The following is a 115,343-nucleotide window of genomic DNA, read 5'->3' as shown; positions in this document are numbered from 1 at the left end:
AAAATTATTAAACATACCCATATATTTAAGTTAAGGACGGAGTATGAATAAACAAACCCAAATTAAAAAACCCAACGAAAATCAATCGTTGGGTTGAATAATATGTTTCAAATAAACAGGACTCAATATATTATGATTCAGACCATTTTAAGTGTCGTTTATTTCTCATCAAATATCATGGATTATTTCAATACGATAACCTTTAAAATATCTTCCTTTGTGGAGTTTGTAGTATATTTTTGACTGATTATTCTAGATTCATCTATACTGTTTTTTATCGTAAAATCGGTGTATAGTAGAGCCATTCTTTTGGAATTAAGTGGGTTTTTTCCAAGTAATTCTAGGTGAATTTTTTTGTTAGGATTTTTCCTAAGCATCACAATAATTTCTTTGAGTTTCTTTTGATCTCCTTTATTTAATATATGGCTGTCTTTTGAGTATTTTAGGGTTTTAATGATTTGTTCTTTTCTCTTTGAAGAGGTTTCTTCTTTTGAATCAGTAACTTCATTTTGAACTTTTTCTTTTTTCTTTTTTGCATGCTCATGCAATGAAGCGTCAACAGGAGCTGACACATTAGATACAATTTTTTTGCTTTTTTGTGCAGGATGGTGCAACATGAAATTGTCATCAAATGTTTCTGCTGAAGTGTTTATAACTTCCTTTTTTCCCTCCTTGTTCGTTGTTGATGAAATAATATTATTTTCTGTTTCCGCTATGATTGTTTTCTCCTCTTCTGTTTTTGGCTCAATAGAGGATACAGAGTTTTTTGGTTTTTTTACGATTGTGGCTACTGGAGAAGCCGCAAAGTTTTGAACTGTATTTTGAACAACATTTGATGTTTCATTTACAGATTGATTTTTAATTGATCGAGGTGTCTCTTCATGTTCTTTTTGATTATGTGTAATTGCTAACTTTTCAGAGTCATTTTTTTGAATCGGTTCAACGTTTTTAACCTCCTCAACAATTGGTGTTATCTCTTGTTTTCGTGTGTCAGTTAACTTTTCAGAGTCATTTTTTTGAATCGGTTCAACGTTTTTAACCTCCTCAACAATTGGTGTTATCTCTTGTTTTTGTGTGTCAGCTAACTTTTCAGATTCATTTTTTTGAATAGGTTTAGTGTTTTTAGTTTCCTCAACAATTGATTTTGGTTCTTTTAGATTCAATTGAGAAATACTATTATCTAAAGTTAATTGATTATAAATAGGATCCTTTTTTACAAACTTATTCACATCGATAGGACTTTTCTTTATTCCATTTTCTAAAACAATTTCAACCTTTTCTTCTTTTAGGGAAGGTTTTCTTGCTTTTGTCTTTAGCTCAAGGTTTTCAGTATCTATTTCTAAAGATTTATTTGATTCAACAGAAACCTCCGCTGATACTACAGGTGTAATATTGTTTTGTCTGTTATTATTAACTTCATTAGCGAGAGAAGCAATATAAGTGCTGTCTGATTTTGATTCTTGGGAGATTTTACTTTCTTGAGTATTTGAAATATCCTCAATGGGTTCTTGTTTTGTTTGCTTTTTCTTTCTTTTTACAAGCCCTAAAAACTGACTGATATCGACTCCTTTCTTTCGTTTACTAGAAGTGTTTTTTATGGGTCTTTCTTCTATAAGCTGAGGCCTGATTTCACGATCATTTTTTTCAGAAACCACAGTAGTGTTTATTTCTGGTTTATTATCACGGACGAAATCTTTAATATCAATTTTTTTATTTTCCTTTTTTACTGTATTATTTACAGCTAACTCTGTTGAATTCGATTGTATATTTTGAACAGAATCTACCGAAGATTCGGATAGAACTAAATCTGCAATATATTGTCTGAGTTCAGCTTGTGATACTTCTTTGTTTCCTAATTCTGTGGTATTTACCACAGTTTCTTTATCGTCTGTAAAAACGGTTTGGTGCATGGTGCTTTTCATTACAGGTTTCTCAAAATGCACCTCTTTTTGGTCAGAGTTATCTATTATTGTTACGTTTTCTATTGTATCATTACTTGAAACCAAGTATTTTGGAGAATCACCTCCAGTGTTTTTCTTTCTTTTAATAATAATAATTTTCTTACCCTTTTTTCTTTCAATTTCAGCTTGGGCTATCTGTATTCTTTTATTTCGTAATGTTTTTGTAGAATTCCATTTTTTAATTGGAATTTTATTATCAGAAGTACCACCTAGATCAAACATAAGTCCTATTTTGAAATTGCTTAACTTATAGTTAGGTGATTCATCCTTTCTTAAAAAATCATTAAATTCAATATTATTAAGATTAAACCATTCATGAGTAAAGACCAAACCAGCACTTTTTGAAAGTTTTACTTCAATTCCAGCTTCATAATTAAGTCCAAAAATTCCTGAGATGCTTTTTTTATTATCGTATTCCAAAATATCAGTGAGGCTAGTAGCTCTAAATTTTGTAATATGATGGCTACCATAATATGCTCCTACACCAACAAAAACATGAGCAAAAGGCTCTTTGTTGCCCCAGAAAAACGCATCTGGATAAATCCTCGTGCCAAAATGAAAGCTATTGAATTCTGATTCAAAACCATTGACATTACTTAAGTTTAGATTTAAATCTCGAATGGTAGAAATAGAATATTTTGCTCCTAGGTCCATAAAGCTAGCAATTTGCTGACGTAAATGGACGGCAAAAACGGCATTAGAAATAGGATGATCAGCTTTTGGTAATCTACTGAGGTTCGTACTTCCATTAAAATACTTGCTTGAGTAAGTAGAGGTTCCAGCTTCTAAACCAAAATTTAAATTGGTTAACTGTCCTAAACTTAATTGAGATATACATCCAAAAAATAAGGTGAGTTGTATGATTTTTTTCATGTTAATTAGTTGATATGTATTAGAATATAAGTTCAAATTTAAGATAGTGTGATTGAATTTTTATAAAAAAAAAGACCTGTACTTTAAGATGTGAATAGGGGATCATATCAATGGTTAAATATTAAATAAGAAAACAACCCCTAAATAACTCATGTAAGAGCGTTTTTTCATTTATAATGGTTTTTTTACGCTGCAAGCAATACAACATTGGTTATTGATGAAATTATCTATATTGCGGTTGAATGGTTTTTTTGAAGAATAACATTTTTTGAATTCTTTGAGTGAATTCAACTAGTGAGCGTGTTATTTAATTGTATTATTATATTCTGCTGAAGGTTATAAAAGATATAGTGATTTTAACTGTATGTGTATTTTGAAAAAAATCAAGGTTTATATTCTGATAAGAAATACTGTAAATCCCAAAGAATTCTACATCTTCTTGGGAAGATCATACTTGTTCCCACAAAAACTTTATTAAATTTGTTACTTCATTAAATCAAACTAGGATTATGAATTTATCATTACTCATGCTTGGAATGCTTGGAGGATATCAAATTCTCATTATTGTTGCTGTTATTTTACTTCTTTTTGGAGGTAGAAAAATACCTGAGCTGATGCGCGGTCTTGGTTCTGGAATCAAAGAATTTAAAGATGCCACCAAGGACGAAGACGAAAAAAAAATAGAGAACAAAGACACTGATAAGTAATTATGGCAAAATACACTTGTCTATCAGATATTCAAAATGATATTCAAAAAGGAAATTCCTCTTGTTTAGAACAAGTAAAATATTTCTTAAAGAATATTGAAGAAAAGAATACCGAAATTAATGCTTTTGTTGAAGTGTACACAGACGAAGCATTGGAGCAAGCCGAAGTAATTGATCAAAAAATCAAAGAAGGAAAGGCTGGGAAACTGGCTGGAATGGTAATCGGTATTAAAGATAATATCTGTTATAAGAATCACAAAGTAACAGCAGCTTCCAAAATATTAGAAAATTTTGAAAGCCTTTATTCTGCAACAGTTGTTGAAAAACTTCTGGCAGAAGATGCTGTGATTATAGGAAGGCTTAATTGTGATGAATTTGCAATGGGATCAGCAAATGAGAATTCCGCTTATGGTCCTGTGAAAAATCCTTTAGACCATACAAAAGTTCCTGGTGGTTCATCTGGTGCAAGTGCAGCTGCTGTAGCTGCAGATATGTGCTTGGCAACTTTAGGTTCCGATACAGGAGGATCAATTCGTCAACCAGCTTCTTTTTGTGGTGTCTATGGGCTTAAACCTACTTACGGACGTGTTTCAAGAAACGGACTCATTGCATTTGCATCTTCTTTAGATCAAATTGGTCCTTTTGCCAATTCTATTGAAGATATTGCTCTACTTACCGAAATTATTTCTGGAAAAGACCCTAAAGACGCAAGCTCTTCTGATAAAGAAATAGATTCTTTTCAACCTTCAAAAATAGAAGGAAAGAAAAAAATAGCCTTTTTAAAAGAATATGTTGAAAGCGAAGGTCTTGATCCTGAAATTAAAGCCCAAGTTTTAAAAACAATTGAAACACTAAAAGCAGAAGGACATACTGTAGAAGCCATAGATTTTCCTTATTTGGATTATCTTGTTCCTACTTATTATGTGATTTCTACAGCTGAAGCTTCCTCAAACCTTGCAAGATATGATGGCGTACATTTTGGGTATCGATCAGAAAAAGGAACAGATTTAGAAAGTATTTATCAAAATACCAGAACTGAAGGATTTGGTGATGAGGTAAAAAGAAGAATTTTATTAGGAACATTTGTATTAAGCTCTGGTTACTATGATGCATATTATACAAAAGCACAACAAGTAAGAAGACTCCTTTCTGATAAAACAAAGGAAATTTTTGAAAATTATGACTTTATTATTGTCCCTACAACACCGCATACAGCCTTTGAGTTAGGTCAACCTATTACAGATCCTACAAAACTGTATCTTGAAGATATCTTTACCGTTCATGCCAACTTAGTAGGAAATACAGCAATTTCTCTCCCAATTGGTAAACACAGTAACGGACTTCCTTTTGGTGTGCAGCTTATGGCTGATAAGTTTAAGGAAAAAGAACTATTGAGTTTTTCTAAATATATCGTGGATATGAGTTAGGTATCTCTAACGATTTTTATAAAAAGACCATCTTTTGATGGTCTTTTCTATTTTAAAATAATTTTATGAAGTATTTAATAATATTATTATCTTTTGTTGCGTTAAATAGCGTAGCGATGCCTCCAGATAGCTTAATGTCTTATGAGATAGAAGCATCAAGTGCTAGGTTAGATTCCATAGATCTACATCTATTTAATACATTTCGTGTGCATGAGGAAGATACTTTTGTATGGAATGGAGAACGATTGTTTTCCCATATTACAGACTCTGTTTTAGAAGAACGTTTTAAGGAAATGGATAAAGAATCACCTATTCATTTTCATTTAACACCTTCGGTAAAAAAAGAAATCAAACGTTTTTTAAATTCCTCTTCAAAAAACATGGCATTGTGGAGAGGAAGAGCAAAGTTTTATTTTCCAATTTTTGAGCAAGCCCTTGATAAAAATAAAATACCAATGGAATTTAAATACATTCCTGTGATGGAATCTGGTTTAAATCCTATAGCCGAATCCCGAATGGGAGCTACGGGGCTTTGGCAATTTATGTATCACACGGGGAAAGCAAATGGATTAACCATAAACTCATATTTAGATGAAAGATCGGAGCCTGCAAAATCTACTCATGCTGCGGGGAAGTATATTAACTATTTATATGACATTTATGGAGATTGGCTTCTAGCTTTGGCAGCTTATAATTCTGGACCAGGAAATGTAAACAAAGCATTGAGACTTGGAAACGGAAAATGGGATTATTGGGCAATTCAGCCTTATTTGCCAAAAGAAACACAAGGATATATTCCAAGATTTATTGCACTTAATTATCTGTTTAAATATTACAAAGAGCATAATATTCGTTATATCAAACCAATCTATTTGAGTGAACAAACAAAAACGCTTCAAATAGATCGGAAAATGCCCCTGAAATTTGTTTCCAAAATTTTGGATTTAGAAATGAAACACCTAACGTTTTTGAATCCTCAGTATAAAATAAAAATTATTCCAGGTAGTGAAACAAAACAATATCCACTGGTAATTCCCGTTACAAAATCAGGTTTGTGGATTGATAAAAACTTTGAACTAGAAGAACTTTTGGCAGCTTATGAAAAAAAGCATAAAATCCATTATCCAAAAGTGAAACAGGTGAATGAGTATTATCGCAGATCAGGAAAAAGAGTCACTTACACCGTAAAATCTGGTGATGTTTTGGGAACCATTGCTCAAAAATTTAATACTTCGGTAAAGAAAATAAAAGCATGGAACAGACTTCGTTCAAATAGGATTAAAGTAGGTAAAAAACTCGTTATTTATAAATAAACGTTCTTTGTTCTAATTGTTTTTTAATGTCATGCCATGAGTAAATAAAACCATAAATGGTATTATCTCTTAGCAGACACTCGATTAGGTAATCAAAATAAATGCAATTTTATTATTAACTGAGTTTGGGAAATAAAAAGAATAAATAGAATTTAGTAGTTAGAAATTAGCATTAAAAGAGTTTGTGATATGAAAAGAAGTTTGTTAGGATTAGTTACAATTATTTCTTTATTGTTTCTAAGTTGTGGGAGTGAGGAATCTTCTAGAAGAATTTTACCAGAATCTACAGGAAGACATTCCGAAATATTGGTTGTTTGCGATAGCCTAGAATGGGAAAATGGGATAGGAAAAGAGTTACAGGCTATTTATGAGAGAGATTATCCTTTGCTTTTAAAAACAGAACCTTTCTTTAATATTATCCGAATTCAAAAAGAACATTTCTCTAGAATTCTTAAAACACATCAAAATATTTTGATAGTTTCTAAAACAGATTCTATTCAAAAAATAAAAACCTACGATGAACTCTGGGCTCAAGATCAAAAGTTGATGCAAATAAGATTTAAAAATCGCCCAGAAATGGCAGACCAAATCCAAAAGGCATCAAAAACACTATTTAATTATTTCTATGAAGCAGATTTAGAAAGAATTTCCAAAGAAAATTCTGTAAAAATGCTGGAAGGTGTGAAAGATCTTTTTGAATCCAATAACAATTTAAGAGTGGTAATACCAGGCGATTTTAGATTGGTTTCTGATTCAGCCGATTTCTATTGGTTTAAAAGAGATAAACCCCACGTAATTGAATCAATAACGATTTATGAAGAAGATTATATTTCTGAAGATCAATATAAAATTGAACAAATTCTTGACAGAAGAGATACACTTTGTAGGGCGCATCTACCAGGTGGTAGAGAAAACTCATATATGACTACCGAATATTATATTCCGCCAGTTTCAGACACCATTGATGTTAATGGTACATTTGGAATAAGAACAAGAGGATGGTGGAAATTAGTCAACGATTTTATGGGCGGTTATTTCATTAGATATAGCTTTGCAGATCCCAATAGAGGAAAGATGATTTATGTAGAAGCATTTCTTTATTGTCCAAAATATGATAAAATGTTTTACCTTCGAGAACTAGAAGCAATACTTCATAGCATTGAAGTAATTAAAAAATAATACGATGAAAAATTTTTGGATTTTACCAGTTTTAGCGATTGGTTTAACATCTTGTGTATCGCAAAAACAATTTGACGAACTCAAAAGTGAAAAAACAGCTTTAGAGAATCAAAATAGAAATTTGAATGAAGAATTAGCAACTCAACAATCTAAGATAGACAATCTTAATAATAATTATGTTGCAAAAGGAAATCAAACAAAATCTCTTGAAAATCGAGTATCGATTTTAGAAACAGAGAAAAAGTATTTAAAAGATCAACTAAATTCGCTCAACGAAAGCTATAATGACCTGATTAATACAAATGAAGGAGCCATCACACAAAAGGCAGCAAAGGTGAAGCAATTAATTGCCGATCTAAAAAAACGTGAGGAAAGACTTGAAAAGTTAGAAAAATTATTGGCTCAAAAAGAAAATCAAATGCAAGGAGTGAAAGAAAAACTCATCCAGGCATTGAAATCTTATCAAGGAAAAGGTGTGAAAATCCATAATAAAGAAGGGAAACTATATGTTTCTATGGATAACTCAATGCTTTTTAAATCTGGAAGATGGGATTTGAATAATGAGGCAAAAACGGCTATTTCAAAATTATCAAAAGTTTTAGCTTCTGATCCTACCCTCAATGTAATGATTGAAGGACATACAGACAAAAAAGCCTATAATGGAAATAATTTCATAAAAGATAATTGGGACTTGAGTGTAAAAAGAGCCACTACAGTAGTAAGAGAGCTCTTAAAAAATACCCAAATAAATAAAAAGCGAATTACCGCAGCAGGTAGAAGCTTATATAGCCCAATTTCTGAAGGAAATACCCAATTAGATTTAGCAAAAAACAGACGAATAGAAGTGGTGATTATCCCAGATTTAACAGCTTTCGAAAAACTTTTGGAATCTAAGTAGACAAAAATAAATCTTACTTTTTATAAATTAAGCCCTACAATACGATAATGATTGTGGGGCTTTTTTTATGCTCAATATGATACAGATGTGCCATAAAGAGCACGAAAAAGACGTCCCTTAAAAGGAGTAAAAAAACAATTAGGATGCTATTCAATAATAAATATTTGTGAATATGTATTGATTTTTGCGGATAGAGTTTTAGAACTTATAAGCCTTTTTTCTAAAAGATACACACTTAACAAGAGCGTATCGATTATAGAAAACAATTAAAAACCACTTAAAAATTTCGTTTAAGTGGTTTAATAATCGTTGTAATAATAGATATTTAAACTTATTCAATAGAGCGATAGAAACTACTGAAGAACAACTTTTTTATTATATGTTCCTTCTTCACTTTCAATCGAAAAATAATAGATTCCTTTTGGTAAATTCGTCACATCAATATGAAGATTATTCGAATGCAAAACCGATGATTTTACAATCCCCCCTGTTGCCGAGTACATTTTCCAATTACCTTCAATCTCTTGGTCGAATATGATATTCAAAACGGATTGCACAGGATTTGGGTACAACTGAGCTTCAAGAGAATTCAGACTTTCTAGGGAAACATTGTTAACCGTTTGCCAAGCTCCAACATCAATTTTCCCATTATTGTTTTTTCTCATTTCTCCGTCAATATCTTTCTCAGGATAGTAGGATAAATATACTGAGGTATCTCCTGTTTCTTGAAAAGCACTTTTTACACGGAAATCAGAGGATGATACCAATTGAAAAGGGCTTGTACTTATTGTAGTAGTCTGTTGAAGATTCGAATAATCTACAAAATCTATCACATTGCTTGTGCTTGCGGTAATATCTATACTGGCACCGGATTGCGAAACCGTCGTACGATCAATAATATAATTGGTTAGTCCATTGTCAAAAACAACATTATTGCAAACAGTTACTTTCAGTGAGTTACTATCGGTGGAAGTTGTTTCCATAGCAAAAGGAGCACGAACGTCTGCATAATAATTTAAAGTGTTGTTTACCATAGTATTATTCACTAAATTGATTGTCATTTGCTTTCCATTTGTTAGATTGGTAAAACGACCACAATTGGCTCCACTTATAGCGTTATCCACAGTATTGTTTTCAAAATGGCAATTCACAATATCCGCGTGACCTCCTCCATTATGAAGGGTTCTATACTCAACGGCAAACCCATAATTACCACCAGAATTTCCAATAATTTGTGTGTTAAAGAGCTTAAAAGATGAGTTTGCTTCAGAACTATAATAACGAATGGCTGGCATAATGTCCGACCAATTATCTCGAATGATACAGTTCTCTATTCTCAAATCTTTATGATCAGAAGTGGATGAATTTATTGCCGATGAACCAACACTTCTTTCGATTATCAGACCATCTAATACAATTTCTTGATTAACGGCTCCACTAGCCGACTCAATATCAATAATCCCGTCGGAATTATCCTCATTCGAAATGTTATTTGGCCCTATCTGTCCCGTATCATCTCCTGATATATCTCCACTTAAAATGGTTGGATGTGTAAAAATATCACGCTGATCTTTGTTTGTTTCTGTTCCTGTGAAACCTCCGTAAATGTTCTCCGCATGTTTGATTTTATACTTTAGCCCTCCATGCTTTAAGGTATATACACCCTCTGCCATCCATATTTCGAGTCCTACTATTGGAGAATTGGTGTCATCATTATCCTCGAGCGCTGAAAATAGCGAATTATACGCATTTGCCCACGAACTTCCATCATTGTTTCCTGTTGCATCTACATCAACATATACAATGTTTTGAGCCATTGATGATAGACCCATTGCAAAAAGAGTTGCAAATAATAATCTTTTTTTCATGATTTTTTGTTTAGTTGTTTTTATTTTTTCTTGATGAAAAGGAATGAAATTTCTTTCCAGATTTCGTATTTATTCCCTTAGCTTACCGATACTTATTGACCTCTTTAGGATTGACGTAAAAAATTCGTTGATCATTATAGAGCATATAGGTTTTACCATATCCATTTCCTTGATATTTTTGACCGATATAAAAACCTTCTCTTTTATAGTTCCCATCTGATGATTTCATCACAACAATACATTTTAGACTTCTACTAAGTGGTAGCCCTGTCAGAATACTCAACTTAACATTCCAATCTGTAGACTCTATATAAGCATATTCTATTTCCTCTTTCCATTGATAGGCTTTGGCGGTTTTTTTAATCAGACTCAATGCGTCAGCCTTCAGCTTTGAGTTCTTCATACCTGATTTCGGCAGTGGTTTTGCGCTTGCTATTTCGCTTTCCATCCATACACGTCTTAAGGCATCATATTTTTCGAAAATAACCTTAGAAGTATGCTCAATATTACTTTGATATTCTGCAAATTTGGAAGTATCTTTCACAGCAAGCACAAATGCTTTTGGCTCAATATTATTCATCCAATAATGCCCCTCTTGATCATTCTTATAATATACATCTACTCCCATTACAAGAACTCCTGGTTCGAGCATCAAACACTGCATATTATTGAATGTAGAAGGTCCAGTACTGCTTATTCCTAACTGAAACATAATATTTCCTTTATCTGCCGATTTTTGATATTGTTCCAAAACAACACCATTATGCCCTGCGGCTTCTTCCCAATACAAATTCATAGTATAGTTTTCAGGATTGTATTCCACAGAAAAACCGTTATAGGCTTTTGGTTTTTCCTTGCTAAAGTGATTATCTGGGGACTTTATACCAAAAGTATTTAGGTAATAGAAACCTGAAAATTGAAGTCTGTCTTCTGCCGATCTTTTATAATTTCCTTTAATTAAAAGTTCTCCATTTTCTGCTTTAAAAAGACGATCCTTATCCGAATAAGTATTCCTATTAAGCTCTGCTTCTCCAATAATTTTTGGACTTAGCTGTTCCGTTTTCTTTTTTCCAAATAAACGGTCTTTTACTAGCCCTTTTATTTGGGCATTTACTGATAAGTGGCATCCAAAAACCAGTAGTATTGCGAAAATTTTCTTGTGCATTTTGTACATTTTTGATTCAAAACTATAGCATAGGTATTGAGCCTCGTTTCAATATCTTCTGAATGGCTTTTTTTATTTCTAAACGCAGACTTTTAAGTAATTCGCAATAGGTAAAAGGATATATATTTGCCTTGTGAGAAAATGGATTTATATAGTACTATTTTGTATTCACTCCCTGTCTTGGGCTCAAGAATACCAATTAAAAAGATTTGAGTATAATCAAAGTAATAGCGGTTTTACAACAAATACGGGATATCATTGGACACAATCCGAAAAAACAGGACGAGTTTGGGTATCTGGAAACTCCGGGATTTTTAGGTTTGATGGAAAAATATTTTACCCCTACAGAACGGTTGGACGAGCAAAGCCCATTTCATCCTTAGTTTATGATTCCAAAGACAGACTTTGGGCGAATAATTTCTACGGAGATATTTTTTATCTACAGAAAGATACTTTTATAAAGCATCCTTTTAGTCAAAAAAATAATGAGCTTACTACCTTTCAAAAACTAAACAATCGATTCTTCTTAAGAACCGAGCAGAAGATTTATGAAATCAACACGGAAGACCTGAATATTTCACTTATTGATTCCTTTTCACTTATTCGAACATTATTTTCCTACCAGAACAAAGTATATGGAATTTGCCAATACAATGATGAGTCAGTAAAAATAATTGATCTCGATTCTGGACAAGGGTTCAGCATAAATAACGATTTTGTAAACAAAAGTCGATGCCGTTTTTTACAAAGTCCTTCAGGAGATTATCTATTTTTTGAAGATGCGAATAAACTCATTTCCGTTACCAATTTTATTGATGGGAATGCAAAGGGTTTTATAGATATACCCTTTGAGGGTAAAATAAACTATGCCAGTCTAGTGGATAAACAATTGGTTTTATGTGGTCCTAATGGACTCCATTTTTTTAGTTTAGATGGTGTGTTTCAGAAGCAACTTTTGAATAAGACTCAAATCACTCATTTCGGAAAAGATTTAGAGGGTAATTATCTAGCTACTACCCATGGCAATGGACTCTTGTTAATTCCAAATATTCATGCTTTTTTATATGATTATAGTAAATATTTGGATAACGAATCGATTCTTAAAAGTATTTACAAAGATGATTATTTGATACATGCCACGAGTGCTGGGAAATTAATTAAACATCAGTTGACCAGCCATAAAATTTCAGTTTTGAATTTTGGTAAACGATGTGAAACGCTTTCTATTTCTTGGACCTCTAATAAGAAGAATCTTTTGGTTTATTGCGATCAACTCTATGAAATAGATTTTAAGTATTGGAAAATTATAAATAGCCACAATCTGTCATCCATTAAAAATATTTTAGCACTACATGACTACACTATCTTAGGAACTCGAAAAGGCTTTATTAAATGGGATAGGCAAAAATTAGAAGATAATAAAGAAATAGGATGGAATATCGATTTGTGCAAAGATGAACAGCGTCAAATTGTTTATATTTCAACTAAAAAGGGTATATTTATGTATCGTACGGAAAATAAGGTTGTTACGCAGATTTATTTTTCATCTTTAAAGAAGAGTGCTCCTACTAATTCACTAGAATCCTTGAGTTCATCCTTTTCTTTTTTACATAATAATACTTGGCTGAAAACCACTGATTTCATCACTCTTGATACCATTTATCATAGCAATACAAGAACCATTAATGCTTGTAAAACACTGAAAGATCATCTGTATGTATTTATGCCTACTGGGGTTATTCAACTCGATAAAAAATATCAATTGGTCAATCGTTTCTCCACACAAAATGGTTTAAATAGTCGCTTGAGCAAAACAGTATTTGAGAATAAAAATCAACTTATTTTTACACATAAAACTTCCATAAGCGTACTACCCATTTTAGAAACTCAAAAAAGGATTAAACCTGAGTTGAGTTTTCAGCCGATTTCAAATTTCAATTCTGAAAACAACCATTTTGTCTTAGCATTCCACCAAAATAATCTCCACCTAAAACTAGAAATCCACAAAGCCCTTAGGTTACGAGGTCAGTTTGAAATATTTTATCGACTTAATGAGGCTTCATTTTCATGGAAAAAACTAGAAGCTCCTTTAGACAATATTCAAGTAGATCGTTTGCCGATAGGAAAAGGTCAAATATTATTTAAAGCAGTGAACATAAATGGTGAAGAATCGGATGTCCTCCCAGTACATTACCAAGTAGATCCTCCTTATTATTTGCAATGGTGGTTTGTCTTACTAATTTTTGCTTTCGTTTTTTTTCTAATATGGAGAATTATTCTGTGGCGTGAAGGAATAATACGCAAAAAAGCATTGCTCAGACTTCAGAAAAAACAACTCGAAACTAGAGCCTTAAAAGCAGAGTTAACTGCTATTCGTTCTCAAATGAATCCACATTTTATTTTCAATGTTCTAACGGCAATTCAGGCAAAGGTTATAGAAGGTAAAACCAAAGAAGCTTATCAAAATATAGGTGATTTTGCAGATCTTATTAGAAATATCTTGGATAAATCGGGCAAGGAATATATTTATTTGAAAGAAGAAATTATTTTGATGCGAAACTATGTAGAACTAGAAAATTCTCGAGTGGAAATACCTGTGAAATTAATCATAATTATAGATGACTCTGATTTTTTTGATCATATAGAAATACCTTCTTTGCTGACACAACCCATGATTGAAAACTCGATTCGTCATGCCTTTAACAAAAGTGACCAAAATAAAATTATCGAAATTAAGACCCAACGATCTTCAAATGGATTTTCACTCACTGTATCAGACAATGGAAAGGGCTTCGGAAATGAAACTAAAAGAAAAGAAACACACCAACCATTTGCTCTGAAAGCTATAAAGAAACGTATTGAAAACATTTCTCAACAATCAACAAGATACCATATCGAACTCCAGACTTCTACTTCCGAAAAGGGTACTCGCCAGTCATTCCTATTCACTTTTAAATAATCCTTATGAAAGCCTTTATTATTGATGACGAAAAAGCTCCAAGACTGATTCTTAAACATCTTTTGGAAGAAATAAATATTGAAATTCTAGTTATAGGAGAATCCGATAATTTAATGGATGGAATAGATCAGATTAAGCAAAAACCAATTGATATTTTGTTTTTAGATATTGAAATGCCCAACCACACGGGCTTAGAAATATTAAATAAGTTTCAAGATCCGATAGATTTTGAAATTATTTTCGTCACCGCCTATAATCAATTTGCCATTCAAGCCTTTAAGTTGTCTGCATTTGACTACCTTCTCAAGCCGCTGAAAAAAAACGAGTTGGAAGATACGCTAAAGCGTTTAAAGAAAAGAAAGGGAAAAGACTTAATGAAGAAAAAAACAACCGTTTTAGAAACAAATTTAAATCCTTATGATAAGCCTGTTTATCTACTTAAAACTCACAAAGAAGAATACTTAATTTTAATTGACGAGATTATCAGTCTTGAAGCTGATGGCATGTACACTCATTTGATTTTAGAAAAAGAAACCATAACAGCCTCAAAGCCTCTAAAAGAAATCCTTGAAGATTTACCTACTCATTTTTTTCGCTCTCACAGAAGTTTTGGAATTAATCTCAAGCAAGTGCATATTCCTTTATCTATAAAAACCGAAGGAATACGAACGAATATCAACACCTACATTCCGCTATCGCAAAGAAATAAAACGAGTTTTTTGAATAAAATTAAAATGTTGATGATCAATACTCCGACAAAAAAAACAAAATAACTTTTTAAAATTTTAACAGCACCCTATTTGAGTCTTTAGGAATAGAGAGGTGATTTTTAAAGATTGGATAAAAGCAAGTTGGACTATACGGTTTGACCTCAATAAAAATGATTTACCGGCTTTTTCTATCAGAGACATTCAACACTATATAACAATAGTTTCTGATACGATTTATTTATTTCAAAGTTCCGAATTAACCCAACTCCATGAAAAATAAAAACCTAATTCAGAAAATCAGAAGTTTAGGCAAAATCGCAGCTTAATTTTTTGTCGAAGTATTGTTAAGGAAAAAGCTTTAAAAAAATAGGTCCATTTGTCATATAAAACGTTTGTCAAAACTCAAGAAAATACCCCAAATGTCAGTCTAATATGTAAAAATGTCAGACAAAACAGCCGAAAAAGCCATGGCACAGCCTTTGACTAAAAGCCACTGTATCGGAAAAAAAGAAAATCTGATACAAAGTATTTTAAAGTGTAACAAAAAGAAAACACCATACAATGAGTAAAATAATAGGAATTGATTTAGGAACCACAAATTCGTGTGTTTCGGTAATGGAAGGAAACGAACCAACCGTTATAGCTAACTCAGAAGGAAGAAGAACAACCCCATCTATTGTAGCCTTTGTAGAAGGAGGAGAAATTAAAGTGGGAGATGCAGCCAAGCGTCAAGCGATTACGAATCCAAAGAAAACCATCGCTTCTATCAAGCGTTTTATGGGAGAATCTTTTGATAATGTAACAGAAGAAGCTGGACGTGTGCCATACACAGTAGTAAAAGGAGACAATAATACACCACGTGTAGATATTGACGGAAAACTATATACTCCACAAGAAATATCGGCAATGGTACTTCAAAAAATGAAGAAAACAGCCGAAGATTATTTAGGAACATCAGTAGGAGAAGCGGTAATTACAGTACCTGCTTATTTTAATGATGCACAAAGACAAGCCACCAAAGAAGCAGGAGAAATTGCAGGACTAAAAGTTCGTCGTATCATCAATGAACCTACAGCCGCAGCACTTGCTTACGGACTTGATAAAACAGATGAAGATAGAACTATTGCAGTTTATGACCTTGGAGGAGGAACTTTTGATATCTCTATCCTAGAACTAGGAGACGGAGTATTTGAAGTAAAATCTACAAATGGAGATACGCACTTAGGTGGAGACGACTTTGACCAAGTAATCATCAACTGGTTGGCAGAAGAGTTTAAAGCAGAAGAAAACATGGATCTTCGCCAAGACCCAATGGCTCTTCAAAGATTAAAAGAAGCGGCAGAAAAAGCGAAGATCGAACTTTCGGCTTCTACGCAAACAGATATCAATTTGCCTTATATTACCGCTACAGCTTCGGGACCTAAGCACTTGGTACGTTCGCTTTCACGTTCAAAATTTGAGCAATTAGCAGATACATTGATCCAGCGTTCTATTGAGCCTTGTAAAAGAGCCTTAGATGATGCAGGAATGACTGCTAGCGATATCGACGAGGTTATCCTTGTAGGAGGTTCCACACGTATTCCAGCAATTCAAGATGTGGTGAAGAAATTCTTCGGAAAAGATCCTTCAAAAGGAGTAAACCCAGATGAGGTGGTAGCTATTGGAGCTTCTATCCAAGGTGGAGTGCTTACAGGAGAGGTAAAAGATGTATTACTTCTTGATGTTACCCCACTTTCTTTAGGAATTGAAACAATGGGTGGTGTTATGACAAAATTGATTGAATCTAACACAACCATTCCTACCAACAAATCACAAGTATTCTCTACAGCAGCGGACAACCAACCAGCCGTAGATATTCACGTTTTGCAAGGAGAAAGACCTATGGCAGCTGATAATAAAACAATCGGACGTTTCCAATTGGCAGATATTCCACCAGCAAGAAGAGGAGAACCACAAATTGAGGTAACTTTTGATATCGATGCAAACGGAATCTTGAAAGTAACGGCAAAAGACCAAAAAACAGGTAAAGAGCAACATATTAAGATTGAAGCTTCTTCAGGACTTTCTGATGATGAAATCCAAAGAATGAAAGCAGAAGCAGAAGCTAATGCCGATGCAGATAAGCAAGCAAAAGAAGTTGCGGAAAAAATCAACCAAGCTGATCAATTGATTTTCCAAGTGGAAAAACAAATGAGCGAATTTGGAGATAAACTTCCAGAAGAGAAGAAAAAAGAAATTGAAGATGCTGTAGCTGAATTGAAAAAAGCACACGAAGCAAAAGATCTTGCAGCTATCGATACTTCAATGGAAAAAGTAAACACAATCTTCCAAGAAGCTTCTCAGCAAATGTACCAACAACAAGGTGGTGCTGATGCAGGAGCACAACAAGGTCCAAATCCAAACGAGGGAGCTGATAATAAAGCAGACGACGTTCAAGATGTAGATTTTGAAGAAGTGAAGTAATACATTTACTAATCAACAATGTAAAAGAGGCTGTCCAAAAGTATTTTGGCAGCCTCTTTTTTTTGTTTTATTGTAGAGAAATGTATGTTTTTAGGGACAGATGAATTTATCTAGTACCTCAAATAATTTTAAAAAATATTATATAAAACTTTCTCAGTTAAACAGTTTTCTTCAAGGGATATATGTATAAGATTAGATCACTCTTACCTCCCAAAAACTCTCCCATCATTTTCAAAAATTTGATTTTTTTGGAGCAATGAATCCAGTCCTTTTTGGAAAACAGGTTTTACTTTACTAGTAAGGCGTCGGAATCCTATGATTTGTGCACTATTTTTTATGAGTTCCTCTGTTGGGAGACTCATTTGTTGTTGGAGAATATGTAAAATAACCTGTTCTATCTCCACTAAGGGGATTTGCTCTGGAGCACGGAGATCGTTGGTGCTTTCAGCGGTTCTAAACCCTTTGTAAAGGGCAGGATCTTGAAAGTTTTTCCAATAAATTATTTCCTCAGATTCCTGTGTAGTTATCCAGTTTTGTTTTTTGCAAATATCATGGAGGAAACGTTCCATTTTTGCCGTAAGTCTGAGGTCGTAGGCATTTAGAAGTCTGCGGTGGAGTAAGCTATGACAGATGGGTGCCTCCTGATGAAGTATTTTTTCAAGTTGATTGACAATTTTAGATTCGTTTTTCTTCAAATAAAAATCATCACTAGATAAATGACCTACTCGTAAATCGGTAGCTTTATACACTGCATTTTTGGGTTCTTCAACTGTTTTTTGTGTAATAGAAAATGCTGTTGAGGGATCTGTTTTATTGAGATCTTTTTCAGGATTTTCGATGAGATCTTGAAGTAATATACCTAAATCAGTCACTATTTTATCGGAATACAACCACCAGTCGGTACTCCAAATTCGGTAAATATTCCAATCTAATAGTTGAAGAACAGTTGGTTGAGTGAAATTTCGATCTCGAGCAGAGGGCGTTTTGAAAAAATTGGGTCCATCTGTTTGAATTCCCAGAATATAGGTATCAGTTTTTTGTGGATGCATCACCGCTAAGTCTATTTTAAAATCAGAATAACCGATATTGGTTTTTATTTTGTATCCTAAGTTTTCTAATTTTACGGCAATGTCTTCTAATAAAAAATCGTTGCCCGAAGTATCTTTTTTAATTCGATTAGAGGTTAAAGCAAATTTTCCTTTTTCGGCATATTCCAAAAAAGCCTTGATACCTGCTATCCCTTTCGATTTTGTTCTTTTAAGATTGATCTCTTCAGATTTCAGGGTAGAAAATACCACCATTTCATAGCGAGATCTAGAAACAGCAACATTTAATCTTCGCCAACCGCCTTCTCTATTCAGTGGTCCAAAATTCAAGGAAAGTTTCCCGTTTTTGTCGGGAGCATAGCCAATAGAGAACAAAATAATATCTCTTTCATCTCCTTGTACATTTTCAAGATTTTTGATAAACAAAGGCTCTTCGTTATTCCATATTTTTGTTTCCAATTCTGGATGATTTTTTAAGGCATCCTGAAGTAAATCTTCAATCAAATTCTGCTGAGTCATACTAAAAGTAACCACACCAATACTTCTATCTGGTAATGAAGAAGCGGCATATCTATCTAAAATATATTGTACAATAGCTTCCGCTTCAGCTCGGTTTTGTCGGGTTTTACCTTTGTCATAAAAACCATCTACGGGCATGTGTTTTACCTTGATGTTTAAATCATCTGGAGAAGGAAAAGTTTGCAAGCTATATTCATAATAGTGTGCATTGCTAAAAGCAATAAGACTTTCGTGCTTGCTGCGGTAATGCCAACGCAATTTTTTTGAAGGCATAGAAAGTGCAGAACAATCATCTAAAATGCTTTCTAAATCTTCTATATCGTTTAAATTTTCATCATACCTATTCGAAGAGAAAAAACTTGTGGGTGGCATCTGTTTAGGATCTCCAACTACCACCACATTTTGTCCTCGAGCCATGGTTCCTATGGCATCGCAAGTAGGTAGCTGAGAGGCTTCATCAAAGATTACTAGATCAAAAAGTTGCTCATCAGCCTTTAGGTATTTCGCCACAGAAAGCGGACTCATTAGCATACATGGATTGATGCGTGGAAGTAAATTTGGAATACGATCAAAAAGACGACGAATACTAATTCCTCTCCCTCTACTGCGAATGGCTTTTTGTAAAATTCCCATTTCAGAACTATTGGTAATTCCTTCTTCAAAATGAGGAATATTACTAGCTAGTTTAGCTTGTAATTCGGCAATGGATAGTTGCTGTAGATAACGTGTTATTTCTTGATATTTTCGAATCTTATTTTCATATAAATCCCCATTAAAGCTTGCAAGTGCTTCGTGGTTTTTTGGGATTAGTTCAATTAATAAGTAATGGATGGATTTTTGAAAAACCCAATGAAGATCTTGAGTAGGTACACCAGATTCGTAGTGAGAAATAAGTAATTGAAGTTCTTGGTTTATAGCTTTTTCTCTAATTTTTAACCATTGATTCCAAAGTCTTGTTTCAGAAAAATCTTCTTTCCAAAGAGTTGTAGATTCCACTAAATGATCTAGCCAATTAGTTTGTTGCTTAACCCAGTTTTTATCCAGGGAGCAAAGTGTAGTGAATGCTGAAAGGTTTTGTTGATATTGTTGATATAGTTCGTTTAATACTTCAAAGAATTGAGCATTTTTTCCTTCCCACAAAACCGATTTATTAGAGATTATTTCGGTGATTTTTTCTATAAAATTTCTGTCAATTTTATATTGATGAATCCAACTTTCAATCTGATCTTTAAAAATGGAAGTTTGGTTGATCGCTTCCGAAATTTGTTCCCAGTTTGTTTCTCTTTGTTCCCACCAGAAATCTAGCGTCTTAGCAAGGAAACTTTTTTCATCTTTAATCTTTTTATTTTCCTGTTGAAACAGCAATAATTTTTCTAAAAAGGCATCTGTTTCTTTTTCTCTTGTTAGAAATGGTTTTATTTCTTTTGTGATCTTTCTTTGAGCAAACCATCTAGGTAAAAACCATTTATTTTGGGCTATTTTCCACCTACTTAGAAGTTGATCAGCAGGTAATTCTAACCCAGATTCTATACAAAATTCACTTAATAGTTCTCGGGCAATTTTTTGTGATTTTTTCCCATAGGGTAGGAGTTCAGAAAGTTTATCGAGGGTTTTATGATCAGAGAAACAGTCTGAAATTGCATTCGGAAAAGTTGAAATTTGGGGAATATTTTGGGCAAAAATCATAAAATTATCCAAAGAATCTTTTGTCCAGTTTCCTTCAAATAAATTGTTGAGGATTTTTATCTTTTCAGAAAGAGCTTTTGCATCGTTTTCAATTGATGAAAGCATTTGTTCCCATGTAGTTTTAGAGATATCTGGAGCTATTTTATGAATTCCAAATAATGAATGATCTGCAGGGTGTCCTGTTTGTTTTCCAATTGTTTGAATCTCTTCAATAATTTCAATCCATTCATCATAATTTTTCTCGGTTTTGTTCTTCAAAAAATCGGAAGTAAAAGGAATTCTTTCTAAAACATTTTTAAGGCTTAATGCTTCTGAAAATGCTTGAAATAAGGAGAAACCAATGGGATGTTTTTGGTGAAGGGCTTGTTGGTATGCTTGTAAATCAAATTTTAATTCGGCAAGTTTTTCCACCTGAGTTTTAAATTCTTCAGGACTGGTTTTTTTTACCACTTCAGTGGTTTCTTTTAGTTGTTGTAATACCGCCGATTTTTTCACTTTATCAGAATGTAATTCTAAGCAAAAAGGAGCTAAGCCAATATTTTCAAGTCTTTTTTCTACCACTGAAAGTGCTGCCATTTTTTCGGCAACAAAAAGAACTTTTTTACCTTGATACAAGGCATTGGCAATCATGTTAGTAATCGTTTGTGATTTCCCAGTTCCTGGAGGTCCGTGAAGAATAAAACTTTCTCCATGTGTGGCTGCATAAATTGCTTCAAGTTGGGAAGCATCTGCGGGTATAGGAAGTAGAAGTTCTTGGGCTTTTTTTGCATTATAATCTAAAGAAAGAATTTCTTGATTAGGTTTCCATTGCAATTGATTTTTTACCAGAGAATCTACCACTTTGTTTTGGGTAAGTTTTTGTGCATGATGATGAATATCATTCCAAAGCATAAACTTATTAAAAGAAAAAGTTCCTAAAAAATTCACCTCTTCCACTTGCCATCTTTTCTGATCCAAAATTCCTTGGCGGATAATAGAGAATACCTTTTTTACATCAATACCGCTTTCATCTTTCGGAAGTTCTTCTAGTCCATGTATATCGATATCAAAATCATAACGAAGCATTTCCAAAAGGGTAATATTCATCATGGTATCTTCCTCTCTCGTTCGAACAATATATCCTGCTTTGGCACTTTTTCTCACCATCTCAACAGGTACCAATAAAAGAGGAGCAAAACGAGCTTGTTCGCTATTTTCTGTTTCATACCAGCGCAAAGCACCTATGGTCATAAACAAGGTGTTGGCTCCATTTTCTTCTAAGGAAACCTTTGCTTTACGGTAAAGAAATAGAATGCTTTTTTCAAGTTCTTTAGGACTTTGGTAGGTTCTTATTCTATTAATTTCCTGTTCTTTTTGTAGAAGAGAATGAATAGATTCTCGTTTACCGAGAGCTGGGAAAATCCCTTTGGTATCCATTGGTGGAATCCATTCTTCGGGTTTAGGAAAGAGTGTATATTCTTTTCCATCGGCAAAACCATCTTCTATTGTGTCTATATCCACGGTAAGTAACTGTAAAACAGATCGTGTGGCACGTATATTCAGAAGGTTGTTTCTAAGTGAAAGGTCAAGTAATTTTCTTTCCCATAAGTCTTGTCGAGAAAAAGTTGTTTTTTGTAAAGAATCTAAGTTATGAATTTCTAGTTTTTCTGGAGCTTCATGATAAAGGGAATCAAAATCCTCTTCTTTTTCTGGTAGAACTAACTGGTAACCTTTGTCTGATAATATTCGTTGTGCAATAGGACGAATTCCTGCCAATCGAGCTCTTTTAATATCTACAAAATATTCAAATTCGGCTTCTTTTTTAAAGGTATCTTTGGCAATCTCGATGGCTTCTTCAAAAGCTTGTTGATTTCCGTCTGTGAGGGTTGTTGTTTCTAGAAGGAGTATTTCATGAATCCCATCGGCAATTCTATTTTCAATCAGGCTACTGTCATCATTTACGGCATCTGGAAAAAGAGTGTCACTTAGCCAGACTCCCAAATAAGCATGTCCTTTTTTGAAGATTAAAATAGGGTATAATCCTATAGCTTCTAAGCAACTGGAGAATAAAATAGAAGTGTCTAAACAGGTCCCCATTTTGTGTTCAAAAATCTGATCTGCAGTACGAATTCTTTGTCCTTGCCACTCAAAACTTATGGGCGGATTTACATAAGTGATTTTTAGTTCTTGAAGTGCTTGGAATACAGCAGCAATTTGCTGTTTAACATGGTTTTTATTTTTTTGCTGATACCCGTCCAAACTCGGGTTTTTTGTCCATTCTTTAATAATCTGTGCCGTTCTTCTTTGTACTTGAATGATAGCTGGATGATTGGGCGTAACAAATGCAGCAATAATTTCTGGGAAAATATGAGCTCCAGACCAATAATCATAGGGGAGAACCTCAATAGGATAATCTCTACGAATCCATCGTCTGTCTCCTATAAAGATCTCCAAACGCATTTCTTCTTCTGTTTTTTCGGTAAGTGAAACAAGGGTTTCCTTGTTAAGAGAAATAGGTGGTAAACTTACTTCAACAGGGATTTCTGGGGATAATTTGGGAATAGAGAGTTCTATGGCTGAAAATAAATTTCCCGAGGATTCGAGACGTATCAGAATGTTTTCATGAGGTTCGTTTTCAGTGTTTTCTAGGGTGAATTTCTGAATGAGTTCTATTTTGTTTTGAACAATCGCAAAATTCACTTTTTCTATATACTGAAAATCTACAGTAAATTTAGAGCTCTGAACGTATTCCATATTGATAATTTATTGAAGAAAAAATTATTAATGAATATTCAAAAATAAGGTATTTGGATGGATAAAATACAAAAGAACTACTTAGTTTTCACCCCAAAACTTCCACCATTTATTTGTGAGTTTTGAATCTTCTTCTATTTCTGAAAGAATATCTATGAGGTGATTAAGTTGATTCATCGGAATTATATGAGTTTCAAAAACAGTGTTTGTGCTACTATGCTTTCTAGATCCGCTTCTAGAAAGAGCAAAACAATTATTTTCTTTATCAATCATTTTAAGACCAAGACCAAATTCTATTTCATGTTCATAAAACAACATAAATTCCTCTACCGTTTCTAGCTTTGGCGATTTTCTTTGCCAATAATATGCACGAATACTACCTAATTCTAATGGTTTTTTATTATTTCTGAAAGTATGTAATAGGGTAATTAATTCCTCAAAATTGGGGTCTGTTTCAAAAGTTAGTACAAAGTGAGTCATTTCACCAATTTGCCTATACTGTGAAATATTTTTAGCAAAATCCTTTTCTGTATGATTTTTTACAATATCATACAGGAGATTCTCTAATTTTTGTTGATTTTTTAGCTCTAATTGAATTCTGGTTTGCCTCATCATATCATTTGTAAATGTTTTTTATTGAATGCTCAATTTTACTGACATTATAGGCAGAAAAAAGTGCTAATAATCTTAAACTCCATGTTAGTAATAACTCTATGTATCTATTGATTTTTATTATGTTATCCTCAATGAAAATATAAAATTTATACATAAATAAAATCCAAATTATTACGGTGATAAGAACACATATAATTAGTAAAGTTTTGTACAAGATTTTTTTGGTTGATTGATTAAGAGATATCAGTAAAACATAAAACAATGGAAAAGGAACAATGAAATGTCTTAATACTAAAAAAATAAAACCTATTCCGAATTTTTCATCAAGTAAATATCCTAGTCCTTTAAAATAGTTTTCACCGAAATTTGAGAAATTGTTTTCTAGAAAATAGGATGAAAAAAAATAAAAGAATATGAAGAATATTAGTCCTGAGAGTATCTTAATTATTTTTTCCATTGTTATCATTTAAATTCCGAAAACGTTCTATTTTCTTTTGTAATTTATCAAAAAATGGTTTTTGATTTTCGAAGCTATATCCATTTTTTGTCATCTTTATATAATAATTTTTAGTTTCAATGATTAGTTCTGTTTCTTTAATGTGGTATTCTTTAAGCCAATAAATACCAAAATATCGAGCATTTTTTATCGAGACACCTAGTTTTAACAAAAGCCACATAGGTGAAAATGGAAATGGATTGACTAATTCATTGCCTTTTGTCAAAATAATATTTTTAATTTCTCCGTAATGAATAGGAATAGTGAGTAATTCATTGGAATAATTAGATCTTAATAATAATCCATTTTCGAATAGCTCAAAGCTGCATCTTGAATTTATTTTGAGTGCTCTATCAGTATGGATTTTGTTTTCAAATTTTTTAATATAATAAAAAGAGCTACTTGATACTTTTGTTATATCAAATCTTTGTTTAATTGGTAAGCCAATTAATTTTCGAATTTGATAATCATAAGTTTCTTTTTCTCTTAGAATCATGTTGGAGAACTGTGTAAGGTGTTTTGTATTGGAGTTTATACAGATATTGCTAAAATACACTTTTAGAGCATATCAACAGTTTTAAAATATTTGATTTTGTTAATAATTTCCAACTTAAAATTCATTCAATCATAGTTTTATGCCATTTGCTTTGTTAAATATATCCATATATTTTGTTTATTTTTCGGAGTTTTTCGTTGTAGAATATCTCTTATCCTCCTGAAAAGTCAGAACAAGCTCTGGAATTAAAATTCCTCCCGACTTTTCGGGACAAGCTATTGAAGGGGGGAAGGGGGATGTTGCATCTTGTTTCATAATCGAATAGCATTTCTTTAGTTTCTTTTTATAGGTGTTTACTTTGTGTAACATCCCCCTTCCCCCCTTCAAAGGGGGCTTATAACAGTGAGTAAATTAGCACCATAAATAGAATTATTAGTGCATTTTTTAAAATCACCACAAATTTTTATCCAAACTTCGGTATTGTATGGCTTCGGCTAGGTGAACTACTTCAATGTTTGGTTTGCCATCTAGGTCCGCTATGGTTCTAGAAAGTTTAATGATTTTGGAATGTGCTCTTGCAGAGAGATTAAATTTTTGCATGGCTTGTTTGAGAAGTTCTTGCCCATTTTCGGGTATTTCACAAATTTGCTCTATCATTTTGGCATTCATTTCGGCATTACAATGCACTTTTTCCATGTTCTGAAAACGATGAGTTTGGTGTTTTCTTGCCTCAACAACTCTTTTTCTTATTTCGAGACTGGTTTCAGAAGTTTGTTTGGAAGCCAGTTCTCCATAATCTACTGGGACTACTTCTATATGCATATCTATTCGATCTAAAACAGGACCTGAAATTTTTCCTAAATACCGCTGGACAATATTGGGAGCACATTGACAATCTTTTGTGGGATGGTTATAATATCCACAAGGGCAGGGGTTGATTGCGGCTATCAGTACAAAACTACAAGGATAAGTGACCGAGAATTTTGCCCGTGAGATATGTACTTCTCGATCTTCAAGGGGCTGACGCATCACCTCAAGTGCAGATTTGTTAAATTCCGTCATTTCATCTAAAAAAAGAACGCCATTGTGAGCTAAAGAAATTTCTCCCGGTTGAGGATAAGAACCTCCGCCAACTGTAAATTACAACACTAAATGAGAATAAAACGCTGATTTTAGTACTGTATTTACAAAAGAAGGTAGGAATACAGAGTAGAAACCAACCAAAACTAAGGTGAAATTTTAAAAGTGGATGAGAATAATTACGAGAAACAACAGAAATTTAGATTTGTCAAATTTCAATTTGACCGATAATATTATTGATATTCAAAGAATAGACAATGATGACTTAGAGGAGGATCAGTTAATCACTGATTTTAGAACATTTTTTGAAGTTAAGATCGAGGTAATAGAATATAATTATAGAGGTGTAAATTTTATTATTGATTTATACGGGAGAAAGCATAAATTTTGTCCTCCTTTTATTTTAATGAATTATGATAGGTCATTAGAAATAATTAATATTAAGGAGATTTCAACAATTGACGCTAGTATTACTCAAGTATTTAAAAAGTATTGTATTGATTTAGGTATCAAATTTATTGAATATAAATATGAAGATTTTAAGCATTCTAATGAGTTGCATAATTCAAATTTCCTATTAAAATATAAAAGACCTGGATATGGATTTGATTATAATAGGATGAGTATTGTTAATAAGACATTACGAGAACATAAATCGTTAACTATTCAAAATATACTTGATTATTCAGTGAAAAATGAAGATAACAAGATATTACTTTTATATACTATTTGGGTAATGATCGTTCATAAGAGCATCTTATTTGATTTTAGTACTAAATTAAGTATGAAAACAAAAGTATATTTGTAGTAAAACAGATAAATATGGAAGATAGAATTTATATAGAACCAGGGTATAAAGTGTTGTATAATAATAAAAAAGCAATCATAACACGAATTATTGATATAGAAAAAGTTATGATTGAAGAAGTAGAATCAGGTACCATACAAACTGTTCCTATTAATGATTTATCTACTCATACTAAATCTAAAAAAACTCCTTTTCAAAGAGATGCGTTAACTGAAAAAGAATGGAATACTGCACAAGAAAGATATCAAATTATTAAACCTATTATAGAAGATCGCAGCAATACAAATTTAATCGAAGAAATTACTCAAAAACATAAGGTTAGTCAATCCACTATTTATAGATGGATTAAATCTTTTGACACCACTGGTTTGGTTTCTTCTCTTGCTAATAAAAGGCGTACAGGAGGAAAGAATAAGAGTAGGCTTATGGAAGCTCAAGAAGATATTATTCTCAACAAAATAAATTCTGTTTATCTAAATAAATCTAGAAAATCAATAACTAAAACGATAAGAGAGATTCAGTTAACTTGTAACGAGCTTGGAATTAAGTCGCCTCATCCCAACACTATACGCAATAGGATAAAGAGTTTATCTAATGAACTTACATTAAGAAAGAGGTTTGGTCACCAAGAAGCAAAATTCAAATATGAACCCATTAGAGGATCATTTCCTGGAGCAGATTACCCTTTATCTGTTGTACAAATAGATCACACTCCTGTAGATATTATACTAGTTGACCATGAATCAAGAAAACCATTATCTCGACCTTGGTTAACGCTGGCTATTGATGTCTATAGTAGGGTTGTTTTAGGAATTCATTTATCATTTGAAACACCAGGAGCATTAGGCACTGGAATATGTATTGCAAATGCAATTTTACCGAAAGAAAAATGGTTAGAAGATAAAGGTATAGAATCTGATTGGCCATGTTGGGGTATCATGAAAAAAATACATGTTGATAATGCAAAAGAATTTAAAGGAATAATGCTCAAAGACGCCTGTGTTGATTATGGTATAGAGTTAGAGTTTAGACCAATTGGATCACCTAATTATGGGGGACATGTTGAAAGGTTACTAGGAACTTTTGCTAAAGAGATACATAATTTACCAGGGACAACATTTTCTTCTAGTGCGGAAAGAGGGAGGTATAATTCTAAACAAAATGCATCTTTCACACTTAAGGAATTTGAAAAATGGTTAGTTACTTATATTACAAAGGTATATCACAATAAGATCCACTCGACAATAAAAACTACTCCTATTAACAAATATAGAAAAGGTTTATTAGGTAGTGAAGATCAAAAAGGAACAGGGCTTCCATTCCGTCTAAATAACGAAAGAAAAGTAAAGATTGATTTTCTTCCAGTAGTACAAAGATCTGTTCAAGAATATGGTGTTTTAATTGATCATATTTATTATTATGCAGACGTTTTAAGACATTTTATTCATGATACAAATCAAAATGGTCAAAAAGTAAAACATAAATTTAAAAGAGACCCAAGAGATATTAGTTTAATCTATTTTTTTGATCCAAATTCAAAAACATACTATGAAATTCCATATAGAGATACATCATTACCTTCAATCTCAATTTGGGAATACAGAAACATTGTTTCAAAATTAAAGGGGAACCAAATCGAAGTCAATGAGAATGCAATTTTTGAAGCGTATAGAGAATTGAATAGTATTGAAGAAAAAGCTATTAGAGAAACTAAACATAATAACAAAACAATAGAAAAAACTATTGAAAATATAGATAGTAAAGATCCAGTTGATGATATAGAATCTTCTGAAGATACTGAACCTGACATTACAATTACACCTTTTGAAGATATAGATGATGAAGCATATAACTGAAAGAACCAAAACGTTAATATTATCTTCTAGTGATTCCGAACGCATTGAAGCCATTAAAAAGTTCAAATGGATTGGTTATACTGAAGCTAATAATATTTTAGATAAAATGGAGGATTGCATGAACTATCCAAATAACCACAGAATGCCTAATATACTTATTGTAGGTGATTCTAATAATGGTAAGACTGCTCTTCTAAATCGTTTTAATATGAAAAACGAAGCATTTATCTGTGAAAAAACAAATAATTTAATAAATCCTGTTTTATTAATTCAAGCACCACCCGAACCAGATGAGCGTAGGTTCTACAATGCTATTTTAGAAAAACTATTTGCGCCTTCTAAGACATCTGAAAGGTTAGACAGTAGACAAAATAGAGTTATAAAACTATTACAAAAGTTAGAGGTAAAAGTTTTGGTTATTGATGAAATACATCATGTTTTAGCTGGTACTCCTAAAAAGCAAAGACTTTTCTTAAATGTTTTGAAGTATTTATCAAATGAGTTGAGGATACCCTTAGTATGTGCAGGAACTAAATTAGCATTCAATGCGATACAAACAGACCATCAATTGTCAAATAGATTTGAGCCAAACATTTTAAGAAGATGGAAAAACGATTTAGAATTTAAAAGACTCTTATTAAGCTTTGAAAGGATTTTACCTTTAAAAAAAGAATCTGGATTAGTACAAAATCACATTTCTAGTAAAATACTATCAATGAGTGATGGTTTAATTGGAGAAGTATCAAAAATACTAGAATTGGCTTCGATTTTTGCTATTGAAGATGGCTCTGAAAAAATCACAATCAAAGTTTTAAATTCTATTGATTATACAACACCATCAAATAGAAAAAAAGCATTTTTCAACAATGGTCTATATTAGGAATCTTAAGAAAAATATATTCCCATTCTATATTCCTCCATATGAAGATGAATTATTCTCTTCCTGGATTTGTAGATTATCTTATAATCATGGAGTTAAAAGTAGGACATTCATTAAGAACTATATCTTGGATAGTAACCCTAATATATGGAATCGTGATGTTGACTTAATGCCACCTAGTTATCTTAAAGATTTAATTTATAATCACACGCTACTTTCTAAAGAAAAAGTTGAGAACTTATTCTTATCAAAGTATATTGGGAAATCATTTTATAAAATTTCTTCAACAACAAAAAATGTATTGGCATTAGGTGTCAATCATAGACAACGAAATCGGTTTGGGTTACAATGTTGTATTTTATGTCTAAGAGAGTCTAACCCATATTATAAAACATCTTGGAGATTACTAACAACTATTGTATGTATAAGACACAAATGTTTATTAATTGATCGCTGTCAATTATGTGGATCTCCAATAGCATTTTACAGGGCTGAATTTGGAGGTAATCAAAGTGTTTTAGACAATGATTACAAACAATTGTACAATTGCTATCATTGTGGTTGTAAGATAGAAGATTTTGAACCAAAATACGTATCCGATTTTAATTTAAACTATCAAAAAGAAATAAATGAAATATTAACTATCGGTAAATATAAAAATGAATCTTCTATTCTTTATATTAATGTTTTGTTCCTTCTGTCACGAAGGTTAACATCTGATACAAAGGATAATAGGTTAAGAAATGGTGTTAACGAAGTCTTGAATGTAATATTTTTATTCAACAAAGAAGAAATGAAATTCTGGTCAGTTGAACAAAGAAGTCAAATATTTCCATTCGTACATAATTTAATTCATAATGAATATCATACTTTAAAATATATATTTAACGAGTATTTTATTATTAAAGCCCGAGTAATAAATAATGATTGGATAATCCCTTCATATTTAGATTCCCTTTTTTATGCTCCTTTTACGAATAAAAGTAAGTAAATACTTTTCCAAATTCTTGGTTAATAAATCGAGAGGAATATTCTTTTTGATATTTATTGATTTTAAAACTATTAGACCATACTTTTTTAAGATATCATCAAATTTATACTCTTTATTTTTAGATGATTTATTGGAGTAATAATATTTAGGAAAATTAATGATTCCGTTCATACTTTCTAAGAAGTTTTTGACTTGAAGAAAAGTTTGCTTGTTATTTGAGTATATAGAATGACTTAAATACACCACTCCCATCCTTTTTTCTGAGGTTTTGTGGATCAAAAAGAAATCATAAGACTTTTCTTTTACTTTTAATCGTATTTTTAGGATTATATACTTTCCCTCATGAATTAAGATTTCATAAGGTGTATCTATAATATTATTACTCATGTCTAAATCGAATTCAAAAGTTAAATATTTAACTCCTATAATATAATTTAGACTTTTTAGTTGAGTAAACATTTCTCTGTAAAAATTCTCATCAGTGTTTTTAGGGTCATATGAAATACTATTCACCCCTTGAATGGCTGAGCTATTACTTCTATTATTAGAACTTATTGCTAAAGATTCTACCAGAAAATCATTTATTTTTTTTAACTCATGTTTATTTAAGCTTTTCTCTTTATCAAGAATATCATACTCAGGAACTGAAGAAAAAAAAGGAATGTCAATCTTATTAGGTATTGATTCTATTTTTGAGTTTATATCGTTATAATCATAATCATATTGCTCTTCTGATTTAATAGAATCATTATAGCTAGGAAGGGTCAGAATATAACCTTTCACTTCATCATTTAAATATTGATCTACAACTCTAGGATCATTAATATTCAAAAACATCATTTTGTTTTTTTTGAACAATGGGTATTTAGATTTAACAGAATCGATAGAATATACTATATATTTATTTTCTGAAATTTTTTGGGCTTTAACTTCAATATCAAGTGGTCTATCAAAAGGAAACTTATAGATAATTTCACTTTCAAATACACTGTTATTAAATCTATAATTTTTTCTGTAATTAGTTAATACCTCATAAAATTTTATTAATGAGTGATTAAGAATATCTCTTCCTGATTTTTCATTTTCATTATTTATGTAGTTGAACTTAACCAAATGAATAACGTCATTTGTATTGATAATTTTTGAATTAAATAGATACAAATCTGAATCACCTTGCCTGTATATACCATTATCATCTTCATTAACATAATGTAATAAATACGTTATTAACTTAGTGGATTTATAATAAAAGAATTGAGCTATTAATGCCGTTGAGATGTAGAATAAATTACCTTTGGTACTAGATAAATGATAATATCTATTTTTACAGGTATCTGACAGAATTGTACCATAAAAGAAAGAATCATCATGATTTGCAACATATTTATTTCCCCATCTCTCTATCTTTAGAGTATGTTTTGATATATGTATACTTTCTTCTAATAGATTTGTTTTGACATTTTCACCTTTTGAATTAAATATATTTCCTAAACGGAGAGTAACTAAATTTTCTTCAGGCACATATACTGATATTCGATTTTTTAGATTCCAATTATTAGTATTAAAAAAATCGGGAGCTTTAGTACTAATAAATTCTAGACAACGAGATCTTTCATCTTGATTATCATATCTAACTTTTTCAAAATTAATCAATAACCAATAATCATATTGATTAACAGAAGCTTTCTGTAGCTCGATAATTGGTTTTTCTTTCATAAAGTGAGAATTTTAAAATGAATAATCTATTTAATGATTTTTTTAGGATAGAGCAATAAAGAGGGCTTTTGAAAACCCTCTTTCTGGAAGTTACTGTTTGTCATTAATGTCTATTCTAATATTCTCTCTGAGTTTTATATTTGAATGAATGAAGTTTCTACTTGCTAATAATCTTGAAACCTCATTATAAACCTGTTTTTCTCTTTTAGTATCTTTTATTGTAATGATTAAAGTGAAATCTTGATTTAAAATCTCTCCATCTTGAACTGCGAGGTTTTCAGCAAAATCTCGATATTCTCCTTTAACCTTTAAGAACCATTTTAGATTTCCGTTTAAAGAATCTCTTTTTCTTGCAGGCTTCATTTCATCTAAATTTACTGAGTATTTTTTTATCGGTTGATATTTCTTTCCATAGTTTAGAAGAAGTCTTTCCTTTGCATATTCACTAGTGTAGTCTTTTTTGAATTTAGCTCCATAATTAGATTCTAAAATCACATTCTGAGGATCTTGAGGTCCAATTGGGTTTAAAATAGTCGATTTGGTAACATCACGATTTTTTATGTTTTCATATGTTCCAAATTGTATTTTCAGATTAGACTGGCAATATTCAGCGCCCTGTTTTTCTCTTAAAATTGGTTGTGTTACAGCTGTTATTCGTATCTCTCCATAATAATTACCATCTTCATCTTTCAAACTATCAGGAAAAGGAAAATCTAATATTTCAATAAATTCACCTTTGTTAATATTCTCCTGTAAAATTAATGTTATTTCATGAGGATCATTATATATAATTTGATCAGCAGACTTAGGTAAACCAAATCCCATCTGATTAATTCTTTCATTCGAATTAAGAGATAAATTAGTAGGGTAATTAGCAGAGTGAATTGCAAGGCCTTTAAGTAATGTAGGATTGAACTCTTCATTGATGTTAAAATCTAACTCAGCTAATAAAGCTGTAACTCTTGGCGTTGAAAAACTGGTACCTACCATTTGAGAAACCGAACCATCTGGAGTTATAACATTAACTCCATTAGGAATTATTCGACCATTTGCCGTACCTGCGTTTCCTCCAAATGATACTAAATCAGGTTTTATTGTGTTTGCTGGTCCAGGACCAATTCTGGAAAATGGTGAGGGGTGATTTAATTCTGCTAAATCTTGATTATTTTTACTATGAGTAATTGATCCTACCACAAGAGATCTAATAGAATCACCTGACTTCGCCACTCTACTTTTGGGATAGCCATCTTTGAAATTAGTGCAATTCCCAACTGATTTACATATAACTACATCGTAATTTAATTGAATTTCATCTAAAGCTTTACCGAAGTCAGAAAATTCATTTAAATCAGATTCAGATATTGTTCCCAAAGATAAATTCCATATTTTTATATGACTATTATCTTTTATTGCATTCCTAATATTTTCGACCAACTCATCTTCATGAATATCTTCTCTGGAAGTATCTGGAAAAACTGTCGCATCAAAAATCATACACCCCGAAGCATTTGTCCACTTATTATTTTCTAATTCATCTCCGTAAACAATTAAACTTGATACACAAGAGCCATGAAATTGGTTGATAAAATCCTCAGGGTATGAAGAGTAGTTTTTGTTTAATAGCCATGGTTTTAGAAATTTATTTCTTGCAACCCCAGAATCTAAAACACCAACAATTGGATAGACTTTATTTTCATCAGGAATTTTAATATCAATTTCATTTTGACTGTTTAAAGAATCCATACTAAGTGAATACCTAGGCATTAATGTTATGGATTCTATAGCTTCAAATTCCTTTATTGAATCTAATTGAACTTTAGAAATATCACTAAGTTTAAAAATTATTAAACCAGAAGAGTAGTTTACTTTCTTAATTTTTATCCCTTGTTTAATGCAAAAGTTCTCAAATAATTGCTTGACTGCTTCATTAATGTCATAATTTAAGAAATCAATTAATGATACTTTAATTGTTTCAGCTTGATTTAAATCAATAATAAATGGTTCAAAAATTTGAATTGATTGAACAGCAGATATTCCTTTTGGATTTAAAGAATATTGATTAATGTTCTTACGAATAGCTTTACAATCTTGGAGATTATTTACTTTTACAATTGCACTATTTGAACCTATAAAACCTATTATATTGTTTTTAGTTTTTTCTCCATAAAACAATTTTTGAATATCAGCTCTATGAGACTTCGCAATGGCATCATCATTAATATCAATTTTTAATGTAACTGGAATGAAGGCTCTCTCTTTTGGCCTATTTTCAAATGCATTATCAATATTCTGTATAGATGATAATAAGTGCTCAACTCTTTGTGTAAGTTGATCTCCAGATAACTGCCATTTTGGAGGGGTTTTATCTCCTCCTCCCTCAACTCTTCGCTCATCAATTTGCGTACGTTTTTGGAAAAGCTTGATTGGTAATTTTTTTTTGTTCATTTTTTAATAGATTTATTCGTTATTAATTGCGTTACGGACCTGTCTAATTGATATATTTAGATATTCAGATATATGCTTTTGAGTAATATTACACTCACTTAAAAAACATATAAACTCTTCGGTATTATATTGGTTATTATTTTGATATTTAAAAAATTCACAAAATATTTCTTCATAATTAAAACTTGTTTTATCAATTATGGAATTATAATAAGTACTGTTAATAATTTTAATGATTTCAGAATGGGATAATGTCTTGAAACAATTTGATAATGTTTCAATTTTTTTATCATCAATATTTTCATTAAAATCATCAATTTTATTTAAATATTCTTTTATCAAATATTTAATTTCATTAACATCAGGTTTGCTAACATGTATCGTTTTCTCAAATCTTCTCCAAATCGCCCGATCTAGTAATTGTTCATGATTTGTTGCTGCAATTAATATCCCGCTATGTAAAAAATCATCGATATTTTGAAGTAAACTATTAATAACTCTTTTTAATTCACCTGTTTCATTATTATCATCTCTAGCCTTAGCTATGGCATCAAATTCATCAAGAAAAAGTATACAAGGTTTGTTCTTTGCATAATCAAACAATCGCCTAATGTTTTTTGCTGTATTTCCTAAAAGAGAAGATATTAAAGAATCAAATCTTGCGATTACAATGGGGATATTTAATTCTTTTGCAATATGCATTGCTAAAGTTGTTTTTCCACATCCAGGAGGACCATATAATAATAGAGATAAATTCATCTCAAAACCTTTACTTTGAATTTGATCTTTTGATCTTATTAAAGAAAGAAAATTATTGATTGGCTCTTTCAAACTAGGAGAAATGTTTACGTCTAAATCAATATTGTCAGGTAAAATTACATCAGCTATATTTAACCTAGTGTCGTTATCAACAGGAGCTTCAAATAACTCATCTTTAAATACTGGTAGGTTATGATGTCCATTAATGGTTGCCAGGATTTTCTCTGCCAATTTAACTTCACCATTCTCTTTTAGCTTGTTTGCTAAATGTCTTGAATAACTTAAAACTTTCTTGTTATCATTTTTAAGACTTCCTTCTATTATTTTGATTAACTCTGTATACATAGTTGCTTTTTTAATACTTCACAATGCAAATATATACAAAAATCGTATTAACGTGCGTTATTTTGTTATATTTACATCGTTAATCGTGATTATTCTACTAAAAATCGTAATATTTTACACTTATTTGGTTTATTTGCAAATGTTAAGAATTAAGTCTTATTAAACGTTCGTTTTATGAGACAGAGTGGAATTATTCAATTTTCTAATCAAACCTGTCTTTTTTATTGTCTTTTTTATTAGTTTCGTAAATAATAGTTTTATGAGACATATATAAGAAATTGTATGAAGGTTGGTTATGCAAGGGTAAGTCGCCCAGGACAAAATTTAGAAACTCAAATTACATTACTGAAAGAAGCTGGTTGTAAAAAAATATTTTCGGATGTTGCAAGCGGTGTAAGAGAAGATCGAGAAGGATTGAATCAAATGCTTTCCTATGTTAGAAAGGGTGATTTAATTATTATCTATAAAAATGATAGAATCTTTAGATCACTTAAGAATATGGTTGATTTAATTGAGAAATTGGGAAAGATGGAGGTTAACTTTAAAAGCTTAACAGAACCTCAATTCGACACTACTTCAGCTAATGGTAAGTTCTTACTTCAGATTTTTGCTTCGGTGGCCGAATTTGAAAGGAATTTAATCAGTGAACGGACAAAAGCTGGATTAGTCAATGCTCGTAAAAGAAAAAAACATTTAGGTCGTCCAAGAGGTTTTAAAAAAGAGACCTTAGAGAAATATAATTATGCAAATCATCTTTATAAAAATATGAACGTGCCAATAATTGAAGCTTGTAATAAAGCAAATATCAGTAAAGCTACATTTTATAGAGTCGACAAACAATCAAATTAATAATGTTATTTATGGAAGGAGAAATTACTAAAATTGAAAAGGAAACAGGAATGATTTACGTTTCAACTGATTCAGGAGATTCTATTTTTGAAATGATTTCTGATGATAATTTATCTGTTGGTGATAAATTGTATTGGAGAGAACATAATCCATTTGGAGATTGTATGGTTACGAATTTAACTACTGGAGAGAAAATAGGAGTATATTTTCAAGACCATTAAATAGATAACTGGTTATTGAAAAAGTCGTTATAAAAAAAGAGACTACCCTTTTTTTATCGAATAGTCTCTTTTTTGTTAGGATATTTCTGAGTAACAAGGTAAATTGTATTTAACATATTCATCAAATTCTAACAATGAGTTTGGGTATTCCTGAATGAATAAGTACAAACTTCCTTTTGGTTTTTTAAAGTCCTTAAAAACTTTGTTATGTAAAACCTTTTCTTGAGTCTTATACTGTTTTATATAATCATTGTGATTGTCTATATGAAGTTCTCTTTTTTGTATTTTTGGAACGATATTATTGACACAGCAATGATAGTTGAATCTTTCAGGATAACTTCTAGAGTTACTCAAAATTGACTTAGGTAATAATATTATAGGTTTACCTTTATAATATGGAAGATGCATTTCTTTAACTTTCCAAATAAAGTTCTCTTGACAAAAATATTTAACCTTATAAGGTTCAGTTGTAATTCCATATTTTTTACACTGGTTTAATGTAAATTCAGCAAAAATATCTTTAGCAATATCTGAAATAATATCAGACATATTGTCTTGACCAATACCTTCAACATTTAACAATATATGTCTCGCTTCATGGGTAATCGTAATATTATTTTTTACAAATATATGATCACTTAATGAAGTGTATATATTACTGGCTTTTTCTTTAGCAATACCTTTACCTTTGTTAGATTTTGAGTATCCTAAATGATATTCATTTGGTTCTGATAGATTTGCTAAAAATGTAATAGCTTTTTTTTCTGATTTAGGATTGATTAAATCTGTAATCACATATTTAAAGAATACATCATGACGTGCCTTGACTTGAGAAGCTGTTGGATGTGAGCTATTAAAAATTTGATAAGGGCAAATAAAAGCCTTTAAATCCTCATCAAGAGGAATATTGATATGATCTGTATCCAGATCTTGAATACCGAAGTATTCATTAAAGTTTACTTTATGCATATTATTTTTTATAAAGTATTAATTAAAGTGTAGCAAATATTTAATAGGGTTTAACTGCATGCTACTTTCACAGTTTCTTAAAAAATAATAATTATCTAATCATACGCATCATTTTAAGTTAAACACTAGATGTATGTTTGTATTACAAACATACATCCCTCTTTCAATGTTTCAAATATAAACATTTATTTTGGTTTTAACAAAAAAGTGTGTATATTGTAGTTGTAATTAGTATTGTTTTGTTTATCATTTAAACATATTTACTATTTTAGCAAACTTTAAAGGGATCGGTATGGATAAATTTAAGGAAGGTATATACCTTTATATAGGGAGAAATATTAAGAACCTAAGAAGAGAAAAAGGGTTAAGTCAAGAAACTTTATCTAATCTACTAGTAATTAGTCGCTCATCTTTATCTAACATAGAAAGTGGTAGGCATCATGTTTCATTGTCAACTTTATATATGATCGCAAATTATCTTGAGATAGAGATTTCATCACTGTTACCTTCATTAGAAGATATTAAATTACAAGAGAAAAAAGCATCACATAATTATTTGAAATATTTGGAGCCTGATAGCTTTAATTCTTTGGAATTAGATAGTCTAGGAAGTGTAATTGATAAAATAATTTCATCATGAACAAATTTATAGAAGAAAAAGCCACAAAAATTTTGTCGGAATTGAATATCGAAAAATGTGATTTTATTGACGTTTATAAAATTGCAAAACATTATGGTATTGATGTTCAGCCTGAAGTATTAGAAGATTCAATATCAGGAGTATTAATACTTAAGGAGGATAATGTTTATATTAGGTATAATAAATCTCATGATGAAAAGAGGCAGAGGTTTACAATATCCCATGAATTGGGGCATTTTTTCCTGCATAGTAGATTCCCTATTTTTGTTGATAAAGGTGAAAACAGATTATACAGAAATCAAGATTCATCTACAGGTGAATTAAAAAAAGAAAGAGAAGCAAATGCATTCGCAGCTGCATTATTGATGCCTAAATCTTTTATTGAATATGAAATAAACTTAATTGAGAAGAATGTTAATTCTGATGCAGTAGAATATTTAGCAAAAAAGTTTAATGTTAGTATCCAAGCAATGTCATTTCGCCTAGCTAACCTAGGTTATGGTCTGTTTTAATTATTTAGTGAATAAACGAAGAAAATTTTCATGCACCACTATAAAAACTGTAAGAAATTAGATAATGGTACATTTTATTGTTTAAAATGTAATCAAAAGTATAAATTAAAGTATGATGAATTAAAAGCTCCATATAAAGAAGAAGGATGGCTCAATTGTACTGTGGGAATTTACTTTTACATTGGAATTTAACGAATGAACCATATTTAGTCCCAATTCCTGGAAAGAATACTGATAGTTGATTTTTTTTCACAAAAATATACTAGTTTTGTATTAATAGAACCCATCAAGCTTCCTGAATATAGCGTACCCAGATGGGTCATTTTTTTTATAAATTTATTAGAGTAAATTAATAAAAGTTAATTTTTAAAATGTAATAGTTTACGCTATAAGCTTATGAAAATGAAATATTATTTTATTATCATTTTTTGTTTTATATTGTGGGTATTCTTATGGAATTAACGGGTTTCATTACAGCTCTTTTTTAGAGAATGGTGTATCATTATTTCTAAACATATGGTATTAAATTAGAACTTATTTTTAATTATGTAACCCGTGTATATGTCTTGTATTTTTTTACAGGACATATTTGTTTTATTATATATTATGGAGGAAATATTACTAGAAGATATTGAAATTCAAGCAAGGGAATTAATGAATAGATATAATTTATATCATAATTATATTCATATTTCTCATGAAAGATTGAGTTAGATATATTTAAACCTTAAACCCAAAAAAATAGGTATACCATTAGAATGGAAAGAAAATAAATTGTATAACCCATTTTATGTTCATAAACGAAGAAAACAAATTGCTAAATCAGTTTCTAAAAAAAAATTGAATGGAACATATATGCCATCCAAACCAATGGTGAAAAATATTCCAAAACCATCTGGAGGAATACGAAAGATTTCAATTTATCAAATTCATGATTCTGAGGTCTCTGATCGATTTTATCATAATCTTTTGAAAAAAAAAGTGATCACAAAGAACAAAAAGAATAATGAATGTATTTGAAAATTTTATTGTTAAGGTTAGTATCTTAATAGATTCTGTAGGCTTTAGTTTGACTGATGTTTTTACTGTTGTGACTGCTATAGCAACAACTATAATAGCGTATTTAACATATAAAACAAATAAAGGACAAAAGGAAATATCAGCAGATAAACTTAAACAAGCTGAAGAGCAGAATGCTTTATTTGATAAACAAATAAAATATTCGTATTTACCAACTATTGTATTTGATAGAAAGTTTAAAGGTTTACTTTCTTTTGATGGAGATAGAATAATAAGTAGAAGTTTTCCTATGTGGACTTTCAATGAAACAACTACTAGAGATAGTCAATATTTTCGATTAATAAACATTGGTAATGGGATAGCTAAGAATGTGAATGTAGAGTATTATTTTAATCACGAATTATTAGTCAAGTACATTGATGGTTTAGAAAATGTGACAAATATTAAATATGAATTTATTGAAGAAAATAATAAAATAGTTTTAAAAATACATGATTTTGAGTTGTATAGGTGTTATGAAGGAATGGAAGAACATGTTATAGGTAATATATTTAAAGAAGATGAGATTTTAATACCTATTTGTGAATCGTATTTCGGTTTTTTAGTCATTATACAAAGAATCGCTGAAAATTCGGAGCTCTCAATTGTTGAAAATATTCCTATATTAAAATGTAAGGTAGTCTATACAGATCAAGAAAATGATCAGTATTCAATAAATTATAAAGCAAATATAAATTTAAAACCTTTATCAAGAGAAATAGATGTAATTTGGATTGAAGAAGGCAGTATATCGCTAAGTGTGTAAGTTATTCTGCCTGCCATTTCTTACATTCTTTTGTAATAATCTCATTTACTTTTGTGTTTTCTCATTTTCTTTTGTAATTGACAGCTTTTAAGGCTATAGGTAGCGCACCTTTAATAGGTTGAAGATCTCCATTGAGCGATAATTCACCCATAACAATAAATTCATTGATTGCTGAAAAGTTTACTTGTCCTGAAGACATCAAAATACCTAGAGCAATAGTAGCATCATAAGCTGAACCTTCTTTTCTAATATCGGCAGGGGCCATATTAATTACAATCTTTTTTCCCGGCCTACGATATCCAATATTTTTAATAGCTGCTTCAACACGGTGTTCGCTTTCTTTTACGGCAGAATCTGGCAGACCTACCAAATAATATTTGAGCCCGATATCCATATTTACTTCAATAGTGATTTTGGTGGCTACTATTCCCATTAAAGCACAGGCAGAGAGTTTAATAAACATTTCTTTAAAATTTAGATTGCTCTCTAAAATATGAAAAAATTATCAGAAAATTGTAAAATACAATTAAGTAACTTTTTGTTAGTTAAATAGTTATTTATGTTTTCAAAATGCGGGATAAAACATTATTATTATGGCAAATATTTATTGAAGCGCCATGTCCCATCCTTTCCAAACAGCTTCATAGCCATTTTTTTTGAGCATTTGTACGATCTCTTGCGTGGGTCTTTCATCAGATATTTCAAACTGTTCTAAACTTTCAGGATCTACAGAATAACCACCAGGATTTGTTTTAGATTCGGCACTCATACTGGTGATTCCGAGTTTGATAATATGATCCCTGAACATTTCACTTTCTCTGGTGGAAATAGAAAGTTCTACTTCTGGGTTAAAAAGTCGGTAAGCACAAATAAGCTGTACTAATTCTTTGTCAGAAAGGTAAATATTTGGTTCAAATTCGCCTTCATGAGGACGTATTCTGGGAAAAGAGATAGAGTAAATTGTTTGCCAATATTTTTTTTCCAAATAATCTAGATGCAAAGCTGTAAAAAAAGATTCGGTTCTCCAGTCTTCTAGTCCTAAAAGTGCTCCAACTCCTATTTTATGAATCTGAGCATTTCCAAGTCTGTCTGGTGTATCAAGGCGATAATCGAAATTAGATTTTTTTCCTCTGGTATGATAGTTTTGGTACGTTTCTCTATGATATGATTCTTGATAAACTAAAACTGCATGAAGTCCTGCTGAAATAAGCGATTCATATTCATTTTGTTCAAGGGGTTGTACCTCAATAGAAATATATGGAAAATAGGGTTTTACTAATTCAATAGCATTCTTTAGATAGCTAACGCCCACTTTTCTATTGGCTTCACCTGTTACCAAAAGAATGTGCTGATAGCCTAAATTTCTAATGAACTTTGCTTCTTCTATAATTTCTGCATCAGTTAAAATTCTCCTTTTAATTCTATTGTTCATCGAAAAACCACAATAGGTACAAATATTTTCACATACATTAGACAAGTACATGGGAGCGTACATCTGAATTCCTTTACCGAAACGCTTGATGGTTAACTGATGACTTTTTTGAGCCATTTGTTCCAAAAAAGGCAGACCTGCAGGGGAAATAAGGGCTTTGAAATCTTCAAGATCTAGGTGCTCTTTAGCCAGTGCATGTTGTACGTCTTTGGTGCTTTTTTGGTAAATACTTTCTTTGGTAATTTCCCAGTTATAGCTATCAAATACTTTTTGGAAACTCATTAATGTAGATTTTTCTTTAACAAAATTCCACATTAATCTAGAATTGAGATGATATTTTTCTCTTTTTTTTAAACTTTGTATAAATTCACGATATGAGAAATAAAATTTTACAGCTAAGTATCCTTTTCATCGGAATCGTTTTTTCGGGTTTTGCCCAAATGAGCATTGGAGATACCCAAGAGGGAATAATGAGTTATTATAATGATAATTTGCACGGAAACAAAACAGCAAATGGTGAGGTGTATGACAAAACTAAAATATCTGGAGCTCACAAAACTTTACCCTTTCATACCATAATTGAAGTGGTAAATATTGAAAATAAAAAAAGTGTTTTTGTAGAAATTAATGACCGACTTCCTAAAGATGCCAAAGAATTTTTAAGAGTATCAAGAGCTACTGCTGAGAGTTTGAGTTTTACTGAACGTGGGAAAGTAAAGGGAAGATTGAAAATTATTCAGTATAAAAACAACAGTCATCTAGTAAGAAGAATGGCGCCTAGAACAACCGATAAATCTTTTTCTCAAGTAAAAAAGGAAGCCGTAAAGCTTGCTGACACTTCTAAAACCAATTTTCCAACAATTGTAGGGCACTCTGTAAAACCTTCGGTATATGGAATCCAATTGGCAGCTTTTTCAAGCTTGGAAGCTATTGAACAAATAAAAGAAAAAGCAAAAAAGATGGGATTTTCGGAGAATGAAGACTTATTTATTTTTAAGGAACAGGCGAATGGAAAAACCATTTACAAGCTTGTAGGAGGGCTTTACTCAAGAGAAAAAGCAAAAGCAAAAGCTATGCAAATAGCAAATAGTTTCCCAGATGTTTTTTTAGTGAAAATTAAATTAAGTTTATAGTGAAAAAAGCAAGTTTATTATTATTGTTCCTTTTGACTTTTAGTTCTTTGTCTTATGGTCAATTTGCAAATAGTCAAAAAAGAGGAAAATGGCGTTTTGGAGGGAATATAGGTGGTACTTTTGGGAATACAACCAGTATTTTGGTCGCACCATCAGCTATTTATGATTATAATAAATACCTTTCTTGGGGAGGAGGAATTACCTTCCAATATGCTGGAAATAATTTGAATTCGGCTACTCGTTTAGGAGTTAACTTAATCGGGTTGGTAAATCCTATAGAAATGATTCAGTTTTCTACTGCATTGGAATATTCTCGAATAAAATTTTCAGATCAATTACCCTCTTATATCCCCTCATTATTTTTGGGAATAGGGTATAGAACAGAAAATGTTACTGTTGGTTTAGAATACGATGTATTACATGAACCTGGTAAAAGTCCACATTTAAGAACACAACCTTTTATACGGGTGTATTTCTAAGAATCTAGATAGAGTTTACAAAAAAACGCCTTTTCGAATTTCTCGAAAAGGCGTTTTTTTATTCAAAATGAAGAATTTAGAAAATCGTTTCTATAGGTTTTATAAATGTTCTTTTGGATCCCATTGAATATTCCATACCGAAAGAAATATTTCAATTTTTGGCAGTCCTATTTCATGTCGCCTTTTATTTACGTTTTCAGGATCTTCAACAGGAAGTAAGAAAGGTTTACCTGTAATAGAGTCTCGTCCAAGTTGGGATCCGTAAATTTGTTTATTCCTTTGTTTGAGAGCTACTTGATCTTCTATGAAGGAGAGTTGTGTAGAGCTTACATTTCCTTCTTTATAAGCTTCCCTAATCATGGGTAAATACTTCAATTGGTTCTCTAGTTTTGTTTCTAAAATAGTTGTGTAGAGTGTATGGCTTCCTTTTAATCCAATTCTTTTTTGAGGTTGCCAGCCTTTTCTATCCAAGATTTCTGAAACAATTTCAAAGTTTAAAGAATCGGTGCTTCTAATTTGTTCAAGAGCTTCGGAAACCTCCTGAGATTTTTCCCCATATTCTTTCACCGTTTCAAAATATTTTTCTCGATACATTTCTTTAAAGAGACGGACAGTGTCTAGTTTCCCTACAACTTCTTTGTCAAAGTGTTTTTCATATTCATTTTTGTTTATAAGAATTGCTACAAGTATTTCTTTCCATCTTGGGTCTTCATGTAGGGTTTGAAAATGAAGGTCTTTTACAATATAATCATACATCCTGAATTTAGACTGATCAATCATTTTTGATAAATAGAAAAAGGCTTTATCTTTATTTCCAGCCATTGAAAATGCTTTTGCAGCATCCATCTGATGATGGGGTAAATCTATTGGCGCATTGGCTAGGGCTTCTTCATATTTTTCTGAGGCTTCTTTATATTGTTCCGTTTTCAACAAAGAATTTGCTTCTTTAACTTTTTGATTGTAAATTTCAAATTCCTGTGCAAAGCCAAATTGAAGGCTAATCAAGAAAATAAAGACTGCTGACATGAGTTTTTTCAAAGCGTGAGAATTTTAACTGTATTATAAATTATAGAGGAAAATGAGTCCAAAACTATTTGAACTTGCTTGTTGTCTTTCTCCGTAATATTTGGAGAAAGAGGTATTTGCTTTATGTGTAGAAAAATCTCTTTCTAATTGCATATTAAGTCCAATATCAAAAGATTCTGTTACATTAAAAATAAGATCTAAACGGATTCTTGCACCATATTTCCAGCTGTTATATACATCTTCATTAGTTTTAGAAAGGTATTCAAAAGAATCGCTAATGTCTTTTTTTACTTTTTATAGTACTTCATGGCTTCTGGTAGCCATCCATTCAAATCTTTAACACGTCTTGATGAGCTTGGGTGTGTAGAAAGAAACTCTGGTGGTGCTTGACCGCCAGCTGCCTGCATTCTTTCCCAAAATTTTGGAGCTTCTGCTGGGTTATATCCTGCCATTGACATAAAAATCAATCCCATGTGATCTGATTCACTTTCATGACTTCTCGAGAATTTCAGCATTCCTAGTTTTGAACTTACACCAGCTGCTTGAAGCAAAATTTGCTTAAAAGAAGAAGGATTATTTGAAACCCAAGATGATAATCCTGCAAGGCCTACTTGAGCCACTACTTGGTTTGAAGCTCTTTCTCCACTATGATTTGCAACAGCATGAGCAATTTCGTGTCCCATAACTACTGCCACACCTGTTTCTGTTTGACACACAGGAAGTATTCCTGTATAAAAAGCTACTTTACCACCAGGCATACACCAAGCATTTACCGTGTTTTCTTCTATCAAATTATATTCCCATTCAAAACCAGCAAGTTTACTAGAAAGACCTTTTTCAGCATAATATTTTTCTACAGCTTTTTGAATCCTTTGCCCTACACGTTTTACCATTGCCACATCTTTTTGATTGGTTGATAATTTTGCTTTAGAAAGGGTTTCTTTATAAGCAGAAAAACTATTGCTTGTAAGTTGAGAAGAAGGAATTAAGCTAAGTCCCTTTCTACCTGTAATAGGGTTTGTGTTACATGAAAATATGAAAATAGCGACTAGAGCTATACTCATCAATGATAATTTTACTTTCATTTTGATAATTTTTTTTAATAAAAAGTTTTTTAAAATCTTTTCGTTTACAAATTTAATAAAAAAGCCGTGCCAATTTTTTGGATTTCGATATTCGGTGTTTTATTGTAGATATAACTTGTTATTTTCTTAATGTGGAAGCAGCATTTTTACTCGTTAAATTTTTGGAAGTAATACGTTCCATATAATCTTGGATATAAGCTTTACAATGCTTGATGAGTTGTAGGTGCTTTTTGTCTTTTTTATTTAAAATATTATTTTTTAAGCCAAGATCTTCAATATGGTAAATTCCTCTTATGTTTTCGCCATCAAATGATACAATAAATTCACCTTCTGAGTAAAAGAACAAACCATCTCTCCCTGTTATGATTCTAGGAGTTCTATTCGTATTCAATAGAGAATTTCCCCAGCTTCTAAAAGGCTGATCATAACCGATGATGTCTGCAATTGTAGGGAAAATATCAATTTGTTGAGCCAAGCTCATATTTTTTCCTTGAAATCTATGGTGAGGATCATATAGAATAAAGGGTACAGCAAAAGTATTAAGCATTTTGTAGTACTCCTCTGTATAAAAAGACTGGTTTGTATGGTCGGCAGTGATCATAAAAATGGTGTTTTTAAACCATTCTTCTTGAGAAGATTTAGCAAAGAATTTTCTTAGCGCATCATCTGTATAACCCACGCATTCGTGCAATGGAATTTTCCCTTTTGGATAATAATTTTCATATTCTTTGGGTAGGTCATAAGGATGATGTGACGAAAGTGTGAATACATGCGCAAAAAATGGCTGTTTTTCTCTATCTAGATCACGTTTCATAAACTGAAGAAATGGCTCATCCCAAATTCCCCAAATATTGTCATGGTCATAACAATCTTTACAATTATCTTCATCATTTTCATAATACTCTGTTTTACCATGATATTCATCAAAACCTAAAATATTTGCAAAACCATTAAAGCCCATTGAACCATTTTCTGCTCCATGGAAAAACTTGGTTTTATAGCCTTCCTTGTTTAGGATAGAAACCACTGACTCGATCTCTTGATTTACAAACGGACTCGAAGTAAACGCATCTTTAAAAGAAGGAATTCCTGCTAAAACAGATCCCATTGCATGGATAGATTTCATCCCATTTGCAAAAGTGTTTGGGAAAATCAAACTATGATTTGCAAGGCTGTCTAAAAAGGGAGTATAGCTTTGGTAATTAGGGATTTGTTTATGTTCATTAAAACTTCCTAGGAATTCTCTGCTCAGGCTCTCCACCATAATTAAAACAATATTAGGTTTGTTTAAATCATTAGAATCTTTAGGGATTTGGAGCGTTCTAGGAACTATTTTTTCTACGGTTTCTTGTGGAAGATAATTTTTCTTTTGAATGCCATTTTTGTTAAAGGTTCTGATGAAAACAAAAGGCGTATTGAGTACAGCAACGGCATTTTTAGGGTAGTTTACATATCCATTTGCATCCACCACAGTTATCGGTCTTGTACTATGATTTAAGTCACCTCTAATAAAGTACAAAAATGTGAGAATAAAAACAACTAACCATGTGAGGCTAAAGCCAAAATAAGGTAGCCATTTTTTTGGTTTAGAGTGTATTAGGTTCTTTTTTCTAAAAAGCTTCACCCACCCCCAAATGAATAGAAAAGCTAAAACGAAGAGATACCAAAAATCTCCAAAAAATGTTAGAAAGAAACCCCAAAAATTGGATTCATTTTCTGCTACTTCAAGTGCCGTTTTTGTGAGTCTTCCATTATTGAATTGATAATAGGCAATGTCTATAAAGTTTAATAGAAGTCCTATTATATTAGGGATAAAGTAGAGTAGTGCTAAAAATTTTTGATACCAGAGATGCCTATTAATCCCAAAAGGGAGTAAACTAAAAAGCATAAAAGCAATATTCAGAAATGCCAGTGTGGCGAAGTCAAATACATTTCCGAAAAATACGATTTTGACAAAAGTTAAAAAATTGGGGATCTCTAGAATGTCAAAATTAAAGACAATAAACAGGAGTCGAGAAGCAAATAATACCGCCCAAGCAAGAACGAGGCGGTACAATAAAACTTTTATTTCAGCTAGCCTTAGGTGTTCCACTAATTGTTATTTTTTATATTCTCGATTAATTTTTGGTTCTCTAAATGCCAATGGTAATTCTTTTCGATAAAATTTCGAGCATTTTTAGCGATTTCAGCTTGTTTTTTGGAATTTTTTATCAGCTTTTTGTAAGCTTCGATCATTTCAGAAGCGGTATTTAGTTCTAATATTTCCTCTTGATTTTTAGCTAAAATACTGGCATTTACCATACTTGTTGTGATGCAAGGAATTCCAGATGCCATGGCTTCCAAAATTTTATTTTGCTGTCCTGCTCCCGAAAACAAAGGTGCAATCATTATTTTAGATTCCCAATAAGCTTTTCTAATATCATCCATCCATCCAGAAACGGTAATTTGCTCAGATGCTAAGTGGATAATTTCTTTACTAGGATTGGCACCAGCGATAAGTAGTTTGGTGTCCTTGGGTAATTTAGGAAGTATTTTTTGAGCTAAAAAAATAGCCGCCTTTTTATTCGGCGGGTATTGCATATTTCCTACAAAACAGAGATCGTAGATTTTTTCTGTTTTTTGTGGATAAAAATAAACATTATCAACTCCATTTTTAACAATGATAATTTCATCATTCCCAATGAATTCTTGATCTCTTTGTGAAATGATAAAACTGGTTTTGAATTTGTTTATCTGATTCTTTTCAAATCTTTTAGTTTTTTTATATTCCCAACGATAGAGCCATTTTGTGTACCATTTTTCTGTTTGATACCTGTTTTTCATAGCCAAAGACATGGCATCCATCAAGTCTAAAAATTTGGTTTGTTTTAGCCCAGTGCAGTATGGACTCATACGAATGAGTTGACAATAGATTTTGTCTATTCCCCACAATTCTATTTGTTTCGTCAGTTTTTTGTGATCACTGGCGTTATAAAAATAGCTTACTTGAAAAGGTAATTTATTAAATATTGCCTTAAACAACTGCCAATAGCGTTTTAAAAAAGATTGTTTTAAAACCAAAGATCCCTTTAGGTAGGGAGCAAGAGCTTCAATTTCTTGTTTGCTCATTTCTTTTTCATGCAGGGCAAATAAATAACAATCAAAACTTTTGCTCAGACTTATTATCTGTTGATAAAGCCTCAATTTATCTCCTTTCTCAAGAGGATAAGGAAACCTTGAAGTTAGAATAAGCAATTTTTCTTTCAACCTAATTGTTTTATCTGTTGTATAAATCGGGAAATAGATTTTTTGGAATCAAAATTTTCCAAGGCAAAATTAGTTGAATTTTCTGTAAGGAAATTAATTTTCTCCATATTCATACTCAAAATTGCCTCTTGAAATTCTTTGTCGGTATTGGCTTGTAGAAAGTGTTTATCTTGAATAAGCCCAATACCTTCTACGCCTATATCAGTACTAATTACGGGTACTTGTAGAGAAAGTGCATCTACCACTTTTATTCTAATACCCGAGCCTGAAAATAATGGAACAATCAAGCTTCCGTGGTTCTGCATATACGCATCTCCATGAGGAATATATCCTTCTGCATGGATTCCGTATTTCTGCATGTCAAAGTATTTTTCGGGCATGTCTTTTCCTCCCAAAAAGAGTTTAAGGTTGGGTTTTTTAGCAAAAACAGGTTTCCAAACTTTTTCCACAAACCACTCAACTGCTTCAATATTGGGTTGCCAATTCATTGAGGCTAGATGAAAAAAGTGATTTGGGTTTATTTGATTTTCTCTTTTCAGAAAATGTCTTTGATGAAAAAGTAGAAAGGAATTTACACATCCATTTTTTAAATAGAAATCTTGGTCATTTTTGGAAATTGCGAATATGGCATCTGCGGTATTTTGCAGTGATTTCTCCTCTTTTTTAAGTTGTGAAGTGAGTTTTTTTAAATACCATTTTTTAAGAATTCCAGAATGCTGATTTGCTAATCTTTCCCATATCTTATGCTCAATATTATGGGAACGGTAAATTATTTTTCCTTTAAAATATTTTCGAACGTCTGAAGCATAGACTAGTGAAAAAAGACTTTCGAATACAATGGCATCCCAATTTGTTTGAGATACTTTGTTTTTTATAAAATCGCTAATTTCTTCAGAATAGAATCTACTCAAATGATAAGATTGGTTTTTTAATAGTGCTTGAAAAGCTCCCAAAATTGTTATTTGAGTGTCAATATTCAGAGCGTGAATTTTCCCTTGCATTTTTTCGGGAACCTTGATATCTAGATGTGGGTGTTTATGAGTTGAGAAACAAATCATCTCCACATGCTCGACTTGCTCAAAAAGTTCTTCCCAAAGATTTTTGACAGCCAAAACGCCTCCATCTATATGAGTATAAGGTGATTTATGACTAATGATGAGTAGTTTTCTCATTTTTTTGTGAAGAGTTTTCGGATATTTTTTTTGTAAAAATTCCTATCAAATAAAGGGGAATCTTGTGCAGATTGAAACATAAATAATATCCCGAAAGGAAGAAATAACAGATTTGATAACCATGCACCTAGCCATAAAGAAAGATTGGCATCTTCTCCAGCTGTTTCTCCAAATCTTGAAGTCATATAGTACAGCAAAAAGAACAAAACGGCAAAAACCACGGGTAATCCAATTCCTCCTTTTTTGATAACCGCTCCAATGGGAGCTCCTACCATAAAGAGGATGATACAAGAAAGAGCAAGCGTGAATTTTTTGTGCATTTGTAGCTGAGTTTTCCGCATCTTGATATCTTCAAAGTCATTGGATGCATGAAAATTACTTAATCGATTATACGTTGCTCGTATTTCCCCTCCGATATTATCTAAAATTAAACCTCTTTTGTCTGTTTTAATCCACTTTCTAATGTCGTTTTCAAGATCTTTATCTACCGATACAAAGGAGGTCTTTTGCGGAAGACTGTCTTTTAGGTTTCTAAAGTACTTCATCTGGTTATGACTATTGATCAACAATTTTTCATGATGATCTTTTTTATAATCTTCAATAGTAGATTTAAGTTCAGTTAGTTGACTAATGCTCATCATTTCCGCTTTTCCCTTGTAGAGTTCTTCTCTAGTATTACCCATTTTAAAAGGGTTGAGGTCAAAACGAACCTTTTGTTGTTTGAAATGTGTTTTTAGGTGTGGGAGTTTGTGGTAATCTTTACTTTGTCGATGTTTAAATTGTTCATCGTAATTATTACCATCAAAAAGGTCGATTATTAGGAATTGTCCATTATCTGTAAAACTTAAAGTCCCTGTTTTTGCTCTAGTAACATTGGTACTTCCATTAAGACTTCTTTTATAGATAATAATATCCTCAATATCTTTTTCGTTTTTATGCTTTTTACCTATTCTGATACTATGATTTTTGATATCGGTATAGAAAACCCCTTCTTGAATATAGAGTGCAAATTTCTTTTTTCGGATATCTCGCATGATGGTTTTTTGCTTGAGTAAAGCCCAAGGCAAGACATTGTTTGAAAAAACAAAAGTTACGAGCATCATTACCATAGAGGTAATCCACAAAGGTTTTAGAACTCTTAGAAAAGAAACCCCTGAAGATTTTAATGCGGTAAGTTCATTATGCTCACTAATATTTCCAATAGACATAATAGAAGCAAGAATCACCGTAAGGGGTAATGCAAGTGGAACACTTACAAAAAAAGTGTAATAGAGCATCTTTAGGATAACCCAAAACTCAATTCCTTTACCCACAATATCATCTAGATATTTCCACAGGTGTTGAAGAACGAAAATGAATTGTAATATACCTAATGTTGCAAGAAAAGGCCCTAAATAGGCCTTTAATATGAGCTTGTCAATCTTTTTCAAAGGTGTTTCATCTTTGCTACAAAGATAATCCCAAGATTGGTTTTTGTAAAGTTAAAAATGCTTTATGAACCAATAGAAGATTTTAATTTTTGTATTTGTTTGTCCCACAGTCTTGTTGCGTCAGATTTATCTTCTTCATCTTCTGCATAATCTGTAACGATCAAAGAAACATCGTTTGTAATGTCATCCACTTGAATTTTGAATTCAAAATAAGGTTTATCTTCCTCATCAATCCAAGAAAACTTAATGTGTGAGTTTGCTTTTTTAGAAACTATTGAAGCTTCTTCATCATATCCTTCCCAAGTGAAAACATAATTTTTATTATTTAATCTTACATTTTCTGCAAACCATTCAGAAAGACCACTAGGTGTAGCAACTGCATTATAGAGTATCTTTACTGAAGATCGCATAGGATATTCAATTGTGTATTTAATCATATCTGTGTTTAAAATCGTTTTGTTAAGCAATATGCTTTTTATTTTTATAAAATGCAAACTTTAATGAATATTTTTCTAATTTTAGCCAAAATTTAAAAAATTTTCGATGAATTTATTCAAAACCTCTTTGGTTGTTTTAAGTTTTCTTATAAATCAAGCTTTAGTAGCTCAAGTAGCAGATTCCACTTTGGAAAATAAGCTTACAAAAGATTTCGAAGGATTTCATAAAGATATTGCTCAAAAATTCCAGCTGATGCACAATCCCGAAGAATATTGGGAAGTGTTAGGAGACAATATTCATACTCAGTTAGAAGCAGGAGGGAATTACAATACCCCCGATGAATACGTAAATTCTCTTTGGGGAGGTTCTTTTCTTTGGAATAAGTATTCAATTAATGGTTTTCCTATAAATTCTAATGTAAGAACGGGTAGTATTTTGCATAAACCAAAGCTTTTTGCAAAATCTATGTGGATGGATGATCAAAGTTTCGAAACGAGCTTTAAAGATTATGAGATTAAGGAGGATTTTATTTCATTAAAAACCACTACGGGTGGTTTGGGCGGTCGTTTTCCTGGTGCAAATACTTTTGTTAATTCTGTTATCGGGCATTCATCGGCACAGGATAGACAAATAAAACCTTTTGATTATCGCAGAGAAATGCCTCTGCTGAATTCTCTTTATTTTATCAAAAATTTTGAAGATAGTAATAGGGTAGGGCGTTTAATTATTTCTGCCGATAAGGGAAAAAGAAATCATACTCATTTTAATAATCACGGTTTGGCGGGTAATTTTTCTGAAAACTTTGGAACCTTATTTACTCAAATGGACTTTAAAACTCCAGAACTTTCTTGGCTTGATAAAATCTATTGGATTTCCTCAACAAAAAGCAGAGATAAGCTTTTTGCAGAATATAATTATAGTGAAAATGAAACAGGGAAGGAATTTGTTTTATCTAATTCTATTTTTGGATCTTATAAGTCAGATTTAAAGGAGTTTACTCTAGGTTTTAATTACAGCTTTAGAAGAAATGAAATGAATAAAAAGGTCATTAAGAGGAATTTAATAGATCTAGATGGGGAAAGCTTTGAGCCTTATCATCCTAATGCCGATTATCATGATTTTCAACTCATAACCAAAGGACATAAAAACTACGACGGTAATTTCAAAATTAATTGGGATTTTCAAGAAAACTTTGTAGGCTTTAATCCTCATCTTCAAAATGCACAGTGGAATTTATTTGTAAAAGATTCTGTGGGGAGTATAAAGAGTTATTATCGTTACCGTCCAAAATCTGAAGCTTTTATAGCATTTATGCCTTCCAATAAAATAAATTTACAAAAAGTTTGGAAAAAAGCTAAATGGCAACTAGATGCAAGGGTCGGAGCTCATCAATCCTCTCTAATTAGTCCTTCTGTGTTTCTTCATGATTTGAGCATGGATTTTAAAGTAGATTTTGCTTATAATATTTCAAAAACATCAAAATTGGGAATTCGATTCGGAAAAGAATCAATGGGCTATAATTTCTACCAGATTCAAACGCTAGAATCTAAGTTTCTTTCAGGAGATTTCAGATATTGGTTAGATCTAAATGCCGATTTAAATGTAGATGCTTCAGAGCTTGGAGGCGTGTATGACAATACCCGAAAAATAAGTCATGATAACAGTTTAGCAATGACACGTGTTTGGAATTTAGAAATTCCTTTTGTTCATCACACAAATAACTTGGGAAGGAAACACACTTTTAGTTTTCTACCGCAGTTAAGGTCTTTCCGTAGGACTTGGCGTGTAGAATATGATGGAAAACCGACAGATTTTGGACATATTGATGAAGAAGGAATCTTTCATTTAACAAAAAATCCGAAATATCGTGTGGCGGAAAACAAAAACTCCCTTCACGAAAGATTTGGAGCTAAAGGATGGATTTTTAACCAACCTTTTTATGCAGGTGCAAATGCAAAATATACTTTCGAAAATTCGAAAATATTAATGTCAATTTCTCTTTCTACTTACCTTGCCATGGGAGTGGGAGCTCAAGGAAATGGGGTGTTTGCAAATAGTACAGGTATAATAAGTCAAACAACAGCAAACCCAAATAACCTTATAGAATCTTTTGGAAGAACTCATGCAGACCGTTCAATTATTGTACGGTATAATTTTATGAAAAAAGTTAATGAAAATTTTAAATGGGGATTCACCATAAAATATAAAGATGGAGAAAGTTTCAGTACTTTTCTTACACAAGAAGGAACCAATACAGGCGGATCTGAGTTTATTATCCACAACGAAGGGCATCCTGGAGATACCCCATTTGCCAATGCCATGGATAAAAGAGAAGACGCATATTATTCTATAGACGGAAGACTGAATTATGGATTCAAACTCGCCGGACACCCTTTTCAGTTAACACTTACGGCTTACAATATTTTTGACCTTGGACTAGAAATTACCGAATATACTTTCCGTCCTTTTACAGAGTCTTATATTTACGGAGGTTATGATAACAATTCTAGAGCAGCTTTAGAAATTCAAACCCCAAGAACGATAGAATTAGGAGTTCGTTACTTTTTCTAAAAACTAAAGAAACTGTCTAAAAATAATTTGAGCGGTTGTGGATAGGCAAATTCATCTTTCTGTGACCAAGGAATAAACTCAAAGCCCTTTAGAGTGTCGATACTTAAAAATAGCTTACTCATAGAAATTTCCAAGTTTCTATGAGTGAGTTTATGTTTAATTATTTTTGAAAACTCAATTTTTGATACATCTTCCTTCTTGAGGTCATTTTGGCTAGGGAAATCATATAGATGTTGCCAAATATCTTTCTCCGCTCTCTTTTTTACCCAAAAACCCCTTTCGTTATACACAACAACATAAGACATAGTCCTAGTTGTACTTTTTTTCTTTTTGATTTTTACAGGGAAATCTTTTTGGGAATGATCTGCAAATGAAAGACAATGAGACTGAATAGGGCAGAGCGAACATTTCGGTTTTGGACTACAAACCAATGCACCAAATTCCATAATGGCTTCATTATAAACACAAGCTTCTTTACTAGATAATTCAGTAATCAGTTTAAGTGCAATTTTTTTGAATATTTTCTTTCCATCAGTAGAATTAATGGGGGTTTTTTCTTTGAAAACTCTGCTATAAAGTCTAAAAACATTACCATCTACCAGAGGAAGGGGGTTTTGAAAAGCAAAGCTCGAGATGGCAGCGGTAGTATATTCTCCAATACCCGGTAGAGCGTTTATTTCTTTAGAATCTTTCGGGAATTTTCCACCATATTTTTCTGTAATAATTTTAGCTGTTTTATGTAGATTATTAGCTCTAGAATAATAGCCCAGGCCTTGCCAGTTTTTATAGACCTCTTCTTGAGAAGCATTCGCTAATAATTCTACCTTTGGGTAATCAGAAATGAATTTTTGATAGTAAGAAAGACCTTGCTCTATCCTAGTTTGCTGAAAAATAACCTCTGAAAGCCAAATTTTATAGGGATCATTAGAATTTCTCCAAGGTAGGTCTCTTTTGTTGATAATGAACCAATTAATTAGTTTTTTTTGCATGAAATAATAGATGAAAAACCAAGATTTCACCAAAGAAACTAAAAAAAAGTATAATAAGGATATGTTAATATAGTATAAAGTGTATATTTGCATCCCAAAATGTTAAAAACAAACTTATTAACTAAAAAATAAATCATGACAAAAGCTGACATCGTTACGAGCATTGTTGAGAAAACAGGATTGGACAAAACTGACGTTCAATTGACTATTGAATCTTTCATGAAAGAAGTAAAGCATTCTTTGGAAGATGGTGAAAACGTTTACTTGAGAGGATTCGGATCTTTTATCATTAAGAAAAGAGCTCAAAAAACTGGAAGAAACATTTCTAAGAACACAACTATCATTATTCCAGCACATAATGTACCAGCATTTAAGCCTGCAAAAGTTTTTGTAGAGGGAGTAAAAACTAAAGTTCTTGCTGAGTAGTTAGGATTTTTTTCCTTTTTCCTTGCGTAATTGCTCATTATTTACGATGTTTGCAATTACCTATGAAAAAAGGATTTTTTAAAGATATTGAAGTATAACACATTAAAAACCGAACTATGCCAAGCGGAAAGAAACGTAAAAGACATAAGATGGCAACGCACAAGCGTAAGAAAAGACTTAGAAAAAATAGACACAAGAAGAAGAAATAATTCTTGTAGATAAGACAGATAAGCAGATACAAATGATTGTATCTGCTTGTCTTTTTGATAAAGTAACCTAAAAAATTGTGGAATGAATAACGAATTAGTTATCAAATCGACTCCACAAGAATTAGACATCGCTCTTTTACATAATAGAAGACTAATTGAATTACACAAGGAAACCCCTGGTGAGAACAATTTTACTGTAGGAGATATTTATCTCGGTAGAGTAAAAAGAATCATGCCAGCTCTAAATGCAGCATTTGTGGATGTAGGATATGAAAAAGATGCTTTTTTGCATTATCATGATCTAGGACCACAAGTAAAATCTCTAAACAAATTTGTAAAGAGAAGCATGGCTGGAAAACAATCTCGATGGATGCTTTCTGGATTCGATACACAAGACGAAATTGACAAAAATGGACAAATAGGAGATGTTCTGGAATCTGGGCAAACCATTGCCGTACAGGTTACCAAAGAACCTATTTCTACAAAAGGTCCTCGTATTTCTACCGAAATTTCAATTGCTGGAAGATATATCGTCCTCCTTCCTTTTTCTGATAAAATTTCTATTTCACAAAGAATTCGAGATAGAGAAGAGAGAAAAAGGCTAAAAAGATTACTACTGAGTATAAAACCAAAAGGATTTGGAATTATCATTAGAACAGTAGCTGAAGGTAAAAAAGTTGCAGATTTGGATGCAGATCTTTCTGAACTAGTTGACAAATGGCAAACTTTTTTCAAACAAGTCAAAGTATCGAAAGCCCCTTTCAAAGTTTTGGGAGAAATGAGCAGAACATCCGCTCTTTTAAGAGATATCATGAATGATTCTTTTGATAATATCTACGTGGACTCTCAAGAACTCCACAAAGAGATCAAAGATTATCTACTTAAAATAGACCCAAGTAAGGAGAATATTATTCAACTTGCTGACGATCATCCTGCTGGGATATTCGAAAAATTCGGAATCGAAAGACAAATTAAGTCCGCATTCGGACGCTCAGTATCCATGAGAAAAGGTGCTTACCTGATTATCGACCATACTGAAGCCATGCATGTGATAGACGTAAATAGTGGAAATCGAGCCGAAAAAGGCTCTTCGCAAGAAGAAAATGCCTTAAGTGTAAATTTATTAGCTGCTGAGGAAATTGCAAGACAACTCCGTCTTAGAGATATGGGAGGAATAATCGTAGTCGATTTTATCGATATGAATACGAAGGAAAACCGATCTAAACTCTTTGAAGGACTCAAGCAATTTATGAAGCAGGACAGAGCGAAACATAAAATATTGCCACCGAGTCGATTTGGACTTGTAGAAATTACAAGGCAAAGGGTAAGACCAGAAGTAGAAATTACTACTCAAGAACAGTGTCCTACCTGTAAAGGCAGTGGAAAAGTTGAAGCAAGTGTTCTATTTGAAGACGAAATTGTTGAAAAAATAGAGCAAATACTCAAAAAGCAAGATAAAAAAGGTGTAACCCTATTAGTGCATCCATTTATTTATTCTCATCTTACAAAAGGTGGGTTATTCTCAATAAAATGGAAACTTATGTGGAAATACAAGAAAAAATTTGCAATAAGAGCAAACTCAGCTTTCCATCTTACTCAATTTACTTTTCTTGATAATGACGAGAATGTAATTGATATTTAGAAAATTTTTAACCAAAACCCATTGAATGAACTTTCAATGGGTTTTTTGTTTTGGCGTTTATTTGCTTTAGTCAACTAGAAAAGTCTAACACCATAAATGGTATAACTTCTCAACGTTCGTAATTGATTTTAACAAGATTTTGTCGGTAATTTCTTATGAGAAATAGTGGAATGTCTTTCTAAATAGACCAATGAACGCTAGAGTTATGTAAATCATCTGAATATTAAGGCGATAAATGATTTTATTATTACTTTTGGGAAATGACCTATTAAATTTCCTATAATTATGAGATTAGCTATTGTTTTATTTTTTCTTTTTGGATATCAAACCTTTGCTCAACAATTTTATAATATCTCTTCCCCATCCAACGGAGGTTTTTTACATCATGAATTTACGGACATTGATCAAGATGGCGATGAAGATTATTTGGTTTGGACAATCAATAAAATTAAATGGTATGAGCAAGCTTTTGATTTTTCAAACGAAAATATCATTTATAGTCGGACCTATTTGTCCTTCCCAATCAACAAACCCCTCGAAGATATTAACAACGATGGAAAAAAAGATTTACTATTTTCAACATTAGATAGCCTATATGCTCTACCCAATCTTGGAAATGGAAATTTTGATACAACGAACATTCTTAACCTAGGTATAGCGAACCAATCTTCTTCTTTATATGATCTAAACAATGATGGAAAGCTTGATAAACTCATGCATCTTGGACAAAATTGGGTGTATCAACTCAATCAAGGAAATTGGACTTTTGATACTTCCGTTGTTATCATCCCATACTATTCAAATCTTGCACAGAATCACCATCCAACGGTACTGGACGTAAATGGAGATGGTTATTTAGATATAGCTTTTAAGGCTAGTTATAATAATGTTTACTACCAGACTAGGAATATGGTATTGCTCAATGACGGAAACGGGCAATTTTATTCCAGACCCGACCTTACTTTTATAGATATTGACGGCCAAAGCTCTATGCATTTCAACGCATTAATGCATCAATACGATTTTGATGCAGATGGAGATTTGGATCTTTTTTATAGTACAAATATGAATGTTAAATGTGTAACCAATCTAGGAGATACGGCTTTTGCACCACCTATTTCTATTTACAGTATAGCTAATGTCAACTATTGGTCTAATGGGATTATTCAGATTCACTTTGTAGATATTGATTTTGACAATACACCAGAGCTTCAAATATGCAAAGGAGCATTCAATTATGAATTTTATGAAATAACCAATAATGCGAATCTAACCCCAGCGAGTCAAACTCAATTCTTACAAACCAATGCACTTATGCAAAATATGTACAAGCGAGATATTGACCAAGATGGACAGATGGATTTAGTAAGTATTCAAAACAAACCAGCATCTTACTTTCCTGGAAAATCTATTTGGCATAGAAATACATCGAATATAAATTTCAATCACATAACCATCAATGTCTGTGACTCATTTTTTGTTTTATCCCCCAATGATACAATTTATTCTTCTTATCAATATCTAGATACTATTGCTATTGATTCGGTTGACAATGTGAATATTACTTTTAGAAACCCAATATATTGGAATGAAGCCAAAACGATATGCGAAGGGAATACTTTTACCTTTGGTAATCAAGTTTTGATGGATACAGGTGTTTATCAGCATACTTTTAGCAACCAATATGGCTGTGACTCCATTGTTACACTCACTCTGAAAAAGGTTCCTCAACCTTCTCAAACCTCACAATATATAGAAACAGCGCTTTGTCAATACTATCTCAATGGTACAACCTATTATCAAGATACAACATTTACGATAACTTATACAACTGCCTATGATTGCGATAGCATAGTAGAATATACCTTAGACTTTATCCTCCCTCCTTTGGAAGAAGATCAATATGAGGAAGTTGTTTTGGGTACATTTGTTCCTCATCCACAACTTCACCTTTCCTATGATTTTGATAATGATGGAGACTTGGATATATTGACAACTTCTGGCCTCGACTCTAATATTTTATATATACTAGAGCAAACCAGCCCAGGGTATTATAAAAAAATGGAAGAGCGTTGCCCTGTTCCTATTGAGTTTATCAAGACAAAAGATATCAACAACGATGGAGTAGAAGATATCGCTCTTAGTCGTCATTATGGAGTTATTTTTCATAGCTGTGGCAGACAATTATCTAATTATCAAATGGAGATGTCTTGGAATACCTATCCAAACAAATATGTAGATATCAATAGTGATGGCATCCTTGATGAAATTGTTTTTTCACCTAGAAGTTATTATAATTTAAGGAAAATTAGCCTGAAAATCAATATTAAGAACGCTTATGGAATATCTCGCCAGTACCACCTTATGGACGACTTCGGAGATGCATATTCTCCATTATGGGCTTCCTATGATTATGGTTATCTTAACCAAGATAGCATATTGGATTTTATCGTATATACCAAAAGTCGGAATAATAATACGAAGTCTTTTCTTTATGCATATATTTCTGATTCAAACCTGAACTACACAAAAAAAACACTTCATAGTTGGTTTTCACGTACATATTATGCAACATTTATTGGTTCTGCCAGTATTGTTGATCAAAATCAGGATGGATTAGATGACATTATTTATAACATAAATAATGGTCAGGGAACCATTGCCTATAATCGAATTATCCAACTACTAAACAATGGTAATCCCGATTCGGTTACTTTTCATAAAGAAGCCTTATCAGCTGTTGATCCAATTGGCTATTGTGAACCTATGGAAAACAATCAGTTAATCTCATCTATTTCAAGTTCCATTATTTTTGCCAATAAGAGCTTTGTTTTGAGCTTAGATTCTAATGGAGGTTGTAAGCTAGAAGATAATGGGCTTGGAGGTTTAGGAGGCTCTGGAGTCTCTGGAGAAAGAGGAGCTGTTTCTGTTTTAGGGAATTTTGATGGTGATTTTGATGGTGATAAGGATATTGTTTTTGGTACATATATGATGAGAAATAATAATGATACTAGTTATGACTTCGTTCCTGCTTCACCAATATTTGCACCTAATTTTGGACCTTCCTATTTAGAAGATATTGATAATGACGGTGATTTTGATTTGGTTTACCAAAATGGCATGAAATGGGCTCCAAGAATTAATCAAACCACTATTGGTCCTCAACAAGATTTATTGACCTTTGATCAAAGTCTTTCAGCTCAATATATTGGGCTGCCTATTAAAAAAACGGATTTTGACAATGATGGAGATGATGATGTCATAGGATATTATAGAGATAAAACCCTGCCTTCTCCTTTTAGTTGGCATTCACGATTTCTTCTTCTGTTAGAAAATGATGGAACGGGGCAGTTATCTTATCATTCAACGTTAGATACCGTAAAGTACGATTTTATCCAGGTAGCAGATATCAATCAAGATGGTTCTGAGGATATTTTTCTAAAAAATGGTTGGCTCAAGAATACAGGGAATCTAAATTTTAGCTATCAAATATATAACCAAGGAATCGAGAGTCCTCAGATAATTATGGATCATAACCAAGATGGTAAAGTGGATTTGTTGACTAAAAAGGACTCCGTTATTGCGTGGTATTACAATGATGGATTCGAAAATTTCACCTTAGGGAAATTGGTTACCAACAAAGCAACAACACAATTACAAAAACTAAGAGTATATGACTTTGAAGGAGATGGAGACCTCGACGTTTATGCCCACAATCAGCATATTTATAATACTTACCAGTTTGGAAATAGGCATTCTCTATATCTTAACCCAACCTATAACTTAAGTATTCCCGAGAATCCAAAACAAGTGGTAAACGAGTTCGATTTTAGTGTATCACCCAATCCAAGTAGAGGAAACTTTAGTATCCATTCACCAGATGACCTCATAGTAATGAATGTGTATAACACTCAAGGAAAGCTCATGGCAACCAAAAAATTACATAAAGGACAAAATCAGGTAGATTTACAAGGTCTTATCCCTTCAGGAATGTACCTTCTTCGTCTTACAAAGCCTGGTGTTTTTTCCAAAACGACCCAGTTGATGGTGGTGAATTAGAGTGAGTTGAGAGATGAAAGATCAAAACATTTATGGTTCTACTGACAATAGGTTTATATACATCTAGCAGGTATTAAACAGCTTAATTCTAGACATTTTTCAGGGGTGTATTTTGTGGTTTTTAGCTTGATTTTTTTAAACTTAATTTTGAGTTATTTAAATATGTAATTACGTAAAAAACTGATTTTGTATAGTTTGCTAGGTGTTTTTTATTGAAAATAACCAATAAAATTTCACTATGATAGTAACCTGTATTTGAAGTATTGAGATTAAAAGAAAATCGAGTATAATAAATAAAAAACGAACAGTTGTTTTTGTAACAAAGTGTAAATGTTTAATACAGAAGTATTTGGATAATTCAGAAAGGCTTGTTAAATTCGAATAGAAAATTAGCGATTAGGGTTGTTTCATTCTCTTTCAATGATTGTTATGTTTTTATTCAATTTGAAAAAAGACTTTTAATATAATAATCTGAGAATTCCTTCCTTTTGAAACTAATGTTCGTATTCAAATATTGTTTTTCAATAATACTAGTCGAGAAAAAACAATAGAATAATTAATTGTTTCACCCTAAAAAATTATTAAAAATGGGATCATTTAGAGCAAGCCTAGAACTAGGCGGAAAAGAGTTTGATGTATTGTATTCTGAGTATGCATTCAGTAGAGATACAGATAAAAAAGGAAAACCTGCATCTAATGTTTATGGAGGTAGAGTTACGATTGAAGTAGAATCTACAGAGGATTCATCAGTAATCGAATCGATGTTGAATTCACAATTTAAATCTGTTGAAGGTAAAATTGTTTACAAAAAGACAGAGGAAGACGCTAAAATGAAGGAAGTTGAATTCAAAAATGCGTACTTAGTATATTATAAAGAAGTTTTGGATGTAAATGGAGATGTTCCAATGAAGATTCGCTTCACAGTGTCAGCTGAAGAAATCACTATTGGTAATGCAGCTATTGATAACCGATGGCCAAAAGCCTAAAACTTTAAATCCAAAATCAACACTTTTTACGTCAGTGTAGATAGATTTAATTAAAGGCATTCTGTTGTTTTATGTTTTCAAAAATCCTATTTTTTCATGTTTAATGCCAAATGGTCGTGATACCATAAATGGTATAAGTTCTTGTTTGTAAACAAGAAAATGTTATTATTTTTTTTGAATTGTTGTGTGAAATTCCCTGTGGGAGAGATTAAAAAAATAATCTTAAATAGGATCTATTGCATTCACAAAACACAGATTACCAATGAATTTTTTATACGGGCAAACTCAAAAAGTTTCGCCCGTATTTTTTTTCGATTACTTGTAGAATACGCTCTTGCTTCATTGCTTTAAAGAAAAATTCATCAATGTATCGGCATTATACCGTTATGTAAATTAACACCATAAATGGTATTATAGGAAATATTCTAATGATTCTTTCACGCCGAAAACTCAAAAGAAGAGATTAAAAATTAATATTATGAAAAATCAACATACCGAAATAAGTATTGAAGGAATTCGCTTAAAAACCTTTAATAATCTGAAACTGAAACAGCCCATTTATGATCATCATGAATTTGAACTTTCTCTTGACTTAGACTCAATAGAAAAATCAGGAGAATATACGATTGAAAAATCGAGAGATTGGTTAGGGAAAACACTGGTTATAAATTTTCAGAAAAATGAATTTGTGGGAATAATTACTAAAATAAGATTAGACCAAAACGATGGTTTTAATGGTATGCTTGTGCTTCAAGGATATTCAAAATCTATCAGAATGGAGTCTGGTAAGCATCTTCAGTCATGGAACGAAAAATCAATTAAGAAAATTGTAGAAGAAATAGCCAAACAAAATCAGGTGGATATCAGTGTGAATCCAAGAAGATCTGATTTACTACCTTATCTATGCCAGTACAGAGAATCATATTTTGAATTCCTGAAAAGACAAGCCATAGATCTTAGAGAATGGTTTTATAATGATGGAATTCTTTTACATTTTGGTTATCCAAAGTCCAGACCAGAACCAATAGAACTGGAGTATAATAAGGAAGTTCTGAATTTGCAAATAGAAATGAAAGTACATCCTTTTGCACAAGAGTTGATCAGTTTTCAGAAGAATAAAAATGAGTTTTATATAGAAAAATCAAAAAATCGTCCCAATGGTTTAAGCGAATTGGGAATGCATGCCTTCAAAACTAGTAAAGAAATATATTCTTTATCTCCAAAAAGCTATTCAGATACCCGCATTAGAAACAAAGGTGAATTTGATGATGCTTTAAAAAATAATCAAAATGCAGTGATTGCTGATTATCATGTCATAAATGGAAGTACAGCAACTAGAGGGTTAAAGCCTGGTGCGATTATCAAACTTTCTGCAGGAAAAATTGAGAACGGAGAGGAGAAAATTAATCAATATGGTGAATTTATCATTATCGAAGCCGTACACGAAGATGACAGTTTGAGTAACTACTCTTGTCATTTTAAAGCCATTCCTTCTGGTGTACAGACACCTCCGATTCCTGAAACAGAAAGACCGATGGCACAAACCCAAATGGCAACCGTTTTCTCCAATGAAGATCCGTACGGAAAAGGAAGAGTTCAAGTGAAATTCCCTTGGCAAGACCCGCATAGCCAGACGGACTGGATTAGTGTACTCACTCCCGATGGTGGAAATAGTGATTTGGTAAAAACCAACAGAGGTTTTGTTTTTATTCCTGAAAAAGGTGATCAAGTAATGGTAGGTTTTCGTTATAACGATCCCAACAGACCTTTTGTGATGGGAAGTGTTTTTAATGGAATCAATGCCACTGGAGGAGGAGAAACCAATGCGCTAAAAAGTATTAAAACACGTTCTGGGCACACGATAGAATTTAACGACAGCCAAAAATCTGAATCAATTATCATTAAAGATAAAAACAATAACAGCATTTTTATCGATACTGCAAACTCGAGTATTAGAATTTCTGCACCCGAGCATATTAGTATTAGTTCAAAAAATATTGACATTAGTGCTCATGAAAATCTAACCATAAGTGCTGGGGAAAATATGGGAATAAACTCTGGAGACGACCTCACGATAGGTGCAGGAAAAGATAGTACCATTTCTTCTGGGGAAGATATGAATATACTTGCCAAAAATATTACCGAACAAGCCAGTGAGAACTTTGAGTCTCTGGCAATGAATCTCAACGAACAGGCTGAGAAAATCTCGAAAAATGCTTTTAAGGAAGATATTGAGCTCAATAGTTCAGGTCAGGTGAAAAATAATTCGGGAGACCGAGTAAACTTATTTTAAAATGGCAGGAAATATTCTAAAAACAGGAAAGGTGATCACCAAAACTGCGGAAAAGATTACCATGAGTGCCCAAAATGGTGATTTACTACTTAATGCGACCAAAAAAATCAAATACGCAACTCAAAAAGAATTGGTGTACGGCAGTTATATTGCTCCAAAGCCACAGCAAACAAAAAATCTGTTGGTCACCAAAGTTATCTGCTCGGATTGTGAGAAAGATCAAGGCGTTCAAATAGGGAAAACCTATACATTTAAAGCAACCCAATTTTCTCGAAAACCCAAAGCAGGCGGTCATGAACTCAAAAATGTAAAATGGGCATACCAAATAGACAATGGAGAGATTCAAGAGTTTAAAAAACCAGGAAGAATTATTGGGAATTCGGTAGTCAAAAAAATCGAAATTCCAGAATCCCTTTGGGACAATAAGAGCTTACGTGTTTATGCTTATTTGCAAAATCCTGGTAAAAAAGCTAGTGTGGAGTGTTTGATTACAAATAAGGTATTAGTAGTGTTCTATCATGGAGGGCCTATGGGAGATGGTGAAACTAAGACAGATACTTCTATTGAAAGTTCTGGTTACACTGGTCCAGCTTACGAAAGGACAGTAGAGTTCATAAAGAATAAGGGTATGAACTTAAGGAGTGTGTTAATAGCTCCTGCAGCGGTTCAGTACTTCGGGGTGAAAACAGGGAAAGATTTCATTTTTGAAAACTATAATGAAGGAGATAAGATTATAATATATGGCTATAGTTATGGTGGTGATAATGCTGTTAATTTAGCTGAGTCAATCGGTGATATTCCTGTGGATTTACTTATAATAGTTGACAGCTCTGATGGACTTGGAAGAGGACTGACCGTTGATACATCCATATCTGATAATGTGAAATTAGCATACAATTTTTATCAAACAGCTGCTTCTGGTGGTTTTTCCCGATCAAAATCTTCCGATAGTGACAACCCGAATACAAGTGAAAATAGTTCGAGTGATGGTTCTTCAAACTCTATGGGGTCAAGAGGTTTTCCTCATTCTACCGAAGGAAAGGCGAAAGTACATAATATCAGACTAACTGCTGAAAAAATGTCACATGGAGAGATTCAGAATTTAGGAAAAGATAATATTCAGCGTAGGATAAATGAAAGGATTGAAACTTATATATGCCCATGACACTATGAAAAAAATACTAATTATTTTGCTAGTTATTACATTGGGACTGATTTTGTTAGTTTTTTCGATTCCAAGCCTACTACGCCTTTATGATCCAGATATAACGGACGTATTGGTAGAGGGATATGTTTATAAAGCTCAAGGTAAAACCCCTGTGGGGCAGGCTAAAGTTGTGGTTTTTAATAGTGCGTATAGAGCAAATAGAGAAGACTATACCGATTATTCTACCTATATAGCTCATGATACATTGATGCTGAAAACGAATAATGAAGGTTATTATTCAATAAAAATAAAACGAAGTGCCTATTTGTCTTTAAAAGTTTTTAAAGAAGGTTTTCTTATATCGGACTATTATGGATACACCAGCAAAAGGAATAGGAAAGACTTCTATCTAACAGAGGGAGCATCCATAGAGTCAGATTTATATTTGCCAAATAACGTTATAGAAATTGTGGAATGAAATTTCTTGATAATCTGATTTCATTTTTTTAATAAATGAAAAAAAAATATAAAACATATCTGTTGGTTGTGCTTACAACAACCCTTCAATATTTTTGGTTTTTGCCTAGGGGTAAATCCTGTTCAGATCCAATTGAAGACAATATCTGGCTACCACTTTTGCCCGTGCTTTTTTTGATGCTTATTCTTACCTTTTTGATAAAAAGGTTTTCTAAAAAATATTTAGTATTTAAGAATTCACTTTTATTAGTTGGTTTTTGGCTTTTAAGTAATTATTTATCCTTTCATGACCGAGTGTCCTGCTGGACAACATATTTATTTTATGAGGAATTCAGCGAAGTTTTTTATTTATCGCTTTTCCCTATAACAATTTGTTTAGCCATTTTTATGATTGGCAATTTCTATTTCGAAAAATTGATGATGGGTGACAAAATAAAACACTTTAATCCCTACACCTTATGAAAAGACAAGAACCCTATATATTATCAAATCCACCCAAAAAAAGACCCAAAAATGGGAATGAACGTTATCAAGTAAAACACCAAACGAGAGTGCGGAAAGAAGGAGAGGTTTCCTCTTCTACCTTGGAGTATGAACTAGATTTTCGATTCAGTGATCACTTTATTAGTTTTAAGAAAAGAAACTTTTTGGTGGATGGAAATCCAATAATGGAAAAAGTGCCTGAAATTTATCTCCATGCTCAAAAAACCTTGAATTCTATAGAGTTTAAATGTAGAGAAGGTGGAAATATAAAAGATATTTATGAATTTCAAGAACTCTATGCAAAATGGGAATATCAAAAGTTTTTGATTCGCCAAGAGTTTGTTGGAGTGTCTGTGGATCAAATAGTAGAAACTTTTGAGAGAACCTATTCAAATAGAAAAAAAATTGTGGAGCGTTTAAATAAGAATTGGGTTCTTCAAACTTTTTATCATTCATTTTTAAATGATTACCTCATCTACTATGGGCAAAGACGAGAGAGATTTATCGCAAAAGGGATTTTAGGTGGTTTGGACTTACCTTTTCAAGGTTGGCAAGAATTAGGACTCAAGAACCAACAGCTTCATTTAACAACTCAAGCAGAACTGGCGAAAGATAAGGTGGATGATTCTTTGCTTCAGAAGTATTGTAAGGAGCAATTGCAGATGGATAATTGTGAAGATTTATCCATAAAACTTACAGAAGATACGCTTTTGGATTATCAAAAAATATGGATACTTGAAAGCATTGTAAAGCATGAGATAAATATAGGAGATTATCAAAAAGAAGTAGAATTAACCTTAAAAATAATAGAAGATGAACAATAATGAAACAGAAAAAGTGAAAAAATCGGGTAAACCAAATAAAGTAGGTATTTATCCTGTATGTCAGGGAGCTATGTGTAAATGCAATAGTGCAAAAGTTCCCAAAACATTGGCAGAATTTGAGGTGATGTCTCAAGAGACAGTTTTCCTGAATGATAAAGAAGGGAAGGAGAAAAAAGTGGGAACAACACTAGATTTAGCCGTTCCCTTTGCGAAAAAAATCGCCACTTTTAGCGATTGTAAAAACCAACCTATGGGTTTCGGTATTTTTAAAGTTTGTACGCCCAATATTGTGGAATGGAAAAAAAGCTATGAAGCCATAAAACTAGACAATGGAGCTACAGCACTTATAAAAGAAAGTGAGGGAGTTTGTAGTTTTGGAGGGAAAATAAGTTTTGAAACTCATGGACAAACCCAAACGATAACGCCTGCAGAAGTAGCAGCAACTCCTCCTGAAATTGCAGCCATGCTTACAGATAATTTTCTTTCTGAAGAGGAACAAAGCAAATTAGCTGCAGGTACTTTTTCTCAAAAAGATCTTGCTAGCATAAAAGTTTCGGCAATAAAAACAACAGATACACAAAGACCCAAAAAGAAGACATACACCTATATGAATGAGCGTAAAACCATAGAGTTTAAGGCTTACTTTGAGAAAAAGATTCCTACGGAAAAAGAAAAATCTGGACTGAATTGGGTGGTGTATATGAAAGAAAACAAGCATTACCGAGAAGTAGATACTTTTGTTGATAAAGGGGAACTATTTAAATTCCCTTACCGCACACAGGGTTTGTACGTTGTAGAAGCATTTACAAAAGAGAAACAATTTAATAGACAAGCAGGGAAAGGCGGTGTCATAAAATTTGTAAGAATAGACGGGCAAAGGCTCAAAAAAGAATTGAAAATATATGTAGGAAAAGATGAGCGAGTACGGGTTCGGCAGAATGAAACGGCAAAAATAGTGGCGGAGTTTGCTTTTAAAAACCGAGGAGGAATAAAACCCAAAGATATTTATTGGGAAGTGAGAGATACAAAAGGCAAAAAAGTATCTTTTAAAAGATCTAATACAGAAGCGGCTATAGAAATTGCCCCAAGGAAAGGGAGTCAAACAGAGTGGCTTAAAATATTTGCCCTTTATGGGAAAGTAAAAACCCATGATAAAACCTTAGTTATCGGGAATAACTATGTGACTGCCATAAAAACCAATAAAAATGTGGTGAGTGTTTATCAAAACGGAGAAAAACAAAGCGACCGCCATGAGGTAAGCCTTGAAGTATCCTCTTTTGTGATGAATCCTGCTACAGCAGAAGAGCAAGCAGAAGTAAAATGGACTTCCTATCAATCTGACGAAACGATGAACAAAGAACATATTATAGGGAATGGTGCGAGTATTTGTCAGATTATAGACAAAGAGTCGGAATGGTATTTTGAAGCATTTGTAGAAAAACCTCAAGGGGCTAAAAAACCAACTTCCAAACTAATAAAAGCCATCTATCCCAAGATTACAAAAGCCTACTGGGCAGATAAAAACGGAAATGCCATTAGTAAAAGTGGTTATGGACACCAAGTGTATATCCATCTGGAAACCCATGGTTTGCAGGGTGAGAAATTTCAGTTGAAAGTCTGGGAAGCCCAAAGAGGAAAACACAGTTATATAGAGAATGCAGGAACAGAAATAGAAATTAAGGAAATAAATGGTGTGGTGAACCAAGCATTTACCATTCCTAATGACAAGAAAGCAGGAATTATGGAATATTTCCAATACGAATTCTTTTTCACCATAGAAAAATTGGATTATCCTGTACTGGGAACTCAAAAAGAAGAAAGAGCGGGCAATCAATACCTTCTCGTACCCGATGAGAAAAAAGTCCGATATCTGTTTGTGGATGCCAGAGAGCAAATTACGAGCCTGAAAATCTACGAAAACACTGGTGAACCTCACCTCGGAATTGTAAAATACGGTGATACCGTTAGCTTTAAAATAAATACCCGTAACTTGGTTGGTCAGAAATTGGAGTTTGAGATATGGAAAGACATAAAAGAAGATAATCATACAGATGAGTACAGTTTTTATGATACTTTAGATGATAAAAACATGAATGCAAGTCTAACCATTGAGATAGACAAAGAAGGCAATGGTGAAACAAGCTTCACCATCCCAAAGAACTGGGAAGATCAGCACAAAATTCTATCCAGACGACCATGTTATTACTATTTAAAAGAAAAAAATAGTGGCGAAGAATTTCCCAGAGCCTACTATATTGCAAACCCAAACAAGACCGAAGAAGAGAATAAGAAGAACAGTAAACGAATCCGAGCTTTAATGCTAAAAATAGCCAAAGATGATATACGCAGTGGAGAAGCGGAATATGATAATGCCGTTGTTTTGGGTGAGGAGATGGAGATGATGATGAGGGAAAATAAGGTCTGTAAATGTGAGGCTCGTTTAAGAGCGTATATGCGGATGCTGAGAATTGGCGAAGGTACAGGAGAGCTGAAACCTACCATCGATAAAAAAACAAAAAAAATTATTTATGTTACTAAAGATCCTCAAATAGGTTATACTACAGCTTTTGGAGGGAATAAAATAGCCGATTTAAGTAAACATCCAGAAAAAGTATATAGTGGTTCTTCGGCAGCAGGAGCTTATCAAGTTATGAGATACACTTGGTGGGAATTTAGTGGTTTTGAAGTAAAAAGGAAGAGAAAAACTGGAGTTTATAAGAAATCTAAAGATTTACTAAAAAAATATGGAATCAAAGATTATAGTCCTGCTTCACAAGATATGATATGTGTATTACTAATGAAGCATCATCCAGGATGCCAACTTTTCTTAAACTACATAATAAAAGGCGAAATAGAAAAAGGCACTCGGCAATGTGGAAGTAGAATTTGGGCTAGTTTACCAGAAAAAGGAGACTCAAGTCGGTATAAATTTAAAGGTAAACCTCAACCAGCCACACCTATGAAAGTTGTACTAGAACATTTCGAAGAGTTTTATAACCAAGAATTACAAGGCACTAGTAATTTACATTTAGAAGAGGGGTTTCTAAAGAAATTTATGGTTCCCTGTAAATGTAAGACAAAATCTGGTACTAATGGAGAAGTGTGTAAATCATGCAATAAAAAACATATAGATTTGGGAGATAGCACCAAGTGGATAACACAACAACCAAATAAATGTTGGCATGCATGTGTGAAAATCTTATTAAACTATGGTCTTCCCTCTGGCTCAGGCTGGAAATCAGGAGCGATTCAAATGGTCCAAGAAATCGGAGGACTGTTGAAGGTTAAAGATAGTCAGGCAGGATTATTATATCTTGACACCCAATTAGAAAAAGGGAATCCTGTTTTGGTTGGAGTTGATCACACATTAGGGTTAGCTAGAAATGAAAAAACTACTGATCACTTTGTTGTCATTATTGGCAGAGGTTGTGAAAATGGAAATGTTTATTATACATTCTATGAAGTAGGGACACAATGGATTAATAAAGGTACTAGTAATGAAAACAGACTTAGGTTAAAAGATAATGGGACTTTAATTGGTTCGCCTATATATAGTCCAAACAAAACATATACAGTATCTCAGGTGAGAAAAAACAAGTAAGATGAAGAATTATTTATTTATTTTTATATATATATTGGTTGGTTGTGATTCACAAAGTGAAATTCCAGATAAATTACAAAAAACTACTTGGGTACAGATTTTAGAGGAAGATGGGAAATTTTATAGATTATGTGATGAGCAAGATATTATGTATACATTCAAGTTTTTTAATGATTCCTTACGTTTCTTTAGAATGTCGGATGAATATGAAAAAATAAAAAATGTAAGCTTAGTCAATAATGAATATTCATTGAGTTTTGAGCCGAATTCTTACGGGAACATTGACTATGTTTATAAAGTAACGTGGAAAGACGAAAATCTAGGAATAACTTATTGGGAATATCTAGAAGATGGAGTGAGCATTACAGAAGATACAAAATATTATAGTAAATATCAAATAGATAGTTTGAACTATTATAGGCTGCCAGATCCACCGTGTCTTGCGTGCAATAGTAAGGTACATTGTGAAACATTAGAAAATGTTACTGGAATTTATGAAGGTATTAATGTGACAACATGGACTCAGAATCTTCGAAATCAAGGCGAAGTTGATATTATGGTCAAGGAACAGGTAAAGTTAAATATCGTTGAACCAGACAGTGTTGTTTATCTTTCAAAAACAATAGACGCTAAAAATGTTTCATATCCGAACGAGATAATCATTAGAGGTAGTTTGATACGTTCAGAAGATAAAGTATTAAAAATCCATGTAGAGACCATATTTTATGATTCTGAATTGCAAAGTGATAAGTCGTTTAGGGAATACGAAATTGTTGTAACCGATAATCAAAACATTTATCTACAGGGAGAGATATTAAATCTAGAGAAAGGAGGCATTATTAGAAAACCTTCTTTAATATTAAAAAAGCAATAGGTCAATTCTATAAAAGAAATGTTTAAAAGCTGAAATAAAGAGTGTGAGAGATTATTTATCAGTGGTTAAAATCAATACATTACGATGAAGAGGATTGTAAAATACGCTGATACCATTAACTTTAAAATAAATACCCGTAATTTGGTTGGTCAGAAATTGGGTACATATAGATGTTAGAGAATTTTCACAAGAATTTCTAACAAAAGAATTTTTTGTAAAAAACAATTCAGAATTAATACCCACTACAATCGTTAATCTTGCTAAACAGAAGGTTTTTCTAGTACATGTGAGGTAATACTGCAAGTCAAACAGCTACAGTAAACCAGGAGGGACAAGAAGAACGAGTAGACCCAAAAACCCTAAAGGCTTGTGACAAATTAATTGAATTCATAAAAGAATGGGAAAAATTTGAACCTTATATTTATGATGATTCAAAAGGTTATGCAACAATTGGATATGGATATTTAATTGCACGAAATAGTAAAGATAATATTACCATTCCTGATGAATTTAAAAATGGAATTACTGAAGAAAAGGCGACAGTATTGTTCAAAAAGAATTTAGAAAAATATGAAAAATCTGTACAAAGAGATGTAACGGTTAATCTTTATCAAAAAGAGTTTGATGCATTAGTAGATTTATTATTTAATTGTGGGGCATACTTCTTAAAAAACGAAAAGGCTCCTAAGTTGTATAAGAATTTAATTGATGAAAAATATGAAGATGCTGCTAAAGAGTTTTTAGATATTGAAAATAAAATAAGAAGAGAACAAAATTATCAAATGTTTATTAATGGGAACTATGATTCAACACACTAAAAGTAGCGTATTTATTTACTTATTTATCCAATTGTTTATTTCATGTAATGGAAATGGGCAAGACAAAAAAGAAGGAGTTTGGTATTTTACGAAGTCCAGGCAATTTGTATTAGATCCCAAAAATGAAATAGAAACTCTTTTTGATTACAAAGATCAATATATTGTCCTGAGGAATGACAGTATTTTTTATGCAATAGGTGATACCATTACTCCTGCATGTTTGGTAAATGGGGATTTGATAAAAGAAAGCTTAGATTTTAATATAAATGGGGGTGATGATGACAGGAAAAGAATAAAAATGTTTTTAAAGGATACACTTAATCTGGATGAAAAAAAATTTAAAGGGCTTTATAAATTAGATTGTGATCCACCAATGAATAAGCTTTTTGATTTTGGAGATAAATTTTTGATTAGAGAGTATGGAGTTTATTATCATGTCTTTGAAAAAACAAAACCTTTAACCCAAAAGACCAAAGACGTTAAAGTGGAGATAGAAAACCTAGAAACCTACATTTTGCCAATAGATTATGACAAATCCAAATCATTAACTTTTACGCCAATTAAAGGTGTTTTTTCCGAAATTGATATGGAAAACCTTAGCCTTTTAAAACTTCCTATGATTTATGATTTGAACCCTATTTTGATTAGAGGGCATCATCCAAGAGGAGATGAACAATATTGTTTAGCTATTTTCAATAATCAAATGCAGATGTTAGATTATATGAGAATTATGTACTTTGAGGAAACTGAACAGGAAGATGATTTCGGAGTATTATTAACAAGCTTTTCGATAAATAAAGATTATCAACTTACTATTAAAAAAGAAAAAAGTTTAAAAAATAGAAATCTAATAGAGAAAGTTAGATACAAAGTAATGAATGAAGGTAAATTTAAAAAATTAGACAATGACTTTTGAAAAACAAATATTAGTGGTATTCAGTGTTTTGTGTATGACGATAATTTTATTTTTGCTCTATCGTAAGAGGAAAAGTTCAGAGTATCAATTTATAGCATTGCAGATGTTGCTAACTTCTGTGATTTGGCTCACAATCGCATTGGCGTTTTTAGGTTCTAAATACTTCAGTTACGTAGATCTTGTAGATAGGGTTGATCGTGAGAGGAGTACAGAAAATATACCTAAAAAATGCAAGTTTACAGAATCAGAATTCGATATCATTGAAGAACTTTTCAGGGCAAAAAAGAACTTAATTGGCTATAGTGCTTTCATTGAGGAGTCTGCTCTTAGTTTTGATCCAGAAGATTTTTCTTTTGAAGAAAGTTTTTTAGAAAATGATATTTTGAAATTTGAGAATAAAGAGTATAGTTTAGAATACTGGAAAGAAGTTGATTCTATTGTTAATTCAATTTATACAGGTAATAATCCATATTATTTGGAACGGAGTAATTCCTATTTTCCTATCACAATTGTACCTAGTTCAGATGATTCAAAAAATGCATTTGTAAGTCAAAATGATATCGTATTTCATAATCTTGAAGATTATGAATATAAAAGTAAAATAAAATATATTCAAAGAAAGATTAGAAATTTTGATAGGTCTGCTAGTTCTATTACAGAATTGTGGGAAACAAATAGAGGGTATATTTATGCAGTTGTTTCAAAATCAAAATACAATTTGGTTGCCAAAATGATCGATGACCTTATTGTTATCTATGATAGAATTATACAAGAACCCAATTATAGAGAATTTTACCAAGCACACAATATTTATATTGATTCAGTTGGCTCTCAGCATACCTATAACAATATTGTGTTTCTTAGCTACCCAACCTATGAATTTGTGGACTCCTTTGATAGTTATTGGGGGTTTGGTTTTTGGGATAGACGTTTTACTGAAAAAAATGACCAAGCAGTTTATAAAATTCTCAAAGAAATACAAAAACATTATAACGATTGATTATGAAAAAAACGACACTTATTATTGCAGTGTTAGGGCTTATAATTTTGAATATTGCATCCTATTATACAAAATTATCAAATACCCTTAGTGTACAGTTAGATAAAAAAATAAATAATAATTTAAAAAGAGCCAACAAAATATCACGATTGGAAAAAAGAATAGAATCAATCCGAGAGTTAAGCCGTAGTCAATCTCATTATGAATATTTAGATTTAAATATTGTAGATTATTATAGGGTAAATACCTGTTTGAAGGATCATATTGAAGATGTCAATTTACCTAGCGATTGTATGGATTATATTGTAGATCTGCTAATTGATTATAAAGGAAAAGTTGATTTTATCGAATCAATAATAGGTTATTCAATATATTATAATGACTTTTCAGTTGGTTATTGGTTTCCAAGGGATTTATTTGAATATAATGCATCATTTGATGCTAAGGTAGTTCGTCATTTTTTGAATAGATACCGAAATCCACAAAAATTGGAGGAAGAATTTAATACCTATAAAAGTTATTTTTATAACAGAATACCTAAAAGTATTTATGATAAAGTTTTTAATAAAATTGTTACGGATCTTTTAAATTCATTCAATGATATTGAACAACAGGAAGATAAAGAATCCTATTTTAAAGAAATCTATGCTAAAGCAGAAATAGATTATAGTCATAGTGATTACTGGACAATTACTTTTTGGAAAAGAAGAGCAGAGGAAAAGAATGATACAGTGGTCTTTAATATATTGACAGAAATTAAAAAACACTATGAATGAACAAAGAACAAATACAAAAGTACTTTAAATGTAAATTTTACTTGGAGAATAACTATATATGAGAAACCGTATATAATTGCACTCTATTAGGAATTACCACTAACCCTCAAAAAAAACAAACCTGAGCCTTGTTTTGTCGATAGACATGTTTTGATAGGCAGTAATGTGAATTTACAGCAAGAAGTCTATGAATTGAGTACTTTTGTGAAAAAATTGTAGCAAAGTGAACATTCAAGATACCATTGTGGCATTAGCTACGGCAAATGGAGCAGGAGCCATAGCCGTGATTCGTTTATCAGGAGAAAACGCCATTCATATTGCCAATAGCGTTTTTAAGTCGGCAGTAAATGAAAAAGCCTTGGTAGAAAAGAATAGCCACACCATCAGCCTTGGAGATGTGGTGGATGGAGAAAGAATATTGGATCGAGCTTTGTTTTCTGTTTTTAAAAATCCGCATTCCTACACGGGTGAAAATGTGGTTGAAATTTCCTGTCATGGTTCCGTCTTTATACAGCAACAAGTCCTTCAACTACTCATCAAAAAAGGAGCAAGAATGGCAACTGCAGGAGAATTTACCATGCGAGCCTACCTCAATGGAAAAATGGATCTTGCCCAAGCCGAAGCCGTAGCCGATTTGATAGCCGCAAACTCCGATGCTTCTCACCAAAATGCCATGCAACAAATGCGTGGAGGTTTTTCCAATGATCTACAGGATCTTAGAGAGCAACTGATTCACTTTGCCGCCATGATTGAGTTAGAACTCGATTTCTCTGAAGAAGACGTAGAATTTGCCGATCGATCGGAGCTTCACGAATTACTCCATAAACTTGAAAAGGCCTTAAAATACCTCTCTGATTCTTTCTCCTTAGGAAATGTGATCAAAGAAGGAATCCCCGTAGCAATAGTAGGAGAGCCCAATGTGGGGAAATCTACCTTACTCAACGCTTTGCTCAATGAAGAACGCGCTATAGTATCTGACATAGAGGGAACTACCCGAGATACTATTGAAGACGAATTGGTACTCGATGGAATTTGTTACCGATTTATAGACACCGCTGGAATTCGAAAAACAGCTGATACCATTGAGTCTATCGGAATCCAAAAGACTTATGAGAAAATCGCTTCTTCCCGAGTGGTTTTGTATATGATGGATGCTCAAAGGCTTCATAATAAACAAAGTGAATACTTGGAAGAAATCCAAAAAATAGCCAAAAAATACCCCGATAAACTTCTGATTCCTATTCTCAATAAAGTGGATGCCCTAGAAAAGGAAATTCCTACAGAACTCCAAAATTTATCTCATTTTATTGCCCTCTCTGCCAAACAAAAACAAGGCGTAGAAAAACTCACCCACCTACTTATTTCCTTAGTAGAAAAAGGTGCTCTAACCAACAACGATACCATAGTTACCAATAGCCGACACTACGAGGCACTCACCCAAGCCTTAGATTTTATCAGAAAAACCCAAGAAGGACTCCAACTCCAAATTCCAGGCGACCTCCTTGCGATGGACATCCGTCAATCGCTCCACTACCTAGGAACCATCACAGGAAATATAGACGTGGATGAAGATATCCTAGGGAAGATTTTTAGTAGTTTTTGTATAGGGAAGTAACCATGTAAAATAAAGGATTATCAAAATAGAATAAAACCCATATAAACTATTGTTTATCTGGGTTTTTTAATTTTGTTATATATGATTGTTTTGTGATTATATATGTTTTATTTGTCTCTAATTTGTACCTTTGCTGTACCTTTTGTGTTTTTGCGATACAAAAATTGGAAAATAATTGGATATAGGGAGAAATAAAGTTACTTAATAAACCTTATTATATTCTAATTATTTTAATCGTTACTTAAAAATGGTATAAATGACAAAATCAACTTTTACGATTCTAAAACCTTGTTTGCAATGTGGGAATATGTTTGAAGCTCAAAAAAGAACTACAAAATATTGTTCTCATAAGTGTAACTCTAAACATTATAAGATTAGAAAAAGATTAGAAGTAAAGAAGGAGGTAGAAGGTGAAGTAAATCAGCAAATAAAACCGAAAGTTAATGCTTTATCTATGGCTTTAATTAAGGGTAAAGAATTTCTAACGGTTAATGAAGTTGCACATTTATTGAATTGTTCAAAAATGACAGTATACAGAATGATAAAAGAGAAAAGTATTAACTCATATAATCTGAGTAAAAGATTAACACGAATTAAACGATCAGATATTGAAATTTTATTTGAGAAAAAAACTACCATACCTGTAAAGGAACTAACTATAGATGACTGTTATATAATGGAACAAATTATTAATAAGTTTAATGTTTCGAGAAATACTATTTATAATTATGTAAGTAAACATGGAATAAAAAGAATAAAACAAGATGGTGTTACTTATTATTCTATTCAGGATATTGAGCGAATTTTTAATGTTTAACTAATTTTACTATTATCATGGCTATAAAAGTTACTTTAAGATTAAAGCCAATAAAAGACGGTCGTTTAAGTCTTTATCTAGATTTCTACCCTGCTATTTTCAATCCAAAAACCAATAAGAAAACAAGAAGAGAATTCTTGAGAATGTATGTTTTGGAAAAACCTAAAAATAGAAAAGATAAGAAGCATAAATCTGAAATGTTATATATCGCAGAAGGAATTCGTCAGAAAAGGGAAAACGAATTAAATAAACCTGAAATATATACTGAATATGAGAAGGGGTTGTTAAAGAAGAATGAATTAGGTAAAACGAATTTTTTGGAATACTTCTATAAGATGGTAGAAAGTCGTGAAGGAAAAACAAGAGATAGTTGGTATGCTTCTTATAAATATTTAAATGATTTTACAAATGGTGAAATACTATTTAATCAATTATCTATAAGTTTCTTTGAAAATTTCAAACAATACTTGTTGAGTTGTGACAGTCGTAATGTTATAGGGAAAAAACTGTCAAAAAATACTGCATCATCTTACTTTAAAAAGGTGAAAGCATGTTTAAAACAAGCATATAAGGATGATTATTTAGCGACTGATCTAAATTCCCAAATTGCACCTATAAAAGAAGAGGAAAGTATTAGAGAGTATCTTTCAATTGAAGAATTAAACAGGCTAGTAAAGACACCATGTAAAAATGAAGTTATAAAAAAAATGGCTTTGTTTTCTGCCCTAACAGGGTTAAGATTTTCAGATATTAACAAGTTAAAATGGTCTGAAGTAAGAGTTGAAAATAGTGAATATAAAATTGTTTTTACTCAAAAGAAAACAAAAGAAAATGAATTTCACCCTATATCAGAACAAGCCTATGAACTACTAGGAGATCGTTTAGATGGAAGTATGAATGTATTTGAAGAAATCAAATATTCTGCATACAATAATAAGCATTTAAAACAATGGGTAATTGATGCAGGGATTAGAAAGAAAATATCTTTTCATAATTTTAGGCACACATATGCTACTTTGCTATTGGAATCTGGAACTGATTTATATACTGTATCTAAAATGTTAGGACATAAGAATGTAAAGACAACACAGATTTACGCAAAAGTGGTTGATTCCTTAAAAAAACAAACTGTAGATAGAATTAAATTAAATTTTGAAGATGAGTAAAATAGATGATTTATCTTTTGATGAATATATAAAAAACATTAGTGGTTATAATTACTTTGCATTATTTGAATTAAAATTCAGAGAAATGGGGACTAATAATAAATATAACACTTTACAAGGAAGTATATTTTTATTCAAAAATAGTGAATTATTTAGTGATAAAGAATTCCGTGATGGACTTAAAGATCTAATAGATGTAGTTAATAAAATTGAGATAGAAAGATGTGTTGATTATGCACTTATTGATATTATAAACTATATAGAAAATAAAACAAATAATTTCGAAACATCAAAAGTTAACATTGCTTTAAAAGAAATGGAGGTTTTTGAAGAAATAGAATTCAAAGAAATAGTAAAACCTCAATTGATAGAATATTACAATTTTAAAAAATGGAAAATCCCTTTTAAAGTAGTAAGAGTCATGGATGATCCAGTTGAAATTATAGAATTTCATGAAATGCTAAATAAGATCTCCCCTTTCTGTATGGATTCATTTTATGAAGTAAAGAATTTATTAAAAAGTAAATTAAAATCACATGATGATAACAAAATAATAAAGGAACAAAATGAAGGTGAGCTTTCTTTGAAAATACAAAAGCATTTTGGATTCTTTAACATGAAATGTCCTCGAAAACACAAACAAATATTGAATGATAATGATTTCGAGAAATTGATTAATTGGACAATTAGCTATTATGAGAATGATTGTATTGTCCCAAAGATTACAGAGCCTATAAAAGTTGTAAATACAAACAAAACTTATGTTCAATTAGCATTTAGATATTTGTTTAAGGTACTCCATAATAACAGAACATATCCTAATTCTCTTTTTGAATTTTATAAAAAAACCTTTGCTCCTTATTCTGAAGACAAAGAAAAAAACTTTATGGCAGTAAGAAATGATGATGAGGTAAAGAAATTAATGCATATTGATTATTAAATAACGATATCCGTAAATACGGATTTTAACCGTAAATTATCCGTATTCTATTTTCAGTATTTCGCAAAGTATTACAAATAAAATACTGAAAATATGACAGAAGATTTATCATTCGATAAGTTGCCAAAAGCAGTGGCAATATTAATGAAAGAGGTTTTTGAAATTAAACGTCTTTTAGTTGAAATTGAGGGGCAAAATAATATTCCAGAGCCTGAACTATTTCTGACAATTAAAGAAACGGCAAAGTTTCTTAATCTTAAAGTACCGACTATTTATAGTAAGGTGAGTAGAGGTGAACTACCTGTAATGAAAAGGGGTAAAAGCCTCTACTTTTCTAAAGCTGAACTTATAGAGTATCTAAAGGAGGGGCGTAAAATGTCCAACTCTGATTTGGATAAACAAGTGGAAAATTATTTGAGAGATAATTAAATCCTTGAAATTATGATAATTCAGAAAAACAAGGTTGAAATAATTCTAATAAATGATCAGATTATAGGAGTTATTTCTCAAGTGATTTCAGAAATGAATTATAGTTTAACTTATAATTTAGGTTCGCTGTTTTTTAGAGTGAAAATTTTAAAAATATATTGTGTTTGGTGGTGTCAATCTTTGGGCTTAAAGAAATACCCTCAGATTTCAAATCTGTCATTGAATAATTATATAATTGATGCAAATGATAGATTTTATAAAATTTAGAACTGAAGGTAAAGCTGATTTTCTAATTAATAATCATGCTTTAAATTATAGAAGTTCAATTAAAACTTATACTGGAGAAATTATTGATTACCCTTATAAAATGCACAAAGATTATAAGAGTTTCAAAATTGATATACATCCACTAACATTTTATACAAAAGGAACTTTTCATAAGTATTTACAGAATGGTGAGAATTGGAAAGATTTCTCAATTTATGATTTCAAAACTGCTGTTCAGGGTTTTGAAAAAGAATTTGGTTTAGATATCGAAAATTCAACCATTCATTTTATAGAGTATGGAGTCAATATGACTGTACCTTTTAATCCGAACTTAGATAATCTTCGTAAAATTTTCATTAGCTATAAGGGTAGACCATTTCAACCATTAAGGAGCAATACTACTCAATGTATCGGACTTGAGTGCGTTTTTAGTCAATATAGAATTAAGTTGTATTCAAAGACATTACAATACAATTTAAAAGAAAATGTAATAAGATTTGAAATCCAAGTCTCTAAAATGCAAAAAATAGGGACTAAGGATTTACGAATTAAAGATCTTTATTCTGAAGATTTAGTAATCACCAAAATGAAAATTGATTTGGTCAATGTTATGGAACGAATGATTGTTTTTGATGAAAAAATTAAAGCAAAAACAATAAATGAAGAGTTATTCCTAAGTCAAGTTTCGAATCCAAATTATTGGGCGGGGCTAAATCCAAAATCATTTTTTAAGCAAAAGCAAAAATATATGCGAATTGTTGAAAGTCGAAACGCGGTTCTACATTCATCTTTAATTACTCTTGTTAAAGATAAATGTAATGATCTATCTTTTAAAAATGAGGAGAACAATTTACCCTTTAATATAAGTGGTAAAAAATTCACTAAAGAAGATTTATAACACCATGTAATTAACCATAGATAGAATTAGTAAAAGTACTTGCCCCATTAAAAACAGAATTATATACTAAAAGTTATGAGTAAATCGACAAAAGCTATAGTAAATCTGAGGGTTTCAGAAATTGCCTCATTACTTATAGATGGTAAAAGCAGAATAGATATTGTAGAATATAGTTCTATAAAATGGACTATAGGAGAAAGGCAAACGGACAAATACATTGCAAAAGCTAGAGAGTTAATAAGCAATGAGAATAAAAAGAATGTACGATATGATTACGGTAAAGCTTTAAAGAGATATGAACTCTTGTATTCTAAAGCAATGGAAGATAAGGATTACAGATTAGCCCTGTCTGTAAATAAAGAAATATCTCAATTACAAGGGTTGAATAAGATAGAAGTAGAACATTCAGGTAGTATAGAGTTTATCTCTAATATCCCTGATTAAAAAAGTAAATATGAAAAAAGAAGAACAAGAAATTTATAAATCAATTAGTTTGTCTATTGAAACATTAGAGCAGTTAATTGATTGCAGTTTTAATTATGAGAGAGTTAGAGTTGAAACTGTTAAAAGGATGTCTAGTATTGATACAAAATATCAAGGAATATCTGATAGATATAAAGTGATATGGAATCCTAATAGGTACGTATTTTTCACAAGGAGTCATGATATTGGAATATTAAAATATTTTGACGTGGAGGCATATGACCTTAATGACGAATCAAGTGAAGAGGCTGTTTATTATTTGTACCTATTTGTTAAAATCTTTATTGAATTATATAAACAACCTAAACAGTTAATTAAGTATTTCAATTCATGAGAATAGACTTTGCAAATTACTACCAACCTAAACCCAAACAAGCTAGTGCTCATTCTTGCCGAGCTAAGTATTTACTCTTTGGAGGTGCAATGGGTGGAGGTAAATCATGGTTCCTGTGTGCTGAAGCCATCAAAAATGCTATGATGTTTAACGGTAATAGGTTAGTAATACTAAGAAAGGAATTATCGGTAGCTAGAAGAACGATTCTAGTTACCTTCTTTTCCATTTGTCCTCCTGAGATTATTAAAAGCTATAATCAAAGCTCTTTGACCATTACATTTGTAAATGGTTCTATTCTCACCTTTATGGAAGCCAATATTAGTAAAGACCCGTTATTGAATAAAATTAAAGGATTAGAGATTGGATGGGCAGGTATTGATGAAGCTAATGAAATCAGTAAGGAAGTTTATCAAATTCTAAAAACTCGATTACGTTGGGTTCTGCCAGATGGAAATAAGCCTAGATACGAAATTAGATTAACTAGTAACCCTGAGAACTGTTGGTTGATTCCAACCTTTATTCAATCTACGAATGAAGATGAAGTCTATATTCAATCTCTAACCTCAGATAATTACAGTAAGGATAGTGATTACTATAAAAACTTAGAAGAAGCTTTTAAGGATAATCCTATCATGCTAAAAAAGTATTTGGAAGGAGATTGGTCAATGATTGATTCTATTAATCAGCTTATTCCAAATGAATACATTTCCAATTGTCAGATTCAAAAACGTCAGAACGACTACAGATCAATTGGAATTGACCCTGCACGTTTCGGTGATGATCGGACTGTCTTTGTTGTCATCTTTGATGGAGATGTTCGTAAGATAGAAACCTATCAAAAAACCTCAATTTCAGAAATTGTCACCAAAGCCATAGAATTAATGAGCTACTATGGTATAAATCCTGAAAATGTCGGTGTTGATGGTGTTGGTATTGGAGCAGGTGTAATTGATGAATTAGCATCTAAAGGTTATCGAGTAAAAGAACTGATTGGAGGTGCAAAACCAGAAGAAGTTAATTTTCCAGACAGCTTTCAACCCAGTAATCTTCGTTCTCAAATGTTTTATCAATTAAGGCAAGATATGAAAGAAGGGAATATCGGTAATATTCAAGATCAGACTTTAAAACTAGAGCTTGGTTCAATCACTTATGAAATAGCAGGTGATAAAACTGTAAAAGTTGCCAATAAGGATGTTATCCGAAAAATGCTTGGATCAAGTCCTGATATTGCAGATGCTCTTGTTTATGCCAATTGGGTAAAAGAGACAAGATCAGGTTTACCTGAAGGTTATTTACCAGCAATTAGTGGAAGTATAAACATCCGAGAAATAAATGGATGGTAGTCATATCTTTTATTAAACCGACGTTTAACAGATGATGCAACATGAAATATGTAGGATATTATAGGGTTTCAACCCAAAAACAAGGAAATTCAGGTTTAGGATTGAAAGCTCAAAAAACGGCTGTTCAAAAGTTTCTAAAATCCGATGATGAATTGATTATCGAATTCGAAGAAATTGAAAGTGGTAAGAATAACCAAAGACCTCAACTTAAAAAGGCAATAGAATATTGTAAAGAACGTAAAGCGACTTTACTCATTGCCAAATTAGATAGATTGTCAAGAAATGTAAGTTTTATATACACATTAAAAGAATCTCAGGTAGATTTTGTTTGTGTAGATATGCCCAATGCTTCAAAAGTAACCATTGGAATCATGGCTGTTTTAGCTCAAGATGAACGTGAAAGGATTTCTAAGCGAACAAAAGTTGCTTTACAGGAACTTAAGGCAAAGGGTAAGAAATTAGGAAGCCCTCAAAACTTAACAGACAAATCTCGTAAAAGAAGTATTGAAGTACGTCAAACAAGAGCATTAAATAATGAGTCGAATAAAAGAGCTACGATTCTTATTTCAAGTCTTAAAAAAGAAGGTAAGTCTTATCAATCAATTGCTAATACATTAAATGATAATAGCTATTTGACAAGTAGAGGTAATAAGTTTACATCAATGGCAGTAAAGCGATTGTTTGACAGATATCAGAGTCAAAATTTAGAATATCAAGTCTAATTAATTAGATTTGCAACAAACCGAAAAATATACGGAAGAGAAAAACTAAAAACATAGTAAAAATATAAGATAGCGTTAGCTATTTAATTCTTGTTTGAGAAAATTCGCCAAATTTTAAACACCACAAGATTAAATGGACTACCGCTCACGTTATGGCGTGGGCTTAGTTTATTTGTGGTGTGGGTGTTTGGCGATACCTCTCAAACAGTAGGCTACAGTACCCACGCTATTTTATTTCATATCATTTAAATAATCGCTTTGTTGGGACTGAAAAGCAAAAGGTAAATTCAGTTACATGAAAAAAGGATTAAAGTATTTTGCAGGTGTATTATTAATTATCGGAGCTTTAGCAAACGTAAATAATGAACGAGTTCTTTCAGCTCTAGCAATTGGACTATTAGGATTAATCATATTACCCCCAATATCTAATTCTATAAAGGATATGTTTTCTAAATGGAATAATAAGTGGATTCGTTATTCCTCATATTTCCTATTGTTTATTGTGTTTATGTCTTCTGATTCAAAAGAAGAAAGTCCATCTGTAATTTCTCCAAAACCTATTGTAATCAATTACATTAAAAATAACCCTCAGGATGCTCACATGAAAAACATTGCTTATTTGGTTGAGATGGGTGAGTTATTCGGAACCTATAACGCTTCATTAAAATATCCAGAACAAAGTAATAGAGTTTATGAGCAAAAAGATGCAGGTGAAGACTTTAGAAGATTTATGTTTAGACCTGATATTGATTTTAAAAAAGCTAAAGAATACTTAAACCCAGACAAAGAATATGGGTTTATTAAAGATTATCAGGTTGTTTTTGAGGTAGACAGCAATGGGAATATTTTTAATATGAAATCAGCAATTAAATATGATGATACACCTTTTGTGGGGTATTCAAAGAATGATGTACCTGATTTAAGAGATTATATCAATACTGAAATAGTTGATGCTAGATTAGCTGAAAAGCAACAACAAGATAAGGCTTATGAAGAGAAAAAGCAGATGAATAAAGTTATGGGAAATGCTGATTTTTGGAATTTATATGATCCAATGGTTAAAACGAGAATCTATAAATTCATTGTAGATAAAAACTGTAAGAAACTCCAAATAGAATTTAATACAGCTGACGATATGAGGAAAAGAAAACATAAAAGTAGTATGAGTGCATCTAAAGAGGTTGATTTAATGGATTTCCTTAATAATAAGATGAGTGATATTGGGTGTTATTAGATTTTTAATATAATAAACCTTTGGAATTATTAATTCCAAAGGTTTTGGTCAAATATTTTTTCATTTGGTTCTACTCTAAACTGTGTGGGTTGTTCTTTTTGTAAAAATGTTTAATTACCATAATACACTTTTCAAAACAATAGCCTTAGGTTATGTAACCACAGACAATATTATTAATAATCCAATATGGAATATTAATCTGGCTTACTATTCTCAATAACTAAAACCCACACAAATCGTGGTAGTACCTTTCATTTTATAATAGTTTAATAAATATTATAACAAAAGCTCTCTTTTAAATAGAACTTTGCTATATATTTATACTTTAGAAGAAATATATAAAATGATGGGTATTATTGCATCGATTTCCTTAGGAATCATTACTAATTTAATATATGATACTGGTAAATATGGTATCAAAGAACTAACATCTGATAATAGAAGTGATTATGAAAAAGAGCTTTCGTCAATTATTCAAAGTGTAATTGATGAGCATAAAGAAGAGTTTGATACAGAGGATAAACCTGATGGCAAGTTTTCTTTTGTGAAATCTCAAAAAATATTGAAAATTTTATTGAACTTTCATATTAATGGTGACCTTTCAGAAGAGAAAATTGTTGAAGCTTTCAATGGTGAGTCAATGGTTTATTCTCCTAGTAATAAGGAAATAGGATTCTTTTTATTAAGATTTAGAAAAAAAATAGATTCATCGGAAAAATTTAAAAAACTGTATTACAATGAAAATTATAAAAAAGAAATTTTCAAAATTAGTAATGCAATAGATGAGTTAAAAGAAAATAATTTTAAAAGTGTAACAGAATCAATTAGGAAAGTTTTACACTCAGAATATAAAAGTAGTATTGAAGATATACAAAGTTGTATTGATGATTATAAAATGCGAACTGCTTTAAATCTCATTCAAACATTAAGACAGAGAATCGAACGAGCATCTTTACTAGATATTTTTTTTAAGAGTAAGCTCTTATTTCTTGAAGCTATTTGTGAGAGAGAGCTTCAATCGAAGAGTAATCGAGATTATTCATTGAAAATAATAAAAGCTTATAATCTTGATAAAGATGACATTACCTTACAACTTAATGCTTGTCTATCATTTTTTAATGTTAATGATAATGATGAAGCATTGTTTTTGGCAAATCAAATAATTGAAAAAGATAAATATCAACACATTCCGTGGTTGATAAAAGTTTTTGTAGCTTCAAATTCTATTGAAGAATTCGAGTGTATACCCACTTTATTAAAAAGCGATGAGCTATTTATTAATTCATTGTTTTTCAACTCTATTATTCTCCAAAACGACATATTGTATGGAGCCTTACTATCAAAAGGATTTAAAGTTAACTATGAATTCGAGATAAAGGCAAAATTAACACTAAAAGATAAATCAAGACTATTTATTAATATTCATCTATTGATTGATATTATAATGAGTTTTAAGGTGTTAGATTTGAAAGGGGCATTATATCTTAAGAATTTTGAAAATGAAATTGATATTCTTTTTAAAAACTTAGAATATTACATAAAAAAGTTAAAAGGAACGGAAATTGAAGAAACTATTAATTTGGAGAAGTATTATTACAACTTTATAAAATTTCTATATATAAATAATGATCAAAATTTTTCTGATCTTTCAAATTCATTTTCTTTAATAGATAATTCATGGACAGTAACGTTTACTTTTTATCAGGCATTACAAGCTTTAGATAAGATTGAAGAATCAAATGAACTATTAGATAACTATAAGAATAACACTAACAATATAATTTATAAAGAATGGTTTATTATTAAGGCTATTAATTTAAATCAACTAAAAAGAAAAAAAGAATTAAAAGATCTGTATATAAATTATTTGGATATCATTGAAATAATAAATGAAAACAATTTAATGAATGTTATAAATATGTTTGCGGATTGTTTGGTAGGGAATGAATTTATAGATAATCAAGAAAGTCTATTACAGCTAACATTGAATAAAAAAACAGAAAACGAAACAATAAAACGAATTCTTAAAGTTTATATACGAACACATTTATTAAAAGAGAAAAATGAACAATTAATTAAAGAAGCTTTAACTTTAATACATTATCAGCCAGAAAAAGAGGGGCAAATATATTGTATAGCCGAATCATTAATTGCTCTAGAGTTATTAATTGAAGCTAGGAATTTTCTAAAGGATAAAATAAATATAAATACAGAAAATCAACTACTTAGGTTTTATATCGAATTACTTAATGAAATTGTTAGAGATAAAAATATTCATGAAAACGATATACATAATGAGTTGTTAGATTTATTGAAAAAGTGGAGGTTGTTTCAAGGTTCAAAGGATTATAAACTATTATGTTATGAGTTCGAATTATTGAATATTATAAATGATGATTCTATGCTTGAAGTAGGTGAATCTCTAATTATAAATTTCCCTGAAATAGAATGGAGTCATTATATATATGTTTATTCCCTTAAGCAATTATATGGACAGGATTTTGATTTAATTCATGAGGTCAAAGAAGATTATGAGAACGAGAAAATTGGGCTTCAAATTTTCACTATATTAAAAGATAATTCAGATTATAAAGCACTAGCGTTTAAGATAATTTTTAATCTATCTAAAAAAGACAACAATAAGGATTCAAGGACTATTTACTTTACAAATAGTATGTTATTTAGTGGTGAATTTTTTCAAAGATATTCGGAAGTTCAGGAAAATAAATATGTTCTTTTTGAACAAGATGGTCAACAAACGAGAAGGAAAGTTAGTAGTAATGATTCTTTATTAGGTAAAGAAATAGGAAGCGAGTTTAAAGTACAAAATTCTTTAGGAAAAGAATTGTTTATTAAGGTTTTAGAGGTGTATGGTGAAGAGCTAAATCTATTTTATGAGATATTAAACGAATCCGAAGATCAAACTAGTGGATTAGGTTTGATATCTATGTATTTCCCTACAGAATCTCTTGAGAAAATGAATGAGTTTCTGATTGAAAACTTTGGAAAACTTGGAACTCAACAAAAGGAATTTTCAGAAGAAAGAATAAGGGAATACTTGAATTTTGAAACAGGATTTTTAGAGATTACAAGATCTATTTTCAAAGAAAACTTTATCGATTCATATTACTCTTTAACCTCTTCAGAAAAGTTTACAATACTACCATCCTGCTTAATTTCACCTAAAGTTGATACGGACAATCCTAAATTTGTACTTGATAAATCTTCATTAATGTTGTTTTTTGAATTAACTAAAGAGGCAAGTTTTAGTTTTTCTCAAAAATTCTATATTTCAAAATTGATTACTAAGAGAATTCAGGCAAGAATAATTGCTCTTAAAAGTAATACCCAACCTAAATTGTCAACTATTATAACCAATGATGAAGTTGATGTAATTAGATATGCTGATAATTATAATGAGCAAAAAATTGAGGTATATTCCAATATCTTAAAATGGATTAATGAGAATTGTGAAGAAGTAGTTGTTGAGGAAAAAATAGATGTAGTTTTAAAATTTGATGATCATCATGTAAATGATGATTATTTTCAATGTTTGATTGAAACAGTCATGCTTGCTAATAGAGACAATCATTTTTTAATAACTGATGATATTTTCATGTATAGATTTATGAAGAATATTCGTCCTTATATCTTAAACTCGGAACATTTTATTGAAAAATACTATTCTTCATATATTGATAATGATTTTTATAAATTTTTAATGGACAGAAACTACATGGGGATTAAAATATCAAAAGATGTGTTAACAAATGAGTTTTTAAATAAACTACTGGGAAATAGTAATTATTATTCCTTAGTCTTAGAAAATTTATCCTATAAATTAGATAATAGACTTGAAAAAAACACTTTAATTTCAGAAGTCATAAGGGAAATTTATTTAATGCAAGGTATTTCATTGGAGAATCAAGCAATTTATTCATTTGAAATATTATCACAAGCTTTAATTGGTGCACCTAAAGAGTATAGAAAAGATATGTATAAAAAGTTGGATATGAAATTCAAATTATTAGGATCTAAATATAAAGAAATATTAAACCTATGTGGTTTAATTGAAAGACAATTGGCGAAAGCTAATTAAGTATAATAGGATGTTCTACTAATTAATCAATTTAAAAATATGTTATTAAAAGGATTTAGTATTCCAGAAAACAGTCATCAATATTTATTTGGAGAAGGTCATAATGAATTCTACATTGATCTTGGTATTCAAGAGCAAATGAATTTTTGTCATGAGCAAATTGCAAACCAAAATAATAGTTTCATCCAATATCATATTCATGAAAAAGAAGCTTCTTTACATAATAATATTTGGAATAGGAATATAAAATCGGTAACTGCAATAGTTGGTGAAAATGGTGTAGGAAAATCTACAATTCTAGAGGGTATTTTTAAAAGTAAGTTTTTGTCAGAACCTGATCCGTTAAATAATGATTTATCAGAAGGAAAAAGAGTTTATATTTTTTACACACCACATTTTTCGGTTCCAAGAGGAAGTATTGAATTTAAGAATCGATTTTATATATCAAAATATTTTCAAATAATTGATGATTTAAAAGATACTAATAGTATAGATTTTTCTAAATCTATAGAAATGCATCAATCTTTTAATATTCAAAGAATTATAGATGTTATTGAGCTAAATTTTCTAGAAGATATTGATTTACCTATTTTTGATAAGGTACTAATAGATATAGAAAGTCATAGTGTAACAAATCATAACACCAGTTACGAGTTTAGAGACTTTTTTTCCAATTCACATGATATTTATTCAAAAGAGTACAATCACTTTCCTTTTTTGACAGAAGACTATGAAGGAGATTATGAAAATCATGATGATTTTAATCTAAGATTATTGAAGTACAAACACAGGCTTAAATTAAATTTCATAATAGGAATCATTGAAAAGATTCATCAAATTATGGAAAGATCAGGGAATAAATATTTGTTTGAAGGAAAATACAAAGAAGTGGAAAATTTAGGAGGAATTAATCTACTTGAATATTTTAAACAGTTTATAAATAAAGCCAATTTTAATGATGGTAATAATTTGATTTTACCAAAACTTGAGATTCTTAATTTATTGAATTTTGGTATAGATATTATTGCAAAATTAGAATCAATAAAGAGTAGTACAACTCAGTTCGAAATTTCTTTTTCTCAGACACATCAGTTTATACAATTATACCATAAATTCTTAAAAAGTTTTGGTAGAATATTTACTTATAATAGTTCTCCTTTATTAACATTTAATTCGCCTATAAAATTGAGTACTGGAGAGTTGTCAATGTTTGAAATGTTTGCTAGTTTATTGAATTTACAAAAAAGAATCGAAGCTGATAATTTTGAAAATTATGTTATTCTTCTTGATGAGGCTGATTTAGGTTTTCATCCTCAATGGAAAAAGAAATTTATTTATTTGATTAATAAGTATTTTCCGAAAATATTTAGTGGTAAAAAAATACAAATCATATTTACAACCCATGACCCACTGACCCTTTCTGATATTCCAAAGCAAAATATAATTTATCTTGAAAAGGATTATAGTATAGGTTTAACTAAAATACTTTCCGAAGAAGAAAAAGCTTATATGAAATCATTCGGAGCAAATATTCATGATTTGTTATCTGACAGTTTTTTTATTGACGATGGTTTAATGGGGGAATTTGCAAAGTCCAAGATTGATGAAGTAATTAAATGGATAAATGATAATAAAGATGTCTCTAAAAGAAGTATAGATTTTGATAAAGAATTAAAAGAAAAGCAAATCATAATAAAAATAATAGACGAACCTATTATTCGTAATAAACTTGCTGAAATGATAACTCGATTGCGTAACGATAATACTTTTGAAAAAGATATTCTTCAAAAACAAATTGATGATTTAATAGCAAAAAGAGATAAACTATGATTTATATAAATCCATTAAATCGATGTAACAAAATTGCTTTTGAAATTCATAAGGATAATCTTTCAGATTTTGTAAAAAATAAAGTTAAAGATTTAGGTGAAAATTGTGAAATTAAGAATGAGGTAAAGAGATTATTAACACCAGATAGAATCAGCTTATTAATTAGCAGTCAACCAAATGATTTATTACTTCAAAATGAAAAGTTTTATGAGGATATTGTAGGTTACGACATCAACGGATATAACCAATATAAAGAAAATTTAAAAATTAAAAAAAACGATGAATTATCATCTGAATTAATAAGTAATCGGGAAACCTATAAAAAACTTCATCAAATTTTGAATGAAGTTTTTAACTATAATTCATTTGTGATGAAAAAGGGGCAAAATTCTTATGATGGTTATCAATTGGCAAAAAACTTAGGTGTCCAGACTTGTGTTTACTGTAATAGATTATACACTAAAACTGTTATTAAGGATTTCATATTAAAAAAGAAGAACAAAATTACTAGACCAGAGTTTGACCATTGGTTTCCGAAAAGTAAATATCCATTATTAGCTCTGTCTTTTTATAATCTGATACCTAGTTGTCATATTTGTAATAGTAATTTAAAAGGTGATGATGATATGAGCCTAGATGATTACCTTCATCCTTATTTGGATAAGGAAAGTTTTGATAAAATCAAATTTAGTTATGTATATAAGAATAGCATCGGAGAAAGAACATTTGAAATACAGCCAAATATACTTGATAATGAAAATAAAAAAATCATTAAGACTATTGAATCATTTAAGCTAAAAGAGGTTTATGAAGCACATTTAGATGAGTTAAATGATTTAGTCGCTTTGAGAGATAAGTATTCAGATCGATATTTAGATAATTTACAAAGTATTCTAACAAACTCAAGTAATGTCTCTAAAAACGAGATTTACAGAATGGCTTTTGGAGTGTATTCTGAAGAAGGTGATTTTCACAGAAGACCATTAAGTAAAATGAAGAAAGATATATTAACAGAATTAGGAGTTATTAAAGAAGATGACTATAAGTCTTATGATTAATTATTTATGAGTAAAGTATTATTTCAACTTTGAAGCCATGAAAAAATCAACTCAAAAGATACAGAATTATAAATGTTTTAAAAATCAATTAAAAACAATAGAAGATTTAAATAATTTAAATTCTCAGAAAATTATACTTGAAGGGATTGGGAAAACTGATTCTTATGCCTTTTTGTCAAGAGGAGAAGGTAAATTTGATCTAAAAATTGAATCGTACATATGGAATCAAGAGGATAATGAATCTAATATTGATTTTGAACTTTTTGGAAATTTGTATGAGTCAAAAAGGTTTGGGAACATTAATAGAAAAAATAGTATTTCTGTTTCAAAAGCTCCTTCTTTTGAAACAAATATTGAATTAGATACTTTTTTTTCTAAATCTTTCGAAATGAAAAGTATTTATAAGATGTTTTTTCAAGTAGAATTATCTAAAATAAGGAGTTTTCATACAGAATTTGAAACAGTCCATTATCAAACTGATGAAACCGAATATTTTTATGATTGCATTCGTATTAAAATTGATGGCAATATCTATGATGTAACACAATATAAACATAAGAATAAAGGGTATTTTATATTCGAAAATTTTCATCATCAAGATTTCGAAGAATTTAATGAATTGTGCTTTTCAATACAACAAGCTATAGGTTTTATCAGTAAATTAATGGTAGGTAATGAGAAATTTATTTTTGACGAAGAAGGATGTTTGTATTATACGAATTTTATCAGACCCGAATTAAAGGGAATGTATAGCCCCATAACTACAAATCCTTATTCAAATCTTAATATTGAAAGGGAAATTGCTAAACAATTTCATCCATTATTGACAAGAATATCTTTAAGTACTTTATCTAAATTAGTACATAAAATACATTATGAACCTGAATTTTCAATTGCTATTCTAATATTATTAGAATCAACTTCAATTAGGTCTTTATTGATTATACCTAGTGCTTTTTCAGGAATAATTGAACTATTATCAAAACATCTATTAAACTCTGAAAGTGGACTTGAATATCCAATAAATGACGGTAATTTGAAAGAAAAAGTGATAGAAGAACTACATAAAGTGATTGATGATAATTGTGCAGATTTGTCAAGTGAATATAAATTAAAGTTAAAAAGAAGACTTAATGAAGTAAACAGACCAATCAACCGACAGCGTTTAACTAATAATGAAAAATTAACTCGTCCCTTTGAGTTATTAGGAATAAATCTAACATTGAGGGATATAGACGTCATAGAGCATCGAAATGATTTATTTCATGGGAATATTTTAATGACGAATAGTGAGAGTATATCCGATGACAGAATAAATGATTACATGGGATATGTTTCTGCACGCTTGTTTGTTTTAATAAGTAAACTTATTTTGAAATGCATTGGGTATGAAGGGTATGTTTATAATCATGCAAAATATTATGATAAATTATATAACAATCAATCTGAAGAGGAATGGTTTGAATTGATTTAATTTCTACAGATAAAATAGAAAGTATAGATTTATTTAGTTTTATTTCAAAAAATAATTTCAAAAAATAATTTCAAAAAATTAAATTTGTAAAAAAATAAAGAGAGTAAATACTGTTAGATACCTACGTTTATAGATTATTTATTTTTATATCATGATATAAAAATAAATATATATAGTATAAGAAATAAGTTATACGAAGAAGGGAATACAACCATCAAAGTCTTTGTGCAAAAGATTTGATGTTATGTGGCAGCATATTAATGATACCCGAGCGAAACAACTTAGGATCATTGCTGTAATAGTTTCCGTTAAAGAGTGTTTATTGCTAGAAGTTTTCATCATTGAGAGTTTCTTTAAGATCAGTTTAATAATTGAATTGGTCAATACAAATATAATACTATTTATACCTGAAAGAAAGTAGTGTAACCTGCGAGTTACGAGTTAAATAAGTTAATTTTTTTCTTGTTTAATATTAGCATGTAGTATCTGAACTTGCTATGATATTATGTATTTACTCTCTTTTTATATTCTAAATTATGAAAGATTTTCCCGAATGGTTTAAAATAAAAAGATATCCCCACATTGGATTCCCAATAACAGGTCTACATTTTAATAGGGTATCTGATTATATCTATGAAAAAGACAATATAGAGAAGCATAATTTTTCTCCATTACTATATAGAAGAGTATCACAAAGGAAATTTCGGAAAAAAGAAAATAACCCCAAGGAAAGGGAAAAGAAAAAATTGAAAATAAGGCATTTGTATTTTGCCTCACATATTGATGCCCATATATACAGTTATTATAATCAAATCTTAATTGATAAATATGAGAATTTTCTTCAAGGTAGATTATTTGATAGGTCTGTAGTCGCTTATAGAAAGATACCCATTGAAGTTGGTAAAAAACCTAATTGTTCGAATATTGATTTTGCTAAACAAGCTTTTGAATTTGTTCATAAAAACACAGCTGAAAATCTATCCGTAATAGTTTCAGATATTACAGGTTTTTTTGACAATCTAGATCATAAGATATTAAAAAAGAATTGGAGTAAAATTATTGATGAAAGAAGTTTACCAAATGATCACTATAATATATTTAAGTCTCTTACTAAGTTAAGATACGTACATGAAAAAAAATTGTTTGAGGCTCTTGGGAATAATGTTTATGTGAAAAGAGGAAGACCTCATAAACCTTTCAATCCAATAAATCCTATATATTTAAAAAAGAAAGTATCCAATATTAAATACTTTAAAGAAAAAGATGTTGTTGCTTTTTGTACCAAAGAAGAATTTTATAACAAGTTTAAACAACTAATAGTCACAAACAAAAAAGTAAAGGGCATACCACAAGGAACTCCAATTAGCGCTACTCTTGCCAATATATATATGATCGATTTTGATAATAAATTATCTAAATTCATTGATAATTTAAATGGCTTTTATCAACGATATAGTGATGATATTATTCTTATTTGTGATTCAAAACATGAAGAAAGAATACTTGAATATATGCTTAATTTAATTAAAGAAGAAGTGAAATTAGAAATTCACTTGAAAAAAACTAAATTATATCGATTCATAAGAGTGAATGGTACTTTCGACTGTTTTTTGGTTGATAAAAACAATAAAGCGGTAAAAAATTCTTTGGAATACTTAGGTTTTAAATACAATGGTAAAAAAGTATTAATTAAAGAATCTGGAATAGCTAAATATTATAGAAGTATGAAAAGGTCGATTAGAAGAAGAGCTTTTTATGCGAAATTTAGTAATAATAGAGATAAAAATATATTTAAATCAAGTCTTTATAAAAGGTTTACATATAAAGGGGCAAAAAGAAAACGTTTTACATATAAACCAAAATTTAATAATCCTAAAGAATATATTAAAACTGATATACCATATTGGGGTAATTATTTAAGCTATGTCTATTTATCTAACAAAAAATTTAGGTCTCTAAATATGAATGATAGTATAAAAAGGCAAAGCCGAAAATTTTGGAATAAATATCATAATGAATTAAGGGTGAGGGAGAAAGAGGTTTTTAAGTGTCATAAAACTAAAAGTTTAATAATAAAGAAATCTCAAAACAATAGTACTGAAAATTAAAGTAGATCATAAGAAAGATATTATATGAAGAGAAGTGATTGGAAGAATATAATCATTGGGGTGTTAATAATATTATTGGTTATTTTATTATTTATATTCACTTTAGGGCAAGCTGATCTTACAACAAAAGATAGTGAGTTAGAAGATAAGGAAGATTTAAAGCGAAAACATGCTGTTTCAAACTTACAGTACAGGCATCAAAAACTTAAAGTGATAGTAGAGAAAAAAGAAGGACTTTGGAAAAAATTGCGAAGAATATTTAGCATTATATATTTCGGAGTTAGGCTTTCTTTATCTGCTATTTATATAGGATTTAATGTGATTTTATATTATGAATTCAACATTACAAAGCTTAGTGAATTGTTAAATTGGAATCAACTTGCTTTATTAGTAATATCTTTAGTTTCTTTTATGATTTTTGGAACAATAGCAAATGTAAAAGAGTTTATTTCAAAAATAAAATATTGGTTAGAATTAAAGATATTCAGTAAATATGTTGATATTAATCAGCAAATAACGAAACATGAAAATGAAATGTTAGCTATTAATGATGAAATATCAAAAGCTGAAAATGCTCTGATGTTGAAAACTAATTCAAATCTGGATAATAATGATAACTTAATGAGTTAATAATTTATGTTTCAAAAACTATACAACCTCTACAAAAGTAGTAGCAAGAATACACCATTGGAAGATTTTAATACCGAGGCTTTTGTAGCTATTTTAAAATATCATCCTGATATATTCGATAAGTTTTTAAAATACATTGGTTTAAGTGGAGGAAATTACACTGTAGAAACTCAAGTATGGTATAAATTAGACGAAAATACAGCTTGTAAGCCAGATATTGTGATACAAAATAATAGATGTATTTGTTTTATTGAATCAAAGATTCACTCTAACGAAGGAGAAGGACAATTGGATAATTATAATCAAGTACTAAATAAGGAACCTTTTTCTGAGAAACATTTAATTTATTGTACAAAGAAACACGACCCAAAATCTATTGAGGAGAATAACTTTAGACAATATAGATGGTTTCATTTTGCTCAAGTATTGATACCATTTAGACAATCATATGAACTTGTAAATGATTATATAAATTTTTTAGAACAGCATAATATGACTTTTGATTCATCTATTTTCACAGATATTTCTACCACTCAAGTAAACTTATTACGAACATTAAAATTTGAAGAATACTATATTCAGTTAATTGTTGAAAAATTCAAAGAAATATTTCCGAATGTTGATCTTGATAAGATGACAGAAAAAGATATTAAGGATCAATTGTATCTTAATAATAGACAAGTTGCATATTCAAGCAGTATTTTAAATGATTCACATTGGTCTGAGTTATTATTCGGTATCAATCACTGTAATTCGGAATTTGTTTGTCAAATTTATTTAGATAAGAATGTTAAAGAATTTGTAAAAATAAAATCACATATTTTGAGATCTTTTGAAGATAAAATTAAATCTCAAGATTATGAAAAAGGAACTAGTTTTGCTTTTTCTAAAAGTGTACTTTCTTTTCAGGGAGAAAACGAAGAAGAAGATATCTTAAAATGGTTTGGGGAATGTTTTGAATCTTTTATAATTGTAATTGAAAAATCACCAAATTTTGATTGGAATCCAAATTTATTGAAACAGTCTAATTAATGTTAATTTTCCTTTCATATTCCTTTGTTTTATTAATTTTTGTACCGTATTTGTACTTCGAGTATTCGTGCATTTATTTAAATTGCTGATAATAAGCTGCATATGTAATTGCTTTATTTTCTGTATAGGGAAATGATAATATTTGGAATTGTTGTAGTGTTCTATGTTCGGATATAAAGATTTGAATGATGTATCTGATTTGGAATTTCAATACTCCCCATTTAATAGACCACACCTTATTTGGGTGTATAATCATTTTTTGGTAAGGCTAAGGAATTCGATATAATATTTTATCGTATCTATTGATAATCATGTGTTTATCTTTTAGAGTGACTGGTTTGTTTTTTTTTGGGAAGATAATCATCAGACAGGACAATGGTTAATAGCAATCAACAATTTCAGAAAATAGAAAATCTATTCATCATCAGTAATGAGCAACAAATTGATCACAGATATTGCGGTATAATTGTGTTTTTTTTGGAAATAAAACAAAAGCAATTAAAGGAATTGAGGTATATTTGGTTTAATATGAAAATTACTTGAAATAAAGCAGTACATGAACGATATCGCTCAAATAATAAAGGTCTTAAAAGAATTTAGAGATGAAAGAGATTGGGAACAGTTTCATAATCCAAAGGACTTAGCAATTGCTTTGAATATAGAAAGCAGTGAATTACTAGAAGAATTTTTGTGGAAATCTCATGATGAGGTTCAAAGAGAAAAGGTTGAGGAAGAATTAGCAGATGTTTTTTCTTATGCATTTTTGCTTGCCGATAAATATCAGATAGATGTGAAAGAAATTATTTTTTCAAAGATTGAAAAAAACGCACAAAAGTACCCTGTTGAAAAGTCAAAGGGGAATGCAAAAAAATATGATGAGCTGTAGATGGGAGAATATTCAATTCAGGTAAATCAGTTTGATTTTAATGAACAATTAGATCTATCCTTAGAAGCAAATTTTTTTATCAACAACTTTTGGCCACTCGTGTATATTATTAGCGATGGAAGAACAAATATTGCTTATATTGGAGAAACAGCCGATGCTTATAATCGGATGCAAGCTCATTTGAAAAATGATAAAAAAAGTAGACTGACATCCGTTTTAATGATCACTTGCGATCGGTTTAACAAATCAGCTACGCTGGATATAGAATCTAGCTTGATAAAATATATGTCTGCTGATAAGGTTTTTAAGCTCCTAAATAGCAATATTGGATTATCGGGGCATAATTATTACCAAAAAGAAGAGGTTTATCGGGTTATATTCACACAGGTATGGGATCAGCTTAGAAGACTGGGGATTACAAAGCATTCAATAGAGCATTTAGATAACTCAGATTTGTTTAAATACTCTCCTTATAAAACCCTGAGCAATGAGCAATATGAGGGACTGAAAAGGATTTTAGAAAACCTTTTAAATAAAGACAGTGGGAGTATTATTGCACAAGGTGGAGCAGGAACAGGAAAAACTATTTTGGCAATTTTCTTATTCAAACTTCTTTCCGACGATCTTCAGGATTTTAATTACGATGAACTAGGGAAACACGAACCTGAAATTTCTAGTTTGGTAAAGCAACTCAAAAATACCTATCCAAATCTAAAAATGGCTTTGGTAGTTCCAATGGCTTCATTTAGAAAAACCCTGAAAAAAGTATTTAAAAATATCACTGGACTAAATACAAAAATGGTAATTGGTCCTGCGGAGGTCAGTAAGTCTAAATACGATATTCTATTAGTTGATGAGGCACACAGACTTAGACAAAGAGTAAATTTGGGAGCCTATTATGGCTCATTTGATAAAGCAAGCCTTGCATTGGGATTTGATAAAATGAAGCATAATGAATTGGATTGGATACTTAAGCAATCAGAAAAATCAATTTTTTTCTATGATAGTGATCAGTCTATAAAGCCATCGGATATACCTCAAGCACATTTTGAACGTATCAAAAAGCAAGAAACCACCTCAGTACTTAGACTAAAATCTCAGTTTAGAGCAAAAGGAGGAAACGATTATGTACAGTTTCTAGACAATTTGCTTTATGAAAGAGGAGAAAATACTGAGAAATATTCTTCAAACAAATATGATTTGGTACTTTTTAACTCCATTGAGGATTTTAGATTTCAAATACAAGAAAGAGAAAAAGAACAGGGTTTATCAAGAATGATTGCAGGTTATTCTTGGAAATGGATTTCAAAAAAAGATAAAAGTTTATTTGATATTCAAATAGAAAATACCAATTTCCAATGGAATAGTGTGGCAAATGACTGGATCAATTCCAGCAATTCTTTCAATGAAGTAGGATGTATTCATACTACACAAGGATATGATTTGAATTTTGCCGCCATTATTTTTGGTAATGAAATCATTTATGATCCTATAGAGCAGAAAATAAAGATAGACGAAACCCAATATCATGATAGAAATGGGAAGCAAACAATTAAGAACCCAGAAGAGTTAAAGTCTTATATTTTAAATATCTATAAAACAATTATGTTACGTGGTATTCAGGGTACTTATGTGTATGTCTGCAATCCCGAACTCCGAGAGTATTTCGCAAAATACATCCATCAATATGAAAACAAAAAAGAACCCTTGAAACTTGATAATTACGAAGAAATAGTACCGTATGAGAATGCACTACCCGTTTTTGATTTAAAAGTTTCTGCGGGTGATTTTGGGTATTTTCAAGATCCAAGAGATATTTCTTGGATGAAAATTAAACCTCAAAACAGAATTAATGAAAATATGTTTATATGTCAGGTGATCGGTGAATCAATGAATAAAATTATCCCCAATGGCTCATACTGTATTTTCGAAAAATATTCTGGTGGTTCTAGAAATGGGCAAATTGTTTTGGTAGAAAAAACAGACCTGCATGATCAGGATTTTGGATCTTGTTATACCATCAAGGAGTACTATAGTAAAAAGGAAGTTAGTATAGATGGATGGAAGCATGAGTCTATTAAGTTAAAGCCAAGATCATTTGATGAGACTTACCAGGATATTGTTTTAGAGGAAGATGCCTTAATGAATTTAAAGGTTATTGGACAGTTTTTGAGGGTTGTAGAATAGTTTGCACTGAAAGTAGGTAAAAGCGAAGATGGTAAATATTTGACTTTAGAGAAGGGTGTTTATCTCTGTTTTGAAACGAATTATTTATATAAAAAATATTTGACGGTATTGTCTGTCAAAAAACTAAAAAAGATGAGTGAATTTTTATCAGGAAAGGCGTTAGAAGAGAAGCTGACAGATATTATTTGGAATGCAAAAAAGGAAATAGTTATAGTCTCACCGTTTATAAAATTGGATGATTATATAAAAGAAGTTTTTGAAAAAATAAAGACAAGACATGATATAAGAATACTACTGCTATTTGGGAAAAATGCGTCTAATAAGTCAAGGTCATTTCATCGCAAAGATTTTGAATTTTTTACTGAATTTAAAAATGTAGTGATTGCTTATCATGAGGATCTACATGCAAAGTGTTATTACAATGAATCTGAAGGAATAATAACTTCATTGAACCTGTATGATTATTCGATGATAAACAATATAGAGTATGGTGTTCATTTTTCGAAATCGATTATTGGAACAAATAAATTGTATTTCGATAATGAAGTATTCACCAATGATATTTTAAATAACAAAGCAGAATTAGTGTATGTTAAGGTTCCTATATATTCCTCGAAAATGCTTGGATTTAGAAAGGAATACCAAGATTCAAAAGTGGTTTATGATAATTCCAAATTATTTTTTGGTTTTTTTGATAGTTATGAAAAGGTTCATTTGAATGCTTTGGATTTAAATAAGGAATCATCATTTGAAGAAATATATACTGATAAACCTCATCGAAAGGAAAATAGGAATCAAAAGATGAAAATCAAAAAGCATAAAGGATATTGTATAAGGACAGGAGAGAAGATTGATTTTAATCCTAATCATCCAATGAGTTATGGTGCGTGGCAAATTTGGAATCAATTTGAGAATTATGATTATCCAGAAAGCTATTGTCATGAAACAGGTGAGCCTTCTTATGGAAAAACAACAATGAGAAACCCCATTTTAAAAAATAGCTTTTGAGTTCTTTTTTTTACGAGATACAATGACATTTATCATAGCTGTGATTCATTACATCAATTGAACAGTCAGTTTCATTTAAAGGAATTTTCAAATAACAGAACAACTTGCTAGAATTAAAGTTCTTTCTTTGGGTTGAGTCAATCCATTTAGAACTTCTTATAAAATGAAAATACCCGAAAAATTATTATTGTACACCATCCAACCCTTAGAATGGTATGAAAAGCTATTAAAAGAAGGAATAATCTATGGGGATTCTCAAGCAGAAGGGTATAATATGTTTGAATTTGATGAACCCTATACTTGGATGCGAAATCAGATGGTCCAAAGAGTTGGGGCTCCCAAAAAGGAGGGAGCCGTTCCTATTTGGGCATGGTATCATTATGACAATGCAAAGAAAACCAAACCAGACCTTCGTCATACAGGTCTTGTTGAAAAAGGAAAAAAGGGGATTAGGGTTGGTTTCTTAAAAAATAGGGAAGAGGTATTATTATCAGATTTTGAGCTTTGGCATATACCACTAAATAATGGAAATATTGCAGGATCGGAAGAAGAGGATAATGCTTTTGAAGAGTTTGCTAAAAAATTTGAGTATGTACTCTGGGATATGAAGACTTACCCCAAAGAACTGAAAACAGCTGTGGAAAAAACATGGGAAAGAATATTCGATATGGATTTCGATAATGAATATGCCACCAGACCTTTTGAAAAAAAGAGTATTCAAGCCACTTTTTGGTCCCTGTCTTTAGCAGAAATTGTGGAGGTGAAAGAATTTGTTGGGCGATGATTTTACGTTTGCTTTTCAATGATGAAATGACGACTTATCTCCCACAGAGTTTCTTGTTTTATATGGGGAGGACTACCAGTTGATCAAGGTGGAATATCCGCTCCTGAGGTGCTTTTGTTTATTCGTTAAAAGAATATACATTATTCTTGAAGTGGCTATCAATGAGATAGATGAGTGTTGGTGAGTGATAGTCTTTATAGAGTTAACCGACTGCTAGATATTGGTATGACAAGTGATAATAAGACTGATTACCTACGAAATTTACTCACTTATAGATATCATTCATTATTGAGTTTTAGTATGCAACGGTATAGTAGGTCTATAAGTAATTTTACACTATAAATACACTGTTTGTGATGTATTTTCTCAAAATGCTAAATTAGTTTCAAACTTCACGTAAACATCCAAATACTTCATAAAAAAAAAATACAAACCTATTCTAAATACGCTTAGCACCTATATTTGGTGAAACAACCAGAAATATAGTAGCCTTGAAGTCTCAAAAAGTAATATTATCCATAATAATTACACTCTTATATTGCTTGTACTCATATTCACAAGTGGGGATAGGTACAACAATTTTGCATCAGTCTGCACAGTTAGAACTAAAAAGTACCACGAAAGGCTTTTTGGTTCCAAGGATGACTACATTACAAAAACATAATATTCAAAACCCAGCCGAAGGATTAATGGTTTATTCCGTAAATTCTTGCGGGAATGGTGCAATGTCAATATATTCTAACAACTCATGGACAAATATACCTTCATGTTCAGATACTGATTTTGATGATGACGGTATTCCTGATTCTCTAGATATTGATGATGACAATGATGGAATATTAGATATCTTAGAAGTTTCTGCGGTAAAAGAGAATTTAATAAATCCAAATGGAGATTATAGTGATGGATGGAATGATAACAACCCAGATTCAGGAGTTTTAACTGGTTTAGCTTATAACACAACACCATCAGGGGTTACTGGGAGTATCAGTTACTCGCTTGTAAGAGGTTTTGAAGCTAATAGTGGAAATGTAGCGCGAATAAAAATGTTCAATTATGGTGCTGCAACCAATAGTAATACCTCACAAACGGGACATGGAGTTGTGGATATTAATATTCCTAGCCCAGGAGAAAGCTCTGATAACTTATCAACTGTATCAGCAAATCCGTTAATTTTATTGGATGTAGATGGAGATCTTGAGGCAGATTTAAATATAGAAACATCACAAGGAATAGTAACCGATATTAATAAAATTCAAGCAGCAATCACGAATAATTTAGGAAGTATTTCTGTGACAGATGCAGGAGCTGGTTTATTTAAAATTGTGATGACACCTATGCCAGATCCTTTAGACCCAAATACGGGTCCAGATATTCGAATTGACGTCATTGGAGAATCTGTTACACGATATAGATTGGAGTTTACTAGTTATAATAAAATTGATGTAATTAATTTCCCAGTTTCTAGAGATCTTCTTACAGATCTTGACCCCGATGGTGATGGCGTACCGAATCGTTTTGATCTAGATTCCGATAACGATGGATGTTCAGATGCTCGAGAATCAGGATCTACAACAGATGCTACAATAAACTTTAACTATTCAAATACTGATGTGGGAAGTAATGGGTTTTCTAATACTATTGAAACTTCCGATCTTCAATCTGCAGTAAATATTTCACTCATTGATACCACCAATGCTTACAATAGTGGTGTCGTTTGCCCTTAAATAATAGCATTTAATTTCAAAAGAATCATCAGTATAGATTTGTACATTCTTCTGAAGTCTATTAAATGTTTACTTATACCGTACTTACTATATGTTCATTTACTCACGCGTTCATAATTGAACTTTAGTGCTGTACGGTATTTTTTGCTAATAAAACAAAATATCTCAGCGTTCCATAGCTTCTTAAATAATGCTAGGTCCCCTTTCTAAGGGGATGAATATTTGACTAGTCATTAAACCCTCTTGAATTGTATTTCAAAATTTCAGAAGTAATATTTTCTTTAAGTGTTGTTTGAAGATAGAAAACATATAAATGCCTTTTAGAAATACGATTCTAAAGCATCACACTTCTAGTTTTTTTATTTTCTCTGTAAATGATTTTGAAAGGAGGATTGTGTGTTACGAATGAAACGAAGAATTTATTTGATCGCTATTGTTTTTAGCGATTTTCTTCTTTTTTGAAAACAAGAAACACGCTGTTATTGATTAAGTTTTTATCAAAAAAAAAAATGAATAAATAATACTTCACAAAAAGTAAAGACTCCTCAACAAACCGCATGGCACGTGCGGTTTCGAGATAATATACGACTATTTTTGATCTATATATAAACCAAGACTCAGAGAGAGAAAAGCTCATTTCGAGTAAATGTTATTAAACTTTTTATTTAAAAGCAGGAAGTAAACAGCACCAAACGAACAGCAGTTATTATGGGATCCAGATTTAGAATCTTATTGAGTATGAGCTATGCAAAAAAAACTACAATGTTAAAATATCTCACAGTAATAATTACCGGTTTACTAACCACCAATTTATTAGCCCAAAACACAATTGGACTAATAAGTTATGACAAAGAATTATCCTTTGAAGGTTATAATTTGATTTTCCCACATAATCAACAGACTGTTTTTTTATTGAACAACTGTGGAGAAGTTGTTCACAAGTGGGAAGACTTTATTTATAAGCCCGGAAACTCTGTATATCTCTTGGAGAACGGAGATTTAATTAGATGTGGAAGAAGTGCAAATTTAGGACCAGCAACAAATATATCAGCTGGTGGTGCTGGAGAAATGGTAGAGAGACGTAATTGGGATGGAGATCTCCTTTGGAGATACACTTATAAAAATTTTAATGTTAGGATGCATCATGATGTTGAGATATTACCTAATGGGAATATCCTAATTCTTGCTTGGGAGAAAAAGAATCTCTCAGAATGTATAGCGCATGGAAGAGATAGTAATACGCTTAGTGAAAATGAGCTTTGGCCAGATCATCTTATCGAAGTAGAACCCGTAGGTTTGGATAGTGCAAATATTGTATGGGAATGGCATGCCTGGGATCACCTTGTTCAAGAGCTGGATTCAACAAAGCTGAATTATGGGATCGTCTCTGAGCACCCAGAATTGATCGATATCAATTATGACAACAACAACCAAAAAGCTGACTGGATGCACTGCAATTCTATAGATTACAATGAGGAACTTGATCAAATACTGATTAGCGTTCCAACGTTCAATGAGATTTGGATCATTGATCACAGTACTACAACTGCTGAAGCTGCATCACATTCTGGTGGAAATAGTGGAAAAGGTGGTGATTTAATCTACCGTTGGGGAAATCCTTCAGCCTATCATCGCGGAGACTCAACAGATCAAAAACTATTTTTCCAACATGATGCACAATGGAATAAATCCTTTTTAACGGATACCAATAATTATTTCAATATGATTTCGGTTTACAACAACCGTGTAAATTATCAGTACTCCTCTGTAAATGTAATCAATCCTGTTTTTAATACTTCCACCCAATCTTATGAGTTAAATAACACCTTTGCACCCAATGATTTTGAATGGACTTATGTGCATCCAGATACTGCTAAAATGAAAAGCTTTGGACTCTCTAGTGTGCAGAAACTACCCAATAATAATACACTTATTTGTGTGGGAGTTAAAGGTTATTTATTTGAAATAACTCCGAATGAAGAAATTGTATGGGAATATATAAATCCATTTCATGAAGGTACTCCATCTTTCCAGGGGGCAATTCCTGGAACCATAGTTAACATATTTAATCTTAAAAGATACCCAACTACCTATTCAGCATTTGTAGGAAAAGATCTTTCTAAAAAGGGGTATATAGAATTGGGACCTAATGAAACTTTTTGCGAAACGATATCAGTTGATGAAGTATCCACAAAAGACTTTGTTCTATATCCTAACCCTACCTCCAATAACATAACCTTGGATTTTGATCAAAATGACACGTATCAGATAAGGATAATAGACGCTCAAGGCAGAATGCTAATTGAAAACCAACTACAAGGAAATCACATCAAAATTGATATCTCCGAGTTTAACGCAGGTATATATTTTGTAAAAATAAACGACTCTTTAACCAAGAAAATTTACGTAAAGAACTAAAAAAACAATCCGTATGAAATCAAACATAAAAATTACATTTTGTTTATTATTTATGCTAATGATAAATGAGGAAACCTATTCACAAATAGGTATAGGAACCATAACACCTCATGCTTCATCTATTCTAGATATAAGCTCTACTGATAAAGGTGTATTGATTCCACGAATTAATTCACACACCGATGTATCTAGTCCTGCTGAAGGGTTGATTATTTATGATTTATCTGATAATTGTGTCAATGTTTACAATAACTCATCTTGGATAAACTTGTGTAATACAGGATCAGGAGGCGGAAACTCAGGAGGCGGAAACTCGGGAGGCGGAGGAGTTTCTTTTTCACCTGAGCCTATTAGCCTATCCAAAGCAATCCTCAAGCCTTTATATGACTTAGGATCTAATTCTCATCCATCAAATAGATATGGAAGAGGGATAGATTACTCTGGAGATGGAACAACATTAGCTGTACTTTCTGGGAGAACTCAGTTTGCTGCTACAAATTATGGGGGAGGGGTACATATTTACACCAACAATAACGGATATTTCGTAGAAGATACATTAATCAATACTCATCCTGAAACCTACAGTAATATGCAAAGTGTTTATATGGAAAAAGGAGTAGCTATTTCAGAAAATGGAAATGTTTTGGCAATAGGTGTTGGAGTTGATGCAACCGGAGCCAACCCCAATTATAGTGCCGTTCAAATTTTTGAACGTACAGGAACCCTCTGGGAATATAAAAGTAGCCTGATAATAAGTTTTCAAAATTTTGGAGGCGGTCAAAAAACTCTTAGAATTTCTGACGATGGTAATAGAATTTTTGTAGGATCTCAAAGTTCTACTGAAAATAAGGTGTTAATTTACGATCGTAATGGAATAAATTGGGATCTTACTACTATACAGAATGATGAGAATATTACAGGTATCATTGAATCCAATAGAACTTTCGGATACGCTATAGGAATTACGAATGATGGTACCAAATTAGCCGTATTAGGAGTTGGTGGAGCTGCTAGCCCTGTTGAGAATAAACTAGGTAAAGTAGCTATTTATGAATTAAACACCGCTACAGGAAATTGGGATTATAAAGCTACGCTAGATGATGGAATCTCAACTCCAAATCAATTCCAATGGCGTACAGACCCCTTCTCAGTATCTTTCAGTGGAGATGGTTCCGTTCTGGCTGTTAGTTTTGTGGACTTTGATGGCTACTATGGTACCGGGCATATAGGTAGAGTTAGTATTTACAGAGAAAACGCTAGTAACCTCACCACTGGCTATGATTTAGAGCAAACGATTATAAGATCAGACATCTATACCGATCTTAGCATTCCTGAGGTTGTAGAAGATAGTCGTTTTGGAAGAGATGTTACACTTTCTAATGATGGAAGCACTCTATTTGTGGGATTAAGGCATAAAGATCCCGATGATCGTGGTTTGTACAACTGTGGTTCCATACTCAAATTTGATTATGATAATACTAATACCACTTGGAGCTTAAGTAAAACTCTAGAAGCAGTTAATAAAAATAAAAATAATGACTTTGGAGAAATAATTCGGATAGATCATAATAACAGTCATATTTTTACAACTGATATACAGGATATTTCTTATTATTTTAACGCAGCTTCTAGTTCTAATGAAAGATCTGGCGGTGTTCATCAATTCTAAGAAATAATCGGCATAATATTTCATGGTAAATTAACACCATTAATGGTATTACTTCCCCTTCACTTGTGGTTTTATTAGCATTTTTAATTATGAAGGGGAAGTTTAAAAGCTTTTGCTCTTAAAGAGAGTTTTTTACTCATATGAAATACTATCTTTTACTGAAATATAATATTTATAACAAAATGAATGATATAAAATATCAATACTTAATAAAAACCTTAAAATACTTCACAAAAAAGCAACAAAACTCTACTCTTATATAAAAAGAATATATGTTTGTATAAACCACACCAATAAGAAAACCGCAATGAAATCTACCATAATATCCTCAGCCATATCTTTATTTACGCACAAATGGGGAATGGGTCAACTACCATCTTAAAAAAGAGTTTCTAACAGAAGGTCGTCTATTACACATCTAAAACAAAATCAATAAACATATTACGTGTTTTTTTAGCTTAAAGTAGGTGGGAAAACATTTTTTTTTACCTATTCGGATTTAAAGCTAATGAACATCGATCGATCAGGTCTTGATAAAATCATCGGTTAAAATACGTATGTTTTATTAAAATATGGCTGTTATTTTATTGTGATTATTGTTTTGAAAGTAAGTGTATTAGGTTATATTTGTTTAAAGTGCTTAATAACTCGGTATTGATTAGTGAAGTTAAACGCATCAAAAAAAAACTAAAAAAAAAACAATCGTAAGAGCTAAAATTGACTGTGAAAAAGATACAAGTACATATTAAATTAAAATATTTCAGAAAACTATACAGGAGTCAGTGTTTTTTGTTTAAAAAAATAGATGCAAAAGTCTTTATATATTTTGGAATCTATCTACTTTTTTCTTTTTCTTCTTTTGGACAAGACAAGTGTAAGCATGGTTATTATTATCGGAATATAGAAAAACAGTTTCAGCAAATTTCTAATTTGCATATATATGGTGACACTGCTCAAAACCTTGTGAAAATAGATCGTCTAATACGAAAAGAAAAAAATGAAATTTTAAAAGATCATCTTTACCTTGCTAAAATGCTTATCATAAAAAATGATAGTATTAAACATCATTATCTCCATGATATTATTTTTAATAAACCCAATGTATTAAACGACTGTAAGCATGCAGATGTAATAGTAGAGAATTATTTATTGACCTCAAAGAAAAACAATATTTATCAAATAAAAATTGCTACTATCTATTACCTCAAGGAAATAAATAGAGGATTATCAGATGAATATATCTATGAGTCCTTAGGGAATTTATTCTACTATTTACAAGATTATGAATTGGCATTGAATTTTTTTAAACTGCAGCTAAAAATCAAAAAAGGTCAAAAAGCAATTGCGTCTTTACATAATAATATTGGTTTAGCTTATAAAGCTTTAGGGCATAAAGATGAGGCTTATGAGGCATTTCACAACGCATGGAGACTGTGGGGAAATAAAGATACAGCTCAAGCTGATTTAGCCTACTCTGCGTACTTCAAATTAGTAATTGAGTCGAATATGGAAGATATAAAGGAGGATAGATCAATTGAAAAACTAATAGAAATTACGAAAAAGAGAATACAAGTAGCTAAACTGTTTAATAGAGCCGTAGTATTTGAAAACTATATTCAACTTGCTTATCTATATTTAAGTATGGAAAATTATGAGGCTGCCAAAACAGCGCTAACTACTGCGGAGAAGGATTCATTGCTGGGTATTAGACCTTTGAGTGTGAAATCACAATTGCGTTACCATAGTGTAAAAGAACAATTATATATAAATAGTAATAATAGCAAAAAGGCACAATACCATAAGAAGGAACTCCATAAAGTCCGTAAATTAATCAACCAAAATAAAAAGAAAGCAAAGAAAGAAGCCTTGTTTTTAGACAAATTTTGGAACGCCCAATTATTAGTAGTAAAAGAGGAATCCTTAAATCATGAACAACGACTTAATAAGAGATTATATATCTTATCGGGTATACTTATTCTAGTTTCTATCTGGTTAGTTTATATGATTATCAATCAAAAAAAGATTCAGAGAAAATTAATCAAACAGTCTAGAACATTGAATATTGCTTTAGAGAATTCAAAGTTTTTAATGAATGAGGTATATCACCGAGTTAAGAACAATTTACAAATGGTAACCTCAATAGCGCAGATTGATTATTATAAAAATAAAGGAAATTTTGATTTCCAAAACTTCAATAGTAAAATATCAGCACTAACTATTGTTCATGAACAACTATATAAAGCAAATCAAATTAACGAGATAAACATTAAGGACTATTTACAACAATTGTTTTCCACTATTTCTAAATCTTATTCCGCTCATTTTGATTATCAGCTTGATATAGATGGGATATATTGTTCCTCTCAAAAGGCTATTCATTTAGGTCTTTTGATAAACGAACTCATTAGTAACTCTTTAAAACACGCTGACAGTGGAGAAAATACGAAGCTGATTTTAAACTTTTCGTTAAAACATGATATAGATGATATTTATACAATTGATTTTTACGATAGTGGAAAACCCTCTCAAAATGTCAATCACGTTGAAAAAAGTTTTGGTCAATCATTGATAAAGATGATCGTTCAAGAACTTGAAGGAGAAATTATACCAATCGCACAAGAACCTTTTAGGCTTAAAGCCAAACTAAAGAACTTAAATATATGGAGAAAAGTATATTAATTGTGGAAGATGAAAGCTTTATCGCTCTATCTATAAGGTTATTCCTAGAAAATAACAATTATATTGTTCTAGGGATCTGTAGTTCTGCTGAAGATGCTTGGGAAAAATGTAAAAATTTATCTCCGTCTATCGTACTTCTTGATATTGATCTGGAAGGAAGTAGAAATGGAATTTGGTTGGCAAAAAAAATTCGAAGTCTAGGTTTAGCAATTAAAATTGTCTTTTTGACGGGTAAAGATGACTCCCAAATATTATCTCGGGTCTATAAAACAAAACCTGAAATATTCTTAACAAAACCGTTTAATTTCAAAGCCTTATTGTTTAATCTTAATAACTTAATAACTAAGAGTATTGAGTTAAAGAAAGAGAAGACTATAATTATCCAAGAAGGAAAAAATTCTTATAGAATTAACTATGAGAACATACTTTATATTATGAGTGAAGGAAATTATCTCAATATTCTTTTAAAAGAAGATAAGATGATTGTGATTCGACTAAAAATATCTGAAATTATACCTATTTTACCACCTAATAAATTTATAAGAACTCACTTAAGATATATAGCAAATATCCAAGAAATACAGCGGATAAATCGAAATGAAATTGTTGTAAACAATCAAAAGCTTCCCGTTTCAAAACCATATCAAGCTGCTGTTTCTTCCCTTTTTGAGGGAAATGAGATGGAATAATTTTTCTGAATGTCTTAGAACTCTTTGGTCCCTGTCTTTAGCAGAAATTGTGGAGGTGAAAGAATTTGTTGGGCGATGATTTTTACTGAAGCCAATTAATTTACTTTATTACCACCTTGCCAATTCTCCAAAATACTTTTATATTCTTCAAACCGATGTACTCTTATTGGACGGATATAAGGTTCTGTTTTAAAGTAAAGAAGCAAACAAGGAGCAATTTTTTTGTATTGACCCACGTATTCAAACTTAATTAGTTCGTCAGCTTTTATTCTTTGTTTAATTCGGTTATGGTAAGGATACATATTTTAGTACAAAAATACGTATTATGACGCAAGATGTCGTTGCTATAAAATATCTTTGTAATACATCAAAAACGAATATCTTTATACTTTGAAATCATTTAGAAGATGAATACACTTTCATAGTTTAGAACATAAAACAAACCACCATGTCTCAAAATAATAATATCACTTGTCCAAATTGCCAAGAAGTTTTTAAGGTAGATGAATCTCTTTATCATGATATTACTAAACAAGTTCGGGATGAGCAGTTTGAAAAAGAAATAGCCGAGAAATTGACTCTTGCTAATAAGGATAAAGAAACTGCTTTGCAATTAAAAACATCGGAACTAAAGCAGGAGTTTCAACAAGAATTGGCAATAAAACAACAAGAAATAGAAGCCTTGAAAATCAAGAGTAAAGCTCAGTTGATGGATGAGGTTTCTAAGAAAAAAAGCTTGATTAGCGCATTAGAATCTAAGCTGGAACAGGCTGAAACACAGAAAAAGCTAGAGTTATCTCAGGTGGTAAATGAAGTGCAAGATAAAATTGTTAAAAAAGAGCACCTTATTCGTGATTTACAGTCAAAGCTAGACCAAGCTGAAAGTTATAAAAAATTAGAAATTACGAATGCTGTTACACTTGAAAAAGAAAAAATAGCAGAGAAAGAACTGAGGATAAAAGCACTGGAATCGGCATTGGAACAAGCGGAGACCCAAAAAAAATTGGAACTTACCACGGCAGTTAATCAAGTAGAAAAGGAGAAAGATCAGCTAGAGAATGCGCTTAAACATAAGGATGCTGAAAAAGAATTATTGGAACAAGCCTTAAAACAGCAACATTCTAATGAATTGATCGCCAAAAATGAAGTGATCAAATTAAGAGAAAATGAAATAGAGCGTCTTCAGGATTTCAAACAAAAGCTCTCTACAAAAATGCTTGGGGAAACCTTAGAACAACATTGTGAAATAGCATTTAATAAACTCCGATCTACGGCTTTTCAAAATGCCTATTTCGAAAAAGATAACGATGCTTCTGGAGGTACAAAAGGGGATTATATTTTCAGAGAAGAAGATGGGAACGGAAATGAAATTGTTTCCATCATGTTTGAGATGAAAAACGAAAATGACCAAACTGCTACCAAAAAGAAAAACGAAGACTTTTTTGCAAAACTCGATAAAGACCGTAAAGCAAAAGGTTGCGAATATGCCGTTTTGGTCTCTTTATTAGAAACAGAAAATGAGTTTTACAACACAGGAATTGTTGATGTTTCTCATAAATATGAAAAAATGTATGTGATACGTCCTCAGTTTTTTATCCAAATAATCAGTCTGCTAAAAAATTCGGGAATGAAGGCGTTGGCTTACAAACAGGAATTGAGTATGATGAGAAATCAGAATATAGATATTACAAATTTTGAGGCAAAAATGGAAGCCTTTAAAACAGGTTTTTCTACCAACTATGAAAGAGCCACAAGAAAATTTGCGACAGCCATTTCTGAAATAGATAAAACAATTTCTCACCTTCAAAAAACCAAAGATGCTTTATTGTCTTCAGATAGAAATCTCCGCTTAGCAAATGATAAGGCTCAAGGACTTACTATAAAAAAACTGACTTATAATAATCCCACAATGAAACAGAAATTTAAGGATTTAGAAGATTAATTTTTCGAAAATGATGTTCTCGATAAAATTTTCTTCCGTTTCTCTACAGAAAATTCACTCGAACTGACAAAAGTGATACAATTTCTTTTCCGATTCTCTCCAAAGAAATCACTTCCCGATGGGTCGGGACAGGCTGAACTGATTGAGATATAAAAATTGTATCGAGTATGTCAGTTCGAGTGGTTTTTGATGAAATGCAATGGAATCAAAAATTGTATCGAGTACAAAATCTGAGAATCAAGACTCGGTTCTCGATAAAAATTTTCTTCCGTTTCTCTACAGAAAATTCACTCGAACTGACAAAAGTGATACAATTTCTTTTCCGATTCTCTC

Annotated in this window: 81 protein-coding genes and 2 pseudogenes; 62 read left to right on the top strand and 21 right to left on the bottom strand. The window is 31.2% G+C overall.

Features of this window, described 5'->3' with window-relative positions; all coding sequences use genetic code 11:
* Positions 1–182: 182 nt before the first annotated feature.
* Positions 183–2,834, bottom strand: coding sequence for a hypothetical protein (locus N4A45_07190; protein MCT4665002.1), 2,652 nt, complete (start codon positions 2,832–2,834; stop codon positions 183–185).
* Between the two features lie 509 nt (positions 2,835–3,343).
* Here N4A45_07190 and N4A45_07185 point away from each other — a divergent pair.
* The 5 genes from N4A45_07185 to N4A45_07165 all read left to right on the top strand — a co-directional run bounded on the left by N4A45_07185 (position 3,344) and on the right by N4A45_07165 (position 8,358).
* Complete coding sequence (locus N4A45_07185) at positions 3,344–3,541, top strand: twin-arginine translocase TatA/TatE family subunit (GenBank protein ID MCT4665001.1); 198 nt, start codon at positions 3,344–3,346, stop codon at positions 3,539–3,541.
* A gap of 2 nt (positions 3,542–3,543) precedes the next feature.
* The gene (gatA, locus tag N4A45_07180; GenBank protein ID MCT4665000.1) at positions 3,544–4,968 is read left to right on the top strand and encodes an Asp-tRNA(Asn)/Glu-tRNA(Gln) amidotransferase subunit GatA; all 1,425 of its coding nucleotides are present in this window, start codon (positions 3,544–3,546) and stop codon (positions 4,966–4,968) included.
* A gap of 65 nt (positions 4,969–5,033) precedes the next feature.
* The gene (locus N4A45_07175) at positions 5,034–6,281 is read left to right on the top strand and encodes a transglycosylase SLT domain-containing protein (GenBank protein ID MCT4664999.1); all 1,248 of its coding nucleotides are present in this window, start codon (positions 5,034–5,036) and stop codon (positions 6,279–6,281) included.
* 189 nt (positions 6,282–6,470) lie between these two features.
* A complete protein-coding gene (locus tag N4A45_07170) occupies positions 6,471–7,460 on the top strand; it encodes a DUF4837 family protein (GenBank protein ID MCT4664998.1) in 990 nt (329 codons plus the stop codon).
* 4 nt (positions 7,461–7,464) lie between these two features.
* Entirely contained in the window at positions 7,465–8,358 is an 894-nt protein-coding gene (locus tag N4A45_07165; GenBank protein MCT4664997.1) for an OmpA family protein, read from the top strand.
* A gap of 353 nt (positions 8,359–8,711) precedes the next feature.
* On the opposite strand, the gene N4A45_07160 is transcribed toward N4A45_07165, so the two are convergent.
* Positions 8,712–10,226 carry a T9SS type A sorting domain-containing protein gene (locus N4A45_07160; GenBank protein ID MCT4664996.1) on the bottom strand — a complete coding sequence of 505 codons (1,515 nt, stop codon included), beginning with the start codon at positions 10,224–10,226 and terminating at the stop codon, positions 8,712–8,714.
* Positions 10,227–10,308: 82 nt separating this feature from the next.
* The gene (locus tag N4A45_07155; protein ID MCT4664995.1) at positions 10,309–11,391 is read right to left on the bottom strand and encodes a hypothetical protein; all 1,083 of its coding nucleotides are present in this window, start codon (positions 11,389–11,391) and stop codon (positions 10,309–10,311) included.
* Between the two features lie 133 nt (positions 11,392–11,524).
* Here N4A45_07155 and N4A45_07150 point away from each other — a divergent pair, with 133 nt between their 5' ends.
* The 3 genes from N4A45_07150 (at position 11,525) to dnaK (ending at position 17,523) form a co-directional block, all read left to right on the top strand.
* On the top strand, positions 11,525–14,350 hold the full coding sequence (locus N4A45_07150) for a histidine kinase (protein MCT4664994.1): 2,826 nt from the start codon (positions 11,525–11,527) through the stop codon (positions 14,348–14,350).
* 5 nt (positions 14,351–14,355) lie between these two features.
* Positions 14,356–15,123: a LytTR family DNA-binding domain-containing protein gene (locus N4A45_07145; protein MCT4664993.1), complete on the top strand. Its 768-nt coding sequence runs from the start codon at positions 14,356–14,358 to the stop codon at positions 15,121–15,123.
* Positions 15,124–15,621: 498 nt separating this feature from the next.
* Positions 15,622–17,523 (top strand): molecular chaperone DnaK, encoded by a 1,902-nt coding sequence (gene dnaK, locus N4A45_07140; GenBank protein MCT4664992.1) that lies wholly within the window; start codon positions 15,622–15,624, stop codon positions 17,521–17,523.
* 203 nt (positions 17,524–17,726) lie between these two features.
* Here the strand turns inward: dnaK and N4A45_07135 are convergent, their stop codons facing one another.
* The 4 genes and pseudogenes from N4A45_07135 to N4A45_07120 all read right to left on the bottom strand — a co-directional run bounded on the left by N4A45_07135 (position 17,727) and on the right by N4A45_07120 (position 26,248).
* Positions 17,727–23,507: a DUF3320 domain-containing protein gene (locus tag N4A45_07135; GenBank protein ID MCT4664991.1), complete on the bottom strand. Its 5,781-nt coding sequence runs from the start codon at positions 23,505–23,507 to the stop codon at positions 17,727–17,729.
* 81 nt (positions 23,508–23,588) lie between these two features.
* The gene (locus N4A45_07130) at positions 23,589–24,122 is read right to left on the bottom strand and encodes a hypothetical protein (GenBank protein MCT4664990.1); all 534 of its coding nucleotides are present in this window, start codon (positions 24,120–24,122) and stop codon (positions 23,589–23,591) included.
* Positions 24,123–24,562: 440 nt separating this feature from the next.
* Positions 24,563–25,114, bottom strand: coding sequence for a hypothetical protein (locus N4A45_07125; protein ID MCT4664989.1), 552 nt, complete (start codon positions 25,112–25,114; stop codon positions 24,563–24,565).
* 450 nt (positions 25,115–25,564) lie between these two features.
* Positions 25,565–26,248, bottom strand: a pseudogene (locus N4A45_07120) (ATP-binding protein).
* Positions 26,249–26,363: 115 nt separating this feature from the next.
* Here N4A45_07120 and N4A45_07115 point away from each other — a divergent pair.
* From N4A45_07115 to N4A45_07100, 4 genes are read left to right on the top strand one after another with little or no spacing between them, the layout of a single operon-like run.
* Positions 26,364–27,002 carry a hypothetical protein gene (locus tag N4A45_07115; GenBank protein MCT4664988.1) on the top strand — a complete coding sequence of 213 codons (639 nt, stop codon included), beginning with the start codon at positions 26,364–26,366 and terminating at the stop codon, positions 27,000–27,002.
* A gap of 14 nt (positions 27,003–27,016) precedes the next feature.
* Positions 27,017–28,858, top strand: a complete 1,842-nt coding sequence (locus N4A45_07110) for a DDE-type integrase/transposase/recombinase (protein MCT4664987.1) — start codon at positions 27,017–27,019, stop codon at positions 28,856–28,858.
* A complete protein-coding gene (locus tag N4A45_07105; GenBank protein MCT4664986.1) occupies positions 28,839–29,738 on the top strand; it encodes a TniB family NTP-binding protein in 900 nt (299 codons plus the stop codon). Before N4A45_07110 ends, N4A45_07105 begins: the two co-directional genes overlap by 20 nt.
* Positions 29,725–30,729 carry a TniQ family protein gene (locus N4A45_07100; GenBank protein ID MCT4664985.1) on the top strand — a complete coding sequence of 335 codons (1,005 nt, stop codon included), beginning with the start codon at positions 29,725–29,727 and terminating at the stop codon, positions 30,727–30,729. The genes N4A45_07105 and N4A45_07100 overlap by 14 nt, the downstream gene beginning before the upstream one ends.
* Here the strand turns inward: N4A45_07100 and N4A45_07095 are convergent.
* The 3 genes from N4A45_07095 to N4A45_07085 form a co-directional block, all read right to left on the bottom strand.
* On the bottom strand, positions 30,685–32,445 hold the full coding sequence (locus N4A45_07095; GenBank protein ID MCT4664984.1) for a hypothetical protein: 1,761 nt from the start codon (positions 32,443–32,445) through the stop codon (positions 30,685–30,687). The two genes, N4A45_07100 and N4A45_07095, sit on opposite strands and share 45 nt — an antisense overlap.
* A 90-nt stretch (positions 32,446–32,535) precedes the next feature.
* Complete coding sequence (locus tag N4A45_07090) at positions 32,536–34,890, bottom strand: S8 family peptidase (protein ID MCT4664983.1); 2,355 nt, start codon at positions 34,888–34,890, stop codon at positions 32,536–32,538.
* Positions 34,891–34,902: 12 nt separating this feature from the next.
* On the bottom strand, positions 34,903–35,994 hold the full coding sequence (locus tag N4A45_07085) for an ATP-binding protein (GenBank protein MCT4664982.1): 1,092 nt from the start codon (positions 35,992–35,994) through the stop codon (positions 34,903–34,905).
* A gap of 282 nt (positions 35,995–36,276) precedes the next feature.
* Between N4A45_07085 and N4A45_07080 the strand changes: the two genes are divergently transcribed.
* Both N4A45_07080 and N4A45_07075 read left to right on the top strand, forming a co-directional pair.
* Positions 36,277–36,843: a recombinase family protein gene (locus N4A45_07080; GenBank protein ID MCT4664981.1), complete on the top strand. Its 567-nt coding sequence runs from the start codon at positions 36,277–36,279 to the stop codon at positions 36,841–36,843.
* Positions 36,844–36,854: 11 nt separating this feature from the next.
* Positions 36,855–37,064: a hypothetical protein gene (locus tag N4A45_07075; protein MCT4664980.1), complete on the top strand. Its 210-nt coding sequence runs from the start codon at positions 36,855–36,857 to the stop codon at positions 37,062–37,064.
* Positions 37,065–37,139: 75 nt separating this feature from the next.
* Here N4A45_07075 and N4A45_07070 read toward each other — a convergent pair whose 3' ends face one another.
* On the bottom strand, positions 37,140–38,033 hold the full coding sequence (locus tag N4A45_07070; GenBank protein MCT4664979.1) for a hypothetical protein: 894 nt from the start codon (positions 38,031–38,033) through the stop codon (positions 37,140–37,142).
* 292 nt (positions 38,034–38,325) lie between these two features.
* On the opposite strand from N4A45_07070, the gene N4A45_07065 reads away from it, so the two are divergent.
* From N4A45_07065 to N4A45_07055, 3 genes are all read left to right on the top strand, one after another.
* Positions 38,326–38,673: a helix-turn-helix domain-containing protein gene (locus N4A45_07065; protein ID MCT4664978.1), complete on the top strand. Its 348-nt coding sequence runs from the start codon at positions 38,326–38,328 to the stop codon at positions 38,671–38,673.
* Positions 38,670–39,185, top strand: a complete 516-nt coding sequence (locus N4A45_07060; GenBank protein ID MCT4664977.1) for an ImmA/IrrE family metallo-endopeptidase — start codon at positions 38,670–38,672, stop codon at positions 39,183–39,185. Before N4A45_07065 ends, N4A45_07060 begins: the two co-directional genes overlap by 4 nt.
* A 1,006-nt stretch (positions 39,186–40,191) precedes the next feature.
* On the top strand, positions 40,192–41,010 hold the full coding sequence (locus N4A45_07055) for a hypothetical protein (GenBank protein MCT4664976.1): 819 nt from the start codon (positions 40,192–40,194) through the stop codon (positions 41,008–41,010).
* Between the two features lie 82 nt (positions 41,011–41,092).
* On the opposite strand, the pseudogene N4A45_07050 reads toward N4A45_07055, so the two are convergent.
* Positions 41,093–41,473 (bottom strand): annotated as a pseudogene (locus N4A45_07050) (magnesium chelatase).
* A 141-nt stretch (positions 41,474–41,614) separates the two neighbouring features.
* A complete protein-coding gene (gene thiH / locus N4A45_07045; protein ID MCT4664975.1) occupies positions 41,615–42,724 on the bottom strand; it encodes a 2-iminoacetate synthase ThiH in 1,110 nt (369 codons plus the stop codon).
* A 92-nt stretch (positions 42,725–42,816) separates the two neighbouring features.
* Here thiH and N4A45_07040 point away from each other — a divergent pair, with 92 nt between their 5' ends.
* Together N4A45_07040 and N4A45_07035 are read left to right on the top strand one after the other, a co-directional pair.
* Complete coding sequence (locus N4A45_07040; GenBank protein ID MCT4664974.1) at positions 42,817–43,575, top strand: septal ring lytic transglycosylase RlpA family protein; 759 nt, start codon at positions 42,817–42,819, stop codon at positions 43,573–43,575.
* Positions 43,575–44,054 carry an alpha-ketoglutarate decarboxylase gene (locus tag N4A45_07035; GenBank protein MCT4664973.1) on the top strand — a complete coding sequence of 160 codons (480 nt, stop codon included), beginning with the start codon at positions 43,575–43,577 and terminating at the stop codon, positions 44,052–44,054. Before N4A45_07040 ends, N4A45_07035 begins: the two co-directional genes overlap by 1 nt.
* A 99-nt stretch (positions 44,055–44,153) precedes the next feature.
* Here N4A45_07035 and N4A45_07030 read toward each other — a convergent pair whose 3' ends face one another.
* The 7 genes from N4A45_07030 to N4A45_07000 form a co-directional block, all read right to left on the bottom strand.
* The gene (locus N4A45_07030) at positions 44,154–45,080 is read right to left on the bottom strand and encodes a hypothetical protein (protein MCT4664972.1); all 927 of its coding nucleotides are present in this window, start codon (positions 45,078–45,080) and stop codon (positions 44,154–44,156) included.
* A gap of 287 nt (positions 45,081–45,367) precedes the next feature.
* Entirely contained in the window at positions 45,368–46,165 is a 798-nt protein-coding gene (locus N4A45_07025) for a M48 family metallopeptidase (GenBank protein ID MCT4664971.1), read from the bottom strand.
* Between the two features lie 118 nt (positions 46,166–46,283).
* A complete protein-coding gene (locus N4A45_07020; GenBank protein ID MCT4664970.1) occupies positions 46,284–48,257 on the bottom strand; it encodes a sulfatase-like hydrolase/transferase in 1,974 nt (657 codons plus the stop codon).
* A complete protein-coding gene (locus tag N4A45_07015) occupies positions 48,257–49,273 on the bottom strand; it encodes a glycosyltransferase (protein MCT4664969.1) in 1,017 nt (338 codons plus the stop codon). Before N4A45_07015 ends, N4A45_07020 begins: the two co-directional genes overlap by 1 nt.
* A 134-nt stretch (positions 49,274–49,407) precedes the next feature.
* Positions 49,408–50,583, bottom strand: coding sequence for a glycosyltransferase (locus tag N4A45_07010; GenBank protein ID MCT4664968.1), 1,176 nt, complete (start codon positions 50,581–50,583; stop codon positions 49,408–49,410).
* The gene (locus N4A45_07005) at positions 50,580–52,013 is read right to left on the bottom strand and encodes an LptF/LptG family permease (GenBank protein MCT4664967.1); all 1,434 of its coding nucleotides are present in this window, start codon (positions 52,011–52,013) and stop codon (positions 50,580–50,582) included. Before N4A45_07005 ends, N4A45_07010 begins: the two co-directional genes overlap by 4 nt.
* A gap of 62 nt (positions 52,014–52,075) precedes the next feature.
* Positions 52,076–52,450 carry an START-like domain-containing protein gene (locus tag N4A45_07000; protein ID MCT4664966.1) on the bottom strand — a complete coding sequence of 125 codons (375 nt, stop codon included), beginning with the start codon at positions 52,448–52,450 and terminating at the stop codon, positions 52,076–52,078.
* 106 nt (positions 52,451–52,556) lie between these two features.
* On the opposite strand from N4A45_07000, the gene N4A45_06995 reads away from it, so the two are divergent.
* Positions 52,557–55,022: a hypothetical protein gene (locus N4A45_06995; protein ID MCT4664965.1), complete on the top strand. Its 2,466-nt coding sequence runs from the start codon at positions 52,557–52,559 to the stop codon at positions 55,020–55,022.
* On the opposite strand, the gene mutY is transcribed toward N4A45_06995, so the two are convergent.
* Positions 55,019–56,011, bottom strand: a complete 993-nt coding sequence (gene mutY, locus N4A45_06990; protein ID MCT4664964.1) for an A/G-specific adenine glycosylase — start codon at positions 56,009–56,011, stop codon at positions 55,019–55,021. The two genes, N4A45_06995 and mutY, sit on opposite strands and share 4 nt — an antisense overlap.
* 135 nt (positions 56,012–56,146) lie before the next feature.
* Here mutY and N4A45_06985 point away from each other — a divergent pair, with 135 nt between their 5' ends.
* From N4A45_06985 to N4A45_06780, 42 genes are all read left to right on the top strand, one after another.
* Complete coding sequence (locus N4A45_06985) at positions 56,147–56,437, top strand: integration host factor subunit beta (GenBank protein MCT4664963.1); 291 nt, start codon at positions 56,147–56,149, stop codon at positions 56,435–56,437.
* Positions 56,438–56,728: 291 nt separating this feature from the next.
* On the top strand, positions 56,729–58,288 hold the full coding sequence (locus tag N4A45_06980) for an Rne/Rng family ribonuclease (protein ID MCT4664962.1): 1,560 nt from the start codon (positions 56,729–56,731) through the stop codon (positions 58,286–58,288).
* 285 nt (positions 58,289–58,573) lie between these two features.
* Positions 58,574–62,347, top strand: coding sequence for a T9SS type A sorting domain-containing protein (locus tag N4A45_06975; GenBank protein ID MCT4664961.1), 3,774 nt, complete (start codon positions 58,574–58,576; stop codon positions 62,345–62,347).
* 587 nt (positions 62,348–62,934) lie between these two features.
* Positions 62,935–63,333, top strand: a complete 399-nt coding sequence (locus N4A45_06970; GenBank protein ID MCT4664960.1) for a type VI secretion system needle protein Hcp — start codon at positions 62,935–62,937, stop codon at positions 63,331–63,333.
* Between the two features lie 478 nt (positions 63,334–63,811).
* The gene (locus tag N4A45_06965) at positions 63,812–65,626 is read left to right on the top strand and encodes a phage baseplate assembly protein V (protein ID MCT4664959.1); all 1,815 of its coding nucleotides are present in this window, start codon (positions 63,812–63,814) and stop codon (positions 65,624–65,626) included.
* A 1-nt stretch (position 65,627) separates the two neighbouring features.
* Complete coding sequence (locus tag N4A45_06960; protein MCT4664958.1) at positions 65,628–66,791, top strand: hypothetical protein; 1,164 nt, start codon at positions 65,628–65,630, stop codon at positions 66,789–66,791.
* 4 nt (positions 66,792–66,795) lie between these two features.
* Positions 66,796–67,251, top strand: a complete 456-nt coding sequence (locus N4A45_06955) for a hypothetical protein (GenBank protein ID MCT4664957.1) — start codon at positions 66,796–66,798, stop codon at positions 67,249–67,251.
* Between the two features lie 457 nt (positions 67,252–67,708).
* Positions 67,709–68,557 (top strand): hypothetical protein, encoded by an 849-nt coding sequence (locus N4A45_06950; GenBank protein ID MCT4664956.1) that lies wholly within the window; start codon positions 67,709–67,711, stop codon positions 68,555–68,557.
* Positions 68,547–72,158 (top strand): DUF4280 domain-containing protein, encoded by a 3,612-nt coding sequence (locus N4A45_06945; protein ID MCT4664955.1) that lies wholly within the window; start codon positions 68,547–68,549, stop codon positions 72,156–72,158. The genes N4A45_06950 and N4A45_06945 overlap by 11 nt, the downstream gene beginning before the upstream one ends.
* A gap of 1 nt (position 72,159) precedes the next feature.
* Complete coding sequence (locus N4A45_06940) at positions 72,160–73,032, top strand: hypothetical protein (GenBank protein MCT4664954.1); 873 nt, start codon at positions 72,160–72,162, stop codon at positions 73,030–73,032.
* Between the two features lie 449 nt (positions 73,033–73,481).
* Positions 73,482–73,850 (top strand): glycoside hydrolase family protein, encoded by a 369-nt coding sequence (locus N4A45_06935; GenBank protein MCT4664953.1) that lies wholly within the window; start codon positions 73,482–73,484, stop codon positions 73,848–73,850.
* Positions 73,825–74,766 (top strand): hypothetical protein, encoded by a 942-nt coding sequence (locus tag N4A45_06930; protein ID MCT4664952.1) that lies wholly within the window; start codon positions 73,825–73,827, stop codon positions 74,764–74,766. Before N4A45_06935 ends, N4A45_06930 begins: the two co-directional genes overlap by 26 nt.
* Complete coding sequence (locus N4A45_06925; protein MCT4664951.1) at positions 74,756–75,766, top strand: hypothetical protein; 1,011 nt, start codon at positions 74,756–74,758, stop codon at positions 75,764–75,766. The genes N4A45_06930 and N4A45_06925 overlap by 11 nt, the downstream gene beginning before the upstream one ends.
* 2 nt (positions 75,767–75,768) lie before the next feature.
* Positions 75,769–76,542 (top strand): hypothetical protein, encoded by a 774-nt coding sequence (locus N4A45_06920; GenBank protein ID MCT4664950.1) that lies wholly within the window; start codon positions 75,769–75,771, stop codon positions 76,540–76,542.
* Positions 76,543–76,765: 223 nt separating this feature from the next.
* Positions 76,766–78,157, top strand: a complete 1,392-nt coding sequence (gene mnmE, locus N4A45_06915) for a tRNA uridine-5-carboxymethylaminomethyl(34) synthesis GTPase MnmE (protein MCT4664949.1) — start codon at positions 76,766–76,768, stop codon at positions 78,155–78,157.
* Between the two features lie 256 nt (positions 78,158–78,413).
* A complete protein-coding gene (locus N4A45_06910; GenBank protein MCT4664948.1) occupies positions 78,414–78,974 on the top strand; it encodes a helix-turn-helix domain-containing protein in 561 nt (186 codons plus the stop codon).
* A 17-nt stretch (positions 78,975–78,991) separates the two neighbouring features.
* Positions 78,992–80,140, top strand: a complete 1,149-nt coding sequence (locus tag N4A45_06905) for a site-specific integrase (GenBank protein ID MCT4664947.1) — start codon at positions 78,992–78,994, stop codon at positions 80,138–80,140.
* Positions 80,133–81,080: a hypothetical protein gene (locus N4A45_06900; protein ID MCT4664946.1), complete on the top strand. Its 948-nt coding sequence runs from the start codon at positions 80,133–80,135 to the stop codon at positions 81,078–81,080. The genes N4A45_06905 and N4A45_06900 overlap by 8 nt, the downstream gene beginning before the upstream one ends.
* Positions 81,081–81,173: 93 nt before the next feature.
* The gene (locus tag N4A45_06895) at positions 81,174–81,509 is read left to right on the top strand and encodes a helix-turn-helix domain-containing protein (GenBank protein MCT4664945.1); all 336 of its coding nucleotides are present in this window, start codon (positions 81,174–81,176) and stop codon (positions 81,507–81,509) included.
* A gap of 244 nt (positions 81,510–81,753) precedes the next feature.
* The gene (locus tag N4A45_06890; GenBank protein ID MCT4664944.1) at positions 81,754–82,674 is read left to right on the top strand and encodes a hypothetical protein; all 921 of its coding nucleotides are present in this window, start codon (positions 81,754–81,756) and stop codon (positions 82,672–82,674) included.
* Between the two features lie 75 nt (positions 82,675–82,749).
* Entirely contained in the window at positions 82,750–83,118 is a 369-nt protein-coding gene (locus N4A45_06885; GenBank protein ID MCT4664943.1) for a hypothetical protein, read from the top strand.
* A gap of 10 nt (positions 83,119–83,128) precedes the next feature.
* A complete protein-coding gene (locus tag N4A45_06880; GenBank protein MCT4664942.1) occupies positions 83,129–83,491 on the top strand; it encodes a hypothetical protein in 363 nt (120 codons plus the stop codon).
* Positions 83,488–84,834 carry a phage terminase large subunit gene (locus N4A45_06875; GenBank protein MCT4664941.1) on the top strand — a complete coding sequence of 449 codons (1,347 nt, stop codon included), beginning with the start codon at positions 83,488–83,490 and terminating at the stop codon, positions 84,832–84,834. Before N4A45_06880 ends, N4A45_06875 begins: the two co-directional genes overlap by 4 nt.
* Before the next feature lie 41 nt (positions 84,835–84,875).
* The gene (locus N4A45_06870; GenBank protein MCT4664940.1) at positions 84,876–85,556 is read left to right on the top strand and encodes a recombinase family protein; all 681 of its coding nucleotides are present in this window, start codon (positions 84,876–84,878) and stop codon (positions 85,554–85,556) included.
* A 295-nt stretch (positions 85,557–85,851) separates the two neighbouring features.
* Positions 85,852–86,790 carry a hypothetical protein gene (locus N4A45_06865; protein ID MCT4664939.1) on the top strand — a complete coding sequence of 313 codons (939 nt, stop codon included), beginning with the start codon at positions 85,852–85,854 and terminating at the stop codon, positions 86,788–86,790.
* 343 nt (positions 86,791–87,133) lie between these two features.
* Positions 87,134–90,889, top strand: coding sequence for a hypothetical protein (locus N4A45_06860; protein ID MCT4664938.1), 3,756 nt, complete (start codon positions 87,134–87,136; stop codon positions 90,887–90,889).
* 39 nt (positions 90,890–90,928) lie between these two features.
* Entirely contained in the window at positions 90,929–92,719 is a 1,791-nt protein-coding gene (locus tag N4A45_06855; GenBank protein ID MCT4664937.1) for an ATP-binding protein, read from the top strand.
* A complete protein-coding gene (locus tag N4A45_06850) occupies positions 92,716–93,777 on the top strand; it encodes a hypothetical protein (protein MCT4664936.1) in 1,062 nt (353 codons plus the stop codon). The genes N4A45_06855 and N4A45_06850 overlap by 4 nt, the downstream gene beginning before the upstream one ends.
* Before the next feature lie 37 nt (positions 93,778–93,814).
* Positions 93,815–95,251 carry a hypothetical protein gene (locus tag N4A45_06845; protein MCT4664935.1) on the top strand — a complete coding sequence of 479 codons (1,437 nt, stop codon included), beginning with the start codon at positions 93,815–93,817 and terminating at the stop codon, positions 95,249–95,251.
* Positions 95,252–95,787: 536 nt separating this feature from the next.
* Positions 95,788–97,359 (top strand): reverse transcriptase domain-containing protein, encoded by a 1,572-nt coding sequence (locus N4A45_06840; protein MCT4664934.1) that lies wholly within the window; start codon positions 95,788–95,790, stop codon positions 97,357–97,359.
* Between the two features lie 24 nt (positions 97,360–97,383).
* A complete protein-coding gene (locus N4A45_06835) occupies positions 97,384–97,989 on the top strand; it encodes a hypothetical protein (protein ID MCT4664933.1) in 606 nt (201 codons plus the stop codon).
* 6 nt (positions 97,990–97,995) lie between these two features.
* Entirely contained in the window at positions 97,996–99,021 is a 1,026-nt protein-coding gene (locus tag N4A45_06830; GenBank protein ID MCT4664932.1) for a PD-(D/E)XK nuclease family protein, read from the top strand.
* A 556-nt stretch (positions 99,022–99,577) separates the two neighbouring features.
* Positions 99,578–99,907 (top strand): nucleotide pyrophosphohydrolase, encoded by a 330-nt coding sequence (locus tag N4A45_06825; GenBank protein MCT4664931.1) that lies wholly within the window; start codon positions 99,578–99,580, stop codon positions 99,905–99,907.
* A complete protein-coding gene (locus N4A45_06820; GenBank protein ID MCT4664930.1) occupies positions 99,908–102,094 on the top strand; it encodes a DUF2075 domain-containing protein in 2,187 nt (728 codons plus the stop codon).
* Positions 102,095–102,226: 132 nt separating this feature from the next.
* Positions 102,227–103,102 carry a phospholipase D family protein gene (locus tag N4A45_06815; GenBank protein MCT4664929.1) on the top strand — a complete coding sequence of 292 codons (876 nt, stop codon included), beginning with the start codon at positions 102,227–102,229 and terminating at the stop codon, positions 103,100–103,102.
* A gap of 163 nt (positions 103,103–103,265) precedes the next feature.
* The gene (locus N4A45_06810; protein ID MCT4664928.1) at positions 103,266–103,886 is read left to right on the top strand and encodes a DUF3841 domain-containing protein; all 621 of its coding nucleotides are present in this window, start codon (positions 103,266–103,268) and stop codon (positions 103,884–103,886) included.
* A 641-nt stretch (positions 103,887–104,527) separates the two neighbouring features.
* On the top strand, positions 104,528–105,613 hold the full coding sequence (locus N4A45_06805) for a hypothetical protein (GenBank protein MCT4664927.1): 1,086 nt from the start codon (positions 104,528–104,530) through the stop codon (positions 105,611–105,613).
* Positions 105,614–106,375: 762 nt separating this feature from the next.
* Positions 106,376–108,031, top strand: a complete 1,656-nt coding sequence (locus N4A45_06800) for an aryl-sulfate sulfotransferase (GenBank protein ID MCT4664926.1) — start codon at positions 106,376–106,378, stop codon at positions 108,029–108,031.
* A gap of 13 nt (positions 108,032–108,044) precedes the next feature.
* Positions 108,045–109,700, top strand: a complete 1,656-nt coding sequence (locus N4A45_06795; protein ID MCT4664925.1) for a hypothetical protein — start codon at positions 108,045–108,047, stop codon at positions 109,698–109,700.
* A 723-nt stretch (positions 109,701–110,423) separates the two neighbouring features.
* Positions 110,424–112,379, top strand: coding sequence for a hypothetical protein (locus N4A45_06790; GenBank protein MCT4664924.1), 1,956 nt, complete (start codon positions 110,424–110,426; stop codon positions 112,377–112,379).
* Positions 112,361–113,068, top strand: a complete 708-nt coding sequence (locus N4A45_06785; protein ID MCT4664923.1) for a response regulator transcription factor — start codon at positions 112,361–112,363, stop codon at positions 113,066–113,068. The genes N4A45_06790 and N4A45_06785 overlap by 19 nt, the downstream gene beginning before the upstream one ends.
* 448 nt (positions 113,069–113,516) lie before the next feature.
* Positions 113,517–115,010: a DUF2130 domain-containing protein gene (locus N4A45_06780; GenBank protein MCT4664922.1), complete on the top strand. Its 1,494-nt coding sequence runs from the start codon at positions 113,517–113,519 to the stop codon at positions 115,008–115,010.
* Positions 115,011–115,343 lie beyond the last annotated feature (333 nt).

This window comes from Flavobacteriales bacterium, from assembly GCA_025210805.1.
Lineage (GTDB): Bacteria > Bacteroidota > Bacteroidia > Flavobacteriales > CAJXXR01 > JAOAQX01.
Note: the sequence above shows the minus strand (reverse complement) of the source record. Positions and strands in the feature narration are given on the sequence as shown.

Bases quoted from the DNA above. Each gene is read 5' to 3' on its own strand.
- N4A45_07190 (MCT4665002.1), bottom strand. From the start codon at position 2,834: ATGAAAAAAATCATACAACTCACCTTATTTTTTGGATGTATATCTCAA.
- N4A45_07185 (MCT4665001.1), top strand. From the start codon at position 3,344: ATGAATTTATCATTACTCATGCTTGGAATGCTTGGAGGATATCAAATT.
- gatA (MCT4665000.1), top strand. From the start codon at position 3,544: ATGGCAAAATACACTTGTCTATCAGATATTCAAAATGATATTCAAAAA.
- N4A45_07175 (MCT4664999.1), top strand. From the start codon at position 5,034: ATGAAGTATTTAATAATATTATTATCTTTTGTTGCGTTAAATAGCGTA.
- N4A45_07170 (MCT4664998.1), top strand. From the start codon at position 6,471: ATGAAAAGAAGTTTGTTAGGATTAGTTACAATTATTTCTTTATTGTTT.
- N4A45_07165 (MCT4664997.1), top strand. From the start codon at position 7,465: ATGAAAAATTTTTGGATTTTACCAGTTTTAGCGATTGGTTTAACATCT.
- N4A45_07160 (MCT4664996.1), bottom strand. From the start codon at position 10,226: ATGAAAAAAAGATTATTATTTGCAACTCTTTTTGCAATGGGTCTATCA.
- N4A45_07155 (MCT4664995.1), bottom strand. From the start codon at position 11,391: ATGCACAAGAAAATTTTCGCAATACTACTGGTTTTTGGATGCCACTTA.
- N4A45_07145 (MCT4664993.1), top strand. From the start codon at position 14,356: ATGAAAGCCTTTATTATTGATGACGAAAAAGCTCCAAGACTGATTCTT.
- dnaK (MCT4664992.1), top strand. From the start codon at position 15,622: ATGAGTAAAATAATAGGAATTGATTTAGGAACCACAAATTCGTGTGTT.
- N4A45_07135 (MCT4664991.1), bottom strand. From the start codon at position 23,507: ATGGAATACGTTCAGAGCTCTAAATTTACTGTAGATTTTCAGTATATA.
- N4A45_07130 (MCT4664990.1), bottom strand. From the start codon at position 24,122: ATGATGAGGCAAACCAGAATTCAATTAGAGCTAAAAAATCAACAAAAA.
- N4A45_07125 (MCT4664989.1), bottom strand. From the start codon at position 25,114: ATGATTCTAAGAGAAAAAGAAACTTATGATTATCAAATTCGAAAATTA.
- N4A45_07115 (MCT4664988.1), top strand. From the start codon at position 26,364: ATGAGAATAATTACGAGAAACAACAGAAATTTAGATTTGTCAAATTTC.
- N4A45_07110 (MCT4664987.1), top strand. From the start codon at position 27,017: ATGGAAGATAGAATTTATATAGAACCAGGGTATAAAGTGTTGTATAAT.
- N4A45_07105 (MCT4664986.1), top strand. From the start codon at position 28,839: ATGATGAAGCATATAACTGAAAGAACCAAAACGTTAATATTATCTTCT.
- N4A45_07100 (MCT4664985.1), top strand. From the start codon at position 29,725: ATGGTCTATATTAGGAATCTTAAGAAAAATATATTCCCATTCTATATT.
- N4A45_07095 (MCT4664984.1), bottom strand. From the start codon at position 32,445: ATGAAAGAAAAACCAATTATCGAGCTACAGAAAGCTTCTGTTAATCAA.
- N4A45_07090 (MCT4664983.1), bottom strand. From the start codon at position 34,890: ATGAACAAAAAAAAATTACCAATCAAGCTTTTCCAAAAACGTACGCAA.
- N4A45_07085 (MCT4664982.1), bottom strand. From the start codon at position 35,994: ATGTATACAGAGTTAATCAAAATAATAGAAGGAAGTCTTAAAAATGAT.
- N4A45_07080 (MCT4664981.1), top strand. From the start codon at position 36,277: ATGAAGGTTGGTTATGCAAGGGTAAGTCGCCCAGGACAAAATTTAGAA.
- N4A45_07075 (MCT4664980.1), top strand. From the start codon at position 36,855: ATGGAAGGAGAAATTACTAAAATTGAAAAGGAAACAGGAATGATTTAC.
- N4A45_07070 (MCT4664979.1), bottom strand. From the start codon at position 38,033: ATGCATAAAGTAAACTTTAATGAATACTTCGGTATTCAAGATCTGGAT.
- N4A45_07065 (MCT4664978.1), top strand. From the start codon at position 38,326: ATGGATAAATTTAAGGAAGGTATATACCTTTATATAGGGAGAAATATT.
- N4A45_07060 (MCT4664977.1), top strand. From the start codon at position 38,670: ATGAACAAATTTATAGAAGAAAAAGCCACAAAAATTTTGTCGGAATTG.
- N4A45_07055 (MCT4664976.1), top strand. From the start codon at position 40,192: ATGAATGTATTTGAAAATTTTATTGTTAAGGTTAGTATCTTAATAGAT.
- thiH (MCT4664975.1), bottom strand. From the start codon at position 42,724: ATGAGTTTCCAAAAAGTATTTGATAGCTATAACTGGGAAATTACCAAA.
- N4A45_07040 (MCT4664974.1), top strand. From the start codon at position 42,817: ATGAGAAATAAAATTTTACAGCTAAGTATCCTTTTCATCGGAATCGTT.
- N4A45_07030 (MCT4664972.1), bottom strand. From the start codon at position 45,080: ATGTCAGCAGTCTTTATTTTCTTGATTAGCCTTCAATTTGGCTTTGCA.
- N4A45_07025 (MCT4664971.1), bottom strand. From the start codon at position 46,165: ATGAAAGTAAAATTATCATTGATGAGTATAGCTCTAGTCGCTATTTTC.
- N4A45_07015 (MCT4664969.1), bottom strand. From the start codon at position 49,273: ATGAGCAAACAAGAAATTGAAGCTCTTGCTCCCTACCTAAAGGGATCT.
- N4A45_07010 (MCT4664968.1), bottom strand. From the start codon at position 50,583: ATGAGAAAACTACTCATCATTAGTCATAAATCACCTTATACTCATATA.
- N4A45_07000 (MCT4664966.1), bottom strand. From the start codon at position 52,450: ATGATTAAATACACAATTGAATATCCTATGCGATCTTCAGTAAAGATA.
- N4A45_06995 (MCT4664965.1), top strand. From the start codon at position 52,557: ATGAATTTATTCAAAACCTCTTTGGTTGTTTTAAGTTTTCTTATAAAT.
- mutY (MCT4664964.1), bottom strand. From the start codon at position 56,011: ATGCAAAAAAAACTAATTAATTGGTTCATTATCAACAAAAGAGACCTA.
- N4A45_06985 (MCT4664963.1), top strand. From the start codon at position 56,147: ATGACAAAAGCTGACATCGTTACGAGCATTGTTGAGAAAACAGGATTG.
- N4A45_06980 (MCT4664962.1), top strand. From the start codon at position 56,729: ATGAATAACGAATTAGTTATCAAATCGACTCCACAAGAATTAGACATC.
- N4A45_06975 (MCT4664961.1), top strand. From the start codon at position 58,574: ATGAGATTAGCTATTGTTTTATTTTTTCTTTTTGGATATCAAACCTTT.
- N4A45_06970 (MCT4664960.1), top strand. From the start codon at position 62,935: ATGGGATCATTTAGAGCAAGCCTAGAACTAGGCGGAAAAGAGTTTGAT.
- N4A45_06965 (MCT4664959.1), top strand. From the start codon at position 63,812: ATGAAAAATCAACATACCGAAATAAGTATTGAAGGAATTCGCTTAAAA.
- N4A45_06960 (MCT4664958.1), top strand. From the start codon at position 65,628: ATGGCAGGAAATATTCTAAAAACAGGAAAGGTGATCACCAAAACTGCG.
- N4A45_06955 (MCT4664957.1), top strand. From the start codon at position 66,796: ATGAAAAAAATACTAATTATTTTGCTAGTTATTACATTGGGACTGATT.
- N4A45_06950 (MCT4664956.1), top strand. From the start codon at position 67,709: ATGAAAAGACAAGAACCCTATATATTATCAAATCCACCCAAAAAAAGA.
- N4A45_06945 (MCT4664955.1), top strand. From the start codon at position 68,547: ATGAACAATAATGAAACAGAAAAAGTGAAAAAATCGGGTAAACCAAAT.
- N4A45_06940 (MCT4664954.1), top strand. From the start codon at position 72,160: ATGAAGAATTATTTATTTATTTTTATATATATATTGGTTGGTTGTGAT.
- N4A45_06930 (MCT4664952.1), top strand. From the start codon at position 73,825: ATGGGAACTATGATTCAACACACTAAAAGTAGCGTATTTATTTACTTA.
- N4A45_06925 (MCT4664951.1), top strand. From the start codon at position 74,756: ATGACTTTTGAAAAACAAATATTAGTGGTATTCAGTGTTTTGTGTATG.
- N4A45_06920 (MCT4664950.1), top strand. From the start codon at position 75,769: ATGAAAAAAACGACACTTATTATTGCAGTGTTAGGGCTTATAATTTTG.
- N4A45_06910 (MCT4664948.1), top strand. From the start codon at position 78,414: ATGACAAAATCAACTTTTACGATTCTAAAACCTTGTTTGCAATGTGGG.
- N4A45_06905 (MCT4664947.1), top strand. From the start codon at position 78,992: ATGGCTATAAAAGTTACTTTAAGATTAAAGCCAATAAAAGACGGTCGT.
- N4A45_06900 (MCT4664946.1), top strand. From the start codon at position 80,133: ATGAGTAAAATAGATGATTTATCTTTTGATGAATATATAAAAAACATT.
- N4A45_06895 (MCT4664945.1), top strand. From the start codon at position 81,174: ATGACAGAAGATTTATCATTCGATAAGTTGCCAAAAGCAGTGGCAATA.
- N4A45_06890 (MCT4664944.1), top strand. From the start codon at position 81,754: ATGATAGATTTTATAAAATTTAGAACTGAAGGTAAAGCTGATTTTCTA.
- N4A45_06885 (MCT4664943.1), top strand. From the start codon at position 82,750: ATGAGTAAATCGACAAAAGCTATAGTAAATCTGAGGGTTTCAGAAATT.
- N4A45_06880 (MCT4664942.1), top strand. From the start codon at position 83,129: ATGAAAAAAGAAGAACAAGAAATTTATAAATCAATTAGTTTGTCTATT.
- N4A45_06875 (MCT4664941.1), top strand. From the start codon at position 83,488: ATGAGAATAGACTTTGCAAATTACTACCAACCTAAACCCAAACAAGCT.
- N4A45_06870 (MCT4664940.1), top strand. From the start codon at position 84,876: ATGAAATATGTAGGATATTATAGGGTTTCAACCCAAAAACAAGGAAAT.
- N4A45_06865 (MCT4664939.1), top strand. From the start codon at position 85,852: ATGAAAAAAGGATTAAAGTATTTTGCAGGTGTATTATTAATTATCGGA.
- N4A45_06860 (MCT4664938.1), top strand. From the start codon at position 87,134: ATGATGGGTATTATTGCATCGATTTCCTTAGGAATCATTACTAATTTA.
- N4A45_06855 (MCT4664937.1), top strand. From the start codon at position 90,929: ATGTTATTAAAAGGATTTAGTATTCCAGAAAACAGTCATCAATATTTA.
- N4A45_06850 (MCT4664936.1), top strand. From the start codon at position 92,716: ATGATTTATATAAATCCATTAAATCGATGTAACAAAATTGCTTTTGAA.
- N4A45_06845 (MCT4664935.1), top strand. From the start codon at position 93,815: ATGAAAAAATCAACTCAAAAGATACAGAATTATAAATGTTTTAAAAAT.
- N4A45_06840 (MCT4664934.1), top strand. From the start codon at position 95,788: ATGAAAGATTTTCCCGAATGGTTTAAAATAAAAAGATATCCCCACATT.
- N4A45_06835 (MCT4664933.1), top strand. From the start codon at position 97,384: ATGAAGAGAAGTGATTGGAAGAATATAATCATTGGGGTGTTAATAATA.
- N4A45_06830 (MCT4664932.1), top strand. From the start codon at position 97,996: ATGTTTCAAAAACTATACAACCTCTACAAAAGTAGTAGCAAGAATACA.
- N4A45_06825 (MCT4664931.1), top strand. From the start codon at position 99,578: ATGAACGATATCGCTCAAATAATAAAGGTCTTAAAAGAATTTAGAGAT.
- N4A45_06820 (MCT4664930.1), top strand. From the start codon at position 99,908: ATGGGAGAATATTCAATTCAGGTAAATCAGTTTGATTTTAATGAACAA.
- N4A45_06815 (MCT4664929.1), top strand. From the start codon at position 102,227: ATGAGTGAATTTTTATCAGGAAAGGCGTTAGAAGAGAAGCTGACAGAT.
- N4A45_06810 (MCT4664928.1), top strand. From the start codon at position 103,266: ATGAAAATACCCGAAAAATTATTATTGTACACCATCCAACCCTTAGAA.
- N4A45_06805 (MCT4664927.1), top strand. From the start codon at position 104,528: ATGACTACATTACAAAAACATAATATTCAAAACCCAGCCGAAGGATTA.
- N4A45_06800 (MCT4664926.1), top strand. From the start codon at position 106,376: ATGTTAAAATATCTCACAGTAATAATTACCGGTTTACTAACCACCAAT.
- N4A45_06795 (MCT4664925.1), top strand. From the start codon at position 108,045: ATGAAATCAAACATAAAAATTACATTTTGTTTATTATTTATGCTAATG.
- N4A45_06785 (MCT4664923.1), top strand. From the start codon at position 112,361: ATGGAGAAAAGTATATTAATTGTGGAAGATGAAAGCTTTATCGCTCTA.
- N4A45_06780 (MCT4664922.1), top strand. From the start codon at position 113,517: ATGTCTCAAAATAATAATATCACTTGTCCAAATTGCCAAGAAGTTTTT.